This window comes from Micromonospora sp. NPDC006431 (assembly GCF_042870725.1).
Lineage (GTDB): Bacteria > Actinomycetota > Actinomycetes > Mycobacteriales > Micromonosporaceae > Micromonospora.
Genome location: NZ_JBIAHQ010000007.1, coordinates 173,014 through 288,356, shown reverse-complemented (window position 1 = coordinate 288,356; position 115,343 = coordinate 173,014). Strand labels below are relative to the sequence as shown.

The 115,343-nt window shown below is 71.6% G+C and carries 88 protein-coding genes and 1 pseudogene (2 of these 89 only partly in view); 46 read left to right on the top strand and 43 right to left on the bottom strand.

What is annotated here, in order from left to right; translation table 11 throughout:
* Positions 1 to 952: the 3' portion of an IS607 family element RNA-guided endonuclease TnpB gene (tnpB, locus tag ACFYM6_RS15860; RefSeq protein WP_387276039.1), read on the top strand. It extends 44 nt beyond the left edge of the window; only the last 952 of its 996 coding nucleotides appear in the window; the start codon falls outside the window, past its left edge; it ends in the stop codon at positions 950 to 952.
* Positions 953 to 1,021: 69 nt separating this feature from the next.
* Here the strand turns inward: tnpB and ACFYM6_RS15855 are convergent, their stop codons facing one another.
* The 5 genes from ACFYM6_RS15855 to ACFYM6_RS15835 all read right to left on the bottom strand — a co-directional run bounded on the left by ACFYM6_RS15855 (position 1,022) and on the right by ACFYM6_RS15835 (position 7,445).
* Positions 1,022 to 2,644, bottom strand: coding sequence for a hypothetical protein (locus ACFYM6_RS15855; RefSeq protein WP_387276037.1), 1,623 nt, complete (start codon positions 2,642 to 2,644; stop codon positions 1,022 to 1,024).
* A 233-nt stretch (positions 2,645 to 2,877) separates the two neighbouring features.
* On the bottom strand, positions 2,878 to 4,221 hold the full coding sequence (locus ACFYM6_RS15850) for a glycoside hydrolase family 18 protein (protein WP_387275986.1): 1,344 nt from the start codon (positions 4,219 to 4,221) through the stop codon (positions 2,878 to 2,880).
* Positions 4,222 to 4,399: 178 nt separating this feature from the next.
* The gene (locus ACFYM6_RS15845) at positions 4,400 to 5,191 is read right to left on the bottom strand and encodes a DeoR/GlpR family DNA-binding transcription regulator (protein ID WP_387275984.1); all 792 of its coding nucleotides are present in this window, start codon (positions 5,189 to 5,191) and stop codon (positions 4,400 to 4,402) included.
* 24 nt (positions 5,192 to 5,215) lie between these two features.
* Positions 5,216 to 6,220, bottom strand: a complete 1,005-nt coding sequence (pdxA, locus tag ACFYM6_RS15840) for a 4-hydroxythreonine-4-phosphate dehydrogenase PdxA (RefSeq protein ID WP_387275982.1) — start codon at positions 6,218 to 6,220, stop codon at positions 5,216 to 5,218.
* A 10-nt stretch (positions 6,221 to 6,230) separates the two neighbouring features.
* Positions 6,231 to 7,445, bottom strand: a complete 1,215-nt coding sequence (locus tag ACFYM6_RS15835) for a four-carbon acid sugar kinase family protein (protein WP_387275980.1) — start codon at positions 7,443 to 7,445, stop codon at positions 6,231 to 6,233.
* Between the two features lie 227 nt (positions 7,446 to 7,672).
* On the opposite strand from ACFYM6_RS15835, the gene ACFYM6_RS15830 reads away from it, so the two are divergent.
* The 11 genes from ACFYM6_RS15830 to ACFYM6_RS15780 all read left to right on the top strand — a co-directional run bounded on the left by ACFYM6_RS15830 (position 7,673) and on the right by ACFYM6_RS15780 (position 19,996).
* Positions 7,673 to 9,295, top strand: coding sequence for an ABC transporter substrate-binding protein (locus tag ACFYM6_RS15830; protein WP_387275978.1), 1,623 nt, complete (start codon positions 7,673 to 7,675; stop codon positions 9,293 to 9,295).
* 8 nt (positions 9,296 to 9,303) lie between these two features.
* Entirely contained in the window at positions 9,304 to 10,236 is a 933-nt protein-coding gene (locus ACFYM6_RS15825; RefSeq protein WP_387275977.1) for an ABC transporter permease, read from the top strand.
* Positions 10,233 to 11,135, top strand: a complete 903-nt coding sequence (locus ACFYM6_RS15820; RefSeq protein WP_387275975.1) for an ABC transporter permease — start codon at positions 10,233 to 10,235, stop codon at positions 11,133 to 11,135. The genes ACFYM6_RS15825 and ACFYM6_RS15820 overlap by 4 nt, the downstream gene beginning before the upstream one ends.
* The gene (locus ACFYM6_RS15815) at positions 11,135 to 11,983 is read left to right on the top strand and encodes an ABC transporter ATP-binding protein (protein WP_387275973.1); all 849 of its coding nucleotides are present in this window, start codon (positions 11,135 to 11,137) and stop codon (positions 11,981 to 11,983) included. Before ACFYM6_RS15820 ends, ACFYM6_RS15815 begins: the two co-directional genes overlap by 1 nt.
* The gene (locus tag ACFYM6_RS15810) at positions 11,980 to 12,828 is read left to right on the top strand and encodes an ATP-binding cassette domain-containing protein (protein ID WP_387275971.1); all 849 of its coding nucleotides are present in this window, start codon (positions 11,980 to 11,982) and stop codon (positions 12,826 to 12,828) included. The genes ACFYM6_RS15815 and ACFYM6_RS15810 overlap by 4 nt, the downstream gene beginning before the upstream one ends.
* Positions 12,825 to 13,802, top strand: a complete 978-nt coding sequence (locus ACFYM6_RS15805) for an aldo/keto reductase (RefSeq protein WP_387275970.1) — start codon at positions 12,825 to 12,827, stop codon at positions 13,800 to 13,802. Before ACFYM6_RS15810 ends, ACFYM6_RS15805 begins: the two co-directional genes overlap by 4 nt.
* 20 nt (positions 13,803 to 13,822) lie before the next feature.
* Positions 13,823 to 14,620: an HpcH/HpaI aldolase/citrate lyase family protein gene (locus tag ACFYM6_RS15800; protein ID WP_387275968.1), complete on the top strand. Its 798-nt coding sequence runs from the start codon at positions 13,823 to 13,825 to the stop codon at positions 14,618 to 14,620.
* Complete coding sequence (locus ACFYM6_RS15795; protein WP_387275966.1) at positions 14,617 to 15,825, top strand: exo-alpha-sialidase; 1,209 nt, start codon at positions 14,617 to 14,619, stop codon at positions 15,823 to 15,825. Before ACFYM6_RS15800 ends, ACFYM6_RS15795 begins: the two co-directional genes overlap by 4 nt.
* Before the next feature lie 322 nt (positions 15,826 to 16,147).
* A complete protein-coding gene (locus ACFYM6_RS15790) occupies positions 16,148 to 18,292 on the top strand; it encodes an FUSC family protein (protein ID WP_387275964.1) in 2,145 nt (714 codons plus the stop codon).
* 109 nt (positions 18,293 to 18,401) lie between these two features.
* Entirely contained in the window at positions 18,402 to 18,563 is a 162-nt protein-coding gene (locus ACFYM6_RS15785) for a hypothetical protein (protein ID WP_387275961.1), read from the top strand.
* A gap of 137 nt (positions 18,564 to 18,700) precedes the next feature.
* Positions 18,701 to 19,996, top strand: a complete 1,296-nt coding sequence (locus ACFYM6_RS15780) for an MFS transporter (RefSeq protein WP_387275959.1) — start codon at positions 18,701 to 18,703, stop codon at positions 19,994 to 19,996.
* Positions 19,997 to 20,039: 43 nt separating this feature from the next.
* On the opposite strand, the gene ACFYM6_RS15775 is transcribed toward ACFYM6_RS15780, so the two are convergent.
* From ACFYM6_RS15775 to ACFYM6_RS15765, 3 genes are all read right to left on the bottom strand, one after another.
* On the bottom strand, positions 20,040 to 20,903 hold the full coding sequence (locus tag ACFYM6_RS15775) for a YybH family protein (protein ID WP_387275957.1): 864 nt from the start codon (positions 20,901 to 20,903) through the stop codon (positions 20,040 to 20,042).
* A gap of 76 nt (positions 20,904 to 20,979) precedes the next feature.
* A complete protein-coding gene (locus ACFYM6_RS15770; protein WP_387275955.1) occupies positions 20,980 to 21,996 on the bottom strand; it encodes a sigma-70 family RNA polymerase sigma factor in 1,017 nt (338 codons plus the stop codon).
* Positions 21,997 to 22,076: 80 nt separating this feature from the next.
* Positions 22,077 to 23,366 (bottom strand): D-alanyl-D-alanine carboxypeptidase family protein, encoded by a 1,290-nt coding sequence (locus ACFYM6_RS15765; RefSeq protein ID WP_387275954.1) that lies wholly within the window; start codon positions 23,364 to 23,366, stop codon positions 22,077 to 22,079.
* Positions 23,367 to 23,605: 239 nt separating this feature from the next.
* Here ACFYM6_RS15765 and ACFYM6_RS15760 point away from each other — a divergent pair, with 239 nt between their 5' ends.
* From ACFYM6_RS15760 to ACFYM6_RS15745, 4 genes are all read left to right on the top strand, one after another.
* Complete coding sequence (locus ACFYM6_RS15760) at positions 23,606 to 24,508, top strand: phytanoyl-CoA dioxygenase family protein (RefSeq protein WP_387275952.1); 903 nt, start codon at positions 23,606 to 23,608, stop codon at positions 24,506 to 24,508.
* Positions 24,509 to 24,654: 146 nt separating this feature from the next.
* Complete coding sequence (locus tag ACFYM6_RS15755) at positions 24,655 to 25,401, top strand: response regulator transcription factor (protein ID WP_387275950.1); 747 nt, start codon at positions 24,655 to 24,657, stop codon at positions 25,399 to 25,401.
* Entirely contained in the window at positions 25,398 to 27,134 is a 1,737-nt protein-coding gene (locus ACFYM6_RS15750; protein ID WP_387275948.1) for an ATP-binding protein, read from the top strand. The genes ACFYM6_RS15755 and ACFYM6_RS15750 overlap by 4 nt, the downstream gene beginning before the upstream one ends.
* Positions 27,135 to 27,258: 124 nt before the next feature.
* The gene (locus ACFYM6_RS15745) at positions 27,259 to 28,161 is read left to right on the top strand and encodes an NAD-dependent epimerase/dehydratase family protein (RefSeq protein WP_387275946.1); all 903 of its coding nucleotides are present in this window, start codon (positions 27,259 to 27,261) and stop codon (positions 28,159 to 28,161) included.
* Positions 28,162 to 28,258: 97 nt separating this feature from the next.
* Here the strand turns inward: ACFYM6_RS15745 and ACFYM6_RS15740 are convergent, their stop codons facing one another.
* Together ACFYM6_RS15740 and ACFYM6_RS15735 are read right to left on the bottom strand one after the other, a co-directional pair.
* On the bottom strand, positions 28,259 to 30,304 hold the full coding sequence (locus tag ACFYM6_RS15740) for a S8 family serine peptidase (RefSeq protein WP_387275944.1): 2,046 nt from the start codon (positions 30,302 to 30,304) through the stop codon (positions 28,259 to 28,261).
* A gap of 254 nt (positions 30,305 to 30,558) precedes the next feature.
* A complete protein-coding gene (locus tag ACFYM6_RS15735; protein ID WP_387275942.1) occupies positions 30,559 to 31,434 on the bottom strand; it encodes an oxidoreductase in 876 nt (291 codons plus the stop codon).
* 522 nt (positions 31,435 to 31,956) lie between these two features.
* Between ACFYM6_RS15735 and ACFYM6_RS15730 the strand changes: the two genes are divergently transcribed.
* The gene (locus ACFYM6_RS15730) at positions 31,957 to 32,511 is read left to right on the top strand and encodes a hypothetical protein (protein WP_387275940.1); all 555 of its coding nucleotides are present in this window, start codon (positions 31,957 to 31,959) and stop codon (positions 32,509 to 32,511) included.
* A gap of 24 nt (positions 32,512 to 32,535) precedes the next feature.
* Here the strand turns inward: ACFYM6_RS15730 and ACFYM6_RS15725 are convergent, their stop codons facing one another.
* The 3 genes from ACFYM6_RS15725 to ACFYM6_RS15715 form a co-directional block, all read right to left on the bottom strand.
* Positions 32,536 to 33,609 (bottom strand): winged helix DNA-binding domain-containing protein, encoded by a 1,074-nt coding sequence (locus ACFYM6_RS15725; protein ID WP_387275938.1) that lies wholly within the window; start codon positions 33,607 to 33,609, stop codon positions 32,536 to 32,538.
* A 133-nt stretch (positions 33,610 to 33,742) separates the two neighbouring features.
* Entirely contained in the window at positions 33,743 to 34,051 is a 309-nt protein-coding gene (locus ACFYM6_RS15720; RefSeq protein WP_387275936.1) for a hypothetical protein, read from the bottom strand.
* Positions 34,052 to 34,230: 179 nt separating this feature from the next.
* On the bottom strand, positions 34,231 to 34,833 hold the full coding sequence (locus ACFYM6_RS15715; RefSeq protein WP_387275934.1) for a dihydrofolate reductase family protein: 603 nt from the start codon (positions 34,831 to 34,833) through the stop codon (positions 34,231 to 34,233).
* Between the two features lie 352 nt (positions 34,834 to 35,185).
* Here ACFYM6_RS15715 and ACFYM6_RS15710 point away from each other — a divergent pair, with 352 nt between their 5' ends.
* The 6 genes from ACFYM6_RS15710 to ACFYM6_RS15685 all read left to right on the top strand — a co-directional run bounded on the left by ACFYM6_RS15710 (position 35,186) and on the right by ACFYM6_RS15685 (position 39,092).
* Positions 35,186 to 35,971 (top strand): protein phosphatase 2C domain-containing protein, encoded by a 786-nt coding sequence (locus ACFYM6_RS15710; RefSeq protein ID WP_387275932.1) that lies wholly within the window; start codon positions 35,186 to 35,188, stop codon positions 35,969 to 35,971.
* Between the two features lie 142 nt (positions 35,972 to 36,113).
* Positions 36,114 to 36,488: an MmcQ/YjbR family DNA-binding protein gene (locus tag ACFYM6_RS15705; protein WP_387275930.1), complete on the top strand. Its 375-nt coding sequence runs from the start codon at positions 36,114 to 36,116 to the stop codon at positions 36,486 to 36,488.
* Positions 36,489 to 36,643: 155 nt separating this feature from the next.
* Positions 36,644 to 37,105, top strand: a complete 462-nt coding sequence (locus tag ACFYM6_RS15700) for an SRPBCC family protein (protein ID WP_387275928.1) — start codon at positions 36,644 to 36,646, stop codon at positions 37,103 to 37,105.
* A complete protein-coding gene (locus ACFYM6_RS15695; RefSeq protein WP_387275926.1) occupies positions 37,102 to 37,452 on the top strand; it encodes an ArsR/SmtB family transcription factor in 351 nt (116 codons plus the stop codon). The genes ACFYM6_RS15700 and ACFYM6_RS15695 overlap by 4 nt, the downstream gene beginning before the upstream one ends.
* Positions 37,453 to 37,484: 32 nt before the next feature.
* On the top strand, positions 37,485 to 37,928 hold the full coding sequence (locus tag ACFYM6_RS15690) for an SRPBCC domain-containing protein (protein WP_387275924.1): 444 nt from the start codon (positions 37,485 to 37,487) through the stop codon (positions 37,926 to 37,928).
* A gap of 213 nt (positions 37,929 to 38,141) precedes the next feature.
* Positions 38,142 to 39,092: a methyltransferase gene (locus ACFYM6_RS15685; protein WP_387275922.1), complete on the top strand. Its 951-nt coding sequence runs from the start codon at positions 38,142 to 38,144 to the stop codon at positions 39,090 to 39,092.
* On the opposite strand, the gene ACFYM6_RS15680 is transcribed toward ACFYM6_RS15685, so the two are convergent.
* Positions 39,067 to 39,507, bottom strand: coding sequence for a hypothetical protein (locus ACFYM6_RS15680; protein ID WP_387275920.1), 441 nt, complete (start codon positions 39,505 to 39,507; stop codon positions 39,067 to 39,069). The genes ACFYM6_RS15685 and ACFYM6_RS15680 overlap by 26 nt on opposite strands.
* A gap of 43 nt (positions 39,508 to 39,550) precedes the next feature.
* Between ACFYM6_RS15680 and ACFYM6_RS15675 the strand changes: the two genes are divergently transcribed.
* Positions 39,551 to 39,904 carry an integrase gene (locus ACFYM6_RS15675; RefSeq protein WP_387275918.1) on the top strand — a complete coding sequence of 118 codons (354 nt, stop codon included), beginning with the start codon at positions 39,551 to 39,553 and terminating at the stop codon, positions 39,902 to 39,904.
* Positions 39,905 to 39,962: 58 nt separating this feature from the next.
* Here ACFYM6_RS15675 and ACFYM6_RS15670 read toward each other — a convergent pair whose 3' ends face one another.
* Both ACFYM6_RS15670 and ACFYM6_RS15665 read right to left on the bottom strand, forming a co-directional pair.
* Positions 39,963 to 40,505: a LysR substrate-binding domain-containing protein gene (locus ACFYM6_RS15670; RefSeq protein WP_387275916.1), complete on the bottom strand. Its 543-nt coding sequence runs from the start codon at positions 40,503 to 40,505 to the stop codon at positions 39,963 to 39,965.
* Positions 40,506 to 40,819: 314 nt separating this feature from the next.
* Positions 40,820 to 40,921: pseudogene (locus ACFYM6_RS15665) on the bottom strand (LysR family transcriptional regulator); the annotation flags it as partial.
* A gap of 122 nt (positions 40,922 to 41,043) precedes the next feature.
* Here ACFYM6_RS15665 and ACFYM6_RS15660 point away from each other — a divergent pair.
* From ACFYM6_RS15660 to ACFYM6_RS15650, 3 genes are all read left to right on the top strand, one after another.
* Entirely contained in the window at positions 41,044 to 44,376 is a 3,333-nt protein-coding gene (locus ACFYM6_RS15660; protein WP_387275914.1) for a S8 family serine peptidase, read from the top strand.
* A 241-nt stretch (positions 44,377 to 44,617) separates the two neighbouring features.
* Complete coding sequence (locus ACFYM6_RS15655; protein WP_387275912.1) at positions 44,618 to 45,199, top strand: LemA family protein; 582 nt, start codon at positions 44,618 to 44,620, stop codon at positions 45,197 to 45,199.
* A gap of 3 nt (positions 45,200 to 45,202) precedes the next feature.
* Positions 45,203 to 47,065, top strand: coding sequence for a DUF2207 family protein (locus tag ACFYM6_RS15650; protein WP_387275910.1), 1,863 nt, complete (start codon positions 45,203 to 45,205; stop codon positions 47,063 to 47,065).
* Between the two features lie 138 nt (positions 47,066 to 47,203).
* On the opposite strand, the gene ACFYM6_RS15645 is transcribed toward ACFYM6_RS15650, so the two are convergent.
* The 3 genes from ACFYM6_RS15645 to ACFYM6_RS15635 form a co-directional block, all read right to left on the bottom strand.
* Complete coding sequence (locus ACFYM6_RS15645) at positions 47,204 to 48,634, bottom strand: PQQ-dependent sugar dehydrogenase (RefSeq protein ID WP_387275908.1); 1,431 nt, start codon at positions 48,632 to 48,634, stop codon at positions 47,204 to 47,206.
* Positions 48,635 to 49,192: 558 nt separating this feature from the next.
* On the bottom strand, positions 49,193 to 49,771 hold the full coding sequence (locus ACFYM6_RS15640) for a sugar phosphate isomerase/epimerase family protein (protein ID WP_387276035.1): 579 nt from the start codon (positions 49,769 to 49,771) through the stop codon (positions 49,193 to 49,195).
* Positions 49,725 to 50,201 (bottom strand): hypothetical protein, encoded by a 477-nt coding sequence (locus ACFYM6_RS15635; protein ID WP_387275906.1) that lies wholly within the window; start codon positions 50,199 to 50,201, stop codon positions 49,725 to 49,727. Before ACFYM6_RS15635 ends, ACFYM6_RS15640 begins: the two co-directional genes overlap by 47 nt.
* Positions 50,202 to 50,486: 285 nt before the next feature.
* Here ACFYM6_RS15635 and ACFYM6_RS15630 point away from each other — a divergent pair, with 285 nt between their 5' ends.
* Positions 50,487 to 51,755 carry an ROK family protein gene (locus ACFYM6_RS15630; protein ID WP_387275904.1) on the top strand — a complete coding sequence of 423 codons (1,269 nt, stop codon included), beginning with the start codon at positions 50,487 to 50,489 and terminating at the stop codon, positions 51,753 to 51,755.
* A 142-nt stretch (positions 51,756 to 51,897) separates the two neighbouring features.
* Here ACFYM6_RS15630 and ACFYM6_RS15625 read toward each other — a convergent pair whose 3' ends face one another.
* From ACFYM6_RS15625 to ACFYM6_RS15595, 7 genes are all read right to left on the bottom strand, one after another.
* A complete protein-coding gene (locus ACFYM6_RS15625) occupies positions 51,898 to 52,293 on the bottom strand; it encodes a YkvA family protein (RefSeq protein WP_387275902.1) in 396 nt (131 codons plus the stop codon).
* On the bottom strand, positions 52,286 to 52,855 hold the full coding sequence (locus ACFYM6_RS15620; protein ID WP_387275901.1) for a Chromate resistance protein ChrB: 570 nt from the start codon (positions 52,853 to 52,855) through the stop codon (positions 52,286 to 52,288). The genes ACFYM6_RS15625 and ACFYM6_RS15620 overlap by 8 nt, the downstream gene beginning before the upstream one ends.
* Before the next feature lie 52 nt (positions 52,856 to 52,907).
* Entirely contained in the window at positions 52,908 to 53,240 is a 333-nt protein-coding gene (locus ACFYM6_RS15615) for a DUF3703 domain-containing protein (protein ID WP_387275899.1), read from the bottom strand.
* Between the two features lie 8 nt (positions 53,241 to 53,248).
* A complete protein-coding gene (locus ACFYM6_RS15610) occupies positions 53,249 to 53,983 on the bottom strand; it encodes a cation transporter (protein ID WP_387275897.1) in 735 nt (244 codons plus the stop codon).
* The gene (locus tag ACFYM6_RS15605) at positions 53,983 to 54,312 is read right to left on the bottom strand and encodes an ArsR/SmtB family transcription factor (protein ID WP_387275895.1); all 330 of its coding nucleotides are present in this window, start codon (positions 54,310 to 54,312) and stop codon (positions 53,983 to 53,985) included. Before ACFYM6_RS15605 ends, ACFYM6_RS15610 begins: the two co-directional genes overlap by 1 nt.
* Before the next feature lie 81 nt (positions 54,313 to 54,393).
* Positions 54,394 to 54,603, bottom strand: coding sequence for a hypothetical protein (locus tag ACFYM6_RS15600; protein ID WP_387275893.1), 210 nt, complete (start codon positions 54,601 to 54,603; stop codon positions 54,394 to 54,396).
* Positions 54,604 to 54,875: 272 nt separating this feature from the next.
* A complete protein-coding gene (locus ACFYM6_RS15595) occupies positions 54,876 to 56,147 on the bottom strand; it encodes an FAD-dependent oxidoreductase (RefSeq protein WP_387275891.1) in 1,272 nt (423 codons plus the stop codon).
* A gap of 65 nt (positions 56,148 to 56,212) precedes the next feature.
* On the opposite strand from ACFYM6_RS15595, the gene ACFYM6_RS15590 reads away from it, so the two are divergent.
* A complete protein-coding gene (locus ACFYM6_RS15590) occupies positions 56,213 to 56,827 on the top strand; it encodes a TetR/AcrR family transcriptional regulator (protein WP_387275889.1) in 615 nt (204 codons plus the stop codon).
* Between the two features lie 38 nt (positions 56,828 to 56,865).
* On the top strand, positions 56,866 to 57,516 hold the full coding sequence (locus ACFYM6_RS15585) for a CatB-related O-acetyltransferase (protein WP_387275887.1): 651 nt from the start codon (positions 56,866 to 56,868) through the stop codon (positions 57,514 to 57,516).
* Between the two features lie 105 nt (positions 57,517 to 57,621).
* Here the strand turns inward: ACFYM6_RS15585 and ACFYM6_RS15580 are convergent, their stop codons facing one another.
* The gene (locus ACFYM6_RS15580; protein ID WP_387275885.1) at positions 57,622 to 59,772 is read right to left on the bottom strand and encodes a sialate O-acetylesterase; all 2,151 of its coding nucleotides are present in this window, start codon (positions 59,770 to 59,772) and stop codon (positions 57,622 to 57,624) included.
* Positions 59,773 to 60,125: 353 nt separating this feature from the next.
* Here ACFYM6_RS15580 and ACFYM6_RS15575 point away from each other — a divergent pair, with 353 nt between their 5' ends.
* Positions 60,126 to 61,502: an FAD-dependent oxidoreductase gene (locus ACFYM6_RS15575; protein ID WP_387275884.1), complete on the top strand. Its 1,377-nt coding sequence runs from the start codon at positions 60,126 to 60,128 to the stop codon at positions 61,500 to 61,502.
* Between the two features lie 10 nt (positions 61,503 to 61,512).
* On the opposite strand, the gene ACFYM6_RS15570 is transcribed toward ACFYM6_RS15575, so the two are convergent.
* The 7 genes from ACFYM6_RS15570 to ACFYM6_RS15540 all read right to left on the bottom strand — a co-directional run bounded on the left by ACFYM6_RS15570 (position 61,513) and on the right by ACFYM6_RS15540 (position 85,586).
* The gene (locus ACFYM6_RS15570) at positions 61,513 to 62,688 is read right to left on the bottom strand and encodes a trans-sulfuration enzyme family protein (RefSeq protein WP_387275882.1); all 1,176 of its coding nucleotides are present in this window, start codon (positions 62,686 to 62,688) and stop codon (positions 61,513 to 61,515) included.
* Positions 62,689 to 62,762: 74 nt separating this feature from the next.
* Positions 62,763 to 68,060: an amino acid adenylation domain-containing protein gene (locus ACFYM6_RS15565; RefSeq protein WP_387275881.1), complete on the bottom strand. Its 5,298-nt coding sequence runs from the start codon at positions 68,058 to 68,060 to the stop codon at positions 62,763 to 62,765.
* Positions 68,057 to 69,073, bottom strand: coding sequence for a TauD/TfdA family dioxygenase (locus ACFYM6_RS15560; RefSeq protein WP_387275879.1), 1,017 nt, complete (start codon positions 69,071 to 69,073; stop codon positions 68,057 to 68,059). The genes ACFYM6_RS15565 and ACFYM6_RS15560 overlap by 4 nt, the downstream gene beginning before the upstream one ends.
* 116 nt (positions 69,074 to 69,189) lie before the next feature.
* The gene (locus ACFYM6_RS15555) at positions 69,190 to 70,257 is read right to left on the bottom strand and encodes a TauD/TfdA family dioxygenase (protein ID WP_387275877.1); all 1,068 of its coding nucleotides are present in this window, start codon (positions 70,255 to 70,257) and stop codon (positions 69,190 to 69,192) included.
* On the bottom strand, positions 70,250 to 73,459 hold the full coding sequence (locus ACFYM6_RS15550; protein WP_387275875.1) for an amino acid adenylation domain-containing protein: 3,210 nt from the start codon (positions 73,457 to 73,459) through the stop codon (positions 70,250 to 70,252). The genes ACFYM6_RS15555 and ACFYM6_RS15550 overlap by 8 nt, the downstream gene beginning before the upstream one ends.
* Entirely contained in the window at positions 73,456 to 85,437 is an 11,982-nt protein-coding gene (locus ACFYM6_RS15545) for an amino acid adenylation domain-containing protein (RefSeq protein WP_387275873.1), read from the bottom strand. The genes ACFYM6_RS15550 and ACFYM6_RS15545 overlap by 4 nt, the downstream gene beginning before the upstream one ends.
* Positions 85,434 to 85,586 carry a hypothetical protein gene (locus ACFYM6_RS15540; protein WP_387275872.1) on the bottom strand — a complete coding sequence of 51 codons (153 nt, stop codon included), beginning with the start codon at positions 85,584 to 85,586 and terminating at the stop codon, positions 85,434 to 85,436. The genes ACFYM6_RS15545 and ACFYM6_RS15540 overlap by 4 nt, the downstream gene beginning before the upstream one ends.
* Before the next feature lie 271 nt (positions 85,587 to 85,857).
* Between ACFYM6_RS15540 and ACFYM6_RS15535 the strand changes: the two genes are divergently transcribed.
* Together ACFYM6_RS15535 and ACFYM6_RS15530 are read left to right on the top strand one after the other, a co-directional pair.
* Entirely contained in the window at positions 85,858 to 87,516 is a 1,659-nt protein-coding gene (locus ACFYM6_RS15535; protein WP_387275870.1) for an FAD-dependent oxidoreductase, read from the top strand.
* Positions 87,513 to 88,937 carry an ATP-binding protein gene (locus tag ACFYM6_RS15530; protein WP_387275868.1) on the top strand — a complete coding sequence of 475 codons (1,425 nt, stop codon included), beginning with the start codon at positions 87,513 to 87,515 and terminating at the stop codon, positions 88,935 to 88,937. Before ACFYM6_RS15535 ends, ACFYM6_RS15530 begins: the two co-directional genes overlap by 4 nt.
* A gap of 37 nt (positions 88,938 to 88,974) precedes the next feature.
* On the opposite strand, the gene ACFYM6_RS15525 is transcribed toward ACFYM6_RS15530, so the two are convergent.
* From ACFYM6_RS15525 to ACFYM6_RS15495, 7 genes are all read right to left on the bottom strand, one after another.
* On the bottom strand, positions 88,975 to 89,808 hold the full coding sequence (locus ACFYM6_RS15525; RefSeq protein ID WP_387275866.1) for a DeoR/GlpR family DNA-binding transcription regulator: 834 nt from the start codon (positions 89,806 to 89,808) through the stop codon (positions 88,975 to 88,977).
* Positions 89,805 to 90,713 carry a carbohydrate ABC transporter permease gene (locus ACFYM6_RS15520; protein WP_387275864.1) on the bottom strand — a complete coding sequence of 303 codons (909 nt, stop codon included), beginning with the start codon at positions 90,711 to 90,713 and terminating at the stop codon, positions 89,805 to 89,807. Before ACFYM6_RS15520 ends, ACFYM6_RS15525 begins: the two co-directional genes overlap by 4 nt.
* Positions 90,714 to 90,715: 2 nt before the next feature.
* Positions 90,716 to 91,642 (bottom strand): carbohydrate ABC transporter permease, encoded by a 927-nt coding sequence (locus ACFYM6_RS15515; protein WP_387275862.1) that lies wholly within the window; start codon positions 91,640 to 91,642, stop codon positions 90,716 to 90,718.
* A gap of 34 nt (positions 91,643 to 91,676) precedes the next feature.
* The gene (locus ACFYM6_RS15510; RefSeq protein WP_387275860.1) at positions 91,677 to 92,909 is read right to left on the bottom strand and encodes an extracellular solute-binding protein; all 1,233 of its coding nucleotides are present in this window, start codon (positions 92,907 to 92,909) and stop codon (positions 91,677 to 91,679) included.
* Between the two features lie 149 nt (positions 92,910 to 93,058).
* On the bottom strand, positions 93,059 to 93,949 hold the full coding sequence (locus tag ACFYM6_RS15505) for a ketose-bisphosphate aldolase (protein ID WP_387275859.1): 891 nt from the start codon (positions 93,947 to 93,949) through the stop codon (positions 93,059 to 93,061).
* Positions 93,949 to 94,863 carry a 1-phosphofructokinase family hexose kinase gene (locus ACFYM6_RS15500; protein WP_387275857.1) on the bottom strand — a complete coding sequence of 305 codons (915 nt, stop codon included), beginning with the start codon at positions 94,861 to 94,863 and terminating at the stop codon, positions 93,949 to 93,951. Before ACFYM6_RS15500 ends, ACFYM6_RS15505 begins: the two co-directional genes overlap by 1 nt.
* On the bottom strand, positions 94,860 to 95,771 hold the full coding sequence (locus ACFYM6_RS15495; protein WP_387275856.1) for an SIS domain-containing protein: 912 nt from the start codon (positions 95,769 to 95,771) through the stop codon (positions 94,860 to 94,862). Before ACFYM6_RS15495 ends, ACFYM6_RS15500 begins: the two co-directional genes overlap by 4 nt.
* Before the next feature lie 238 nt (positions 95,772 to 96,009).
* Here ACFYM6_RS15495 and ACFYM6_RS15490 point away from each other — a divergent pair, with 238 nt between their 5' ends.
* A complete protein-coding gene (locus ACFYM6_RS15490; RefSeq protein ID WP_387275855.1) occupies positions 96,010 to 97,461 on the top strand; it encodes a Gfo/Idh/MocA family oxidoreductase in 1,452 nt (483 codons plus the stop codon).
* Positions 97,462 to 97,526: 65 nt separating this feature from the next.
* Here the strand turns inward: ACFYM6_RS15490 and ACFYM6_RS15485 are convergent, their stop codons facing one another.
* Both ACFYM6_RS15485 and ACFYM6_RS15480 read right to left on the bottom strand, forming a co-directional pair.
* Complete coding sequence (locus ACFYM6_RS15485) at positions 97,527 to 99,515, bottom strand: NPCBM/NEW2 domain-containing protein (RefSeq protein ID WP_387275853.1); 1,989 nt, start codon at positions 99,513 to 99,515, stop codon at positions 97,527 to 97,529.
* Between the two features lie 380 nt (positions 99,516 to 99,895).
* Positions 99,896 to 100,423, bottom strand: a complete 528-nt coding sequence (locus ACFYM6_RS15480) for a CGNR zinc finger domain-containing protein (protein ID WP_387275852.1) — start codon at positions 100,421 to 100,423, stop codon at positions 99,896 to 99,898.
* A 25-nt stretch (positions 100,424 to 100,448) separates the two neighbouring features.
* Between ACFYM6_RS15480 and ACFYM6_RS15475 the strand changes: the two genes are divergently transcribed.
* The 12 genes from ACFYM6_RS15475 to ACFYM6_RS15420 form a co-directional block, all read left to right on the top strand.
* Entirely contained in the window at positions 100,449 to 100,619 is a 171-nt protein-coding gene (locus ACFYM6_RS15475; RefSeq protein WP_357436047.1) for a hypothetical protein, read from the top strand.
* Positions 100,620 to 101,005: 386 nt separating this feature from the next.
* Positions 101,006 to 103,132, top strand: coding sequence for a Xaa-Pro dipeptidyl-peptidase (locus ACFYM6_RS15470; RefSeq protein ID WP_387275850.1), 2,127 nt, complete (start codon positions 101,006 to 101,008; stop codon positions 103,130 to 103,132).
* Between the two features lie 160 nt (positions 103,133 to 103,292).
* Positions 103,293 to 105,890: a M64 family metallopeptidase gene (locus ACFYM6_RS15465; protein ID WP_387275848.1), complete on the top strand. Its 2,598-nt coding sequence runs from the start codon at positions 103,293 to 103,295 to the stop codon at positions 105,888 to 105,890.
* A gap of 395 nt (positions 105,891 to 106,285) precedes the next feature.
* Entirely contained in the window at positions 106,286 to 107,644 is a 1,359-nt protein-coding gene (locus ACFYM6_RS15460; protein WP_387275846.1) for an alpha/beta fold hydrolase, read from the top strand.
* A complete protein-coding gene (locus ACFYM6_RS15455; protein ID WP_387275844.1) occupies positions 107,637 to 108,962 on the top strand; it encodes an aminopeptidase P family protein in 1,326 nt (441 codons plus the stop codon). Before ACFYM6_RS15460 ends, ACFYM6_RS15455 begins: the two co-directional genes overlap by 8 nt.
* 47 nt (positions 108,963 to 109,009) lie before the next feature.
* Positions 109,010 to 109,915: a dihydrodipicolinate synthase family protein gene (locus ACFYM6_RS15450; protein WP_387275842.1), complete on the top strand. Its 906-nt coding sequence runs from the start codon at positions 109,010 to 109,012 to the stop codon at positions 109,913 to 109,915.
* Positions 109,912 to 110,913 carry a proline racemase family protein gene (locus ACFYM6_RS15445; protein WP_387275840.1) on the top strand — a complete coding sequence of 334 codons (1,002 nt, stop codon included), beginning with the start codon at positions 109,912 to 109,914 and terminating at the stop codon, positions 110,911 to 110,913. The genes ACFYM6_RS15450 and ACFYM6_RS15445 overlap by 4 nt, the downstream gene beginning before the upstream one ends.
* Positions 110,910 to 111,593, top strand: coding sequence for a GntR family transcriptional regulator (locus tag ACFYM6_RS15440; protein WP_387275838.1), 684 nt, complete (start codon positions 110,910 to 110,912; stop codon positions 111,591 to 111,593). Before ACFYM6_RS15445 ends, ACFYM6_RS15440 begins: the two co-directional genes overlap by 4 nt.
* A complete protein-coding gene (locus ACFYM6_RS15435; protein WP_387275836.1) occupies positions 111,590 to 112,750 on the top strand; it encodes an NAD(P)/FAD-dependent oxidoreductase in 1,161 nt (386 codons plus the stop codon). The genes ACFYM6_RS15440 and ACFYM6_RS15435 overlap by 4 nt, the downstream gene beginning before the upstream one ends.
* Entirely contained in the window at positions 112,747 to 113,052 is a 306-nt protein-coding gene (locus ACFYM6_RS15430) for a (2Fe-2S)-binding protein (RefSeq protein WP_387275834.1), read from the top strand. The genes ACFYM6_RS15435 and ACFYM6_RS15430 overlap by 4 nt, the downstream gene beginning before the upstream one ends.
* Complete coding sequence (locus ACFYM6_RS15425; protein WP_387275832.1) at positions 113,036 to 114,529, top strand: NAD(P)/FAD-dependent oxidoreductase; 1,494 nt, start codon at positions 113,036 to 113,038, stop codon at positions 114,527 to 114,529. The genes ACFYM6_RS15430 and ACFYM6_RS15425 overlap by 17 nt, the downstream gene beginning before the upstream one ends.
* Positions 114,522 to 115,343 carry the 5' portion of an aldehyde dehydrogenase (NADP(+)) gene (locus tag ACFYM6_RS15420; protein WP_387275830.1) on the top strand. The gene runs 708 nt beyond the window's last position, so only the first 822 of its 1,530 coding nucleotides appear in the window; its start codon is at positions 114,522 to 114,524; its stop codon lies beyond the right edge, outside the window. Before ACFYM6_RS15425 ends, ACFYM6_RS15420 begins: the two co-directional genes overlap by 8 nt.

Sequence of the window (115,343 nt, the reverse complement as noted above, 5' to 3'; positions counted from 1 at the left end):
CGGAACGATCCGCACCCACGAATCCACCCGCAAGCTGCAACGCCGCATCGCGAACGGTACCGCCCGCGTCCTGTCGGCCACCGTCAGCTTCGAGCGGGGCCGGTGGTTCTGCTCGTTCCAGGTCGAGGTCAGCAAGAAAGCGCGCACCGCCGCCCGGCCCGGCGTGGTCGTAGGCGTGGATCTCGGCGTCAAGTGCCTCGCCGTGATGGCTGACTCCGCGGGTGAGGTCCAGTTCGTGCCGAACCCGGCGCACTACGACGGCGCGCTCAAGCACCTCAAGCGGCTGGCTCGCCGGGTCTCCCGCCGTCAGGGTCCGGACCGGCGCACCGGGGGCAAGCCGTCCAGGCGGTGGGCGATCGCCAACGCCGAACGTAACCGCGTGCACCACCGGGTGGCGAATCTGCGGCAGGACGGCCTGCATAAACTCACCACCGCCATCACCGCGGAGTACGCCACCGTCGTGGTCGAAGACCTCAACGTGGCCGGCATGCTCCGTAACCGCCGCCTGGCCCGCAAGATCGCCGACGCCGGGTTCGCTGAGATCCGCCGCCAGATCACCTACAAGACCGGCTGGGCCGGCGGCGAAACCGTCGTCGCCAACCGCTGGTACCCGTCGTCCAAAACCTGCTCGAACTGCCGCGTGGTGAAAGCCAAACTGCCGCTGCACGTCCGAGTCTTCACCTGCGACGCCTGCAGTCTGGTCATCGACCGGGACGAGAACGCAGCCCGCAACCTCGCCGCCCTCGCGACGGCCGTAACAACTGGTACCGGAGTGGCCGGAGCCCAGGACGCGCAAGCGTCGAACCCGCGTGGAGCCGACCGCAAGACCCGCGCCACCACCCGCAGCCGCAAGGCCACGGGTGAGCGGGCAGGTGGCGCAACCCTGCCGCACCAGCGGCAGGAGGAAACGCGAGACCGTCAACAGGACACCGAAGCACTCACACTTCGGTGACACCGTCACGGACCTTCCGAGTGGAAACACCCGGAATGCTGGTATTCGACTAGAAGATTAGCAACGGCATCAGGTGCGGCAGAATCGGGTCGGTGTGAACGGCCGGCCGGGTGGCGCGGTGGGCCGCCAGACCGGATTCAGCTGGATCGCCAGGGCGGGGGCATGCCAGGCGTCCCCCAGCTGCTGGAGTGGGCCGAACTCCTGGCGGGGGTGGTTGACGTTCGCGCCGGCGAGGAAGCTGATCAGCACGTCGTCGGTGCCCTTCCGGCCGATGATTCCGGCGTGGAAGGTCGGCACCTCGACCACCGGGATCTGGAGCTTCTGGCCGGGTGGGGCCTCGGCGGCGCTCACCGTCGGCAGGAAGGCGACGACGCGTACGCCCGGGATCGGGCACAGGATCTGGTAGCGGTAGAAGGTCGCTCCGTCCAGCAGTGAGCGGACGAACGGCTCGTCGGGTGTGCTGCCGGCCCGGTTGCCGATGGTCGTCACCTTGAACATCACCCGCAGCAGCCATCCCGCGGCCAGCCCCCAGCCGGTGTTGGCCTCCGGCGGGGGATAGTAGGTCCGCCCGGCGCGGACCAGCGGGCTGAACATCGCCAGCGCCCGCACCGGAGAGTCGGGCCGGTCCCGCAGGTAGGTGCGGGCCACCATCGCCCCCTCGCTCCGCGCGATCAGGGCGATCGGCCGTCCGGTGCGCTGGTGGAGCGTCTCGATCTGCGCGGCGAGCAGCTGCGAGCTGGACTCCAGCGACCGGTGGGTGGCGTCCGACCGGTACGGCCGCGGGCGGCCAGCTGAGTCCAGGCCGAGGTATGAGAACGGCTCCACGTTCGGATCCGCCGCGGGCCGGCCGTCGTACGCCGAGTCGTGCCCGTCGAGCAGGATCACCGCGTAGGGCACCTGCGGCGGCAGCGGCTGGTTGAGAATCGGCGCCGTGACGGTGTTGGCCTGGTTGCGGGGCTGGGAGAGCACCTGCGTCGTCAGCGGGACGGCCAGCGCCAGCACCATGACGATCGGTGCGACCGGCATCCGCGCCCAACGTATCCGCTTCTGCAGGACGGCTGCGTGCACCGTTTGCCGCCAGAGCAGACCGTTGAGTGCGCCGGCGGCGATGGTGACAATGGGCGTCCACACCTCCGGTGTGCGCCACACCAGCCCCCCGAGCACGGTGATCACGACGAAGTCGAGTAGCGACCAGCCGACCAGTTCGATCGACGGTAATCCGCGCCACCACCCTGGGCCCACCGACATGCGCTGTAGGAAGGGGGCGAGCAGCAGCATCGGAATGAGGGCGGCGAACAGGAACCAGGACAGCGAGACCACCGACGCTGCGATCGCGTAGGCGGCGTACGGCAGGACGAGGACCGCTCCGAACGCCGCTACCCCGACGTTGCGCAGCACAAGCGCCCGGTACGGCGGTCGCGGCGCATGCGCCGGCCAGGCCAGGCTGACGATCGTCGCGGACAGCACTCCACGCAGGGCGATCAGCCCCAGCAGGCCGGAGCCGAACATGAGCCACGAGTTGTGGTAGACCAGCAGCCAACGCATGTCGTGGTAGGAGTCGTACGGCCAGACCGCCGTGCTCTGCGGCGCCAGTCCCTCGGCCGGGATGAACCCGAGCAGCACCAGCACGAAGACCTCGGCCAGCGGGACCGCCGCGGCGATCCCGAGCAGCGCCAACAGCCGCCGGTGCATTGGTGGCACGGGTCCTCCTCCGGTACGTGCGGCTCTGCGCCGACTCTCCCGTGTTTGCCGGTTGCATAGGGCTGAACGATCAGATCGGTCGTCCGTCGCCCCGGCCCACCCTCGGCCGGCCGTTGCGGGTGTTTCCGAACGCCGCCGGCCCGTCGCCGGCCGAGAAATTCGGTCGGTGACGGGCCGGTGGGGATCGCTGGGTGCCGCGGGAGCGTCCCGGGGGCGAGGTGCGGCTACGGGGTCGCCAGTCCGAGGCTGATTGCCCTGGTCAACGTGGCGTTGTCGTCGTCGCCGTCCAGCGACCAGACCATTGCTCCGGCCAGGCCGGCCCGGCGGATGTATCGCGTCTTCTGCAGCACGACTGCCGGGTCGTCGTACGTCCAGAACGTCGTGCCGTCGAACAACCAGGCGTGCCCGGCGCGAACGTCGCGGTGGATGGTGAAGCCCTCGCCGGCCAGGGCCTTGAGCCGCCGGTAGTCCTCGTAGCCGGCCTCGAAGGTGGCCGGCGCGGGCCCGGCCGCGGGCTGGAACAGGCCGTTCCCGCCGCCGGTGACGCCGGTCCAGCCCCGGCCGTAGTACGGGATGCCGAGGACCAGTTTGTCACGTGGTGCACCGCGAGCGACCCAGCCGTCGATCGCCACCTCGGCGGAGAAGTCGGGGCTGTCCGGTGCTCCCGCCGGCACGCGCAGCGCCGACTGCTGGTTGGTCACCGCGTCCCAGGCGCCGTGGAAGTCGTATCCCTGCACGCTGGCGAAGTCCAGGTACTGGAAGATCTTGCGGCCCTCGTATCCGGCGTCCATGGCTGCCGGGTTGGCCGGCAGGAAGGCGGTCAGCTCGTAGTGCTTGCGGGTCTGCCGGCCGTACGCGTCCAGTTGCCGGCGGAACTCGCCGAGCAGCTTGGTGAAGTTCTGCCGGTCCTCCGGGCGGACCACGTTGCCCGGCTCACCCGGCCAGTTCGGCCACTCCCAGTCCAGGTCGATGCCGTCGAAGACGCCGGCGGCCGCGGCCGGGCCGCCACTGCCGCCGTCCAGGACCGGGAGGTTCCCCTTGAGGTAGAGGTCGATGCAGGAGGCGACGAACGCCCGGCGGGAGGCGTCGGTGCGGGCGGCGTTCGAGAAGTACGTCGACCAGCTCCAGCCACCGAGCGAGATCATCACCTTCAGGTCGCGGTGCTTGGCCTTCAGCTTGGCCAGCTGGCCGAGGTTGCCGTTGAGCGGTTCGCCCCAGGCGTCGGCGACGCCGTCGACGCTCTCCTCCGCCGGCACGGGGCGCTGGTAGTCGGCCCAGGCGTCACCCTCGCCCGGCCCACCGTCCACGTAGCAGCGCCCATCCTCGCTCACGTTGCCGAAGGCGTAGTTGACGTGGGTGAGGCGGCTCGCCGCCCCGGAGGTGTCCAGCTTCTTGACCGGGAAGGCCCGGCCGTAGATCCCCCACTGGGTGAAGTAGCCGACGTGGAGGTGGCCGGCCCGACGGTTCGGGTTGTCCGGCGCGCTCGCGGCGGTCGCCGGGGTGGCGGTGACCAGCACGGTCGCCAGGGCGACGAGGGCGGTGAGGTGGCGGTGACGGAACGATCGCATGGGCACTCCCACGAGGGATGAGGCCGAATTAGTTAAGAGACCTTTCTGATTGACGAAGCTAAGCCGGCCACGGTCGACGGTCAAGAGCCGACATGCGGGCAGCTGGCCGAGGCCGCAGCATCCTGCTCGGACCGAATTCCGTTCGGACCCGCGGGGAGCCCGACCCAGCTTCGCTGCCTCAGGCGGCGCCGGTCGGGGCCGGCTCGACGATGACCACCTGGATGCCCTTGTCGCGGAACTTGGCCACCTCGCCGTCGGGCGCGGAGTCGTCTGTCACGAGGGTCCATCGGGGTGGCATGACCGCCCACGCGTGGAAGGGCGCCTGGCCCAGCTTGGCCCCGTGCACCAGGACGTAGACATGATCGGCGCGGCTCATCATGAGCTCCTTCAGCCGCGTCTGTTCGAGGTCCTTCTCGTTGATGCCCCGGTCGGCGCGTACGCCGTCGGCGCCCATGAAGGCGCGGTCGAACGACATCCGCTCCAGCGCCGACTCGGTGACCGGTCCGACGAAGCTCTGGCTCAGCGTCCGCAGCCGGCCCCCGAGGAGGACGACCTCGAGGTGCTCCGCCTCGGCCAGGACCTCCAGGGCGGTCAGGCCGATGGTGGAGACGGACAGGTTGGTGAACCCGGTGAGGATCTGGGCCAGGGCGGCCGTCGTCGACCCGGCGTCGAGCAGGACGCTCTCGCCGGGGACGATCTGCTCGGCCGCCCAGGCCGCGATCGCCCGTTTGGCGGCGTACGCCTCGCCGAGGCGCTGACGTAGCGAGGCCTCCGGGTGCGGCTCCAGGCTGAGGGCGCCGCCGTAGGTGCGGGCGAGTTTGCCCTGGGTGGTGAGCAGCGCGAGATCGCGCCGGATCGTGGAGGGGGTCACGCCCAGCTTGGCGGAGAGTTCCTCCACACTGGCCAGTCCGTTGGAAGCGGCCATCTGCACGATCTGGTCGCGTCGTTGCGACGATCTCTGCCTGCTCATGTCATGCGCACCTTATCCGAGGAGTCAACCGGCGACCGGCTGCGGCGCCATCTCGACGGCGAGCCGCAACGCCTCGATCATGGATCGGTGGTCGGCGATCCCCTTGCCGGCGATGTCGAACGCGGTGCCGTGGTCGACCGAGGTGCGGATGACGGGCAGGCCGACGGTGATGTTCACGCCCGCCTCCAGGCCCAGCACCTTCACCGGGCCGTGGCCCTGGTCGTGGTACATCGCCACCACCAGGTCGTGATCACCGCGTCCGGCGAGGAAGAAGAGCGTGTCCGCGGGCAGCGGGCCCTGCACGTCGATCCCGTCGGTCCGGCAGGCCTGGACGGCGGGGACGATCTTCGACTCCTCCTCGCCCCGGCCGAACAGGCCGTTCTCGCCGGCGTGCGGGTTGATGCCGCAGACCCCGATGCGGGGTGCGGGCACACCCGCGTCCACCATGGCCTGGTGACCACGCCGGATGGTCCGCTCCACCAGCCCCGGCTCGATGCGCTCCACGGCGTCGATGAGGCCGATGTGGGTGGTCACGTGGATGACCTTGACCTTCGGCGTCGACAGCATCATCGACACCTCGGCGGTCCCGGTGAGCTGGGCGAGCAGTTCGGTGTGGCCGGGGAAGACGTGCCCGCCCGCGTGCAGCGCCTCCTTGTTCAGCGGGGCCGTGCAGATGGCCTGCACCTCGCCCGCCATCGCCAGCTCGCTGGCCACCCGCACGTAGTGGTACGCGGCGTCGCCGGCCACCGGCGACATCCGGCCGAACGGCAGGTCGGCCGGCAGCAGTCCCAGGTCGATGACGTTGATCCGGCCGGGGGTGAACTCGGCGTCGGTCGCGCCGGTCACGGGGACGATCTCCGGATCGAGCCCGACGATGCCGGCGGCCTGCCGTAGGCGGGCCGCGTCGCCGATGACGACGCACCGGGCTGTCGCCGAGACCTGGGGGTCGAGCAGCGCCCGCACGATGATCTCGGGGCCGATTCCGGCGCCGTCGCCCATGGTGACGGCGATGTAGGGACTGCTGGCCATCTCGGCTCCTTCAGGTCACGTGCTCGGACAGCACGATGCGGACGAGGTCGGTGAGGGAGGTGGGGCCGCCGAAGCTGCCCGGGCGGGTCACCACGACGCGCCCCGTGTCGGTACGCGAGAGCACGGCGCCTTCCCGCTCGGCAACGGGTCGCAGGCGCGCGACGCCGAGCCGGTCGAGGACCGCGCGGGCGGTCTCGCCGCCGGTGAGCACGAGGGCGCGTCCGTCCATGGTCGACGGCGCCACGGCGTCGGCGAGGGCGGTCGCCAGCCGCGTCGCGAGGTGGGGACGGATCCCGGCGCGGCCGTCGATGGTGACCGCCGCGCAGCGGGCGCCGTCCAGGCGGGCGGCCACCTGGTGGGCCGCGGCGGCCGGGTCGGCCAGCAGGGCCTCGGGGTCGAGGCGCAGCACGACGTCGGCCCGAGGGGCGAGCGTGGCGAGCTGAGTTCGAATGGTGGGGGCGGCGGTCCCGGCGACGACCAGCACCGCGCCGGCGGCCGGCAGAGCGTCGGTGGGGTCAGCGGCGTGGTCGGGGTCCGGTGCCATGCCGCGGGCTGCCGCGGCGGCGAGCCCGGCGGAGCCGACCAGCAACGGCCGTTCGGTGGCCAGGCGCGCCGCGGCGCAGACGGTGTCGAGGTCGGCGTCGGTCGCGGCGTCGCAGACCGGTACGAGCCCGGCCGCGATCGCCGCCGCCAGGGAGCGGGCCAGGTCCTGGGGGCCGCCGCGTACGACGGTGAGGGGCACCGTGTGGGTCGGCAGGGGCGCGAGCGCCGCGGCGAGGTCGCGCGGGGCGGGTCGTTCTTCGGCGTGCCAGAGGCCGGTTTCGTGCAGCGGGACGCCGCGGACGTGCAGTACGCCGTCGACCACGATCCGCCCGGCGGCGGGAAGTGCGGTGGCGACGACCGGGGTGGCACCGAGGGCGGCGTGCAGGGCCGCCACCTCGGCGGCGAGGTTGCCGCGGAGTAGAGAGTCCACCTTCTTCAGGACGGTTCCGCCCGGCTGCCCGGTGAGCAGTGACTTAATCCGGTCGGCTGCGTCGGCCGGGTGCAGGGCCCGGGTGGCGGTGTCGACCGCCACGACGCGCGGCGGGGTGGCGGTGTCCGCTGGCCCGCGTGGTGGAGGTTCGTGGCCGAGGAGCACCGAGATGCGCGTTGTGCGCAACAGGAAGGTGGCGGCGGCCTCGGCGGCTCCACTCAGGTCATCGGCCACGACGGTCAGCTCCGGCATCCCCTCACCTCCCCTTGAATGCGCCTGCGAACTGCTCTTTCGATCCAGAGTCGCGGCATCCCGCGCGAGGGCTCGGCCGGGGGACCGGCCTCCGGCTCGGATGCGTTCAGCGACGCGAAAGACGCTAGCGCCATTGCGCAGAACGCGCAACTGTGCCATCGTGGCTCCACCACCAGTGGCGTCCGTCACAACGGACATATGTTGCCAACCACCACAAGGAGGAATTCATGTCCGACAAGGTCGGGATGAGCGGCGCCACCGGCGCCGGCCCCGGTCGGGGGATCTCCCGCCGGGCGCTCCTGCAGTTCGCCGGCCTCGTGGGCGCGGGTACCGTCGTCGGCTCGGCGCTGAGCGCCTGCGCGGGGCCGCAGGGTGCCGGCGGCGCCACCGGGTCCGGGGGCGGCGGCAAGCTCAGCATCGTGCTCAACCGCAACCTGGTGAGCCTCGACAACAAGCTCAACCAGTACGACGCCGCGGTCACCGTCCAGCGCGCCGTCCGGCAGGCCCTGACCCGGATCGGTCAGAACCTCAAGCCCGAGCTGGTGCTGGCCGAGTCGTTCGAGCTCACCGCACCCACCACGTGGACCGTGAAGCTCCGCAACGACATCCACTACTCGGACAAGTCGCCGGTCACCGTCGAGGATGTCGAGACGGCGCTCAAGTACTACTTCCAGGTGAAGGCGAGCTTCGTCGCCGCCCAGTTCCCCGAGCAGCCCGTGTTTACGAAGATCGATGACCGCACCTTCACGCTCACCACCAGCAAGCCGCTGGTGACGCTCGACTCCCTGATGTCGAACATCCTCATCACGCCGGCCAAGGCCAACAAGCCGGAGGAACTGCGCGAGGGCATCGGCACGGGCCCCTTCAAGGTCGCCTCCGCCGACTCCGGCACCGGCACCTACCGCCTCGTCCGCAACGAGAACTACTGGGGCGAGAAGGCCCTCCTCGACGAGGTGAACATCTCCTACCAGGAGGAGGAGGGCGGGCGGGTCATCGCGATCACGTCCGGTCAGGCCGACGTCATCGACACCATCACCCCCGAGTCGGCGGCGGCGCTGAAGAAGAACAACGACATCGAGCTCATCCAGGAGCCGGGCACCCGCCTGATCCACCTCTTCTACAACTTCCGCAAGCCGGCCGGTCACCCGCTGACCAACCCCAAGGTCCGGGAGGCGCTCAGCCACGCCGTCGACCACGACGCGCTGATCTCCAGCCTGATGAACGGGGTGGTCAGCTCCGCCGAAGGCGTGGTGCCCAAGACCCTCGCCGGTTTCGTCCGCACCGGCCAGTACGCCTTCGACCCGGCAAAGGCCAAGCAGATGCTGGCCGCCGAGGGTGTGTCGAAGCTCGACCTCACCTTCATCTGGGAGGAGTCCGAGTTCGCCGGCGCCGCCCGGGTGATGGAGGCGCTGGTCAGCATGCTCGGCGACGTCGGTGTGACGGTGAAGCTGAAGGAGATTCCCAAGGGTGGTGAGATCAACGCCTGGCGCCGCGGCGAGGCCGGCGAATGGGACGTCCTCGGCAACGGCTACGGCAACCAGACCGGCCTGGCCATCACCAACCTGCAGGGCCAGTACGGCGGCACCGCCGAGAAGGAGAAGACCCGGGACAGCTACCACGGCTTCGTCTTCCCGGAGATCAGCGGACTGATCGACCAGGCCGGCTCGGAACCCGACGCCGCCAAGCGGGACGCGCTGCTCAAGCAGGCCCAGGAGAAGATCTGGGCGCTCTGGCCGGCCATGTGGGCCTGGACCCCGGACAACGTCCTGGCCAAGCGCAGGCGGGTCACCAGCCTCGAGCTTTCCCCCGCCAACTCCTACGACCTGTCCAAGGTCCGGGTGTCAGGCTGAGCAGCGCCATGCCCCGCTACCTCCTCAAGCGCCTCCTCCAGACGGTGCTCACCGCGTGGTTCACCGTCACCGTCGTCTTCGTCCTGCTGCGCATGGCGCCCGGCGACCCGGCGGTGAACTACGCGCCACCCAACCCGTCCAGCGAGCAACTGGCGGCGGTACGGCACGAGTTCGGGCTCGACCAGCCCGTCCTCGGGCAGTACCTGACCTACCTGCAGCACCTGCTGCGCGGGGACATCGGCGAGTCGTTCCAGTTCCGCCAGTCCGCGCTGCAGGTGGTGCTGGACCGCCTGCCGTACACCATCACGCTCGCCGTCGCGGCCATCGCCGTGACCGCCCTGCTGGCCATCCCGCTCGGGGTGTGGATGGCCCGCCGGGGCAACACCGCCGGGGAACTCGGCGCCAACATCGCGACCATCGCCGGGCAGTCGATGCCGGACTTCTGGATCGGCTTCGTGCTGCTGATCGTCTTCGCGGTGAACCTGCAGTGGTTCCCGCCGTCCGGGTTCACCTCGATGAGCTCGATCGTGCTGCCCTGCCTGACCATCGTCATCCTGCAGGTGGCCCTCATCTCGCGGCTCGTCCGGCGCGAGATGGTGACCAACCTCAACGCCCCGTACGTCACCATCGCCCGGTCCCGCGGCGTCTCCGAGCGTCGCCTGACCTGGCGGTACGCCTTCGCCAACTCGTCCATCCCGGTGGTCACGGCGCTGGGCACCCGCTTCGCCGCCATGCTCAACGGCGTGGTGATCGTCGAGGTCGTCTTCAAGTGGCCCGGGGTCGGCGAGCTGGTGGTGGACGCCCTGGAACGGCGGGACTTCCCGCTGATCCAGGCGACGGTGCTGGTGACGGTGGTGCTCGCCCTGCTGGTCCAACTCCTGGTGGACATGCTCTACCCCCTCATGGATCCCCGCGTCCGGCTTCAGGAGGCCCGCCGATGAGCGATCTGGCCGTCTCTCCCACCCGTACCGCCGTCCCGCCCAAGGTGCTGCGCCGGTCGGCGGCGGCGCGCAAGGCCCGCTACAGCACGATCAAGATGTGGGCCGGCGCGCTGTGCACGGGGGTCGTCGTGGTCCCGGTGGCCCTCGCCCGCGTCCTGCCGCTGCCCGACCCGGTGCACGGCGTGCTCCGGGAGACCTCGCTGCCGCCGCTGAGCCCCGGGCACCTGCTCGGCACCGACCCCAACGGCCGCGACCTGCTCTCGCGCATCCTGCACGGCGGGCAGACCTCGCTGCTCATCGGGCTGCTGGCGATCCTGCTGTCCGGGCTGATCGGCATCGTGGCCGGCGCCGCCGCCGGCTACTTCGGCGGGTGGGTGGACACCGTCATCTCGCGCCTGCTCGAGGCGCAGATGTCCCTGCCGCTGCTGCTGATGCTGCTGCTCGTCGTGGCGCTGTTCGGCCCGTCGATCCTCGTCATCACCCTGGTGATCGCCGTCGCCCAGTGGCCCGAACCGGCCCGGCTGACCCGGGCGCTCGTGCTGGTCGAACGGGAGAAACCGTACGTGGCCGCCGCCCGGGTCCTCGGGCTCGGCCGGCTGCGCATCATCGCCCGGCACATCATCCCGAACATCCTGTCCCAGACCCTGGTCGTGGTGCTCCTGCTGCTCGCCCAGGCGGTGCTGCTGGAGAGCGCGCTCAGCTTCCTCGGCGCCGGCGTGCAGCGTCCCTACCCGACCTGGGGCGGCATCATCTCCGACGGCCGCGAACTCTTCGTCACCGGCGCGTGGTGGCTGGTCACCATCCCCGGCGTCGCGATCGCCCTGCTCGTGCTCGGCGTCAATCTGCTCGGGGACGGACTGCGCGACCGGGTGCGGCGCGCGAAGGCGGTGACCTCCTGATGGCCGTGCTCACTGTGCGGGACCTGACCGTCGACCTGATGACGGGGCTCGGCGCGCTGCGGGCGGTCGACGGGGTCAGCTTCAGCATCGATCCCGGCGAGACGGTGACGATCATCGGCGAGTCCGGCTCCGGCAAGTCGACCACGGCGATGGCCCTGCTCCGGCTGCTGCCGGACGACCTCGCCGTCGTCGGCGGCCACGCGGAGATCGCCGGGCGGGACGTGATCGGCAGCCGGCGGCATGTCGCCGCCCTGCGCGGCCGGACGGTGGCGCTGATCCCGCAGGACCCGATGACAGCGCTCAGCCCGATCGCCACCATCGGCCGGCAGATGACCGAGGCGATCCGGCTGTCGCACCGCGGCGTCTCGAAGGCGCAGGCCCGCGAGCGGGTCCTCGACCTGCTGCGGGCGGTCCACCTCAGCCAGCCGGAGCGGCGGCTGAAGTCCTACCCGCACCAGCTCTCCGGCGGGATGCTCCAGCGGGTCCTGATCGCCATGGCGCTGTCGGCCGAGGCCGACCTCATCGTCGCCGACGAGCCCACCTCGGCGCTGGACGTGACGGTGCAGGCCGGCATCCTGGACCTGCTGCTGGAGATCCAGGAACGCACCGGCGCCGCGATGCTGCTCATCACCCACGACCTCGGCGTCGCCCGGCTGATGAGCGACCGGGTGCACGTGATGCAGTCCGGCCGGTTCGTGGAGAGCGGCGCCGTGGAGGACGTGATCGACCGGCCCCAGCACCCGTACACCAGGAAGCTGCTGGCGGCGCTGCCGAAGCTCGGGTCGTGGGACGACCCGGGAACGCCGGCCGTGCCGCGGCCGCAGGTGACGAAGGAAGGCGTGTCATGAACCAGCCCCTGCTCGACGTTCGTGGGCTCGTGGTGGAGTACGGCCACGGCCCGGGGCTGCAGCGCGCGGTCGACGACGTCTCCTTCCGGATCCCCCGCGGCGGCTCGCTGGCCGTGGTGGGCGAGTCCGGCTCGGGCAAGTCGACCATCGCCCGTGCCCTGGTCCGGCTGGTCAAGCCGGCCGCCGGGTCGATCACCTTCGACGGCGTCGACCTGGCCGGCCTCACCGAGCGGCAGCTGCGACCGCTGCGGCACCGTATCCAGATGGTCTTCCAGGACCCGTACGGTTCGCTCGACCCGCACCTGGACGCTCAGCAGATCGTGGCGGAGCCGATCGCCGTACGCGGCGAACGGTCGCGCAGCGTCCGGGAGCGGCGGGCGGCCGAGCTGCTCGACCGGGTCGGCCTGCCCCGCTCGGCACTGCACCGCCGGCCGCACGAGTTCTCCGGCGGCCAACGCCAGCGCATCGGCATCGCCCGGGCGCTGGCGTCCGAGCCCGACCTGCTGGTCTGCGACGAGGCGACCAGCGCCCTCGACGTCTCCGTGCAGGCGCAGGTCCTCGACATTCTCGGCACGCTGCGGCGGGAGCAGGGCCTGACGTTCCTGTTCATCTCGCACAACCTGGGAGTGGTGCGGGCGGTGAGCGACGAGGTGCTGGTGCTGCGCACCGGCCGGGTCGTCGAACAGGGCCCGACGGAGGAGGTCCTACAGCGGCCCCGGGACGAGTACACCCGGCGGCTGCGCCGCAGCGTCCTGGAGCCGGCGCTGATCACCGGCCGCAAACCCCGCGAGATGGTCCGGCAGGTCGCGGCGGCCCGGGCGGCGGAGAGCGCGGTGGCGTCATGAGGCACACCCCGCTGACCGGGCTGCGCCGCCCGCTGCCCGAACTCGTGCTGGGCACCATGACCTTCGGCGACACCGCCGACCTGGACACCGCCCGGGCCATGGTCGACGTGGCCCTGGACCACGGCCTGACCTCCTTCGACACCGCCAACGGCTACGCCGGCGGCCGCAGCGAGCAGATGCTCGGCGAGATCCTGCGGGGCCGCTGGGACCAGGTCACCGTGGCCACCAAGGCCGGCATCTACCCGGGGGACGCCGACGGCCACCCGCTGCTGTCCCGCAAGGGCGTCCGGGCCTCCCTCGAGGCCAGCCTGCGCCGGCTCGGCACCGACCGGGTCGACCTGTTCTACCTGCACCAGCCGGACCGGTCGGTGCCGCTGGAGGAGACCGCCGAGGCGCTCGCCGACCTGGTCCGCGACGGACTGGCCGGGGCGATCGGGGTGTCGAACTACGCGGCGTGGCAGATCAGCGACGTCGCGGCGGCGTGCGCGGCCGCCGGCGCGCCGCGGCCCGTCGTGGCGCAGCAGCTGTACAACCTGGTGGCCCGACGCATCGAGGACGAGTACGTCGAGTACGCGCGGACCCACGAACTGGCCACGGTCGTCTACAACCCGCTCGGCGGTGGCCTGCTGACCGGCCGGCACTCGTTCGACACGGCGCCGATCGAGGGCCGGTTCGGCAGCTCCGCGCTGTCGGGCATGTACCGCGACCGGTACTGGAACCGGCCGATCTTCGAGGCGGTGGAGGGGCTGTCGCGCATCGCCGACGGCGCCGGGATACCGCTGCCCGAGCTGTCGCTGCGCTGGCTGCTGTCCCGGGAGGTGGTGACGTCGGTCCTGCTCGGCGGGTCCAAGCCGCAGCAGCTGCGCGACAACATCCAGGCCGCGGCCCGCGGGCCGCTGCCGCGCGACGTGCTCGACGCCTGCGACGAGGTCGGCCGCGTCCTCGCCGGCCCGATGCCCGCCTACAACCGCTGACCCACCCAGGAAGGACCATCGTGACCACCGAGCAACCGCCAGCCGCCCGGCCCACCGCCCGCGCCTTCACCGACCGGCTCCGCCGCCGCGAGCGCGCGCTGGGCTACTGGGTGATCATGGACTCGCCGGTGTCCACCGAGCGTATCGCCCGGCTGGGCTACGACTACGTCTGCATCGACGCCCAGCACGGACTGGTCGAGTACGGCGGGATCCTGCGCGCCCTGACCGCGATCGACGCCGGTGGCGGCTCGGTGGGGATGGTGCGGGTCGGGGCGAACGACCCGTTCCACATCGGCCAGGCCCTCGACGCCGGCGCCGCCGGGGTGATCGTGCCGCTGGTCAGCTCGGCGGACGACGCGGCGCGCGCGGTGGCCGCGGCGACGTACCCGCCGCGCGGCGTCCGGTCGTACGGGCCGATGCGCTCCGCGCTGCGGGTGGGCCCGGTGCCGGCGGAGGCCGACGCGTCGGTCGCCTGTCTGGCCATGATCGAGACCCCGGAGGGGTTGGACAACGTCGAGAAGATCTGCGCCGTGCCGGGTCTCACCGGCGTCTACGTCGGCCCCTCGGACCTGTGCCTGGCGGTCGGCGGGGCGTACCCGGGCGACCCGGCGGTGGCGGAGGTGTTCGAGGCAGCGCTGCGGAGGATCAGCCGGGCCGCTGCCGAGGTGGGCGTGGCGGCGGGGATCCACACCCCGGCCGGTGCGGACGCCGCCCGCCGACTGGCCGAAGGCTTCACGTTCGCGACGGTCTCCTCGGACCTCGTACACCTGGAACGTGCGGCGGCCGACCACCTGAAGGCCGCCGGCGGTGCGGGATGAGCAGCCCCGCGGCACCGGCCATCGACGGGCTGGTGCGGGCCCGACCGGACGGCTTCGGCGAGGCGTACCTGCCCACCCGGACGGTGCAGTCCCACGCGGCCAACCTGGCGGTGCTGCCCGACGGCGACCTGGGCTGTGTGTGGTTCGGCGGTACGCAGGAGGGAGTGGCCGACATCAGTGTCTGGTTCGCCCGCCTGCCGGCCGGCACCGACCGGTGGCGCGATCCGGTGCGACTCAGCGACGACGCCACCCGCTCCGAGCAGAATCCGGTGCTGTTCGCCGCGCCCACCGGCGAGCTGTGGCTGCTGCACACCGCGCAGCACGCCGGGGACCAGGACACCGCGGTTGTCCGGGCTCGCGTGTCCGTCGACTCGGGCCGCACCTGGGGGCCGGTGCGGGACCTGCTGTCGTCCCCGCACGGCGGCGTCTTCGTGCGGCAGCCCCCGGTCGTCCTGCCGTCGGGGCGGTGGCTGCTGCCGACGTTCGCCTGCCCGAGGGTGGCCGGTCGGGCGTGGAGCGGGGAACACGACACGAGCAGCGTCTGGTTCTCCGACGACGGCGGTGGCAGCTGGCAGGAGGTGCCGGTGCCGGCATCGACCGGGCGGGTCCACATGAACATCGTGCCGCGGCCCGGCGGGGGCCTGACCGCCTACTTCCGCAGCCGCTGGGCCGACCACGTGTACCGCAGCGGCTCGCCGGACGGGATCACCTGGCAGCCGCCGCACCCCGTCGGGTTGCCGAACAACAACTCCTCGATCCAGGCGGTCGCGTTGCCCGGCGGCCTGACCGCCCTGGCGTTCAACGACAGCAGCCGCCGCGACGCGGTGGCCCGGCGGGTCTCGCTGTACGACGAGATCGACGGAGCGGGCATCGTCGAGGATGCCGTCCCGCAGGTGCGGGCGGTCGAGGACGGTGACGGTGACCGGACCGCCTTCTGGGGCGCACCCCGGGCACCGCTGGTCCTCGCCGTCTCCGCCGACGACGGCTCGACCTGGCCGCGGCGCTGGCTGCTGGCCGACGGTGACGGGTACGCCCTGTCGAACAACTCCCGCGACGGGATCAACCGGGAGCTGAGCTACCCGTCGCTGGTGGTGGACAGCGCGGGGGACCTGCACGTCGCGTTCACCCACCACCGGCGGGCGATCCGTTACCTGCGCGTCCCCGCCCGGATGTCGCGGACTGAAGCGGTCGGGGAACGCGACTAGGCGGAAGTCGACGCCTGGCCAGCTCCCGGCCGGGCCGGCCGGTTTCGTGCCTGTTTCACAGCCGGTGCCGGCATCGGCGGAACCCGTCGAGTCAGTTCGGGTACGTATCTTTGCCGCAGCGCGGGGGTGTAGTGGGTTCGCTGCTGGCTACTGATGCTTCATGGGGGAGCCCGACGGGGTGAACGGCGCCGACGGTAGGCCGGACAGCCGGAGTTCCGGTGGCGGAGCCGGCGGCCCGGCGGCACCCGGCGGGCCGCGGAGGCGTCTCCGCCGGGCGGTGACGTCGCTGGCTGATCCCGAGCGGAGCGCGCCGAGAGCCGGGGTGCGCGCCGCGATCGTGCTGCCGGGTCTGTTCGCGGTCGGACAGTACGTGGTGGGCAACCAGTCGTTCGCCACGTTCACCATCTTCGGCGGTTTCGCTCTGCTGATCATGAGTGACTTCGGTGGCACCCGCCGGGAACGGACCCGCTCCTACCTGCTCGCCACGGCGGCGGGAGCGGTCCTGGTGGCGCTCGGGACGGTGGTGTCCCGCTGGGCGGTCGCCATCCCGGCCGTGATGTTCCTGCTGGCATTCGTCACCACCTTCCTCGCCGCGGTGGCGGGCGGCCACGTCAGCACGGCCCGGCTGGGCCTGCTGCTTTCCTTCGTCCTGGCCGTCACGCTGCCCCCCGCTGAGGGGCAGCTTCCGATGCGGGTGGCCGGATGGCTGTTCGCCGGCCTCGCCGCGACCCTCGCCGGCCTGCTGCTGCCCCGCGCCGGGCCGGTGGCGCTGACCCGTGCCGCCGGCGCGGCCTGCCGGGCGGCAGCCGACCTGATCGATGCGATGGCGCGCACTCCGGACGATCCGGGTCTCAGCCGGCTCCGGCAGGCGGCGGCGGAGGCGGTCGACACGGCTCGCCGCCGGTACGCCGGCACGGCGAGCCGGTCGATCGGCTCGCGGCATCGACTGCGCGGGTACGCCGAACTCATCGGCGATCTGCAGTTGATCGTGGGTGTCGCCGGTCATCCGCTGTACCGACCCGAACACCTCGCCCGGCGGGGCACCGGAACCGAGGGTGAGTTGGTGGCGGCGATGTCGGGCGTCCTGCGCGCCAGCGCCGCCACGCTGGCGGGCCGGGCGGGCGGGCCGGACGTCCGCGCGGTCGACGAGCGGCGGTGGGCGCACCGGCGCGCACTGGAGCGGTGGGTGCGGCGGTCGCTGGGCCCGTCGGCAGCCGGTGAGCAGGTCCTCGACGCGTTGAACGTCGACCACACGCTGCGGGTGCTGGCGTACCTGGCGACAGCGGTGGCGGCCAACGCAACGGCGGCGGCGGGCCGGGACACCGGTGCCCAGAGCAGTGGACGAGGCCGGGAGGTCCTGGGCGACCAGCAGGTCCGCCATCGCCGGCTGCGGTGGCTGGCGTCCTCCGCGGCGCCGGGCTCGATCGCGCTGCGGGACAGCCTCCGGGCCGCGGTAGGCCTGGCGGTGTCGGTGTGGCTCGCCGTCCGGCTGGGCCTGCCACACGCGTTCTGGGTGGTGCTGGGCACGTTGCAGGTGCTGCGGACCAACGCTCTGGGAACCGCCCGCTCGGTGCTACGTGCCATCGCCGGCAACGTGGTGGGCGTCGCCGCAGGTTCGGCCGTGGTCATCGCGACCGCCGGGCACCCGGCGTGGCTGTGGGCGGTGCTGCCGGCCGCGGTGTTCCTGTCCGCGTACACCTCCGGTTCCCAGCGGTTCCTGCTCAGCCAGGCCGCGTTCACGGTCGACCTGATGATCATTTTCAACCTGCTCGCTCCGGTGGGATGGCGCTTGGGCCTGATCCGGCTGGAGGACGTCGGCGTCGGGGTCGCCGTCAGCGTCGCGCTCAGCCTGCTGCTGTGGCCGCACGGGACGCGCCGGCAGTTCATCCGGAGTGTCGCCGCGTACCAACGGGCCGCGATCGGGCGGCTCCGGCACGCCTTCGACCGGGTGCTGGCCGTCGGCGCCGAACGGCTGCCCGCTCCGGCCCCGCCGGCGGGCGCCCGGACCCGGGCCGAGCTGGCGCTCGGCGCCTACCTGGCCGAGCGGTCGGCCGGACCGCTCGACTCCTCGACGGCTGTGGTCCTGCTGTCCGGGGCCAACTACCTGGCCATGGCGGCCAACCTGCTGGAGAACGCGGTCACCGAGTTCGGCTACCGGGCCGACGAGTGCCGGGACGCGGTCGAGCCCGTCCGAACGGCGCAGCAGGCACTGCTGAGCGGGCTGGGGCGGCTGGCCGACCGGTTGGCCGACACGGGGGCCGGATCATCCTGGCCGGCCCTGCCGGATCTGGACGGGCCGGTGCGTACCTGCCTGCAACGGTGGCGTGACGACGAGGCGGCGGCCGGATCCGCGATGGCGCTGGTGGTCGCGACCGAATGGATCCGCAGCATCCACCAGGTCGGCGACGACCTGACCGAGCCCGCCGACCGTGCGGTCGCGGTGGCCCGCCGGCCCTGGTGGCGCTGACCGGGCCGCACGGGATGCCGCCGTAGCGACAAGGTGGTCGCCGCCACCCCGGACGGGCTGCCGGTGCTCGACCCGGCCCTGGGCCGCCGCTCCCGCCGCGCTGGTCGCGGTGCCGGCCGACATCTCCGCGCTGCGCCGGGACGACCCCGCTGCGGCCAGCGCCTGGCAGCACGCCGTCGGCTGTGTGCTGCAGGAGGCGCTTGCGGCCGGCTGGCAGGCCGGCTGGGATCCCCGCGGCGCCTACCGGCTCACCCCGCCGCCCACCCACTGACCGCGCGACCGGGACGAAGATCACGTCGGTTGCGGGACGCGGCACCACGCCCCGAAGTGGTTGAGTGGGCCGGTGCCGAGTCCGTCATCTGTGACACCAAACCTGCCGTCCGGGCGGCTGTCCAGGATGAGAGCCTGATGTTCGCTCCGCTGCGGTTCGCCGCGTTCCGTTACCTGGCGACCGGCCGCCTGGTGAACATGCTGGGCAACGGGGTCGCTCCCATCGCGCTGGCCTTCGCCGTGCTCGATCTGACCGGCTCGGTGCGCGACCTGGGCCTGGTGGTTGGCGCACGGTCGCTGTTGAACGTGCTGTTCGTGCTCTTCGGCGGGGTGGTGGCCGACCGGATTCCGCGCCGGGTGGTGCTGGTCGGCTCCAATCTGCTCGGCGCGTCGACCCAGGCGGCGGTGGCCGCTCTGGTGCTCACCGGTACGGCGACGATCCCGCTGTTGCTGGCGCTCAGCGCGGCCAACGGCGTCGTGAGCGCGCTGGCCCAGCCGGCCTCGGCCGCCGCGACGCCGCAGACCGTGCCGCCGGACATGATCCAGCCGGCCAACGCGATCATCCGGCTCGGCATGAACGCGGGAATGATCGGGGGCGCCGCGCTCGGTGGGCTCCTGGTGGCCGCCGTCGGCCCCGGCTGGGGCCTCGCCATCGACGCGCTCACCTTCGCCATCGCGGCCGTCGCCTTCACCGGAGTCCGGGTCGCCGCCCCACGGGCACGAACCAGTGGCACGAGCATCGTCGCCGACCTCCGTGAGGGGTGGACCGAGTTCACCGCGCGGACCTGGGTCTGGGTGGTGGTGCTCGGCTTCATGATCCTCAATGCGGCCCTCGCCGGCGGCGTGAACGTGCTGGGCCCGGCCGTCGCCGATGCGACGATCGGCCGCAGCGCCTGGGGGGTGGTGCTGGCCGCGGAGACCGCCGGAATGGTCGTCGGCGGGCTGGTCGCCCTGCGGATCCGGGTACGCCGGCTGCTGCTGCTCGGGGTGGCCTGCATGTTCGCCGAGTCGTTCCTGCTGTTGGCGCTGGCCCTGGCGCCGACCGTCGCCGTGCTGCTGGCCGCCGGCGTGGCCGTCGGCATCGCCGTGGAACAGTTCGCGGTCGCCTGGGACACGTCGATCGCGCAGCACATCCCCGCCGAACGGCTGGCCCGCGTCTACTCGTACGACATGTTGGGTTCCTTCATCGCCATCCCACTCGGCCAGGTGGCGGTCGGACCGGTCGCCGCGGTGATCGGCCCCCGCGACACGCTGCTGATCCTCGCGGCGTTGGTGGTGCTCGCCGTACTCGGCATGTTGGCCAGCCGGGACGTCCGTCGGCTGCCGGCGGCGGCCCCCGCCCGGGCCGCCGACGCAGCGTCGGCCGAGCACGTGCCCCTCGGGCCGGGGGACGGCCCTGTCACGGCACCTGCCGGACCGGCCGTCCCCACCTGATCCACATCCGCCGGGGAGCAACGATCGGCGCGGGGAACGAAGACTACGGATGCAGGTCGGTCCGCGCCTGGCCGGTGGACGGATCGTAGGGGTACGACAGGTGCTGGTGGATCATCAGCCAGGCACCGTCTCGCCGTTCGAAGATCCGGGTTCCGCGCGACCAGCTGTCGGCGGTCTGGCCGTCGGCCGGCGTCACCCGGACCTGGTTGAGACCCCAGGCGACCGCCAGATCGCCGTTGACCAGGATCTTCAGGTCGGGCACCTGCCAGGTGACGCTGCCGTCGCCGGCGGCGTCGAGGCCGGCCTTGCAGACCTCGCGTACCGCCTGCACGCCGACGTGCTGCAGGGGATGGTCGTGTTCGTAGGAGATGACGTCGTCGGCGATGCCGGCCATCAGGCCGTCGAGGTCCTTCGCGGCGGTGCGGTCGAACCACCGCTGGTGCAGCCGGCGCAGGTCCTGCTCCGCGGCGGCGTCGTCGCGCCGGTCGGGGTGGACGTCAGCGGGGGCCGGGTCGGTGAGTGGGAAGGAGTGGTGCTCGTGGGCGACGACCCACCGGCCGTCCTGCTTGCGGAGCCCGAGCGTCAGCCGCAGCCGGTTGTCGGGATCGTGGGCGAACTCGTCCGCGGTGCCGCAGCGCAGCAGCGCGTACGCGAAGGCAACCTCGTCGCCGGCGGTGATGTTCAGCGACTCGATCTCGAACGAGGCGCCCTGGGCCTGCCACTGGAAGAACGGCGGCCAGGTTTCCCGGTAGGCGTCCAGGCCGCGGACGCCCTGCTGCGGTGGCGGCACGTCGAACATCAGGATGTCCTTGGCGTGGTCGGCAAGGACGGCGCTGAGGTCACCGCGGTGGACCGCGTCGGCCCAGCGCTCGATCAGGGTGCGGATCTGTTCCTCGTCGGTAGACATGCTCCGTGGGGCCCTCTCGGTTGGTGTGTCCGTCAGGACTACAACCCGGGCCGGCCCGGAAACTCATCGCGCGCCGTCAGACTTTCTCCGCCAGCTGTGCCGGCAGGCCGAAGGTGGGGAAGTGGGCGTCCAGGAACGAGACCACCTCGGCCACCCGGCCACCACGCAGCGTGAGCAGGTCCAGGCCAGCCGGGACGTACGCGAGACGCTCGTCGTCCCATCGGTAGGTGCCGAACGCGAGCTGCCCGTTGGCCCGCACCGGCCGGAAGCGCCAGCGATGCTGGAGCACCGCCTCGACCAGGAATTCGCGGATGGCGTCCCGGCCCTCGTACCAGATGCTCAGCGGTGGCATCGAGTACCGTGCGTCCTCGGTCAGCATCGCCACGATGGCGTCGACGTCGCCGGCCTCCCACGCGGTCAGGTACCGCTTGACCACCTCCCGCTGCGTCGCGTCGCCCAGCGCGTCCAGGCTCTGTCGCTGACTGGTCTGCGGTAGCACGTCGGCGAGCACCTTCCGGGCTCGCTGCAGGGCGCTGTTGACCCCGGCGACCGTGGTGTCCAACAGCTCGGCCGCCTCGGCGGCGGAGTAACCGAGCACCTCGCGGAGCAGCAGGACGGCTCGCTGCCGAGGCGACAGGTGCTGCAGGGCGGCCACGAACGCCAGCTCGACGCTCTCCCGCGCGAGCACGCGGTCCTCCGGGCTCAGCCGTGCGGTCCAACCCATCAGCTGATCCGGGTACGGTTCCAGCCACGCACGCTCCGCCAGCGGCGCACCTTCGGAGCTCAGATCCGCGGGCAGCTCCCGCCGCCCCCTGCGCTCGACGAGCGTCAACGACCGGTTCGTCGCGATCTTGTACAGCCATGGCCGGATCGACCCGTGGTGCTCGAACCCCTGCAGGCTGCGCCAAGCCCGGTCCAGCGCGTCCTGGACGGCATCCTCCGCGTCATGAACCGACCCGAGCATCCGGTAACAGTGCGCCCGCAACTCGTCGCGCAACGGCCCGACGAGCCGGCCGAAGGCATCCCCGTCACCGGCACGCGCCGCGGTGAGCAACTCCGTCACCGACGGCGCTCCGCCCTGCTCGGTCCGCACGTGCCAGCTCCGTCCTGATCCGTCACCGGCACCCACGCTAGTGTGTCCGCCCACGGGTGCGCCCGGTGCCGGGCGCGGGCTCAGCGGTGCTGTCGGATCCGCTCCCAGGTGCTCGGCGGCTCCAGCCCGGCTCCGGTGCGCAGCGGGGTGGCGACCGGGGTGCCCGCGCCGGCGACCGCGGTGACCCGGCCGTGTTCGGTCCCGGCCGGCAGCCGTGCCGGCACAGCCGGGACGTCGACGTCCAGCCGTACCCGCATGCCGGGCCAGCCCATCACGGTCAGCTCCTGCGCGGCGGTGAGCGCACTGCCGCCGCCGAGCGCGCCACGGACGGTGGCGACCTGATCGCCGGCCCGGACGACGGGGTGCACCCCGATCGCCGTGGCGGCGGTGCGGACCAGCGGTCGGGTTGCCCGGAACACCCGGTCCAGTTGCTCGGGGGTGTGGGCGCCGGGCTGCCCGAGAACGGCGCCCACGACGGTGAAGTTCCGGCCGCCCACCTTGACGACGGCGGCGAAGACCAGGCAGCCGCCGGCCTGGTCGGTGGAGCCGGTCTTGATCCCCACGACGCCGTCCTTGCCGACCAGGGAGTTGTAGTTGCGTACGGTGCCGGCGACCGGCAGGGTGGCCGTCTTCTGCGCCACGATCTCCGCGAACGCCGGCAGTTCCATCGCCTTGCGGGCCAGGATCACCTGGTCGACGGCGGTGCTGACGGTGCCCGGGTCGTAGCCGGACGGGTCGGTGTAGTGGGTGCCGGTCATGCCGAGCGCCGCGGCGGTGTCGTTCATCTTGCCGACGAATGCCGGGATGCTGCCGGCGTCCCAGGCGGCGAGGATCCGCGCCATGTTGTTCGCCGAGGGGAGCAGCAGCGCCTGCAGCGCCTGGCGTTCGGTGAAGACCGCGCCCGCGACGACCGACACGAGGGACTCGCCACGCGCCTGCTCCTTCGGGTACGCGGCGGCCTGCTGCGCGGTGACGGTGAGCTTCGGGCCCTGCTCGCCCCGGTCGAGGGGGTGTTCGGTCAGGATGACGTAGGCCGTCATCACCTTGGTCACGCTCGCGATCGGCACCGGCTTGCGCCCGCCCGACGTGCCGAGCGAGCCGACCCCCTCGACCGAGAGGGCGGCCTGCCCGGTCTTCGGCCACGGCACCTTAGGTGCCTCGCCGGGGATGATGGTCGACGCGGGCAGGGTCCGGGTGATCGTCGGGGCGGGCAGTGGGCGGCGCAGCGGCGAGACCGCGACCAGCGCGGTGGCGGCGAGGAGCAGGGTCAGCAGGCCGCTGATCAGCAACCGGTGACCGCGTCGGCGACCCTGGTTCGCCGGTTGGGGCGGGACCGCTTTGATCACCTGGGTCGTCGCGGAGTCGAGCATCTGGTTATGTCCCCCCGGGTGGCAGGCCGGCGTGTTCCACGGCGCGCTGATGTCGGTGTCACTGCTGTCGGCGCACGATCAAGTCCGGTCGGGCGGCCGCTGCAGACGGATCGTTCCTCGGTGCGGACCCGTGCGGCAAGGGGTGCATCCGTTACCCATGCGAATCGCACAGCTTCTTCACACCCGGCCGGTTAGCTCCTGATCACCACGACAGGAATCACGCCGATGGAGATCGCCGGATGTATGACTACGACGGCCGGACAGGGTACGAGCCGATCAGCGACGTCGACCGCAAGGAGTTCCACGAGCAGGGCTTTCTGCTGCTGCGTGGCGTGCTGACCGAGGAACACCGGGCGGCACTTGAGCAAGCGGTGGACCGGATCCACGGGCGGGCGACCGCCACCGGCAACACCGGCGCGGACGGTTCCCTGCACCTGCTGGGTTTCCTCGAGCGCGACCACCTCTTCGGTGACCTGCTCACTCATCCCGTGACGTTTCCCTACGTGTGGGGGTTGCTCGGCTGGAACATCTATACGCATCACCACCATCTGGACGTGACGCCACCGGCGCGGGAGCCGGAGCGCCCGTACTGGGGGTGGCACCAGGACGGTTATCGGCAGAATTCCGACCCGGAGACGCTGGATCCGGCGGTGCCCCGGCCGATGTTCTCGCTCAAGGTGGCCTACGTGCTGTCCGACCTCACCGAGACGGGCCGCGGCGCCACGAAGATCATCCCCGGCAGCCAGGTGCGGAACAGCCTGCCTCGACCCGACGACGTGTCGGCGCACCATCCGGATCCCGCGGGCACGGTGGAGATCACCGCCGAGCCGGGCGACGCGTTCGTCTTCGACCGCCGGCTCTGGCACTCCCGATCGACGAACCGCTCTGCGATCACCCGCAAGATGCTCTTCGTCGGCTACACGTACCGCTGGATCCGTCCGCTCGACGACCTGCACGTCGACCGGGAGGGGCCGTGGTGGGCGGCCCGTACGCCGGTGCAACGCCAGTTGCTGGGCGACGGGAAGCACACGGCCAACTACTGGGGCATCAACTGGGACGGACACGTGGACGACGACATCCCCCTGCGCCAGGAACTCAAGCATCGCGGGCTGCTCGACCGGAGGATCCCCTGGCTCCGCTGAAGCCGCCGGCGTGGCTACGCTCTGCGACGAGGACCGCGCGTCGGACCTCACGAACCACCCGGGGCATCGTCACCGTCAGTGACGACGAGGTGGCCGGCTCGCCGTGACGTGCCGGCCACCCCCGGGCCCGATCAGGATGGAGCGACATGGGCGGACGAATTCTGGTCGCCGAGGACGATCCCAAGCAGGCCAACCTGATTCGGCTCTACCTCGAGCGCGAGGGGCACACCGTGCTGGTGGTCGGCGACGGGCGCAGCGCGCTCGACCAGGCCCGGAGCCGCCGCCCGGACCTGGTGGTCCTCGACGTGATGATGCCGGTCGTCGACGGACTCGACGTGTGCCGGATCCTGCGCGCCGAATCGGACGTGGCCATCCTGTTGCTGACCGCCCGTACCACGGAGGACGACGTCCTGCTCGGCCTCGACATCGGCGCCGACGACTACATCACCAAGCCGTACAGCCCGCGCGAGCTCACCGCCCGGGTGCGGGCCCTGCTCCGGCGGGCCGGTGTCGTCACCGCGGGAACCCAGGCGGTGCTGCAGGTGGGCGACCTGGAGGTCGACCCGGGCCGATTCGAGGTACGGGTGGCGGGCCGGCCGGTCACGCTGACCGCCAAGGAGTTCGGCATTCTCGAGGTGCTCGCCGGAGAGCCGGGACGAGCGTTCACCCGGACCCAGATCATCGATCGAGCGTTCGGCTTCGACCATTTCGTGCTGGAGCGTACGGTCGACGCGCACGTGATGAACCTTCGCCGCAAGATCGAGACCGATCCCGCGGCACCACGCTACGTGCAGACCGTCTTCGGCCGCGGCTACCGGCTCGCCGCTCCCCGGCCGAGATCGGCCGACCTCAGCGGCTCGTCGGCTCGCCAGTCGGCGGATCGCCGGCCGTGAGTTTCCGGCTGCGACTACTGCTGCTGGTCGTCCTCGTCGCGGTGACCGCGACCGTGGCGACCGCCTGGCTGACCCTGCGCCAGGCGTCCCAGCAGGTTGTCGACTCCGCGGCGGCCGACCAGACGCAGGTCGACCTGGTCACCGGACAACTGACCCGGTACGGCCAGGAACACGGGACATGGACCGGGGTGGTCGACCTGGTACGGGATCTGCGATCCAGGACCGGCCAGCGGATCCACGTGGTGACCGAGTCCGGTGTGGTGCTGGTCGACACCGACACCGAGGAAGGCCGCCCGGCCCGCCCGCTCGGCAGCAGCAGCGCCATCGTCGATCCCCGGCCGACCTTGCCGCTGACCGCCGCCGGCCCCGATGCCATGAAAACCACCGCCAGTGCGATCGCCGAATACCGCCACACCGCCCGGTACGCGGCCTGCCTGACGGCCGGCGGAGTCCCGCTGGAACGCTCGTCCGGCTACCTCGGTCTGCCGCAGTTCGCGCCCGTGTCGCCGGGGCAACCGGACCTCAGAGAGATCATGGCGAACTGCGACAGCGTCGCCGCCGCCGCTGACGACGCCGAGGCGAGCAGGCAGGTGGAGGTCTGCCGCCCGGCCTCCGCGGCCAGGACCGAGAGAACCCCCGTGCCCGCCGAGGCACAGCGCCCGCCCTCCGATGCAGCGACCAGCGAAGACCAGCTGCGCTGCCTCGCCGGCGCGTTCACCGACGGGATCCGTGACGTGACGCCCGTGCCCGTCCGGATCTATTTCGGTGCCCGTGGGGAGGCAGCGCGCCCGGTGGCGACCGGTCCGCTGCTCGCCGCCGCGGCCGGCGTGGCGCTCGTGGTCATCCTGGGCACCGCCGTGTTGAGCCATCGGGTGCTGCGTCCGATCCGGACCCTGACCACCGTGGCCCAGCACCTCGGCCGGGGAGACCTGAACAGCCGGGTCCCGGTGCAGGGCAACGACGAACTGGCCAACCTCGGCCGCTCGTTCAACCGGATGGCCGACTCACTGCAACGCGGTGAGGAACGACAACGGCGGCTCGTCGCCGACGTGGCTCACGAACTACGCACCCCGCTGGCCAACCTGCGCGGCTACCTCGAAGCGCTCGCCGACGGGGTGATCGCCCCCGACCCGGAACTCTTCGCCTCCCTGCACGAGGAGGCCGTGCTCCAGCAACGGATCGTCGACGATCTGCAGGACCTGGCGCTCGCCGAGGCGGGGAGACTCACCTACCACCGGGTGACGGTCGACGTCGCCGAACTCCTGGAGACCTGCCGGACCACGCACCGGGCACGAGCCGAGGCCGCCGGGGTGACCCTGAGCGTCCACGTCGCACCGGCCACCCAGCCGGCCGCCTCGGACGCGCCGGCCGGGCCGCCGGTGGTGAACGCCGACCCGGACCGGCTGCGGCAGGTCCTCGGCAACCTGATCACGAACGCGGTGCGGGCGACCGCGTCCGGCGGCAGCATCTCCCTGCACGCCAGCCGGACCGACACGGTCGCCGTGATCCGGGTCGTCGACACAGGCACCGGCATCGAACCCTCGGCGCTGCCGCACATCTTCGACCGGTTCTGGCGGGCCGACCTGGCCCGCGGGCGGCACACCGGTGGCGGCGGGCTCGGACTCGCGATCGCCCGGCAGATCGTCACCGACCACGCCGGCACCATCACGGTCGCCAGCCAGGTCGACGTCGGCACCACCTTCACCATCACCCTGCCCACCATCGCCCGATGACGTCGGCGCGGGTGCCGGCCTCCAGGCAGTCGCCGAGGCACACCGTCGCGCCATCCGCCACCGCCGCACCGCTCGCGCCGCACCCTCGTGCGCGGCACGGCCTACCGCAGGAAAGGATGTGACCATGACCGATCCCGTTCTCGAAGCCGCACTCCCCGGGCGCGTTGTCGTCACCGGGGCCAGCGGCAAACTCGGTCGCGCCGTGGTCGCGCACCTGCGCGCCGTGGGCGTCGACGTGCTGGCCGTGGACCGCGCCGCCGGGCGCGACCCCCGCGAGGTCGTCGGCGAGTTCCTGCTCGTCGACCTCACCGACTACGGGCAGGTGGTGGAGGCTTTCACCGGCGGCGCCGACGAGCACGCCGGCAGGGTCGACGCCGTCGTGCACCTGGCGGCGGTGCCGGCCCCCGGGCTGCTGCCCAACGCGGCCACCTTCGCGAACAACTCCGCCGCGACGTACAACGTCTTCGCCGCGGCCAGGGCGGCAGGGATCAAGCGGGTGGTGTGGGCGTCGAGCGAGACCGTGCTCGGGCTGCCGTTCGACACCCCGCCGCCGTACGCGCCGCTCGACGAGGAGTATCCGCCGCGCCCGGAGTCGACCTACTCGCTGAACAAGGCGCTCGAGGAGGAGATGGCGCGGCACTTCTGCCGGTGGGACCCCGAGTTGGTCATGGTGGGCCTGCGGTTCTCCAACGTAATGGACGTCGAGGACTACGCGCAGTTCCCGTCCTTCGACGCCGACCCCCGTCTGCGCCGGTGGAACCTGTGGGGCTACATCGACGCCCGTGACGGTGCCCAGGCGGTCGAGCGGGCCCTCGCCCACGACCAGCCCGGCGCCGACGTCTTCATCATCGCCAACGCCGACACGGTCATGAGCAGATCCAGTGCCAGCCTGATGGCCGAGGTCTACCCGGGTGTGGAGGTCCGCAAGGACCTCGGCGAGCATGAGACCCTGCTCGGCATCGACAAGGCACGGCGGGTGCTGGGCTACGAGCCTCAGCACTCATGGCGCAACCACGTGGACCGCTGACCGCCGTACCCCCGTCGCCGGGCGGTGGCCGGGCAACCCGTCCAAGCAGTGGCGGTCCGGGGCCGGAGCCGCGGACCGCCACCGCCTACGGCGAGTGCTAGTTGAACTGGAAGTTCGCCGAGTGGGTGGTGCCGTCGATCAGCGTGACCTCAAGGCGTCCACACGTCTTCGCCAGCGACTTGTCGGTCTTCCAGACGTACTGGTACTGCTTGGTGACCGGGTCGTAGGTCAGCGTGCTCGCGCCCGCCGTGACGGTCTGCTGGACCACCTCCTGCGCGGCCGAGATGTTGCACGTCGTGGCGTGCAGCTCGGGGAAGCCCGACGCGAGAACGGCGAGACCCTGATCGCCACCGAGACCGAACTTGACCGGGACGGCGCTGCCGGCCTTCACGACGTTGACCTTGTCGGCGTTGACCGGCGAACCGAAGGGCTGCCAGTCGTAGACGACCTGGTAGGTGACGCTGACCGGGGCGGCCTTGTTGCCGGCCCGGTCCCGACCGCCGGAGCAGGTCGCGGTGAAGTACCCGACGCTCGGTCCGCCGGTGATGGACAGGGCGGCGGGCGCAGCGACCCCGCTGTCGCTGTCGGTGGTCGAGCAGGCCGGAGTGACCGTGGTGCCGAGAGTGATCTGCTCACCCTGGCTGACCCCGGTGACCGTGACGGTGGGCGGCGTGACGTCCTCGTCCTCGGTGACCGCCTTGTAGGCGTTGACCAGGCCGTACCCGAAGAAGCCGTTGACCTTCGGGTTGTTCGGGTCGACCTTGCAGCGGCCCTGCGTGTAGTCGGTGCCGGAGTTGGGGCAGGCGAGCGGAATGGCCTGCTTGCGCAGCAACTCGGCGATGTAGTCGGGAGTGGCACCGGGGTGCTTGGAGACCAACAGCGCAGCGACGCCGGCCACGTGCGGCGAGGCCATCGAGGTGCCGGACAGCGTGCGGTAGCTGGCCACCCCGGTCGAGGGTGAGGTGGAGTAGATGCTCGACCCGGGCGCGGCCACGTCCACGACCCCGAGCCCGAAGCTGGAGAACGACGAGCGCGCCGGCTGCGTGGTCAGGCCGGGGTACCAGGGCCCGACCGCGTTCGCCGGGGCGGTGGGCTGGGTGGTCGACGACACCGACACCACGTTGGGCAGCTCCGCCGGCAGGTCGAGGCAGCTCGGGTCGAGGGTGCGGCGGATCGGGGTGGTGTCGTCCGGGCTGGTGGTGTCGACCGTCTTGTTGGCGAGGTCCTGGTTCTCGTTGCCTGCCGCGGCGACGTTGAGGATGCCGCGGTCGGTGGTGTAGTTCACGGCACGGCGGACCGCCTCGACGACCGGAGCCTGGTCGGCCTGGCTCTCACACCAATACAGCCACGGGTCGATGTAGTAGCTGTTGTTCGTGACCTGGATGTCGTGCTCGGCCGCCCAGATGAAGCCGCAGATCGCGTACTCCGGGTAGATGAAGCCGGAGGAGTTGACGACCTTGATGGCGGCCAGCTTCACGCCGGGCGCGACGCCGACGATACCGACGTTGTTCTTCGCCGAGGCGATCGTTCCGGCCACGTGCGTTCCGTGGTAGTCGGCGGTGAGGCTGGTGGGCCGCCACGCGCCGGGGGTGGTGTCCGGGGCGCCGGTGCCGACGCAGTTCACCGACTTCGACTGATCCACCACCGGGGCGAGGTCCTGGTGGTTGGCGTCGATCCCGTCGTCGAGAACGCCGACGGTGACGGTCGAGCTGCCGAGGTTGACCTCGTGGGCCGCACGTGCACCGATAAGGACCATGTCGCTCTGCCGGGTCGCGTTCTCCAGGGCGTCCGGCACGTAGGCGTCGACGTCCTCCGTGTCCTCCGCCATGGCGGGCAGGGCGGCGGTCCGGGTGGCGCCCGCGGAGAGGACGGCGCCGCCGTGCGCGACCGCCTTCACCTTCTGGGCGAACGCAGGATCGGTGGAGCGGGCGATGACCACGCCGATCTGCGCGTACGAGACCATCACCTGGCCGCCGGCCTCGGTGACCGCTGCGGCGGCATCCGTCGTCTGCGCCTTGCCGACGGCGTTGACGACATAGCTGAGGTTGGGACCTTCGGCTGCCGCCGCGCTCGGCGCGAGGACCGCACCGAGCGCCGCAAGGACGCTGGTCGCTGTGCTGACGATGAGGGCATGTCTGCCCAACCTGGAATTCATTCCGGGCCTTCCGAAAAGAGGGTGAGGGGGTCACCCGATCTTGGGTTGAGTGATGATATGGCGAACAATTCTCAGCACACACTCGGCTGGATGGTGGTCGTGGCCAGGTGAAACGCCTATGGCCTTCGGTTAATCGGCCAGCCTGCCGGTCTGATATACCGGTATCTGGTCCTGCTGGTTTCATCCGCTTCGCACACTGCTCGACCAGTTCGGCGACCTCGGCGAGATCGACCGGCGTGGCGCTATTCGAGGCTGGCCAGTTCGTCCGCGGACAGGCGAAGCGCCCCGGCGGCCACGTTCTCGACCAGGTGATCCGGGTTGCCCGTTCCCGGGATGGCCAACACGTGCGGCCCGCGACTCAGCGTCCAGGCGATCCGGACCTGGGCGGGCGTGGCGCCGTGTGCACGTGCGATGGCGAGGACCGAGCCGTTGTCGGCGACACCGCCGGCCTCCCGTCCGTCCCCGGCGACCGCGTAGAACGGCACGAACGCGATGCCCTGCTCGCCACACGCGCGGAGGGTCTCGTCGCTGGTGCGATTGTCGATGCCGTACGCGTTCTGCACACACACGACGGGGGCGATCGCCTGGGCCTGAGCGAGATGCTGCGGGCGAACATTGGAGATGCCCAGGTGCCGGATCAGGCCGGCGTCGCGCAGCTCGGCAAGCGCACCGAAATGCTCGGCGATCGAGTCGAGGCCGTGCTGGCGCAGGTTCACCACGTCCAGGTGGTCGCGGCCGAGCTGGCGCAGGTTCTCCTCGACCTGCCCACGTAGCTGATCCGGCCGGGCCAGGGGCAGCCAATCGCCCGACGGATCCCGGCCGGGGCCGACCTTCGTGGTGATGACCAGATCGTCGGGGTACGGCGCCAGCGCCCGGTTGATCAGCTCATTGGCCGAGCGCAGCGAGGAGAAGTAGAACGCCGCGGTGTCGATGTGGTTCACCCCTAACTCGGCCGCCCGGCGCAGCACACCGATGACCCGGTCGCGGTCGCTTGGCGTGCCGAGGTTGAAGGCAGCGCTGCCCGTCAGTCGCATCGCGCCGAAGCCGATCCGGTTGACGGTCAAGTCGCCGAGCGTCCACGTACCGGCCGCAGCCGCGGTGATCTCTCCAGTAGGCATCGGACGACCATAGCCATGGCCCCTGACCTGCGCATTCGGTCGTGTGCCCGATGGTGTCGCGCCAAGATCCCTGTTACCTTTCTTATCGTCAGGGAGCACTGCGGCGTGTCCCGGCGGCCCGGACAGCTACTGGCAGGCCCGACTGGTTCGCGGCTTGGCGGCCGCCTGCAAGGTCGGCCACCGCAGGGGCGGTGATCGACTCCGTGTGCGGTATGTCGGGGTGTCGCGGGTGCCGGATACCGCCTCGTGCGGTACCCGGAGTGGATCTGCGCGGGTTGCCGGCCCAGATGCGCGGCCGCCAGGCCAGGGCTGGAGATGTGCAGCGCCGCCGACGGTGGGCCACCTACCGGCAGGTAGGCCGATGCCGGCGCCCGACAGTCCCAGAAATCAAATAGAGTGTGGCTAATGGAACAAACCGTCGCGGGTGCGGCCAGGCGTGCGCCCGAACGCGGCCGCCACCGGTCTCAGAGTTCAGCCCCGTCCGGCCGGCACCGCAGGCGTTTGCCCACCTACTTTTGGCTGGTGTTGATCGGCGTCCTCAGCGGCGGCCTGCTGTTCGCCTTCCTGCCCGGCTCGTCCGGCACCGACCCGAGCCAGCAGGCCATCGTCCCGGGCCCGGCGATCGGCCTGCCACAGGAGACCTTCCCGATCGAATTGACCGAACAGCGACCGACTCCGACGGCAGCGCCTCGAACGGACGAACCCGAGGCGTCGGCATCACCGTCTCCGACGCCCACACCGACCCTCTCCCCGACACCTACCCCCACTCCCACCGCATCGTCGCCGCCCAGCCGGTCGCCGACGCCTGGAGCGACCGCCCGGCCGGAGCTGCTCGGCCCTGGCAACGACGGCGAACTGGCGATCATGGTGCAACGCTATTGCGACCGGCACGTCTCAGGGTCCGGCTCAGCCAGTGCCCGGTCAGACGGCCGGTGGGAATGCCGCCGGTTTCTGGCGTCACCCCGGATCGTCAACATGGACACCGCCTGCCGCGACCGGTACGGCGCGGACGCGTACGCGCAGAACTCGACCAGCGACGCGTACGACTGGTACTGCTACCGCATCCAGTCCGGGTGACCCCAGCACTGCCCAGTTCGATGATCACTCGATGAAGTCGACCTTGGTCAGGTGGACCTGCCGGTGCGCCGCCAACCGGTCGGCCTGCTCCGCTATCGCCGCCCGGGTGCGGGTCGGCACGCTCGACCACAGTTGCACCTGCACGGTCAGTTTCTTCCCGGACTGGCGCGGGCGCCAGGTGCCAGCGACCTCGCCGTCCGCAACCACCGCACCGGGCCGGCCGAGCACCGGCCAGAGGGCCTTGGCCTGGGCCGGGGCTTCGACCAGCAGCGGACGGTCCTTTGCCTGCAGGAACAGGTCGAACGGCCCGAGCAGCCGGACGAGCCGCGGACGCGGCGCATCGAACCGGTCGGCGTCGCTGGAGAGCACCCACCGGGTCTCGCCGGCGACGGACACCTCGACGCTGTCGGACGGCCAGTGGGCCTTGACGTCCTTGACCGGTGCGTCAAGGTAGTCGGCGACGTGCTTCGGGGTGGCCGGGCCGAGCAGCCGCAGGTAGGCGCGGATCAGGTCAAACCTCGGTGGAACGTGATGCGCCGGCCGGTGGCCGGGGATGGGTTGCAGCACCGGCGGGGAGGTGCCGGCCTGCAGTTCCAGGCCGGCGCGCAGCGCCGCGAGCCGGAACGGCATCTCGTAGAGGTGCGTGGCGTTGCACGGTCGGCAGAACCGCAGGTAGGGGGAGTCCATCTGGCCGGCCACCACGGCGGAAACCTCGCCCTTGACCAGCGGCGTGGTCACCACTGACCGCATGATGGCCGCGATGGCGTCCAGCGCGGCGAGGTTGCCGATGCCGGCCGCCTTCAACGGCTTGGCCGCGTCGTAGATGCGCTTGCCGGCGTCCGCATCGGAGAACGGTTCGACGGCGGCGGCGACCTGCGGCACGTCCTCGCGACGGTACAGGTGTGGGGCGCCGCGCACAGTCCAGAGCGTGGCCAGGTCGCGCTCGCGGAGCGCCGAGCCGTCAAGGCCGCGGTTGCGCAGGGCCCACAATCCGCCGTCCGGCCCGGTGTCTTGCACACCGATGTCGAGCACGGCGGTGTCGGCCAACGCGCCGGCTGGGCGGTCCAACTGCTGGGCGCGCACCCGAAACCCAAGCACTTGGAGGCGATCAATCGAAGCCACCACAGGCGCCAGCCTACGACCCGCCACCGACATGGTGGGCGGAATGACGGGCGGGCGAGACCACGGCCAGCCGGATCAGGGACGGTGGTGACCGCCCAGCGGCCTGCGCTCAGAGGGCGAATCCTTGGACGGGGTGCCGGGAGCCGTCGGGGAGGAGGATGTGTGCGGAGTTGGCGGCCCAGCCGATGGCGGCCGTCCACGCCCGTCGTGCCGTTCCGTGACCGCGAAGGTTGACCTGGGAGCCGGTGCCGAACACGACCGATCTCTGGAATGGGCGCTGGTCTACTTGCTCTCGCTGTCGTACCTCGACCTGCCAGCCGGTGCAGTCGGCGTCGCTGTCATCGATGATCAGGTGACGCATGCCGTCGGCGTCGCTGGCGAAGTGGTATGTCGGCAGTGGGTGTGCGGGCCAGTCCACCCGGCGAGTCTGGCGTATCTGCTGTGGTGGTCAGCCGCGGGGTCCGTTGTCGCATGCGACCACTGCCGCGCGAGCTGCCGGCCGCTGGCCGGTGCGATCCGCCGACACGAATGATGTGAATGCCGGTGCCCCAGGTCGCCGTCACACCCGGAGCACCGGCACTGATCGCAGCCGGAGGGTCAGCCTGCCTGGCGCACGCGGTAGGCAAGATGGGTGACACCGTAGCCCTCGACGACACTCGTAGGCCCGTCCAACTGGACCGGGGTGATCTTCAGGCCGGCGAAGAAGGGGATGCCCTCGCCGAGCAGGACCGGGACGAGGTCGACATGGACCTCGTCGAGCAGGCCGGCCTCGAGGACCTGCGCCGCGATGGTGCCGCCGTTCACTCCGACCTCCTTGCTGCCGGCGATGGCCTTGGCCCTGTCGATCGCGCTTTCGATGCCGTCGATGACGAACACGAACGAGTCGTTCTCGCGCTCCCACCCGTCGGGCATGGTGTGCGTGACGACGACCACGGGTACGTCCATCGGGTGCCGGCCGCCCCAGCCTCGGGTCATGTCGAACAGCCGTCGGCCGACCACCAGCGCTCCCGTCCTTTCGGTCAGGTCGCGCAGGTGCTTGGCGCTCGCCGCCGAGGTGCGCATCGACAAGCCGGGCATGGCCGTCGGCGTCTCGACGTCGCCGTTGTTGTACCACTGGAAGAGGTACTCGAACCCACCGTGCGACGCGTCGGCGATGTAGCCGTCCAACGACATGGTCGCCCCGGTCGTAACCTTCGTCATCGATCCGCTCCTTGGTCTCCGCCAGCCTGCCCGTAACCGGGCCTGTCCTTCACCCAGGGGTCGATCCTGGCGGCGCCAGTTCGACATCCCCCAAGAAAATTTCGCGCCGTACGGCTTGAAGAGGAGATCCGCCCAGCGTGGGCTCAGGTGCCGAACCGACGCCACGCGTCGTCGACCAGGGCGTTGACACTGACGCCGGCGGTGACGAGGCCAATGGTGGGTGAGCGGGCGTGCCGCCCATCCGGGTCAGCGACGCACGCTGCGGCAGAGGTGTGCGCCCCAAGGGCATCGGCGGTTGTTAAAGTCGACGCCTCGATCGGCGGGAGGGCTGCGGCACGGCATGCGGGTGACGATGACGAGCGCCGCGGCAGGGACCGGCCAGGCAAACGAGGACTTCGTCGGCGCCGTACCGACGGCAGTGGTGCTGATCGACGGAGCCGGCGGCTTCTCCGGCAGCGAATCGATCTGCCGGCACGGCGTGGCCTGGTACGCCAGCCGCCTGGGCGGCAGACTCCTCAGCCTCTTGTCACTCGTGCCGGACCGCAGCCTCTCGGCGCTGCTCGCCGAGGCCATCGAGCAGGTGACGGATGATCACCGGCACACCTGCGACGTGGCCGATCCCATCAGTCCGTCGGCGACCGTAGCCATCCTGCGCCGGTCCGAGGGCCTCATCGAGCACCTGGTGCTCGGTGACTCGGTCCTCGTGCTCGACCGAGCAGACGGTGCGCCGCTCGTCGTCTCCGATCCCAGGGAGGTGGTCATCAGCCGGTCGTACCAGTCCGCGCTCGCGGCCGTCGCCGACGGTAGCGAGGAGTACCACAGGCTCCTCCGAGACCTGCGCGCCAACCGGAACCGGCCGGGCGGCTTCTGGGTGGCCAAGGACGACCCGCGGGCGGCGGGCGAGGCGATCACCGGAAGTTGTCCGACCTCCGAGCTGGCCGGTGCCGTCCTGCTCAGCAATGGGGCCAGCCGCGTCGTGGACCGGTTCCGGCTCACCGACTGGCCAGGGGTCATGGTCGTCCTGGCATCGAGCGGACCCGCCGAAATCATCCATCGCGTCCGCCAGGCGGAGGCGCGCCACGCGGTGGTGGCGGACGACGCGACGATCGCACACTGCACCGACCTCGCCGAGGCCTGACCGTCGCCAGGCCCGCCCGGCCTGGTAGGACCACAGTGGCAGGTGCCGCTGTCGCCACCAGCGGGCCGTCTCGCAGGCGAGGCGGAGCTGCGGGGTGGTTAAGCTGTACGGATGTGGAGGGCGGTCTGCTGGAGCGACCTCGATGGCTGACGCCGACGATGTCCGTCAGCTGGCGCTGGTGCTGCCGCACGTGGTCGAGATCGACAGTGAAGGCTTCGATTTCCGGGTCGCCGGCAAGGGATTCGTCTGGTCCTACCCGGAGCGCAGACCTGGTACGTCGCGCCTCATCCGGACCGACATCGCGGTGCTGTACGTCGGCGACGAGGCGGAGAAGCAGGCGTTACTCCTCGGCGAGCCCGGGGTTTTCTTCACCACGCCCGCATATGACGGGATGCCCCTGGTCATGTTGCGGCTGACGCAGGTGAGCGTCGATCGCCTGAAGGAACTCGTCACCGACGCGTGGCGCATGCGTGCCCCGGACTCGCTCGTCGGTGACCTCGACGGCACCGGCTCGTGAGCCCGGATCTGAGCAGAGCCGATCAGTAGGTCGACGCAGCGCTCCCCGGTTGCCACCGGCGGAGCCTTCACCTCCCGTCAAAGGCGCAACCGATGGTTGCGCAAGGGCGACCTGTCGGCTAGCCTGATGTGCAACCAAACGTTGCGGGAGGGGTCATGGAGTTCGGAACCATCGAGCGGGAGATCTACGTCGAGGCGACGCCCGAGATCGTCTTCGAGGTGGTGAGCAGTCCCGACCACCTCAAGGAGTGGTGGCCGGACGATGCCCGGTACGAGCCGACGCCCGGGTCGACGGGCGAGATCGTCTTCGGCGACCCCGACGCCGGCGGGGCAGTGGTGCCGTTCACCGTCGTCGACGCGCGACCGCCGCGGACGTTCTCGTTCCGCTGGACGCACCCGGCCGACCAGGTCGCGGCAGAGGGCAACTCGCTGCTGGTCACCTTCGAGCTGACCCCGTCAGGCGGCGGGACGCTGCTCAAGATGACCGAGACCGGCTTCCGCGAGATGGGCTGGGAGATCGCCGTCCTCGAGCAGCAGTACCAGGAGCACGTCACCGGCTGGGACTTCTATCTGCCGCGGCTGGCGCCGTACGTCGCGACGCTGCGGGTGCGGCCATGAGCGCCGCGGTGGCGGAGAAGGTCGACGACGACCTCTGGTCCGCGATCGGGGACCCGACCCGGCGCCGGATGCTCGACCTGCTGCTCATCGAGGGCGACGGCACCGCGACCACGCTGAGCCAGCAGCTGCCGGTCACCCGTCAGGCGGTGGCCAAGCACCTCGGCATCCTCGACCGGGTCGGCCTGGTCCGGGCGACGCCGGCGGGCCGGGAGAAGCGGTACCGGGTGGACGACGTCCAACTCGCCCGCGCGGTGGCCCAACTCGCATCCGTCGGCTCGGCGTGGGACGCCCGGCTGCAGCGGATCAAGCGGATCGCCGAGGCGATCCAGCGCACCCGACAGGACTGACAACGAGACTGACGAGATCAAGGAGAGCCGAGATGGTGGACATTCTGCACCGGGTCGGGGTCAAGACCCCGACGCCGGAAAAGGTGTACGACGCGCTGACGACCGTCGAGGGCCTCGCCGGCTGGTGGACCGACGACACGAAGGGCAGCGGCGACCTCGGCGGTGTCCTCGAGTTCCGGTTCCCCGTCGGTGGCTTCGACATGGAGGTCGTCGAGCTACGGCCGTCCGAGCGGGTGGCCTGGCGGGTGGTCGACGGCCCCGAGGAGTGGATCGGGACCACGATCAACTGGGACCTCCGCCAGGACGGCGACTACACGATCGTGCTGTTCAAGCACCAGGGCTGGCAGGAGCCGGTGGAGTTCATGCACCACTGCAGCACCAAGTGGGGCTCGTTCCTGATGAGCCTGAAGTCGCTGGTGGAGACCGGCGAGGGTGCACCGGCGCCGCGGGACGTACAGGTCAGCGACTGGCACTGAGCCGGCAGGCGGCCAGCCCTGTGGAGCGAGCGGCGAGGTCCCGCCGGCGCCGGCGGTTCAAGAGTGACCCAGCCCGGGCGCCGGAGATAGCGTCCGGGGGCGATGTTGTCCGACCGAGCGAGCCAGGCAACCGACGAGCAAGGAGGCGCCATGGCGGAGGAGGCGACCGGGTGGGGCGGGGGACTGTGGGCGGCTGCCGACTTGGTCACCCCGATGGCCATCCGGGTGGCGGCGACCTTGCGGTTGGCCGACCACATCGCCGCTGGCACGCGGACGACCGATGCGCTGGCCGCAGCGGTGGACGTTGACCGGGACGCGCTGGGGCGACTGTTGCGCCATCTGGTGACCGCCGGTGTGCTGTCTCATGCGGGGACCGGCACCTACCGCCTGACGGCACTGGGTGAGCACCTCCGTGACGATGATCCAGAAGGAATGCGACCCTGGCTCGACCTGGAGGGCGCCGTCGGGCGCGCCGATCTGTGCTTTGTCCAGCTCTTGCACACCGTGCGTACCGGCGAGCCCGCGTTTCCGCGTCAGTTCGGCCGCTCGTTCTGGGACGACCTGTCAGCCGACCCCCGGCTGGGAGCATCGTTTGACGCGCTGATGGGAGCCCGGCTGGTGGCGGACGCGCCCGCGGTAGCTGCTGCCTACCCGTGGAGCGCACTTGGTCACGTCGTCGACGTGGGTGGCGGCAACGCCAGCTTGCTGATCGCCATCCTTCGCGCCCATCCCGACCTGCGCGGGACGGTGATCGACCTGGCCGGCCCGGTGGCTCGCGCCGCACAAGCCATCGCCTCAGCCGGCCTGGACCCCCGGGCCGGCACTCAGGTCGGCAGCTTCTTCGATGCCCTCCCCGCCGGTGCGGGCGGCTACCTGCTCTCGGGTGTCCTGCACGACTGGGATGACGAGGACGCCGCCCGCATCCTGCAACGGTGCGCCGACGCAGCCCCCGAGACAGGAAAGGTATTCGTCGTCGACCACATCGGCGATGCCCAGGGCGACACCTCGGACACCGAGGGAGACCTGCGCATGCTCTGCTACGTCCGCGGCCGGGAACGCACCCTCGACCAGTTGGGTGAGCTGGCCAGGTCAGCCGGCCTCCAGGTCAGCTCGGTCCGGCCGGCCGGTTCACGCTCGATCATCGAGTTGCACCGGTCTCACTGAGCCATCCGCTTGCCGGCGGGGTATCGAGCGTGACGAGGTGGCCTTCGCCGATCGCGTGCGTCAAATTGTTGGCGCCGGGGACCAGCCGGTCAATCCGCGCCGCCAGCCGGAGGTGAGCGCCGGCGTTGCCAGCGCGGTCGATGGTGACCAGCGATCCGTCCGCAAAGGCGAACAGCACACCGCCGGAAACCAGGGCCGCGGCGCGGACGGCGCCGTGCGGTAGGGGCCGTATCGCGGTGACAACACCTTGGCTCAGGTCGATGACCGCAATGCCCGCGTCCTCGACGAGCCACAGCGTATCGCCGTGGAGGATCGCCGCTTGTGGGCGGAGATCACGCTCGTGTTGCCGCAGCACCTGCACACCGTTCACCGGATGAAAGGTCATGACCATGCGCCGACCACTGAGGAAGATCACCCGGCCATCGCTACTGACCCCGTAGCCGCCGCCGGCATCAGTAATGACCACCGGCGCCGGCAGTGACCACTCCGCCAGAACGGCCCCGGGCGCCGGCAAGACGAGCCAGGCACTCCAGGCGGATCTGCTGTCGGTCGCCTGGCCGGCACCGTGGGGCGCCTGCGCGACCGACGGCGCCTATCCGACATCGGCCGACGTCCGAGCCGTCGTCAGCTACGCCCTGGAGCACGGGTGGCAGCCCGAGCGGCGGGGCGGCACGTTCGTGCTGTCCGAGCACGAGCATGCGGCCACGTTCGCCTTGCCCGATTTCCTGCTGACCGACGGGTTGCGCACGCCGGAGTGCGCGGATCCCACGCTTCGAGTTGTCCGCGCCCACGAGCGTCGTCATCGAGGATGATTTCGTACATCGGCCACTGTCGGCGCCCCTCAGCCGCCTTGTCCGGCTGCCGATCGGGCTACGCTCGCGGCCGTGCCCGGACGGCAGGCTCGCCCGGCGTCGGGGTGCGGCGATCGAGCCAGTCGCGGTAAACCGGGGATCTCCGCGCTTCCGCCCAGTACGCCTCGGTGAGCGCGTCCCTTAGCGGGTGCGCGTGCGGTGCGAGCGGCCCGTGGGAGGGCCAGATGAGTCGTTGGCGTGCCCACATCGGATCGCCGGCCAGCGGTCGGATCAGGACGCCTGGGCGGGCCGGGGTCAACGCGTGGGTGAGCGCTACCCCGTGGCCCTGGCCGATGAGCGGGAAGATGACGGCGGCGTTCATCCGCTGCACCCGACGCGGGGTGAAGCCGGCACGCCGGCAGGCGGCCCGGAACAGACTGCGCATCCGCACGTCCTTGCCCTCGCCGGCGAGCCATTGCTCGGTGGCGAGGTCGGCGAGCGCCACCTCTGGCTGCCCGGCCAACGGGTGTCCCGCGGAGAGCAGGACGAAGATGGGCTCCACCGCGAGTACGGCGTCGTCGAGCTCGGGCGGCAACGCGAGCTCGTATCCGGGATAGTCCAAGCCAGCCCGAATTCCAGGCGCCCGCCGGTCAGCAGGTCGAGGAGTTCCTCCTCGGTGTCGGCCACGTGCAGGGAGGTGTCGGCACGGGGGAACAGCGCCCGGGCGGCGGTCATCAGCAGCGCAGTGAGCGGACCGGGTATCGAGCCGAGTCGCAGCGCGTCGAGGTCGGTGTCGCCGGGCCCGCGCTGGCGTACGTCGCGAAGCAGGTCGTCGTAGAGGGTCAGGACACCGGTGGAGTGGTTCAGGACGATGCTGCCGAGCGTCGTGGGCCGGGTGCCGCGGCGACCGCGGTCGAACAGCGGGCCGCCCAGGGCGCGTTCGATCCGTTGGAGCTGCGCGGTGAGCGCCGGTTGGGTGTACCCGAGAGCGGCGGCGGCCCGGCTGATGCTGCCGGCCTCGGCGATCGCCGTCACCATGCGCAGATGACGGATCTCCAGGTCCATAACCCGATGCTATGACCGGCTGGGATTTCCCGGTAGTTCATGCCGGTCGGGACAGTAACCCGGGCCTGATCAGCAGTGTTCGGCAGGAGGCGCAGGTGCGGGAGAGACGGTTCTACAAGCTGGCAACATTGATGTCGGCGGTGCTGGCCGCGGGTGCCGTCTCGGCGCTGCCGGCGGCCGCCGCGCCGGTGCCATCCGGCACGTCCGGCGGGTCCGACTGGACGGTGGGCGTTTCCGCCCGTCCCGATGATGGGCACTGGGTCACGCTGGTGACCGGCGACCGTGTGTACCTGGCCGACAAGCGGGTCGCGATGACTCCGGGTGCCGGGCGGGAGCACATCGGCTTCAGTCAGTTCACTGAGGACGGCCACCAGTACGTTGTGCCGAATGATGCCCTGCGGCTGGTCTCCGCCGGGCAGGTGGACCGCCGGCTGTTCGACATCACCGGCCTGGTCGCGGCGGGCTACGACGACGGGCAGGTGAGCGAGGTGCCGACCATCGTCGCGTACACCGCCGGGGCCGCCGGCCGGGCGCGGCTGCGCGCGGACGGCGCATCCCGGGTGACTCGGACGCTGCCCAGCGTTCGCGGCTCGGCGGTACGGGTGAACAAGCAGCGGGCCGCGACCTTCTGGGCCGACGTCACCGGCGAGGGCTCGGGGATAGGCAAGCTCTGGCTGGACGCCAAGCGCACGGTCAGCCTCGATCAGAGCGTGCCGCAGATCGGCGCGCCGCAGGCATGGTCGGCGGGGTACGACGGAACCGGGGTCACCGTCGCGGTCCTGGACACCGGGGTCGACGACACCCACCCGGACCTGGTCGGCCGGATCGCGGAGAAGCAGAATTTCACCACTGCCGCCGACGCCGGCGACCCGGTCGGACACGGTACCCACGTGGCGGCCACCATCGCGAGCACCGGGGCGGGCTCCAACGGCAAGTTTCGTGGTGTCGCGCCCGGCGCCTCGCTGCTGATCGGCAAGGTCTGCGAGACCAGGAACTGCGCCGAGTCGGCGATTCTCGCCGGCATGGAGTGGGCGGCGCCACGCGCGAAGGTCATCAACATGAGTCTCGGCGGGCCGGACGAGGGCGACGACCCGTTGAAGGCGGCGGTGAACACGCTGACCGCCCAGACCGGGGCCTTGTTCGTCGTCGCGGCCGGCAACGACGGCCGTGACGGAGGGGTCTCCTCGCCGGCCACCGCCGACGCGGCGCTCGCCGTCGGTGCGGTGGACAAGCAGGAGAATCTGGCGTCCTTCTCCAACCGGGGACCGCGCTCCGACGGTGCCATCAAGCCGGAGATCACTGCGCCCGGCGTCGGCATCGTCGCGGCGCTGTCCAAGGACAGCGACTATCCGGAGTACGCCCCCGGGTACACCCAGCTGAACGGCACTTCGATGGCCACCCCACACGTGGCCGGGGCCGCCGCGTTGCTGGCCGAGCAGCACCCGGGTTGGACCGCCGGCGCGCTGAAGGCGCAGCTGATCGCGTCGGCCAAGCCGAACCCCGCGCTGAACGCGTTCCAGCAGGGCGCCGGCCGGGTGGATGTGGGCCGCGCCATCAAGCAGGCGGTGCTGCCCAGCCCGACCAGTCTTGCACTGGGCACCCAGGCGTACCCAGCTGACGACGACGTCCCGGTGGAGCGGACCGTGAGCTACCGCAATGACGGCCCGGCCGCGGTGACCCTGAACCTGGTCGCACCGGCGACCGGGCCGGACAGCTCGGCGGCGCCGGCCGGCATGTTCACGGTGCGCCCGAGCCAGCTGACCATCCCGGCCGGCGGCACCGCCGAGGCCACGCTGACCGCCAACACCCGGGTGAAGAGCGCGACCGGCCTGTTCAGCGGCGCTGTGGTGGCCAGTTCCCCGGACGGTACGGTGTCCGCCCGGGTGCCGGTGGCCATCACCAAGGAACACGAGTCGCGCAAGCTCACCGTCAAGCTCATCGACCGCAACGGCGCGCCGGCCAGCGACTACTCGCTCAGCGTCGTGGGCGTCGACTTCGCCGTCTACAAGGTGCCTTACCACGCCTCTGGCACCGTCACGACCTCGGTTCGGGTCGGCCGGTACGTCGTACAGGCGACGATCCTCACGGACGAGCCCGACGGTGCCAGCTCGACGCTGCTGACCCAGCCGGTGTACACGGTCACCTCCGGCGGCGACGCCGAAATGGTGCTGGACGCCCGCAAGGGCACCTCGGCCTCGGTCACCGTGCCGCATGAGGGGGCCGCCAGCCGCAGCGCCCACCTCGGCTTCTTCCGGACGCTGCCGTCCGGGTACGTGGTGGACAACCGGGTCAGCGGGACCAGCTTCGCCAAGCTCTACGCGGCGAACCTGGGCGGCCCGGTCCCGGCGGACGCGGGCACGCTCACCGGCGAGGTGCGTACGGTCTGGGCGCAACCGAACGCCGACGGTAGCTTCACCAACTCGCCCTACGAGTACGACCTCGTCTGGTTCCGGCGCGGCGACCTGTTCACCAACTTCCGACACACCGTTCGGCAGGGTGAGCTGGCCACCGTGGTCAACCGGTTCCACTCGGTCGGCCCGGTCGACCGGACCGGGTACATGCACAACTGGGGCTTCCCGGCGGACGGCGGCAGCGCGATCTCCGCGCCCATCCCGTTCACCATCCCCGGCGAGCGCACCACCTACTACTCGGCCGACGGCGTGATGTGGCGGAACAGATGGGAACCGCAGGGGCCGTACGGGGCGCAGTTCTGGACGGGTGACCTGACGTACGAGCCGGGCCGGCGGTACGTGGTGGACTGGCAGAAGGGGCCGTCCGCGCCCATCTTCAACGGGGACCGGGTGTTCTTCACCCGGCAGGGCAACTACATGGCCCTCAACGTGCCGGTGTTCGGGGACCAGGCCGGGCACACCGGGTACTCGTGGCTGGACACCGGCCGGATGGCGCTCTATAAGGATGACCAGCTGCTCGCCAACATGCCCACGTACTTCTACGACGCGAGCGGCTCGGTTCCCGCGGCGGAAAGCACCTACCGGCTGGAGTACGCGGTGACCCGCGGCGCGAACGGTTCGATGGACAACAGCACGTCGATCAGCGGCAAGTGGACGTTCCGCTCCGCCGAGACGTCCGGCGAACAGCCGACCGCCCTGCCGCTCGCTTCGGTCGCGTTCCGGCCGGAGCTGGACGTCGACAACAGCGCGCGCGGCGGACGCGTGTTCCCGGTCCCGCTCAGCATCGAACGCCAGCCGGGCGCGGCCGCCTCCGACCTGAAGACGGTCAACGTCGAGGTATCGTACGACGAGGGCGCGACCTGGCAGCGGGTGTCTCTGCAGAAGACCGGCAAGGACGGCTTCCTGGCTCTGCTTCACCAGCCGGAGCAGGGGTACGTGTCGCTGCGCGCCAGCGCGGCGTACGCGGACGGTGCCACCGTCGACTACACCGTCATCAAGGCGTACCGGTTGCGGTAGCCGTGGCTGCGCTCAGCGCCTGATGGCCAGCCGGGCCGCCGCCATCTCCGCGGCGGCCCGGCGTGTTCCTCCTGCGGTACTTGCTGTCCAGGGGCCTGCGACCGGCGACGGCGGCGGCCTCGTCAGCGCCGAGATCCGCCCGGTCCGCGACGGCGACCACACCGAACGTTCGATGCCGCGGTTGCGCGAGGATGACAGACTCCCGGCGATGCCCCATGGACCTTCGTGGAAGGGAGCCCTCGTGGCGGAGACGGGCGGACTCATCGCGATCATGGGCGGGCTGGTGTGCCTGCTGGTCGTCGGCGTACTCGCGTGGCTGATCATGACCTACAACCGCCTCGTGCGACTGCGCAATCAGGTCGCCGCTTCGTGGGCGCAGATCGATGTGCAGCTCAATCGGCGTTCGGACCTGATCCCGAACCTGGTGGAGACCGTCAAGGGCTATGCCGCGCACGAGAGCGCCACGCTCGCGGCGGTGACCGCGGCGCGTACCGGGGTGGTCGCGGCGGCGGGTGCCGAACCGGCCGCGCGGGCCCAGGCGGAGAACGCGCTCACCCAGAGCCTCGGCCGGCTCTTCGCCGTCGCGGAGGCGTACCCGGACCTCAAAGCCAGCCAGAACTTCGCGGCCCTGCAGGCCGAGCTCGCCACGACCGAGAACAAGATCGCGTACGCGCGGCAGTTCTACAACTCGGCCGTCCAGACGCACAACAACGCCGGGCAGACCTTCCCGACCATGCTGATCGCCGGCCTCGCCGGGTTCCGGGCGCGGGAGTTCTTCGAGACGGCCGAGGGTGAGCGCGGCCCGGTGCAGGTGCGGTTCTAAGCCATGAGCCCCGCCGTCCTCGAGCTGGGTGCCGTCGGTGCGTCCCTCGCGCTCTTCTTCGGCGCGTACGCGTTGATGCTGTCGATCACCAGGCCGCGTGGCATCCACGCCGCGCCGCCCTCGCCGGATCTGCCCGAGGAACCGCCCGCCGTGGCGAGCCTGCTCGGCACCGGCTGGCAGGTCACCGAGGATGCCGCCGAGGCGACGCTGCTGGATCTGGGCGCCCGCGGCTACCTCGAATTCCGCCAGCCCGACAACGACCCGCACCACACGACGGTCCACCTGACGGGCACCGTCCCGACCGGGCTGATCGCTTACGAGAAGCGGGTCTACGAGCGGGTCGTGAAGCTGGCCGTGGACGGCGTGGTGCCCCTGACCGCGATGACGTTCCGCGACGAGAAGGCGGCGAAGTCCTGGTGGAAGGCGCTGCACAGGGAGGTCGTCGCCGACAGTCGGGTGCGCGGCCTGTCGCGCCGCCGATTCGGTCCGGCGATCGTCGTCCTCCTGGTGATCGTGGCCGCTGTCGCCGCAGCCGGGATCACCTACGGCTTCGGTCATTTCGCCATGCGTACGCCGGACAAGCGCGGCAACGACATCGGGGCGACCATCGGGGCGTACGTGATCAGCTTCGCGTTGCTGGCGACGTTCGCCGGACGCTACAACGGGGAGCGGGACACCGCCGCGGGACGGCAGGCCGCGAGCCGATGGATGGGCGTGCGTGACTGGCTGCGCGGGCACGAGGCGTTCGCCGATCTGCCCCCGGCCGCCGTTGGCCTCTGGGATCGCTACCTCGCCTATGGCGCCGCGCTCGGGGCGACCCGCACGGCGAGCACCGTCATCGACATGGGCATGGGCGACCGCACCCGGGTCTGGTCCACCTTCGGCGGCTCGTGGCACCGGGTACGGGTGCGGTATCCGCGCAGTGGACGATACGGGGAGACCGCACCGAGGCTGCTGTTCCGCGGCGTCCTGCTGGCCGTCATCGGCTACGCCATCGCCCGCTATGGTCACGTCGTCGTGGACATCGCGATGCAGATCGACGCGGTGTCGGCCAGCGCCTTCGCCTCGTTCGCCGGCCTCACCTCGGCCCTGATCACCGTCACCGGTGCGCTGCTGGTGGTCAACGGCTGCTATACCGTCGTGCGTACGATCATCGACCTCGCCACGCCGAAGACGATCACCGGTCAGGTCCTCTGGACCGACCTGTGGCGGACGCAGAACTCCAGCAGCGACAACAGCAGCCCACAGCCGATTCTGTACTACCTCGCGGTCGATGACGGCACCAGCGACCGCACCGTGGCGTGGGGGTTGCCGCTGGCGCTGGCGAACAGTTGCGCGACCGGCGACACGATCCAGCTGACCGTCCGGCCCTGGTCCCGGCGCGTCACGGCGATAGGCGTCGTTGAGCGGGGGAGTGGACACGGTCCTCAGCCGGAGGTACCGACCGACAACCTGGTGCTCGCCGCGCTCGACCGGCCCGGCCAGGGCGGCGGCGCGGTCCCGGCCTTGACCCGCAACGGCTCGCTGCTGCAAGCCGAGGAGGTCGCCGGCGCCCTGCAGTGGCCGTCGCCGGTCACCGCCAGGGCGATGATGGGGCCGGGCGGGATCATCGAGTTCTCCGCTCCGGAGGGCCCGATCCTCATGCTGGTCACGGCGCACGGTGTGCTCGGCTCGATGGCGTGGCGGACGGCGAGCCAGGGAACGCCACTGCCCGGCGTCGGCGACGCCGCGTTCACCCGCGGGCCAGCGGCGGCCGCCCGCGTCGACGGCAGCACCGTGCAGGTGGCCCTGCTCCCGGCCGCCAGGGGCCGCGATGCCGCACTGCCGGTCCTGCTCAAGCTAGCGGTGGGGCGGTTGCGGGCATGAGCGAACCGCGCCGAATGGCTTCCGCGCCTCGACTTCCTTGATCGCGTTCTTGGCCAGCTCGAAGGCCTCGGCAACGAGCGGATGACCCGCCCGTCCGGCACGGCGGACAGGCGGGTCACCCCTCGGGTTTGCTGATCGTCAGCGCCGGTAGATCGTGTAGACCGCGCCGTTGGTCAGCGAAAGGACGGCCAGATTGCCGTCCGGGCTGGTCTCGATGTCCGTGACGACGCCGAAGTCCCGGCCGATCAGGAGGCTTTCGCTTTCCGTGATCTCGTGCTTGGCGAGGTTGTCCGCCACCCGGTCTGCCAGCCGAGGGTCGTCGACGGCGATCTTCTGACGGTTGCCGGTCAGGTTGAAGTGGAAGAGGTAGCCCCCGTTGAGGGCGGCCGTCGCGGCACCCATGAACAGATCACCCTGGAACTCTGGCCCGAGCGCACGGCTGTTGAGGAAGCCCATTCCGCCAGGGGCGACCTCCCACCTCCAGCTGAACTCGGGATCGCTGTAGTGCGCCCCGGGAAGCATGAACAGCCTGCCGAGCGCCTCCTGCGGGCTGTCCGCGATGTTGCTGGGCGGCCAGCGTAGTTGCTGGAGGTTCCGCCCGCCGAACGTCGTCTCGATCTCCTTGAACTGGGCGACCCGCTGCACCGGCCCGGCGATTTGGACCCAGCCGCCGTTCATGCCCGGCTCGAGCCGGTTGATCTCGCTGAAGCTGTCGTCGCCGTTCTCCTGGATCCACACATCGCCGGTGGCGGGGTCGACGGCCATGCCGAATCCGTTGCGGTGGCCGTACGAGAAGATCTTCTGCACGGTGGCGCCGACCTCGCCGCCCATGGCCGCGCCGGGCCCGAAGAAGGGGTTGTCGGTCGGCGTCGTGCCGTCGTCGTTGAGGCGCAGGACGACGCCGCTGAGGTGGGCGTCGTCTGGTGCCGGTCCGCCGAACTGGTCGTCGGGCACGGTCGGCCCCGGGCAGGCGGCGGTCGGGCCGCAGGTGAGGTTTTGCAGCTGGCCACGCCGACCAAGGTCGCCCGTGAAGGTGTACAGCTTTCCGTCACGGCCGAAGCTGATCACCCCGCCGTTGTGGTTGGCGCGTGCGGGCTGGCCGGCGTCCTCTTGACGGGCGCGGATCCGGATCAGGTTGCGGTCGAAGGTGAGTGTGCTGCCGTTCCACACGAACCGGTCGACCCGGTTGCCGAGCAGGGGGGTTTCGCTGAGGACGGTGGTGTCGCTGCCGGTCGTGCTCTCCGTCCAGTACAGGTAGACCCCAGGATTCGTCGGGAAGTCCGGGTGCAGGGCGATCCCGAGCAGGCCTCGCTCGGAGCCGGCATTGACGGCGAGGTCCAGCGGTGTGCTGGCGATGGCTCCGTTGACGACGCGCTGGACCCGTCCGGTCGTCTTCTCGAGCACGAACATGTCGTCGTCGCCGATGAAAGCCAGGCCGGTGGGGCTGACCAACCCGGTGGCGGCCGTGTGCACCGCCAGCTTCCGGTCGAGCATCGTCGGTCCGCCCGGCTCGGCGTTCGCTGGGGCACCCGCGGTCATGGACAGTCCGGATGCCGCCAGGGTCAGCATGGCGATGATCGTTCGCGGTTGGCGGCGGGCGCGCGTCGGTGCCACGCTCCCGCCAGGTGATCCATTCGGTGCTTCCATGGTCTGGCGGCGTGGGACGACGGTGCGGCGAGGTCGTGCGTGCATGCCAGGTTCCCTTCCTGCCCGAGTGGTGAAGAGTGTTCCGCGGACGACGTCGACCGGTCGCGAAGCCCGACTGCCGCCGCATGGTGTCGTTCGGTGCAGTGACCCCCTTTGTCCAACGGCGGCGCAGGCGGGCCGTTACGTCCGGACGAACCCGCTGGTGACGGCCGGGCTTCGCGACCACTGGACGCCCGGCCGGGCCCGAGGTCGGCACTCACCGACAGGTCGCCGGAGAAAGGCCAGGACCTCGGGTCCCACCGGAAGGCACGCGCCCCGGCCGCGCTCGGTTCACTCTCGATCGAAAATTTTCGACGGAGGCGACCACGTCACGGCCACCGGTTGCTCCGGCCGGCGTGGAGACATCCGGTTGAGGGTGATCGATGCCGAGCGTGTCGTCGATGCCGTCAAGGTGGCCGGGTGCCTCGACTGCCTGAAACGTCAGCGGCGCCCTGGCCGGGTTGTCAGCTGGGACAGATGCTTGGCGCCACGCCACACGGTGTTGGGGGCGCCAGCCGGATTGAGGCTGAGATTGCCCGCGTCGTCGTGCTCGATGAAGTACCGGTGCGCGCGGAGGTCCTTGAGCGCCGACAGGGTCCGGACCCAGTCGACGTCACCCTTGCCGAGGTCCGCGAAACCGAACCGCCTGCCCGCGTTGGCCGTTCCGGCGGCCGCGACGCGGGGACCGTTGGGGTCCCACCTGATGTCCTTGATGTGGAACATCGGGAACCTGCTCTGGTGCCTGCGCAGGTACTCATAGGGGTCTTCCCCGGCAACAGAGACCCACCCGAGGTCGACCTCGAACTTGACGTAGCGGGGATCGGTTTCCTCGAGGAGGATGTCGAACAGGGGCCGCCCGTTGACGATCGCGAATTCCCGGTCGTGGTTGTGGAAGAAGAACCCGTCAAAGCCGTTCCTTACGGCGTCCTCTCCCCACTCGTTGAACAGGTCCGCCATGGCCCGGAACGAGTCCTCAGTGAACTCGTTGACGATCCCGATCGTGCTTCCGGTCCCCACGATGGGCAGACCGAGCGAGTGCGCTTCCTGGAACAGTTGGGCGCCGGCCCTGCGCCGTCGCCCATGGGTTCGGCGCGTCGAGGCTTCGCGGGCCGAAGTGGTTGCTCGCGACGCGGATGCCCAGCGACTCCGCGATCGAGCGGATCTCCACGGTCGTCTTGTCGTAGTACGTGCCGGCGAGCTCGATCTCCTTCACACCCGCCTCCGCCACGACCTTCAACGTGCCTCCGATCTCGAGGCTGGTCGGTACGAGCGTCCGAACGGTGAAGACCTGCAGCCCGATTCGGTCCTTGGGGATGACATGCGGTCCGCCGTTACCGATGCTCGCCGTAGCGTCATCGCCGGCGGCCGACGCCGGACCTGCGACCGCCGCCAGCGCCGCCGTCGCCGCCGCACCCGCCCCAGCTCCGAACAGCGCCCGGCGACTCCACATCGATGACTCTCCCATCACACATCACTCCTTCCGCGCGGCTCAGGCCTCCTCGACCGAGCGCGATCGCTCAGGGCCGTGGTCGATGAGCATCGACCCGGCGACTCATGGGTTCGGGCAGCGCCAGACGCGCGCCGCCTCGGACGATAAGGCGACGGGAAAACTTTTAACAAGAGGTAGGCAGAAGTCTGGCGAGGCCAATACAAAAGTCGGTGGCCGACCAAGCCAAAGCCTGGCGTCCGGGACGCACAAGTCGCGCCTCGGCCCGTCGTGTGCTTCACTTCGACCGTGCCCCCGCCCGCAGCCGCGCCACCTGCGTCCGTCCACCGTGGCGCGGTCGCCGCCGGCGCGTACACCGGACCTGGCTCGGGCGTCCCCGGCGCCGGCGAACTGCTCCAACTCCTTCGTGACGGGCAGCCCCGGACCCGCGCTGAGCTGGCCAAACTCGCCGGGCTGACCCGGTCCACAGTGAGCGCCCGCATCGACGCCCTGCTCGCGAGCGGTCTGCTCGCACCCTCCGGCGAGGCGGCCTCGACAGGCGGTCGCCCGCCGGCCCGGTTCGCCTTCAACCCGCAGGCTCGCGTCGCCGTCGGCGCCGACCTCGGGGCGACGCACGGCAACATCGCGCTCACCGATCTCACCGGTCAACCGCTGTCCGAGGTCGCCGAGCGCGTCGACATCTCGGCAGGGCCGGTCACGGTCCTCGACTGGGTCGTCGAGACGACCCGACGGCTCCTCGACGAGGCGGGTCGGCAGCTCGACGACCTCGTCGGCATCGGGATCGGCCTGCCGGGCCCGGTCGAGCACTCGAGCGGCCGGCCGATGCGCCCACCGATCATGCCGGGCTGGGACGGCTACGACGTGCCCGGACACGTGCGGCGCCACTGGGACGTGCCAGTCCTCGTCGACAACGACGTCAACATCATGGCCCTCGGCGAGCACGCGATGGCCCACCCGGAGGTCGAGCACCTCCTGTTCGTCAAGGTCGCCACCGGGATCGGCGCCGGAATCATCAGTGGTCGGCGCCTGCACCGCGGCGCGGTCGGGGCGGCCGGCGACCTCGGTCACGTGGCGACCCCGCACGCCGTCGACGTCCTCTGCACATGCGGCAACACCGGGTGTCTGGAGGCCGTCGCGAGTGGCCGCGCGATCATCAGGGAGCTTGCCGCAGCCGGGGTCCCGGCGATGACGAACAGCGACGTCGTCGGCCTGGTCAGCGGCGGCAACATTGCTGCCGCACAGGCGGTCCGTCAGGCCGGACGCACGATCGGCGAGGTCCTCGCGACGTGCGTGAGTCTGCTCAACCCCGATCTGGTCGTCATCGGAGGTTCACTCGTCCAGGCCGGCGAGAGCCTCATCGCCGGGGTGCGCGAGGTCGTCTACGGCCGCTCGCTCCCGCTCGCCACCGGCCACCTGCAGATCGTGCCGGCGACGACCGGCATCCAGGCCGGCGTCATCGGCGCGGCGACGATGGTGATCCGGCACGCCCTCGCCGCCGATCGTGTCGACGAGGCACTCGCCAGCGCGTCGTCGGCTCCGCTGGCAGTCGGCGGCTGAGGGCTGACGGCCCCGAATCCGAGGCTTCAGCGCGTTGCACACCGTCCACGATGCTGTCGCGCGTGGGTGTGCCGGGTAGCTCACTCGACCGGTGCGGCCGGCGTAACAGCACGTCGTTGGTCGGCTTCCCCGGTGTTCGGGGTCAGGCTGACGGCTGGCCGAGAAGTCGTTCGATGAGTCGTGGTTCACCGGGCCAGGCGGCCAGGAGCACGTCACGGGGGACTTGCCGGCCGGCGTAGCGCAGGGCCAGGGCGACCACGACGATGTCGTCGAGGGGGCCGATGACGGGCAGGAACTCGGGAATGAGGTCGATGGGGCTGGCCACCCAGAGCCCGGCGATCAGCACGGCGATCTTCGCCCGGCGGGGGACCCGCGGGTCCTTGCGGAGTCGTCGGACGGTGGTGACGCAGTCGGGGATGAAGGCCGCGAGGTCGCGCAGGGTGCCCGGTGGGAGCCGGCGGGCCAGCAGGATCAGCAGCGCCCACGAGGCGAGCAGCAGCGCGATCGCGGTGGCCAGGGCGAGTAGCCAGTCATGCATGGGGGGATTCCTGTCCGAGCGGGGCGTGCACGGCTTGGTAGACGGCGGTGGCGTAGCTGTCGAGCGCCTCGGCGCAGCGCTTTAGGCCGTCTTCGGCTTGGACGCCGGCGGCGACGCCGAAGATGTCGCGGGCCTTGAGTTCGCGGAACCAGCGGCGTAGCCGGTCCAGGCTTTGCTCTTCCTCGTCGAGTTCGGCGACGGTGAGCTTGCCGATGCGTCGCTCCTTGGCGATCTCGGCTTCGTACTTGTCGCACTCGGAGGTGAACTCGGTCCACTCGTCGGCCCGCGCGGTGTTGAACTCGTCGAGCAGGCTGCTCCGGCTGTTGTCGTCGTGCGGGGTGGCGTCGAGCATGAGCATCCGGCCGTCCGCCCGGCGGACCAACTCGGCGACGCGGTCCAGGCCGGTCGCGAACACGGGAGCCGCCGGTGCTGCCCAGACGCCGCCGCTGACCGGGACGGCGCCGACCCGGCGCAGCTCTCGCCAGACCGCTACCCGGTGTCGGGACGGGCCGGCCGGCAGCCGGATCACGGCGACCAGCCAGCCAAGAGAATCGCTCGCCACGTAGGCGAGTGTAACAGCCGCTACATCAACCGAGTCCCCCTGGATCGCGTGCTCACCTGGCGAGCAGCGCGGCCAGGTCGTCGGGCACCGGCATGGGCTGGGTCAGCGGTACCCGGGCGCGGCCCGTGTTGCCCTCCGGGTAACGGCCGGTGGCGGACCCGGGGCCGGCGACGGCGAGCCGGACGACCTGACCGACCGCCTCGACCACGTCGCGCTCGCGCAGCGCGCGGCGCAGCATGGCGGCGTGCACGACCGTGTGCGGCCAGGGCCAGGGCTGGGAGAGGATGTGCGCCCGTTCCGCCGCCCGCCACGCGACCGCCCGGTCGGTGGCGGTGCGGGCCGTGGCCAGTTCGGCGTCGAAGGCGGCCCGGACGGCCGCCGGCATTGTCCGCCTCACCGGTCGCCGCCGGAGCAGCAGGAGTAGCCGGGCCGGCAGCCGCAGGCATCGCCATCCTCGGAAGGCACGGCAGCGGCGGACGCGGCGGCCCCCGGGACGGCGCAGCAGGTGTCCCCGCGCCAGGCTTCGCGGCCTTCCTTGACGGCGACGGCGGCGATGACGAGTGCGGCGATCGGGTCGGCCCAGGACCAGCCGAGCAGGCTGTTGAGGGCGAGTCCGACGAGCAGGACCGCGGACAGGTAGGTGCACAGCAGCGTCTGTTTGGAGTCGGCGACCGCGGTGCGGGAGCCGAGTTCCCGGCCGGCGCGGCGCTGGGCGTACGACAGGCCGGGCATGACGGCCAGGGACAGCGCGGCCAGCACGAGGCCGACGGGGGAGTGGTCGGCGTCGGCGCCGCCGAGCAGGGCGCGGACCGACTCGACGGTGACGTACGCGGCGAGGGCGAAGAACGACACCGCGATGATGCGCAGGGCGGTCTTCTCCCGGGCCTCGGGGTCGCGGCCGGCGAACTGCCAGGCCACTGCCGCGGCGGAGGAGACCTCGATGACCGAGTCGAGGCCGAAGCCGATCAGCGCGGTCGAGGAGGCGATCGTGCCGGCGCTGATCGCCACGACCGCCTCGACCACGTTGTAGGTGATGGTGGCGGCGACGAGCAGTCGCACGCGGCGGGCCAGGACCATCCGCCGGGCCGGCGAGGGGCCGGCCGGGGTCTGGATCAGCGGCAGGGTCATCAGCAGCAGCTCTTCGCGTCGGCGTCGGGGCAGGCGGCCGGATCGACGGCGAGCACCAGACCGAGGAGGTCGCCGAGGGCGTGCGCGAGCCGGGCGTCGGCAAGGTCGTAGCGGGTGCGCCGGCCCTCGGGAGCGGCCACGACCAGGCCGCAGCCGCGCAGGCAGGCCAGGTGGTTGGACAGATTCTGCCGGGTCGTGCCGAGCAGGTCGGCGAGCTGGGCCGGGTAGCCGGGGCCGTCGCGCAGGGCCAGCAGCAGCCGTGCCCGGGTCGGATCGGACAGGGCGTGGCCGAACCGCGCCAGCACCTGCCCGTGGGTCAGCGTCTCCACGCCACCGATAGTACATCAAACGCTGTATCAAACGGCTGGGTCACCGGCCGCAGCATCACGGGGCCGTACCCCGGTTGCGGCTCACCCGGACGATCTGTGCGGGGCGCCATGCACCGCTGTGGTGGACGCGGTATGCGCAGGCTTGCCGCCGACCGTGACGACCAGCACGGCGAGGCAGCCGGTGAGCAGGGTGAACCCGCCGACCAGCAGGTAGGCCCACCGCCGATCGGCGCGGCGCGGCTCGACGGATGGGCGGCGGGGGAGGCTCCCTTCCCGCGCTCGTCTGGGCACCGAGGGAGAGTTCAGCACCGGCCATTTCGGTGGTGGATTCTGCGATCGGGACGCCATGCTGCCTCCGCGTAAGTCGCCGCCGAGACCGGACGACTCGTCGGGGAAGGATCGACGAGCCGTCCGGGCGGAAAGACGCGTCCGCCGCGGCCCTCCACTCCTACCAGGCGATGCATCACCGGGCCGCATACATGGAGCGGTGCGGCCGTCGGCTGCCCACGCTACGACGCGTGCGGCGACCACGGGTATTCGCCGCTGGTGGGAACGCGACGAGGTCAGCGGCCCAGGCTGGCGACCATGCGGCGGCGCATGGGTGGGATCGCCGCGGTCAGACGCAGGACCGTGCGGAAGGTTGCCCGGCCGAGCAGGGTCGAGTTCGCGGCGTTCTGGGCGTTGCGCAGGGACTGCTTCACGGCAGCGAAGCCGTAGCGCAGCATCTCGCGCTCGTACCCGGAGATCGCGGCCGGGAGTGGGACCTCGCCGGCGTGGGCGGCGATCAGCGTGCGTCGGAGCAGGTCGGCGTCGCGCAGCGCGGTGTTCGCGCCGACGCCGGCCATCGGGGTCATGTTGTGGATGGCGTCGCCGAGCAGCGTGACGCGGCCGGTCGGCCAGGGTGTGACCGGGGCGGCGCTCTTCACCCGGATCGCGTGGAGGGTGGCCGGATCGCTTCCGGCGATGAGCCGGTGGAACGCGGGCGACCAGCCACGGATGCGCTCCGTGACGACCTGCTGCAGCGATGCGCCGTCCTGATGTTCCAAGTCCGGCGGGAACCCGTCGGTAGCGTCGGCGAAACCCCAGAACGCGTAGTCGGTGTCGTCGTACGGCGGCGTACCGGAGCGCCCGGCGGCCGGCCGGTCGACGCGATCGTGCTGCCAGACCGCGGTGAAGAGTGAGCCACGGCCACGGGGGACGACGATGTTGGCCCGGGTCCGCAGGGCGGGCGGCAGGTCGGACGCCCGTTCGGGGGCCAACGGATACTTGCCGGCCACCGCGAGCACGCCGGTGTCAAGGCGCTGCGCATGCGGGAGGAGCTGGCCGCGTACGCGGGAATTGGCGCCGTCCGCGCCGATCAGGAGGTCGGCGGTCGCGGTGGTGCCGTCGGCGAAGTGGGCGGTGACCCGCTCGCCGTCGAGCTCATAGCGGTGGAAGTTCCTGCCCAGGTGTACGACGTCGTCGAGCTCGTCGAGCAGGATCTCGCGGAGCCGGATCCGGCTGACGCCGTAGTGGCGGCTGGTGGGGTCGGTGGACGGGTTGATCTCGGCCTCGGTCAACCCGAGTAGCTCCGTGCACTGGTCGGTGAGAAAGCCGAAGCCGCTGTCACCGGTCGAGACGGTGGCCAGGAACGACAGCCACGCGTCCGGGGGAAGGCAGTTGTGCAGGGCGTGCGCGCCGGCCGGGTTGATGTGGATCCGGTAGCCCTGCAGCCAGTCCGTGCGTTCGAGGGTGCGCTCGTAGACGTTGACCTCGATGCCGGCTCGGCGCAGCCCGTGGGCCAGGGCCAGTCCGCCGATCCCGCCGCCGATGATCATCACAGAAAAGCTCGTCATGTCTCCCAGAATCACCCTTGCATCTGACTCTGTCAACCATCTGTTTGATTGATAGGATCAGGAGCATGCCTGAGGAGTCGAGACCTCGTCGTTCCCCGTCCGGTCTGGAGCGGAAACGGGATGCTGAGCGCACCCGGGAGCGGATTCTCGATGCCGCGCTGGTGGAGTTCGGTGAGCACGGTTACGCCGGCGCTCGGGTCAGCGCCATCGCCCGCCGGGCCGGCGTCAACCAGCAGTTGATCTCGTACTACTTCGACGGCAAGGAAGGGCTGTATCGCGCCCTCATCGAACGCTGGCGTGCGTTGAGCGGTGAGCTGAACCGCCCGGACGCTCCGCTGGACGAGGTGGTCGCCGCGTTCCTTCAGGCCGGAACGGCGCAGCGGCACTGGGTCCGGCTGCTGATCTGGCAGGCCCTGGAAGGCGACCGCGAAGAGGGCGCGGAGCAGTATCGCCGGTCCATGGTCGACGACCTGCGCCGACGTCAGGCCGCCGGTGAGATCGCCGAGGACCTCGATCCGGCCTACCTGCAACTGGCCCTCTTCGGCGCGGCGCTCGCGCCGACCCTGCTGGCCCACTTCGCCGAGGACTTCACCGGACTGCCCGTCGACTCTCCCGAGTTTCTCGCCGGGTACGGCGAAGAACTCAAACGCCTCGTCGCGCGGCTGGCCAAGCCCCTGTGACCGATCCGCAAAGGCCGTAGCCGATGAGGAAGCGAACCGTGGCTGACAGCATCTTTCCCGATCCGAGCGTTGTCCATCCGATCCCCGAGCAGCCGCGTGTGGTGCTGCTGAAGCCGTTGGTGACGTCTCCGCTGATCGAGGTCGGAGAGTTCTCCTACTACGACGACCCGGAAGACCCGACCGCCTTCGAGACCCGTAACGTGCTGTATCACTACGGGCCGGAGAAGCTGGTCATCGGGAAGTTCTGTGCGCTGGGCACGGGCGTGCGGTTCATCATGAACGGCGCCAACCACCGGATGGACGGTCCGTCGACCTTTCCTTTCCCCATCATGGCTGGTTCCTGGGCCGAGCACTTCGACCTGATCACCGGCCTGCCCGGACGGGGCGACACCGTGGTGGGCAACGACGTGTGGTTCGGCTACCGCGCCACGGTGATGCCCGGCGTCCGTATCGGCAACGGAGCGATCATCGCCTCCGGTTCGGTGGTGGTGGAGGACGTGCCCGACTACGGCATCGTCGGCGGCAACCCGGCCAGGCTCATCCGTCGCCGCTATGCCGAGGAGGACGTCGCCCGCCTGCTGGCGCTGGCCTGGTGGGACTGGCCGATCGAGCACATCACCGAGCACCTCCGCACGATCATGGCCGGCAGCCTCGACGATCTGGAAGCCGCGAACCCCGGACAGCGGTAGCGGCACGCATCGAGGAGGTCAGCTCGGCCGGCGCCCATGGTTCCATCGTGGTAGGCAGGCAGGACGCGGTCGCCGGCGACCACGTCCCGCCTGCCTGGGGGCCGGTCAGGTGATCGGCAGGTTGTGGAAGGTCAGCAGACCGCTGCCGGTCGCGTTGACGATCCAGGGTCCGGCCCGCAGATGGCTGAGGTAGCTCACTCCCGTCGCGCCGTCGGCGGGCGCGGAGAGGGTCAGCTTCAGCTGGCCGCCGGCGACGTACTCGACATCGGTCACGGTGACCGCGGTCCCGTTGACCCGGAAGTCCGCCGCCGAACCCGGCTCGACCGTCAGCGGGTCGTCGCGGCGCAACTGGATGGTGATCTCCGTGCGCTCGGGGTTCGAGAACGCCGCGGTGCTCGGGTTCGGCGGGGCGACCCCCTCAGCAGGTCCGTGGTAGAGGTCGCGCGCCACCACCGCGAACGTGTGGTCGCCCATCTCCCGGTAGCCCTGCTCCCAGGCGTAGTGGCAGCCGTCGTGGCCCGAGAGGCCGTTGGTCGACAGCAAGGTCACGCCGAGCGTGTCGCCCATCTGCCGCTGCGCCTCCCGCAGTGCGCCGGTGGTGCTGTTGCTGCATGGCGAGGTGCGCACCTGATAGACGAAGTACCGGGTCCCCTCGGCGACGTCGGCTCCCAGCTCAGCTCGCCAGTCGTCGAGCAGCGCGGTGAAACCGGTGACGTGTACGGCCGCTTGGTCGTTGTCGGATTCGCCCTGATACCAGAGCAGCCCGCGGACGTCGCCCAGCACCCCGGCGCCTACCAGGCGTTGCCGCAGCCGGCCGTAGTTGGTGCGGATGTCGTCCGGGTCCGCGTCATTGCGCTGGAAGAACGAGATCGGCTGGCCGCCGTGGGCGCCGTTGAGGATGGCCACCGGGACCTGATAGGTGTCCACGATGCGCCGGGCCATGCGGATGCCCCACTGCCCGATCGAGCCGGGCTGGTTGGTGACCTCGCTGCCGGCGTAGTTCCAGCGGCGGTCCGCCGCCGACAGGACCGGATCGGCCGTGGGAGACCCGTAGCTGCGAATGAACGGCGACTCCTCGCCGGCGGAGGAGCCCTGGTAGGTCGCCGCCACGGCGTTGGACTGACCCTGGATGACGTAGACGTCGCCGGCCAGGATGCCTTCCCATCCGGCCACCCGGCGGGTCACCTGGGCGCCCAGCGCGCGTAGCGCGAACCGGTAGTCGCGCAAGGTGGCGTCGATGCGGGGGCGGAACGAGAAGTCGCGCCGGTCGGTGACCGGGGCCGTGTAGGTCCACTCGTCGTCGCCGCTGGTGACCGTGAGCTGAACTGCCTTGACCCGCGGGTCGGTGACTGCTCCGGCCACCGGCACGGTGGCGCCGTTCGCGGCGTCCCGGGGATACAACTGGCGGTCCTGCGGGTGCTGGTTCAAGGTCAGCACGGAGGACCGGGCGTAGACGGTCAGCCGCCGTTGGGTGAACGTGCCGGCGTTGCCGGCGAACGTCCAGTCCGGGTGACCGATTGGCGCAGAGCCGATGCCGAGCGAGAGCGCCGCGCCGGTGGACGTGAAGGTGTTGACCGCCAGTACCGTGCGCGGCGCGTCCGGCGAGGGGCGGCTGGCGCCGACCTGGTGCACCTGGAACGACCCGTACCCGCCGGAGGCGTTGACGGTGTCGTCGGCATCGTAGCTGGTGGACGAGGCACCGGAGATCTGCCGGGACGAGCCCGTGCTGTAGGTGTTGGGCCACATCTCCAGATAGCCGGCCAGGCCGGTGCCCGTGGTGACGCCGGGAACGTTGGAGGCCACGTCCAGGTCGTTCACCCGCTGACGGGTGATCTCCCCGGTGCGGGTCGGCAGGCCGAGGCGGTGCGCGTCCGCGGTGAAGGGCTCCATGGCCGTCCAGACCCACTGCGGGCCCGTCACGCCGTCCAGCTCGAGGCAGTAGCCGACCCGGTCGAAGCCGGCCGCCACCGCGTCGGTGCGGTCGAAGGTGTACGGCGGGGTCTGGTTGAGCCAACTCGCCCGGGTCGGCAGGTCGATCGAGAGGACAGGGGTGAAATCGGCCGTGCCGTCGACGTTCGCGGAGCAGGCCGTGTCGTCGACCGCCCGGTCGACAGCGAGCGTCGGACTGGCGGCGGCCGCCGGTCCGGACACCACCGCGATCGAGGACAGCAGCAGTAGGCCGGCCGCAACGAGGGCGACGCCGCGCAGTCGTGGCGCCGCATCGCGGAGCCCGGGGGAGAAGTGTGGACGGGGCATGACTCGTACCTCCAGCAAGGTCGTAGTTCGCGCCGCCGGAACGACGTGCCCCATGACTAGCAGCGGACATTTATGCGTCGCAATGTCATTGCGGTGAATGGTTGGATCCTCGCGACGGAGGCGCCCTCTGGGGCGACCAGCGGGCGACCGGCTACGTCCACAGGGGCCTGCCTTGCCCGGATGGCTCCCGGGTGCCTGCGGTCTGCTGCCGCAATGGACGCGATGGCCGCTGCCTCGGCGCTTGTGCAACGATCGTCGGGCGTCATGCCGACCTGCCGTCCGGCCGGTTGGCCCACGTACGGCCTTGCGCTGGCACGGGAAGGTGCCACACCTCGTATCCCTTGGAGAGCTTGATGTTCCGCTCCCCGGCTCGGGTGTTCGCCGCGCTGAACGCGGTGCGACCACCCGATCAGGCGGTCCCGATCATGGGCAAGGCGCTCGTGCTCGGTGGCAGCGTCGCCGGGTTGCTGGCCGCCCGGGTGTTGTCCGACCACGCGGAGAGCGTCGTCATCATCGACCGGGACGACCTGCAGGCGTCCGGCGAGCGGCCCGGTGTGCCGCAGGGGACCCAACTGCACGCGCTGCTGCCCGGCGGCTTCCTCCAGCTCGAGCGGCTGTTCCCGGGATTCCGCGAACAGGCACTGGCCCAAGGCGCGATCGAGGCTCCACCGGCGGCCAGGCGCAACTACCTCGACGGCCGCCGGAAGGTTGTCGTACCCGATGACGCCGACAGCTTGGCGGGGAGCCGGCCGCTGCTGGAAGGGCTGATCCGTCAGCAGGTGCTGCGGCTGCCCAACGTCAAGGCAGTCAACGCCCGCGCCACGGGTCTCGTCTGCGACGGCGCCGTGACCACCGGGGTCCGCTGTGACGTCGGCGGAATGCCGGGCGTCGAGTCCGGTGATCTCGTGGTGGACGCGATGGGGCGGTCGAGCAGGCTGTCCGAGTGGCTGGAGCAGGCCGGCTGGGAACGGCCCGTCGCGCGGCGGATGCCCGTGCACCTGAACTACGCCACCGCCCTGTTCCGACGCCGTGAGGCGAACCCGGAACTCGCGGTCGTCCTGGCCCTGCACAGTCCGGGGATGTCGTCGGACGTGGCCGGCGCGGCGTTCTTCGCGGTCGAGGATGGCCGGTGGATGGCCATGATGGCCGGTTACGGCGAGAATCGCCCGGGGCGGACCGCGGACGACTTCGTACGCCGGCTGCGGGAGCAGTTCCCACCGGAGTTCGGCGAGGTCGCCGGGGGCGAACTGCTCGGCGACGTCCAGACCTACCGTCATGCGGACAGCCGGCGACGGGATTTTCATGCGCTGAAGCGGTTTCCGGCCGGGGTCGTCAGCGTCGGTGATGCGGTCGCGTCGTTCAACCCCGTGTACGGGCAGGGGATGACCGCGGCCGCCCTGCACGCTGCCTGCCTGTCGGCGTACCTGCGGTCGAGCCCGGATCTGGGCGCGCCCGCGCGCCGGTTCTTCGCCCTGCAGAAGGTGGTGGTCGACGCCGCCTGGTCGACGTCGACCTCCGCCGACCTGGCGCTGCCGCACGTCAACGGGCCCTACCCGCGTGGGTACCGGTTCTCCAGCTGGGTGAGCCGGCAGATCGTCACGGCGACCGTCACGGACGTGACGACCGCGCGGCGGTTCAACGAGGTCGTTTCCATGCGGGCACACCCACGGTCGCTGGCCACACCCGGCGTGATACTCGGTGCCCTGCGCGCGAGCCGGCGGGCACGTTGATCCGGTCCGGCTAAAGCTCGGCCGCCTTGTCCAACGCCGCCAGGAAGTCGTCCACCAGGTCGGCGGTGTCCTCGATGCCGGTGGAGACGCGGACCAGCCCGTCCCCGATACCGCTGGCGGCCAGCTGCTCGGCGTCCACGATTCCCGCCCACATCGACCTCGGGTGCACCACCAGGGTGCTGACGCTGCCCAGGCTGGCCGCGCGCTTGGCCAGCCCCAGCCCGGCCAGCAGCGCGGCGGCGCCCGCCCGGCCAGCCTTCAGGTCGATGCTGAGCACCCCGCCGAAGCCGGTCATCTGCCGGCGGGCCAGCGCGTGCTGGGGATGCGACGGCAGTCCCGGGTAGCGGACCCGCGCCACCGCCGGGTGACCCTCCAAGACCCGGGCCAGGGTGGCGGCGTTGCTGTTGTGCCGCTCGACCCGCAGCGGCAGCGTACGGATGCCGCGTAGCAGGAGCCAGGCGTCGACCGGGCCGAGGGTGCTGCCCGTGACGATCGCGGTCTGCCACACCCGCTCGATCAGTTCGGCGGCGCCGACGACCACTCCCGCCGAAACGTCGGAGTGGCCGCCGAGGAACTTGGTGCCGCTGTGCCAGACCAGGTCCGCTCCGGCGCTCATCGGACGCTGGTTCACCGGGGTGGCGAAGGTGTTGTCGACCACCACGAGCGCGCCCGCCGCATGGGCCAACTCCACGACGGCCCTCAGGTCGGTCAGCTCCAGCAGCGGATTGCTGGGCGTCTCGACCAGCACCAGCCGGGTCTGCGGGCGCATGGCTCGTTCGAACGCCCCGAGGTCGGTCTGGTCGACCTGGGTGCAGGAGACCCCGAAGCGGGGCAGCAGTCCGGTGGTGAGTGAGGTGGTGCCGCCGTATGTGCTGCGCTGCACCACCACGTGGTCGCCGGCGGAGAGCAGGGCCAGCGCGACGGTGCTGATCGCGCCCATTCCCGAGGCGGTGACCAGACCCGTCTCCGCGCCTTCCAGTTCGGCGACCACGGCGGCCACCTGCGCGTGGTTGGGGTTGCCGTACCGGGTGTAGAAGGTGCTGCCCCGGGTCTCGGTGGCGATCGCGGTGAACCGCTCGTCGGACTCGGCACTGAAGGTCGCGCTCTGCACAATCGGCGGCGCCACCGCCCCACCGGGGTTCAGGCCGTCGTCGCCGTGCACGGCAGTGGTGCTGAGGCCGGTCAACGGTGCTCCTCTCGATAGCCGGGAACGGCCGACCGGGCCGGCCCGGGCCGGCCCGGTCGGCCGCTGATCAGGGGTCAGGCGGAACGGGCCACCCGGTCCACCAGCGCACCGTAGCTGCCCAGCGTCACGAACTCGGGCAGGGTGAGGTCGCTGCCGTGGCGCTGTCGCAGCACGGTGACCAGCCGCAGGGCGCGCAGCGAGTCCCCGCCGGCGGCCAGGAAGTCGGTCCCCGGGTCGCTCGGCGCGATGCCGAGCACCTCCTGCCAGGCCGCCGCCACCCGGGCCGCCCACCTGGTCCGCGCGTCGTCGTCGAGCGCTGGTGCGACGGCGGGTAGCGGTGCGGCCGGGTCGGCGGCCAGCAGGCGGCGGAAGCCGTCGGCGAAGGTGTCGACGCGGTCTGCCGGGACGTGCCGGTGGTCGTACTGGACGGTGAGGGCGAGGCGGCCGGTGTCGGCGTCCAGTGCGGCGTCGACGGCGAGGCTGAACGCCACGTCCACCGTGCTGCCCCGACTGTCCACGATGCGACTGCCGCCATCGGCCGGCCCGTTCGGGAAGTGGGTCCAGTTGAAGAAGTGGTCGAAGCGGGGGCCGGCCCCGCCGGCGCGGACTATCTCGGCGAGCGGGAAGCGGTGGTGCGCCATCAGCTCCCGCTCGGCCCGCCACACCTCGGCGGCCAGGTCGGCCAGGGACCGGGCGCCCAGCTGCACGCTCACCGGCAGGGTGTTGAGGAACAGGCCGAGGGTGGCATCGCTGCCGTCCCCCTCCGGCCGGCCGCCGACCACCAGGCCGCTGACCACGTCGTTGCGGCCGGCCAGCTCGCCGATCAGGCGCAGGTGGATGGCGAGCAGCCAGGACTTCACCGGCACGCCGGCCGCCTGCGAGGCCTCGGTGACCACGTCGGTCGTGCCGACCCTGAGCGGCACGCGCCGGGTGGTGGTGGTCCGCGGGCCCGGGCCGCCGAGCAGCAGCGGCGGCACCGCGCCGGGGCCGTCCAGCCAGAACCGGCGGGTGACCGGGTCCGCCAGGGCATCCCGCTCGGCCGCCACGTACTCCCGGAACGGCAGGCCGGGGCGGGCCGGGCGGGCGCTGCCGGCCCGCTCCCGGTCGTACGCGGCGAGCAGGTCGGTAAGGAACAGGTGCAGGCTCCAGCCGTCGAGGATGGCGTGGTACTCGGCGACGATCAGGGTGAACCCGTCGGCGTCCTCGCGGACGGCGTGCAGCCGCAGCAGCGGCGGGCGGGCCCAGTCGAAGGGGCGTACCCGCTCTTCCGCCACCAGCTCGTCAACCCGCTCGCGGCGGGCCTGCGGGTCGGCGTCGGCCAGGTCCGTCACCGGCACCTCGACCGGCACGTCCGCGTGCACGAGCTGCAACGGCTCCGAGTACGCGCCCAGCGCGAACCCGGTCCGCAGCACCGGGTGGGCGGCCACCAGGCCGGCCAGCGCGCGGCGCAGTGCCGCCGCGTCCAGCGGCGCCGCGATCCGGTGCGCGGTGACGTTGTGGTACATCGCCGGGTCGCCGGTCAGCTCGCAGTGGTAGACCATGCCCTGCTGCAGGGCGGTCATCGGGTACGCGTCGGTGAGCCCGGCGGGCAGCAGCTCCCGGTCGGCGGCGGCGACCAGTGCGAAGCGCTCCGCTTCCTCGGCCGCGCCGGAAGCCGTGGGCTCGGCGGAGGCCCCGTCGAGGGTGATCTGCCCGTGCGTGACGAGCTCCCTGATCGACTGGTAGGTGAAGATGTCGCCGAGCCGGAAGGAGAGCCCCCGCTTGTTCGCCGCGACCTGCATCTGGATGCTGCGGATGGAGTCGCCGCCGAGAGCGAAGAAACTGTCGGTCACGCCGAAGTTCGCCACCCCGAGGACCTCGCGCCACGCCTCGACCAGGATCTCCTCGGCCCGGTTGGCGGGCGTCACCGCCGCGCTGTCGCGAGGCCGGTCGAGGCGGGGTGCGGGCAGCGCCGCCCGGTCGAGCTTGCCGTTGCGGGTCAGCGGCAGCTCGTCGAGGAACACCACGGCGGCCGGGAGTAGGTGGGCCGGCAGCCGGTCGGCCAGCCAGCCGGCCAGGCGCTCCGCCAGCGGGCCGGCCGCCGGCCCGGCCGGGACGACCACCGGCGGGCGCGGATCGGCGGCGTACTCCGGGCGCACGGCGTGCAGGGTGTGCCGGTCGGTGCCGACGAGCAGGTCGTCCTGCCGGGTGAGCACGTCGAAGCCGTGGCCCTCGAAGAACGCGACCAGCTCGGCCAGCCGGCCTTCGGTGTCGGTGCCGGCCGCGTCGTGGACCTCCATGGCGACCTGCGCGATCCGCGGCCAGTGCCGGTCCGCCAGCCCGGCGAGCACGTCCGCCTCGGCGCGCTGCACGTCGATCTTCAGCAGGTCGATCCGCTGCGGGCCGATCTCGTCGAGCACGGCCGACAGCGGCCGGACCGGCACCGTGAGCTCCTGGCCGGCGAAGCGTTCCGCCAGCAGTTCGTCGACCCGGCCGAGGAGGACGTCGCGCTCGTCGGCGCCGGCGTCCCGCTCGTTGGCGAGGTACCGCTTGATCACCGACACCTCGGCGGCCGGGTTGGCGTACGCGGCGTGGCCGGACATCATCGAGTAGCCGGGGTAGTAGGTGAAGGACACCTCCCCGGCCGTCCGGGACAGCCCGAACCCGTGCACCGTGGCCGGTATGCCGAACTCGGCGACGTTGCGCCGTAGCACGTCGGCGACCGACGGCACCGGTTCGAACGCGTGGATCGCCGCGTCCGGGCAGACGGTGTGGACGAACAGCGAGAACATGCCGATGTTCGCGCCCACGTCAAGCACGGTCGCCCCGGGCCGCAGCACGATACCGTCGCGCAGGTAGACCTGCTGGACGAAGATCTCGTCGTACAGGTAGCGGGTCTCGTGCAGGTTGATCCCGGCGATCCGCTCGACGTCGACGGCTGCGGTCCCGGTTGGGCGGCCCGGCCGGACGTAGGCGACGAGCCGGTCGCCGTGCCCGTCGTCGTCGCGGGCCACCACGGCGGCGTCGGCGACCTCCGGGTGCTCGCGCAGGACGGTGGCGACCTCGCCCGGCTCCACCCGGAAACCGTGGATCTTCACCTGGTCGTCCAGGCGGCCCAGGTAGCGCAGCCGCCGGTCGGCGTCGAAGCGGACCCGGTCGCCGGTGCGGTACACCCGTTCGGTCCGGCCGGACGGCAGCGCCACCGGCACGAACCGCCGTGCGGTGGCGTCCGGGTCGCCGAGGTACCCGTCGGCGAGCTGCGGCCCGCTGACGCAGAGTTCCCCGGCCGCGCCCGGCGGCACCGGCCGCAGCTGCCCGTCGAGCACCCAGACCGCGACGCCGGGCAGCGGCCGGCCGATGGTCGGGGCGTCCCCGGCGCGTATCTGAGCCGCGCTGGTGTCCACCGTGCACTCAGTCGGGCCGTAGAGGTTGACCGCGCGGACGTCGGGCAGCGCCGCCACCGTCTCCCACAGGTCCGGCGCGATGGCCTCGCCACCGAGCAGCAGCAGGCCGGGCAGTCGGGTGTCGCCCGCCCCGGCGAGCAGGATGCGCAGCTGGGCGGGGGTCAGGTCGAGCACGTCGACGTCGTGGTCGGCGAGCGCGGCGGCCAGCGCGGCCCCGTCCCGCCGGACGTCCTCGGGGACCAGGTAGAGGCTGCGGCCGTGGCCGAGCTGCACGAGCTGCTTGATCGAGGCGTCGAAGGTGAGCGGAGCGTTCACCGCCACCCGCAGCCCGGGCCGGCTGCCCGCGTACACCGTCCGCTCCAGGGCATCGGCCAGGTGCGCGGCGGCGCCGTGCGAGACCTGCACCGGGCGGGGCGTGCCGGTGGAGCCGGAGGTGAAGATCACGTACGCCGGGTCGGCCGGGGCCAGCACGGCGGCGGGCGGCTGGCCGCCGGCCGCGGCGAGCTCGTCGACCGGCACGGTCGCCGGGCCGCCGACGCCGACGACGACCTGTGCGCCGACCGCGCGGACCTGGGCGGCGAGGCGCTGCGCCGGGGCGTCCGGGTCCAGCGGGACGAACACCGCCCCGGCCCGCAGCACGCCGAGGAACGCCACGACGGTGTCCCGCGACCGGGCGGCCAGCACCCCGACCGGGGTGCCGGACAGTCCCCGCGCGGCCAGCGCGCCGGCCACCCGCGTGGCCCGTTCGTGCAGCTCACCGACGGTGTACGCGCCGTCCGTGGCGACCACCGCCGCGGCGTCGGGGTCCATGCCAGCCAGGCCCGCGTCGAGCAGGTCGACGAGGGTTCGCCCCGGCGTCTCGGTGGTGCTCCCGGCCGCGTCGGCCAGCCAGCGGGCCGCCCCGTCGCCGAGTACAGCCAGTGGGGCGGCGGCGGTGAGCGCGGCGGGCAGGGTCCGCAGGATCGCCAGCAGTGCGTCGAGCAGCCACTGCCCGCCGACCACCCGCAGGGTGACCTGGTCGCCGGCGGTCAGGGCGGTGAGCTGCGGGCCGTCGGCCGGCGGCGGGTCGGCCACCGCCACGGCGGCGCCGTCGAGGCCGGCCACGGTGGCCGGGTCCACGGTGGGCAGCACCGCGAACCCGGCGACCGCCTCGGACTGCTCGTCCACCGGTTCGACCAGGTGGAACGTGTCGTCGGCGGCGGTCTCGGCGGCGTGGACGCAGGCCAGCAGGTCGGCGGGGGCGGCGGGCAGCGGCAGGGCCAGCCGGAGCGGGCCGTAGCCACCCAGTGGTCCGACCACCTCGGCGGTGCCGGCGGCCTGGCGGCCGTCGCTCCACCGGGCCAGCACCAGGTCCGCCTCATCGGCCCCGTCCGGCGCCTCGGCACGGCGGGAGACCGCGAGGGCCCAGGCGGCGAGGAGCACGGTGGCCGGCTCGACATTCGCGGACCGGGCGGCATCGGCCAGGGCAGCGGCGGGCACCGTCGCGGTGACCACCGCCGTCGGGTCGTCGCCGTGCGGGGTGACCAGCCGCGCGGCCGGGGTGGTGGGCGCGGCGGCCGGGTTCTGCTCCCGTTCCTCGAGTTGCCACTCGGCGACGTCGAGGAACTGCAGGGCCTCCGGGGCGTCCGGCAGCGCCTCGCCGGCGTAGGCCCGGGCCAGGTCGGCGAGGACCAGCCGAAGGCTGGCCGGGTCGGCGATCAGCGGGGTAGCGGTCAACTCCAGGACGTCGTCGGTGAGGGTGACGGACAGGTCGCCCTGGGCGCCGATCACCACGGCGCGGTTGTCGTCCACGTCCTGCAACGGCACCCGCAGGCCGGGGTGGTGCACCAGGGTCAGCCGTAGCGCCTCGTGCCGGGCCACCACCGTGTCGACGGCGGCCTGCAACCGCGCCCGGTCCAGCGGCCGGTGCAGCCGGACCCGGGCCCGGATCAGGTCCTGCTTCCCGGACCAGGCCAGGCGCTGGATCGGCGACAGACGGTATCCGTTCACAATTCGCTCCGGTTGACATAGAGGTCGGACATGGCGACGAGGATCTCCCGGTCGCCGCTGAAGGGTTCCCGGCCGTGGGTGGCCAGGAAGTTGTCCACGACCAGCACGTCGCCGCGCTGCCAGGGCACCGAGACGGCGTGCTGCCGGTACAGCTCGCGGATGCCGGTGACCACCTCGTCGGGGATCGGCTCGCCGTCGCCGTAGTACGCGTTGCGGGGCAGCCCGTCCGGGCCGTACTCGCGCAGCAGCGCGCCCGACACCTCCGCCGGCATGTTGGACACGTGGAACAGGTGGGCGTGGTTGAACCAGACCATCTCTCCGGTACGCGGGTGTGTGGCGACCGCCTGCCGCCGGGCCCGGGTGCGCAGCCCGTCCCCACCCAGCCAGGTGAACTCCGTCGCCGAGGCGGTGCAGTACGCCTCCACCTCCGCCCGGTCGGTGGTCTGGAACGCCTCCTGCCAGGGCAGGTCCAGGTGCGGGCCGTAGTTGCGCACGTAGCAGACGCCGGAGCGCAGGAACCGCTCCCGCACGTCGGCGGGGATCAACGGGGTGATGACCCGCTCGCTGGCCAGCGGGGTGGCCCCGCCGTCGCCGGTGGCCGGCTGCGCGCACCAGAAGTAGAGGTAGGTGGGCCAGTTGTGCGAGTACGACATCTCGTGGTGTAGCGGGATCCACTGCTCGGCGTTGAACTCGGTGGAGGTGAACACCCGGTCGGCGACCTCGTGGCGGGGGGCGGCCCGCTCCAAATAGCCGAGCAGGTCCGGGCTGACCGCCCGGGCGGCCTGGCTGAAGTCGTCGGCGGTGCCCACCTCGAAGCCGCGGAAGAACACGGCCCCGTAGCGGTCCAGGTCCGGCAGCAGCTCCTCGCGCCGGCCGGCGAGCCAGCCGGCCAGGTCGAGGTCGGGCACGGTGGCCTCGACGAGCAGCACGAACTCCTCGTCCACGAGCACCCGCCGGGACACCGGCGAGGCGACCGTGCTGATACCGCGACGACGCGGCCCCGGCCCGCTCACGGCAGCACCTTTCGTTCGCGGCTGCGGGGCTCGCAGACCCGGCTCACTCCTCGCGCTCACGGCGCCACCTTTCGTTCGCGGCTGCGGGGCTCGCAGGCCCGGCTCACTCCTCGCGCTCACGGCCGGTCTCCCGTCGTGGCCGTGCCGGAGCGGAGCGCCTCGGTCAGCTCGGGCGCGGCGACCGGGTCGGACATCGCGGTGAGGATCCGTCGGGGCGGGGTGAACGGCTCCCGGGCGTGCGCGGCGAGCATGTTCTCCACCAGCAGCACGTCGCCGCGCCGCCACTCGAAGGAGCGGGTCTCGGCGGCGTACGCCGCCCGCAGCTCGGCCAGCACCTCGTCGGGGATGGGCGTGCCGTCCCCGTACGCGGTCTGGTAGGGCAGGTCCTCCTCGTCGAGGGCGGCCCGCAGGCCGGCGCCGACGTCCTCGGGCAGGGAGGTGACGTGGAAGAACAGCGCGTGGTTGAACCAGGTCCGCTCTCCGGTGACCGGGTGGCGGCGTACCGCCGGGCGGACCTGCCGGGTCCGCAGCTGCTGGTCGCTGACCCATTCCACGTCGATCAGCGCCCGGGCGCAGTACGCCTCGACGTCCTCGCGCCGCTCGGTCTGGAACGCGGTCTGCCAGGAGAGGCTGATGCCGGGCAGGTAGTTGCGCCGGTAGAGCACCCCGCGCCGTTCGAACTCGGCGACCGTCTCTGGGCGGAGCCGGGCGAGCACCCGGCGGCTGTCGGCCAGCGGAGTGCGCCCGCCGGCGGCCGGCGCCACCTCGCAGTGGAACACGATGCGCAGCGGCCAGTTCACCGTGTACGACTGCTCGTTGTGCAGCACGATCGGCTGGTCGGCGGGGTGCTCGGTGGAGGTGTACACCCCCTCGGTGACCTTGCTGCGCGGCGAGGAGCGTTCGCCGTAGGAGAGCACGTCGCCGGAGACGGCGGCCATCACGGTGCGGAAGTCGTCCGGGCCGGCCACGGCGAAGCCGCGGAACAGCACGGCTCCGGCCCGGCGGGCCAGTTCGTCGACGTCGTCGCGGTGGCCGGCTAGCCAGCCGGCCAGGTCGATGTCGGGCACGTTGGCCTGCACCAGTGCCGGCAGCGGGCCACCGGGCCAGTCGGGCCGCACGTCCACCAGGTTCCGGTCGCGGCCGCGACGGGGGATGGTCCGCGCGACCCGGGTCTGCTCACTCATCTTTCGCTCCAAAGGTGTCGGCGCAGTCGGCCAGACTGCGCCGGGGGTCGGCGGCGGCGGTACGCAGCAGCGCGGTGAACCGCCGGTGCCACGCGACCACTCCGTCGTGGTCGAACAGGTCGGTGCGGTAGGTCCAGAGCGCCTCCAGCCCGTCCCGCCGCTCGTCGAGCCAGAGGGTCAGGTCGAGCCGGGCGGTGTCCGGGGTCAGTTCCACGCCGGTGAACTCCCCGGCCGCGCCGTGATGCCGGGCCGGCGGGGCGTTCTGCACGCCGAAGGCCACCTGGACGAGGGGGTTGCGGTGCGGCCGGCGGGTGGGCCGCAGCCGCTCCACCAGCAGGTCGAAGGGGACGTCCTGGTGGGCCGCGGCGAACAGGGTGACCCGGCGGGCCTCGTCGAGCAGGTCGGCGAAGTGGCGGTCGGGGGCGGGCCGCAGCCGCAGCGGCAGGGTGTTGACGTAGCAGCCGACGCTCTGCTCGGCGGCGACGCTGGTCCGGCCGGCGAACGCGACGCCGACCAGCAGGTCGTGTCGGCCGGTGGCGGTGCCGAGCAGGGCGGCGAAGGCGGCCAGCCCGACCATGTGCAGACTGACCCGCTCGGCCCGGGCCAGGTTTCGCACCGCTTGGGCGGTGGCGGTGTCCACGGTGGTCCGCAGCGCGGCACCCGACGGCGGGCCGTCGCCGGGTCGCGCGGCGGGCGGCGGCAGATCCGGCCGGGCCGGGACGGCGGATCGGTCGAGCCGGCCCAGGCGGGGCGGGGCCGAGGGAAGGTCGAGCAGGTCCGGTGCATCGCGTACTTCATCCAGCACGTCGGCCACCGCCTGCCGCCCGGCCGGTCCGGCCAGCCAGTCCCGCTCGATCAGGGCGAGCGCCGCTGGGTCGACTGCCATGGGTTCGGTCGCCGCCGTGGCCGGGTCCGCCTCGGCGTCGTACGCGCGGGCCAGGTCCCGCACGATCACCCCGAAGGACCAGTCGTCGCAGACGATGTGGTGGACGACCAGCAGCAGCGCCACCGCGTGGCCGGTGTCGTCCGGCACCAGCTGGGCGCGCAGCAGTGGACCGGCGGCCAGGTCCATCGGTGACCGGGTGGCTGCGGCGGCGAGCCGGGTGAGGCGGTCGTCGAGCGGCGCGCCCGCGTCGGGCGGCGCGACGACCGGTGCCACCTCCGGGGTGGGGTGGAGGTGCTGCACCGGCCCGTCGGGTCCGGAGGGGAACGTCGTGCGCAGGGCCGGATGCCGGTCGACCACTCGACGCAGCGCCCGGGCCAGCCGGTCCGGGTCCAGCGGCGTGGCGAACCGGATCGCGAAGGCGAGCAGGTAGGAGGTGTCGTCCGGGTTGAGTTGGTGCAGGAACCAGAGCCGGGTCTGCGCGGCGGACAGCGGGGCGGGGCCGGTCGGCGCCGGGGCGGCCGGCGCGCTGGCCGGCGGCGGGTCGGTGGTCAGCCCGTCGAGGTGGTCGGCCAGCGCGGCGAGGGTCGGGTGGGTGAAGAGGTCGGCGGGTCGGACCGGCCGGCCGGTCGCGGCGGCGAGCCGGGTGGCGCAGCGGACCGCGAGCAGGGAGTCGCCGCCGAGGGCGAGGAAGTCGCTGTCGGCGCCGGTGACGGGTACGCCGAGCACCTCGCGCCAGACGGCGGCCACCGCGCCGGCCGTCCCGGGCAGCGGTCCGGTGTCGGGTGCGGTGTCGTCGCCGAGGGTGGGGGCGGGCAGGGCGGCGCGGTCCACCTTGCCGTTGGGCAGGGTGGGCAGCCGGTCCAGCCAGACCAGGGTCGCGGGGACCAGGGGCGCGGGCAGCACCTCGGCCAGCCGGGCGCGTACGTCGTCGCGTCGCTCGCCGACCAGGTAGCCGACGAGCAGCGGATCACCGCTCGGTCCTTCCCGTACGGCGGCGGTCGCTTCGCGGACCCCGGGCAGGGCGGCGAGGCGGGCGGAGACCTCGCCCAGCTCGATCCGGTAGCCCCGCAGCTTCACCTGGTCGTCGAGCCGACCCAGGTACGCCAGCTGCCCGTCCGGTCGCAGCCGGACCCGGTCGCCGGTGCGGTACATCCGCTCGCCGGGCCGGAACGGGTCGGGCAGGAACCGGGCCCGGGTCTCCTCCGGCCGGTCGAGGTAGCCGCGGGCCAGGCCCGCCCCGGCCAGGTAGAGCTCGCCCGGATCGCCCGGCTGGACCGGCTGCCCGTCCGGGTCGAGGACGTAGGCGCGGGTCTGCGGCAGCGGGCGGCCGATCGGCGGGTCTCCGCTGTCCGGTGGCACCTCCGCCCAGGTGGAGTAGGTGGTGTCCTCGGACGGGCCGTAGAGGTTGCACAGCCGGCGTACGTGCGGGCGGGACCACACCCGGGCGGCCAGCGCGGCGGTGAGCGGCTCGCCGGCCAGGCAGACGGTGCGCACGCTCCGCGGTAGGGCGCCGGCGGTGAGCAGTTCGCCCATCGCGGAGGGGACGGTGTTGACCAGGGTGACGGGCAGCCGGTCCGCCCCGGGGGCGGCGAGGGCCAGCACGTTGTCGACGAGCACCACCCGGCCGCCCCAGCAGAGCGGGGCGAAGATCTCGAAGATGGACAGGTCGAAGCAGACCGAGGTGGCGGCGAGCAGGCCGCCCAGTTCGGCGTCGTCGAAGGTCTGTCGGGCCCAGTGCATGAGCAGCGAGGCTGACCGGTGTTCGATGGCCACGCCCTTGGGTCGCCCGGTGGAGCCGGAGGTGTAGATGACGTACGCCAGGTCCGCCGGCGTGGCCGGTGCCGCCGGGTCGGTGCTGTCCTCGGTCGGGTCGAGCCGGTCGACCGGGATCGCGGTGTCGGGGAACCGGTCGGCGAGGTCGGAGTGGGTCAGCACCAGCCGCACGCCGGAGTCGGCGGTCATGAACGCCACCCGGGCCGGCGGGTAGGCCGGGTCCAGGGGCACGTAGCAGGCGCCGGCCTTGAGCACGGCGAGCAGGGCGACCACCAGCTCGGGCGTGCGCGGCAGGCAGACGCCGACGCGTTCCTCCTGGGTCACCCCGCGCTGCAGCAGCACCCGGGCCAGCCGGTTGGCGGCGTCGTCGAGCTCACGGTAGGACAGGGTGCGGTCGGTGTGCCGTACCGCCTCCGCGTCGGGGGTGCGGGCGGCCTGCGCCGCCACCATCCGGTGCAGGCAGTCCGCGGCAGGCGCGGCGCCGCTCGGGCGCCGGCCCGCGGCCCGGCGGGTGGGGCCGGCGGGTCGGGTGGGTGCGCTCACCGGCGTGGACCTCCGCTCTTGTGCAGCGCGAGCTGGCGGTCGGCGGCCTCCTGCAGGCGGTCCTTGTCGGCGAGGATGACGGCGCCGGGGTCGTTGTCGGGCAGTTCGTCCTCGACGTTGCGGATCGGTCGGTAGGCGATGCCGGCGGCGGCGAGGGCGAGGGAACAGAGTCCCGCCACGATCGCCGCGACGGCCATGCCGCGGCCCGGTCCGCTGCCGACCACGGCGGCCAGCGCACCGTCGGGCGACACCATCGGGGCGAAGACGTGTTCCGCGAGCGGGCCGGCGGTGAGGAAACCGGCCGGCACCATCAGCCAGGACAGCATCTGGCCCATGGACAGGACCCGTCCCTGCAGCTCCAGCCCCACCTTGGCCTGCACGATGGCCAGCCAGTGCGTGTTGACCAGCGCGGTGGCCAGGCCCATGCCGAACAGGCCGAGGGTCGGGAACAGCGGGCTCGGGTGCAGGCCGACGGTGAGCAGTGACGCGCCGAGGAGCACGACGCTGGCCAGGATGCCGGTGGTACGCCGAGCCGTGCCGCCCCAGACGCCCATGAGGACCGAGCCGACGAGCATGCCGACCCCGCTCGCGGCGAGCACCCGGCCCAGTACGGCCGGGTCGCCGAACGACAGGGTCAGCGGGGTGACCAGGACCTCGACCATCGAGAAGAAGTAGTTCAGCGACGCGGTCAGCACGACCAGTGCCACCAGGCCATGCCGGCGGATGATGAACCGCCAGCCGCCGAGGATCTCCCGCAGGAACGGCTCCTCGCGCCTGACGAAGAGGGTGTCCGGGAAGCGGACCGACAGGGTGACGGTGACCGCGACGGCGAAGGTGAGCAGGTCGATGACGACGATCCCGCGCAGCCCGACGGCGATCACCAGCGCGCCGCCGACCAGCGGCGCCAGCACGGTGCTCGTCGCCGTGCCGAGGGAGACGATGCCGTTGGCGCGCCCGTAGTACCGCTTCGGTACGAGTTGGGTGACGGCCGCCAGGTAGGCGGGTTGCTGGAAGGCGGTCGCCACCGCGGTGACGGTGATGGCGGTGAACACGTGCCACAGCTGGAGTTGCCCCAACCACAGCAGGAAGGCGAGGCTCACGGTGCCGGTGGCGGCCAGAGTGTCCGCGAGGACCATGATCCGCCGTCGGTCCCACCGGTCCGCCAGCGCGCCGGCGATGGGGGAGAGGACCACGGCGGGCAGCAGCGCCAGGACGGTGGCCGTGGCGAACAGCGACACCGACCGGGTCTGCTGGTAGACCCACAGGCTCATGCCGAAGCCCGTCAGTCCACTGCCGATGAGCGAGACGAGTTGACCGATCGCGATCAGGTAGAACACCGTCAGGCTGGGCATCGCCCGGCGCGCGGCGGGCCGGTGGGCGGCCGGTGCGGCCGGGACGGCAGCGACGTGCTCCGGCTGCTCGGGTAGCGGCGTGGGCGCGGGGTCGGTCTCCGGGGCGTCGGCCCGCGGCGGGGATGCCGTGGTCGACGCGCCGCAGTTCGCCAGGATGATGCTCGCCAGCTCGCGCGGCTGGTGCTTGGCGAAGTAGTGGCCGGCGCCGTCGATGACCTCCAGCGACACCCGGTCGGAGAAGAACTCCCACTCCAGGTACCGCTCCTGGTACAGCTCGGTGGCGCGGTCGCCGCTGCCGACGACGCAGACGATCGGGGCCGACAGTTTCCGGGGCAGGCCGTTGGCGTAGACGTCGGTGTAGTAGTCCTCGCCGGCCGCCGAGTCGGCCAGGACCACGCGCATGACGAAGTCCTTCTCGTTCTCGTCGAAGACCTCGGTGAAGAAGCCCATCGCGCGCAGCGCTTCCAGGGTCCGCCGCTTCGACGTCCAGCGTTCCAACGGGAACCACCGGCGCAGCCAGGTGAACAGCCGCCCGGGCAGTCTCGGGGCGGGGAAGTGGGCGCCGATGACCACCCCGGTCAGGTCGACGCCGGCTGCTTCGAGCCGGCGGGCCAGCTCCACCGCTTCGGCGCCGCCCACGCAGTGTCCGTACACCGCCACCGGGCCCTTGATGCCGTCGAGGACCTCGGCCACGCAGCGGTCCACCAGCTCGTCCAGGCCCAGCAGGGGTTCGTCCGGGCGGTTCAGGTCGTGACCGGGCCGTTCCAGCGCGTACAGGGACACCCCCGGTGGGAGGGCGTCGGCGAGGGGCTGGAAGGTGATCGCACTGCCGCCGCCGAACGGTACGCACAGCAGCGTCAGCTGGGTCGGCGTCGCCGGTCGGGACGGGGTCAGCTCGTGCAGCAGCCGCCCGACGGAGCCGCCGGTCGCGTCCAGGTGCTCGGTCAGCGACCGGATCGTCGGGTAGCGGAACAGATCGAGGACGCTGATCGCCGGGTCGTTCCCCGCCAGCGCCTTGATGGCCTTGAAGGAGTCGCCGCCGAGGTCGAAGAAGTCGTCGTCGATGCCGACGCTGTCGTAGCCGAGCACCGCCGCCCACCGTTCGGCCAGGGCCTTCCGCAGCGGGGTGTCCGGTGGGGTGGCGCCGACGGTGGCGCTGCCGCGTCGGGGCGCGGGCAGTGCCGCGCGGTCGACCTTGCGGTTGGCGTTGAGCGGCATGCGGTCGAGCACCACGAAGGCGGACGGCACCATGTAGTCCGGCAGGTAGGTGCGGGCGAAGGCGCGCCACGGCGCCGGGTCGGCGTCGAAGTCGGCGGTGACCTGCGGCGTCGTCTCCGGGGCCGGGTCGGGTTCCGCTGCGGTGGTCAGGGTCAGGTAGGCCGTGATCGTCTTCTCACCCTCGTCCTCGCGGACCACGACGGCGGTGTCGCGTACCGACGGGTGGCGGCGCAGCACCGCCTCGATCTCGCCGAGTTCGATACGGAATCCGCGCACCTTCACCTGCGAGTCGCTGCGGCCGACGAACTCGATGCGGCCGTCGGCCAGGTAGCGGCCGAGGTCGCCGGTGCGGTACAGCCGCCCGCCGCCGTCCGGGTCCGGCACGAACCGCTGCGCGGTCAGCGCCGGGTCGCCGTGGTAGTCGCGGGCCAGTCCCGCCCCGCCGAGGTACAGCTCACCGAGGACGCCCACGGGGGCGGGGGACAGCTGCGGGTCGAGCACGTAGATCCGCATGTTGCCGATCGGGCGGCCGATGGTGAGATGCGTGCAGCCGGGCTCGATGCGTTCCATGGTGGACCAGACGGCGGCCTCGGTCGGACCGTAGAGGTTCCACAGCGCGCCGACCCGTTCGGCCAGTTGCCGGGCCAGCGGCGCGGACACCGCCTCGCCACCGCACACGGCCGTCAGGCCGGGCAGTCCGGTCCAGCCGGACTCGATCAGCAGCCGCCAGGTGGCCGGGGTGCCCTGAGCCAGGGTGACCCCTTCCGTGGCGAGCAGTTCGGCCAGTCGGCTCGCGTCGTAGGCGACATCGCGGCCCACCATCAGCATCCGGGCGCCGACCACGAGGGGCAGGAACAGCTCCGGTACGGACATGTCGAAGGCGAAGCTGGCCATCGCGAGCATGGTGCCGTCGGCGGTCAGACCCGGCCGTTCGCGCATGGCGGCCAGCGTGTTGACGACGGCGCCGTGCGTCACCCGTACGCCCTTGGGGCGTCCCGTCGACCCGGACGTGTAGATCACGTACGCGAGGTCGTCCGGACCGGCGAGGGGCTCGGGGTCGGTGTCCGGCTCGGTGGCCAGGGACGCCGGGCCGCTGTGCAGCACCTCGCCGGCGTACCCGGCGAACCGGTCGGCGAGGTCCGCCTCGGTGACCAGGACCGGGGCGGCGCTGTGCGTCAGCACGTACCGCTGCCGCTCGATCGGGTAGTCGGGGTCTACCGGGACGTACGCGCCGCCGGCCTTGAGCACGCCGACCAGGGTGACCGGCAGTTCGGGCGTGCGATTGAGGCAGACGGCGACGGTGATGTCCGGGCCGACGCCGGCGCGGCGGAGCCGGTGGGCGAGCCGGTTGGCCCGGGCGTTGAGCTCGGCGTAGGTGAGCGTGGTCGCCCCGAACGTCACGGCGGGCCGGTCGGGGTTCGCCGCGGCCTGGTGTTCGATCAGCTCGACGAGGGTCGGTGTCTTCCCGTCGCGCCCCGGCGTGCCCCAGCCGAGCGGGGTGGCGGTGTCGTTCCATTCGGCGACGCGGGCCAGCTCGGCGGGGGTGAGGACGGCCATTTCCGCGAGCCGGACGCCGGGGTCGGCGACGGCGGCGGCGAGCAGCGTCGCCAGGTGCCCCATCATCCGCTCGGCGGTCGCCGCGTCGAACAGGTCGGTGTTGTACTCCAGCCGGAACCGCAGCCCCTCGGCCACCTCGTACGCGTACAGGGCGAGGTCCTGCTGGGCGATGCCCGGCTCGACGGCGAACTGGACCATCCGCAGCCCGGTGGTCCGCAGGTCCTGCTCGGGCACGTTCAGCATGTTGAACATCACCTGGAACAGGGGATTCCGGCTGAGGTCGCGGGGCGCGTCGACGAGGTCGACGAGGCGCTCGAACGGCACCTCCTGGTGGTCGTACGCGCCCAGCGCCGTGCGCCGCACCCGCGTGAGCAGCTCGTCGAAGGTCCAGTCGCCGTCGATGACGGTGCGCAACGGCAGCATGTTGACGAAGAAGCCGACCATCGGTTCGAGCTCGGCGCGGACCCGTCCGGCGACCGGGGTGCCGACACAGATGTCGGCCTGACCGGTGTAGCGCCAGAGCAGGGCCTTCAGCGCGGCCAGCACGGTCATCGCCAGCGTGGCGCCTCGGGCCTGACTGAAGCGGCGCAGTTCGTCGGCCGTCTGCGAAGGCAGGACGAGGGTGCTGACCGCGCCGTCGAACGTCTGCACGGGCGGCCGCGGCCGGTCGGCGGGCACCTCCAGGACGCTGGCCACGCCGTCGAGTTGCCGGCGCCAGTACCGCATGTCGTCGCTGTCGGCGTCCGCCATCCGGTTGCGCTGCCAGCGCGCGTAGTCGCCGTACTGGATGGCCAGTTCGGGCAGCGGCGAGGGGCGGCCGTCGAGGACGACGTCGTAGAGCGTGGCCAGTTCGCCGGCGATGATGCCGAGGGACCACCCGTCGGAGACGTTGTGGTGCATGGTCAGCGACAGCACGTGCCGGTCGTCGGCGATGCGGAGCAGCACGGCCCGGAACAGCGGCCCGCGGGCCAGGTCGAACGGGCGTCGGACGTCGGCGGCGAGGGCCTGGTGCACCCACGGCGGCACCGCGTCGGCGACCGCGGACTCCACGATGCTGCGGGTACCCCCGAGCGGGTCCGTCTCCGCACCGGCCGGCGCGGACCTGATCGCCAGCTCGACCGGGCCGGGCGGCAGCACCTCCTGAACCGGGTCGCCGTCGGGGCCGAGCGGGAAGACGGTACGCAGCGACTCGTGCCGCCGGACCAGCTCCGCGAGGGCGCCGCGCAGCGCGTCGACGTCGAGGGTGCCGTCCAGCAGCAGCGTGGTGCTGACGGTGTAGGCGTTCTGGTGGTACGCCTGGTCGAGGAACCACAGCCGGTGCTGCCCGGAGGACAGCGGCGCCGGACCGGTGCCGGGATCGGTGCGGGGGATGGCCGGCGGGGCCGGCGCGGCGGCGGGCTGCTCGGCGGGAACGTCCACGGGACGGGCGGGTGCGGTGCCGGTCGCCGGCAGCGCCGCCGCGAGCTGCGCGACGGTCGGCTGCGCGAAGACCGTCTCGAGCGGCAGCGCCACGCCGAGCCGGGCCCGCAACCGTACGACGAGTTGGGTGGCGAGCAGCGAATGCCCGCCCAGCTCGAAGAAGTTGTCGAGCGCCCCGACCGGCCGGATGCCGAGCAGCTCGCTCCAGATCTCCGCCACGCGCTCCTGCATGGGCGTGTTCGGGGCGACGTAGGCCGTGCTGAGCGCCGGCCGGTTGCCGGCATCGACGGGCTCGGGCGCGTCCGGCGTGGCCGGGGCGGTGGCCACCAGGGCAGGTGCGGGGTCCGCCGCGATCGTGCGCGGCACGGCGTCCACCCAGTGCCGGTGCCGTTCGAACGGGTAGCCGGGCAGGGCCAGCCGCCGGCGCGGGCCGTGGAACCGGCTCCAGTCGACCGGTACGCCGGACAGCCACATCCGGCCGACCGCGTCGAGCATGGTGATGAGGTCGTCGGCGTCGCTGCGCGGATGCCGCATCGCCGCCACCACCTGACCGGGCTTCAGGCCCGCCAACCGGGCCAGGCCGCCCAGGGCGTGCCCGGGGCCCAGCTCGGCGAGGACCACGTCCTGCTCGGCGAGCAGCGCGGCCGACTCGGCGAACCGCACCGGCTCCCGCAGGTGCCGCACCCAGTAGCCGGGATCGGTGACCTGGCCGGGAGTGACCGGGCTGCCGGTCAGGTTGGCCAGGTAGGGGCGTTCGGGTTCGGCGTAGGTGACCCAGCGGGCGTGGTCGGCGAACTCGTCGAGCACCGGGTCGAGCAGGGCGGAGTGGTAGCCGCGGGTGACCCGCAGCGGCCGGCAGTCGATGCCGTCAGCCGTCAGCCGCAGGCGAAGCTGCCCGATCGCCTCCGGGTCGCCGGAGAGCACGCACAGCGCGGGGGCGTTGACGGCGGCGAGCGACACCCGGTCGTCGAGCAGGCCGGCCACCGCCGTCTCGGGCAGGCTCACCGCGAGCATCGCCCCGGCCGGGGTCCGCTCGACCAGCTCACCGCGGGCGGCCACCAGGCGCAACGCGTCGGCCAGGGAGAAGACGCCGGCGAGGCACGCGGCGACGTACTCGCCGAGGCTGTGCCCCACCATCAGGTCCGGGGTCACGCCCCGGGCGAGCAGCGTCCGGGCGAGGGCGTACTCGGTGACGAACAGCGCGGGCTGGATGAGCCGGGGCTGTGCGAGCAGCCGCTCGGCCTGCTCGGGTGCGTCGGGCGCCGGGCAGAGCAGGGTACGCAGGTCCACCCGCAGGTCATCGCGGAGCAGCTCCGCGCACTCGTCCACCACGGCCCGGTAGGTCGGTTCCGCGCGGTACAGGCCGGCGCCCATCGCCACGTGCTGGGCGCCGTGGCCGGGAAAGGCGAACACCAGCGGTCGCCGCCCGCCCGCGTGGGCGCCGGTGAACTGCCGTTGCGGCGAGTCGAGCGCGGCCAGCGCGTCGGCGCGGTCCGCCGCGACGAGGAAACGACGTTGACTCATCGACTGCCGCCGGCCCAGGTTGGCCGCCACGTCGGCGAGGTTCACCGCCGGGTGCGCGTCCAGCCAGTCGCGGACCTGCCCCGTCTGCCGGTCCAGCGACTCCGTCGTACGGGCCGACACGACCAGCAGCTGCGGCCCCGTGGCCGGCGTCTCCGGCGGCCCGTCGGGCGACGTGGCGGGCGGCTCCTCCAGCACGACGTGGGCGTTCGTGCCGCCCATGCCGAACGAGCTGACCCCCGCCCGGCGAGGGCCGTCGCCGGGCCACGGGCGGGCGGTGTCGTTGAGATAGAACGGGCTGCCCTCGAAGTCGATCGCCGGGTTGGGTCGGCTGACGTTGATCGTCGGGGGGAGCGTCCGGCGGTACAGCGCCATGACCGTCTTGATCAGGCCGGCGACACCGGCGGCGGCGTCGGTGTGCCCGATGTTGGCCTTGACGGAGCCGAGGGCGCAGAAGCCGCGGTCGTCGGTGCCGACCCGGAACGCCTCGGTCAGCGCGGTCACCTCGATGGGGTCGCCGAGGCTGGTGCCCGTTCCGTGGGCCTCCACGTAGCTCAGCGAACGGGGGTCCACCCCGGCCGTCGCGAGGGCGCTGCTGATCACCTCGACCTGGCCGTCGACGCCCGGCGCCGTGTACCCGGTGCGGCGCGCCCCGTCGTTGTTGATGGCGGAACCGCGGATCACCGCGTACACGGTGTCGTTGTCCGCGACGGCGTCCTCGAGTCGCTTGAGCACGACGATCCCGACACCGCTGGATTCGATGCTGCCGCGCGCGTCCGCACTGAACGGGCGGCAGTGCCCGTCGGGGGAGTAGATCCCACCGTCGTGGTAGAGGTAGCCGCGTCGCTGCGCGGGGAAGATGCTCACGCCGCCGGCCAGGACCAGGTCGGATTCGCCGGTCAGCAGGCTCTGCCGGCCGAGGTGCACGGCCACCAGCGAGGTCGAGCAGGCGGTGGCGACGGTGACGGCGGGACCGGTGAGGTCGAGCTTGTAGGCGACCCGGCTGAGCAGGAAGTCCTTGTCGTTGCCGAGGGACAGCTGGTGCTCGCCGAGGGCGCTCATCAGCTCGGGGTGGCTGCTCAGATGGTCGAGCAGGTAGCTGCTGCGACCCGACCCGGCGAACAGGCCGATCCGGCCGGGGTGGCCGGACGGGTCGTAGCCGGCGTGCTCCAGCGCGTGCCAGGCGCATTCCAGCAGGAGCCGGTGTTGCGGGTCGAGGGTCTGCGCCTCGCGGGGCGTGATGCCGAAGAAGGCCGCGTCGAACTGGTCGATGCCGGGCAGGTAGGTACCGGCCCGGACGTACGCCGGGTCGTCGAGCCGGGTCGGGTCCGCGCCGTCGGCCAGCATCTCCTCGACGGTGAACTCCTGGACCGACTCCACGCCGGTCCGGATGTTGTGCCAGTACTCGTCGAGGCTCCGGGCGCCGGGGAAGCGGCAGGCCATGCCGACGACGGCGATCAGGCCGCTGGGCTGCCCGGTGTCGTCGCTCGCGCCGGCGTGTGCGACGCGGGCCGGCGCGGGGCGTGGGGCGGCCGGGGCGCTCGCCGTCCCGGTGGTGGCGTTGGTGAGGAACACCGCCAGCGACTCGACGGTGGGGTTCCGGAACAGGTCGGTGACCGTGACGACGTCGCCGAGCTGTGCGCGCAGCCGCTCGAGGACGGCCAGCAGGCGCATCGAGTGGCCGCCGAGGTCGAAGAAGTTGTCCCGCACCCCGACCCGGTCGACACCGAGCACGTCGCGCCACACGTCCACGACCAGCCGTTCGAGGTGAATCCGGGTGGCGTCCCACTGGACCGGCCCGGGGCCGGCGGGCCCAGATCGTTCGGCCGTGCCCGGCTGGTCCTGCTGGGGCGCGAGGCGCTGCCGCGGCAGGTCCGGTGCGCGACCGGGGGCGGGCAGTGCGGCCGTGTCCACCTTGCCGTTGCCGGTCAGCGGCAGCGCGTCGAGGAAGACGAACGCGGCGGGAACCATGTATGACGGCAGGTCGGCGGCGAGGGCCGTCCGGAGGATCCCGGTGTCGTGGCCGGCGTTCGCGACGCCCGCCACGTACGCGACGAGCTGCGGGTCGTCGGGGTCGTCCCGGCGCAGCTGCACCGTCACGTCGCGGTCCGGCAGGTGCCGCCGGACGGCCGCCTCGATCTCGCCGCACTCGATGCGGTAGCCACGCAGCTTGACCTGGTTGTCGGTGCGGCCCAGGTATTCGAGGTTCCCGTCCGGGCACATGCGCACCAGATCGCCGGTACGGTACAGCCGCGCGCCGGGGACGGCCGAGAACGGGTCCGGGACGAACCGCTCGGCGGTCAACCTCGGCTGGTGCAGGTAGCCGCGCGCCACGCCGGCTCCGCCGACGTACAGCTCGCCGACCACGCCCGCCGGGACCGGGTTCCCCCACGTGTCGAGCACGTACAGCTCGGTGTTGGCGATCGGCCGGCCGATGGCGATCGAGCCGTCGCCCGGGGTGGCCGGCTCGACTTCGTACGCGGCGCAGCCGACCACGGTCTCCGTCGGCCCGTACTCGTTGACCAGCGCGGTGGCGGGGGCGTGGGCCCGCCAGGGCGCCACCTGGTCGGCGCGCAGGTTCTCCCCGCCGATGACGAAGCACCGGGTGCGGCCGGCCAGCTCGGCGGGGCGGAGCTGGTGGTTGACCAGGTCGAGCTGCGCCGGGGTGATCTTGACCAGCCCGAACGGCGTCCGCTGCCGGCGCAGCGCCTCACCCAGCGCCTCCGGGCCGAGGTGTTCGCCGATCATCAGGACGGTGGCGCCGCTGGTCAGCGGGACCAGCAGGCTCGTGACGGTCAGGTCGAACCCGATCGACGAGTGCAGCGGCACCGTGTCTCCGGGCTGCAGCCGGTAGGCCTGGGCCGCCCAGCGTACGTAGTTGCACACGCCGCGGTGGGTGACCATGACGCCCTTGGGGCGGCCGGTGGACCCGGAGGTGTAGATGACGTACGCGAGGTCCTCCGTCGACGGCGTCGGCCGTCGCCGCGGCCGCCGCTTCGGCCCACCGCCCGAACTGCCGTTGCCACGATCGGGGTCGGGTTGCGTGACCGGGGTGTCCAGAGCCGGCATCAGCAGCGCCGTGTCGTCGGGCACCAGGTGCGCCAGCTCGGCGCAGGTGAGGACGACCGGGGCGGCCGTGTCGGCGAGCAGATAGCGCAGTCGGGCGGGCGGGTTGGCCGGATCCATGGGCACGTAGGCCGCGCCGGTCTTCAGCACGGCGAGGACCGCCACGGCGAACGGGACCGCGCGGGGCAGCAGCACGCCCACCAGGCCGCCGATGCCGACGCCCCGCTGGCGCAACGTCTCCGCCAGCGCCTCGGCCCGCGTGTGCAGCTCGTGATAGGTCAGCGCGGCGTCGCCGTCGGTCACCGCCACGCCGTCGGGGGTCCGGCGCGCCTGCTGCTCGATCAGCACGTGGACCAGGTCGTCCGGCTCGGCGGGGGTGGCGGTGCGGTTCCATTCCGCGATGAGCTGCCGGTACTCGCCCGGGGTGAGCATCGCGGCCGCGCCGACCGGTGCGCCCGGGTCGGCCACCAGCGACCGCAGCAGCGTCTGAAAGTGTCCGGCGAGGCGGACCATCGCGCCGTCGTCGAACAGGTCGGTGCGGTACTCCAGCACGGTCCGCACGCCGTCGGTGTTCTCCCGTACCGAGACGGTGAGGTCGAACTTGGCCGTGGTGCCGGGCGCCTCGAGCGGGGTGACCTCAAGGCCGTCGAGGCGCGGCGGTGCGGCCTCGCGGCCGTACACGAACATCACCTGGAACAGCGGGGTGAAGCCGGGCCGGCGGGCCGGGCGCAGCGACTCGAGCAGCGCCTCGAAGGGAAGCTCCTCGTTGCTCAGGCCCTCGAGGACCGCGGTACGCACCCGGTCGAGCAGCGTCTCGAACGACGGGTTGTCGTCCAGCCGGGCGCGGATGGCGACGGTGTTCAGCAGGAGCCCGACGAGTTTCTGCGCCTCGGGCCGCTGCCGGTTGGCGGTGGGCGTGCCCACCACGATGTCGCGCTGTCCCGTCCAGCGGGCCAGCAGCACCTGCACCACGGCGAGCATGACCATGTACGGGGAGACGCCCAGCCGGTGGCACAGCGCCATCAGCGCCTCGGTGGGCACGTCCAGCGGGACCGACAGGGTGGACCCCGCGCTGGACGGCACGGCGGGCCGTGGCCCGCGGGTGGGCAGTTCGAGGACGGCGGGCGCGTCCGCGAGCTGCGCGCGCCAGTATGCGCGTTGGGCGGCCGCCTCCGCACCGCTGAGCCAGTCGTGCTGCCACGCCGCGTGGTCGCGGTAGTCGACGTCGACCGGGTCGAGGTCCGCCGGCTGCCCCGTGCGGTGTGCGGTGTAGAGCTGTTCCCACTCGTCGTGGAGGATGCTCAGCGACCACTCGTCGACGGCGACGTGGTGCAGCGTCAGCAGGAGCACGTGCTCCTCCGGCGCGCAGCGCAGCAGGCTGGCCCGCAGTACCGGTCCGTGTTCCAGGTCGAGCGGGGTGCGCGCCTCGGCGTCGAGCCGGGCCTGCAGCTCCTGGTCGCGTTGCCAGGTGGGCAGCCCGCTCAGGTCGTGCACCCGCAACAGCCCCGGGCGCGGGTCGTGGACCACCTGGCGCACGCGCTGCACCGCACCGTCCGGACCCGGCGACCCGGCCGCGGCGTCCGCCGCCGGTGCGAGGGTGGTGCGCAGCGCGGCGTGTCGGGCCACCAACCCGTCGAGCGCCGCCGACAGAGCCGCCAAGTCCAGCGGTCCGTGCAGCCGGTACGCCAGCGGCACCAGGTAGGTGGCCGCCTCCGGGTCGAGCCGGCTCAGATACCACATCTGGCGTTGCGCGTACGAGGCCGCGACGGGGCCAACGGGGCGCTCGGAGTCGACCCGGGGCCGCGCGACGGGCGTCGCTTGCCGGGACCTCAGGACGTCGGTCATCGAGTGTGCCTTCTCTGCGTCAGCACCGGCCGGAGGAGCGCCGCCAACGCGCCGGCCCGTTCCACCAGTTGCTCGTAGTCGGGTAGGGCGAACCTGTCCATGCCGGCCGGTTGACGTGGCGTGCCAGCCCTCGTGATCAGCTTGTTCATGTGACAGATGTAGATCCTTAATAGGAGAAGCCCGTCGACATCATGGCACTGATGATCTTGGTTGGGGGATCCCCGGATTGTGTCGGCTGTCGATGCTTTCGGTGCCGAGGCTGTTGCACGTTCGTCTATTTTTTCGCCGGCGGCAAAATCTCTGACCCGGAAGCTGTCGCGCGGACGATTGACCGAGTCGGGCGGCGGTCGCGCGCGCGGGCAGATCGCCGCCGGGCTTCCCGCGCGGGCCTACCTCGCGAGAAGTGCTTTAGTTGACGCCATGCCCAACCCCGCGATCCTCACCGTCGACGACGACCCGGCCGTCTCCCGGGCGGTCGCCCGCGACATCCGCCGCCGCTACGGCGACCGCTACCGGGTGGTACGAGCCGACTCCGCGGAGACGGCGCTGGAGGCGCTGCGCGAGCTGAAACTGCGCGGTGAGCAGGTCGCCGTGCTGATCGCCGACTACCGGATGCCCCAGCTGACCGGCATCGAGTTCCTCGAGGCCGCCATGGATCTCTTCCCGGCGGCGCGTCGGGTGCTGCTGACCGCGTACGCCGACACCGACGCGGCGATCAACGCGATCAACGTGGTCGACCTCGACCATTACCTGCTCAAGCCCTGGCATCCGCCGGAGGAGAAGCTCTATCCGGTGCTGGACTCGCTGATCGAGGCGTGGCAGGCCACCGCGGCGGCGCCGACCGCCGACCTGCGGGTGGTCGGGCACCGCTGGTCGGCCCCCTCGTTCAAGGCGCGCGATTTCCTGGCCCGCAACCTGGTGCCGTTCCGCTGGGTGCTCGCCGACGAACCCGAGGGCGCCGAGTTGCTGGCGGCGGCGGGGGTGACCGCGAACGACGTACCCCTGATCGTCACGACCGATGGCAAGTCGCTGGTGCAGCCAGGCGAGGCCGACCTGGCCGCGCACGTGGGGCTGACCACGGCGCCGGCCGCGGACTTCTACGACCTGGTGGTCGTCGGGGCCGGCCCGGCCGGGCTCGGCGCCGCCGTCTACGGCGCCTCGGAGGGGCTGCGGACCGTGCTGGTCGAGCGGCGGGCCACCGGCGGGCAGGCCGGGCAGAGCAGCCGGATCGAGAACTACCTCGGTTTCCCGGATGGCGTCTCCGGTGCCCAGCTGACCGACCGGGCCCGCCGGCAGGCGCTGCGGTTCGGCGCCGAACTGCTCAGCGCCCGCGAGGTGGTGGCCCTGGAGGACGCCGGGGCGGCGCGCGTGCTGCGGTTCGCCGACGGCAGCAGCATCGCCACCCACACCGTCGTGCTCGCCACCGGTGTCTCGTACCGGATGCTCCCCGCGCCCGGGCTGGCGGAGCTGACCGGCCGCGGCTGCTTCTACGGCTCCGTGGCGAGCGAGGCGCCGAGCTGCTCCGGGCAGGACGTCTACATCGTGGGCGGAGCGAACTCCGCCGGCCAGGCCGCCGTGCACTTCTCCCGGTACGCCCGACGGGTGCACCTGCTGATCCGTGGCGCCGACCTGACCCGGTCGATGTCCAGCTACCTGATCGAGCAGATCGCACAGATCGACAACATCGAAGTCCACCCGCACACGGAGGTGGTCGGCGGGGCCGGCCGGGAACACCTCGAGGAGGTGACCCTGCGCGACATCCGCAGCGGCGACGTCCGCCGCGTCGACACCTCGTGGCTGTTCGTGTTCATCGGAGCGGAGCCCCGCACCGACTGGCTCGACGGCGCGGTCGCCCGTGACCCGCGCGGGTTCGTCCTCACCGGCCCCGACCTGACCAGGGGTGGCCGCCGGCCGTCAGGCTGGAGCCTGCCGCGCGACCCGTACCACCTGGAGTCCAGCATGCCCGGGGTCTTCGCCGCCGGCGACGTACGGGCCGAATCGGTGAAGCGGGTCGCCTCGGCCGTCGGCGAGGGTGCGATGGCCGTGTCGCTCGTGCACCGCTACCTGGAGGCACAGTGACCAGCGAACCCGGGCGGCTCACCCCCGACGAGCTTCGTGGCCTCTTCCTCTTCGAGGCGCTCACCCCACAGCAGCTGACGCACCTGGCCGAACACGGCCGGATCGAACAGCGCCCCGCCGGCGAGGCCGTGTACGTCGAGGGCGAGCCGGCGAGCTGCTTCTACGTGCTGCTCGACGGCACGGTGGCGATGCGCCGCCGGGTGCAGGGCGACGACGTCGAGGTCAGCCGGACCAGCCAGCGCGGCGTGTACGGCGGGGCGATGCAGGCGTACGTCGGTGACCTGGCCGAGCAGCGGTACGCCAACAGCCTCTTCGCGGTGACCGACTGCGAGGTGTTCGCCCTGCCCGCCGAGATCATCGCCGAGGCGATGCGTACCTGGTTCCCGATGGCCACCCATCTCCTGGAGGGGCTGTTCATCGGGATGCGCAACACGCAGACCATCGTCGGCGAACGGGAGCGGCTGCTGGCGCTGGGTGCCCTCTCGGCGGGGCTGACCCACGAGCTCAACAATCCGGCGGCGGCCGCGGTCCGGGCCACCTCCGCGCTGCGCGGCCGGGTCGCGAAGATGCGTCACAAGCTCGCGCTGATCGCCGACGGTCGGCTCGACGGCCGGCGCCTGCACGACCTCGTCGCCCTGCAGGAGGAGGCGGTGAAGCGGGCCGCCACCGCGCCGCCGCTGACCCCCCTCGCGGCCAGCGACGCCGAGGACGAGCTCGCCGACTGGCTCGACGACCACGGCGTCCGGGGAGCCTGGGAGGTCGCCCCGACGCTGGTCGCCGGCGGCATCGACGCGGGGTGGCTGAGCCAGGTCGACGCCGCTGTCGGCGCCGACGACCTGGAGTCGGCGATCCACTGGATCACGTACACCATCGACACCGAGCTGCTGATGGGCGAGATCGACGACGCCGTCGGCCGGATCTCCGGGCTCGTCGGAGCCGCGAAGCAGTACTCCCAGCTGGACCGCGCGCCCTACCAGACCGTCGACGTCCACGACCTGCTCGACGCCACCCTGGTCATGCTCCAGGCCAAGATCCCGTCCGGGGTGCAGGTGGTGAAGGAGTACGACGAGAACCTGCCGGCCATCCCGGCGTACGCCGCCGAGCTGAACCAGGTCTGGACCAACCTGGTCGACAACGCGCTCGGCGCGATGGGCGAAACCGGCACGCTGACGGTCAGGACCGGCCGCAAGGAAGACCGGCTGATCGTCGAGATCCGCGACACCGGCAGCGGTGTCCCGCCGGAGATCCGGCCGCGCATCTTCGAACCGTTCTACACGACGAAGCCGGTCGGCGAAGGCACCGGCCTCGGCTTGGACATCTCCTACCGGATCATCGTCAACAAACACCACGGGGACATCCGGGTGCAGTCGCAGCCCGGCGACACCCGGTTCGTCGTGCTGCTACCGATGACGCCCGGATAGCCGGGCGTGGCGCGCGGCCATGATCGGTGGAAAGGGCCTAGGTCAGGAGCACCGTTACGCCGGCGGCCCGCAGATCGGCGACAACCTTCTCGTCGGCGGCGTCGTCGGTGACCAGGGTGTGCACGGCCGATGCGGCACAGATCTTGGCGAAGGAGTGGCGGCCGAGCTTCTCCGAGCCGGCCACCACGATTACCTGGCGGGCCCGGCTGACCATCAACGCGTCGATGCCCGCCTCGCTCTCGTCGTGGCACGAGGTCCCCTCGATGGAGAATCCATCGACGCCGAGGATGAGGGTGTCCAGCCACAGGGACTGCATAACCATGCTGGTCAGCGGCCCGGTCAGCTCGTACGACTGGGGCAGGGCGACCCCGCCGAGGATGACCGTGCGCAGGGACGGTCGCAGCACCATCTCGGTGGCGATGTTCAGCGCGTTCGTCACCACCGTCAGGGCCGGCCGGTGGGTGGCCTGCGCCAGGTCGGGTCGCGCCGCGATGTGCCGGGCGGTGGCCGAGGTGGTGGTGCCTCCGTTCAACCCCACCACGCTGCCCGGTTCGATGAGCCCGGCGGCGGTGGCGGCGATGCGTTCCTTGGTGCTGTGGTCGCCGCGGTGGCGGTAGCGGACCGGCAGATCGTAGGCGACCGAGCTGGCCACGATGCCACCGTGGGTGCGGGTCACCAGGTGCTGTTCGGCCAGGGCGGTGAAATCACGGCGGACGGTCGCTTCGGAAACCTGCAAGGCGGTGGCGGCCTCGAGGACGGAGAGCCGCCCGCCCCGCTCGGCCAGGATCTCCAGCAGGGCCTGTAGCCGGCGAGCGCGATCGGCCAGCCCGCCGCCCGCGGCGGCCCCCGTCGCGGTCTCGGTCGAGGTCATTTCACGGCTCCCGCCGTCAGACCCGCAACCAGGCGCTTCTCTACCAGCGCGAAGAGGATGACCACGGGCACGATGCTAACTATCGAGACGGCGAACACGTAATGCCACGCGGAGTCGTACTGGCCGACGAACTTCGTGATCGCCACCGACAGCGGCTGGTTTTCCGCGGTGGTGAGGATGACCAGGCTCGCCGCGAACTCGTTCCAGCAGGCGATGAAGGTGAAGATGATGGCGGTGACGATGCCGGGCCAGACCAGCGGCAGGGTCACGTGGCGTAGCGTCTGGAGCTTGCTGGCGCCGTCCACCAGTGCCGCCTCGTCGATCTCCTTGGGCAGGCCGGCGAAGAAGCTGTGCATGATCCACACGGCGAAGCTGAGGTTGAAGGCGGCGTTGACGAGAATCATCGCCAGCCAGGTGTCGTCGATGCCGAGCGCCAGGAACTGCCGGAACAGTCCGGGTGCCAGCACGGTCGGCTGGAGCATCTGGGTGGCCAGCACGAGCAGCAGGAACACCCCGCGGCCGGGAAACGGGTGCTTGGCCGTGTAGTAGGCGGCGGGCAGGGCGACCGCGAGCACCAGCATGGTCCCGCAGAGCGAGATGATCAGGGTGGAGGCCAGGTTGTACGGCAGGGGCGCCTCGGGCGTGGACCACATGGTGAGGTAGTTGGACGGGATCCACTCCGTCGGCAGGTACGTGGGCGGTATGCCCAGGATCTCCGCGTGCTTCTTGAAGGACCCGATGAGCATCACCAGGTACGGCGCCAGGAACACCAGCGCCACCACCACGCCGGCGGCCGTCTTCGTCCAGCGCCGGCCCTGGCGGCGGCGCGGTCGGGAGCCTCGGTGCGCGTCCGCCGCGCTCGCGCCCGCACGTCGGCCGGTCGTCTCCGGGGTCGTGGTAACCACTGCTACTCGTCTCTCATCGGTCGGAGAGCCGCCAGGTAGATGCCGATCACCGCGAGGACGATCAGGAAGTTCACCACGCTGAGCGCGCTGGCGAGATCGACCTGCCGGTCCTGCTGTACGTACTTGAAGATCAACGTGGTCGTGGTGTCGGCGTCGTACCCGGGGATGCTGCCGGTCATCGTGCGCAGGATGGGCAGGGAGTTGAAGACGTTGATGATGTTGATCAGGACCGCGACGGCGATGGCGGGCCGCAGGATGGGCAGCACGATTCTGCGATAGATGCGCCCGGGCCCGGCGCCGTCCATCCGGGCCGCCTCGACGATGTCGTCCGGCACCGTCTGCAGGCCCGCGAGGATGGTGTAGGTGGTGAACGGAAGGGACACGAACACCGCCACCACCATGGACACCACGAACGCGGGCACCGGTCGGCGGGTGAAGCCGAACCCGGCGTCGAGGATGCCGAGGTCGACCAGGAACTGGTTGAACACGCCGTAGAAGGGGTCGAGCGCGTAGTAGAAGACGGTCGAGGTCATCACGACGCTGGCTGCCCATGGCACGATCACCGCCAGCCGGACCAGGCGCCGGCCGGGGAAGGCCTGGTTCAGCAACTGCGCCAGAGCCAGGGAGATCAGCAGCGTCACGAGGACCACGCCGACGACCCAGATGATCGTGTTGGTGAACACCCTGCCCAGCGCGGGGAAGTTCAGCAGTGCCACGAAGTTGTCGAGTCCTGCCGGGCCGCGGTCGACGCCGGCCTGCGAGACGTCCCGGGAGGACGTCCACACCATGTAGGCGGCGGGGAACAGGACGATTGTGAGGATCAAGGCCAGCGCGGGCATCAGCCAGGGCAGGGCCCGCACCAACTCCCGGCGCGCCGGTGGTGCGGGCCTGCCGGGCGGCAGCTGCACCTGGGTGTTCTGCTCGCTCATCGTGTCCTCAATGGGATGAGTGCGACGGCCGCTGCTAAGCGTCGGCCTTGGCCTGGATGCCGGCGAGCACGGCCTGAGGTTGCTTGCCCTGCCCGATCTGGCCGATCTGGCCCTGCAGTGCGCCCTGAGTGGCCGCCCAGCGGGGGTTGGTGCTCGGGTAGAACTTGGCGCCCGGCAGGACCTCCAGGAAGCTGGCGATCTCCTTCTTGTCCTTCAGCGCCTGCGCCCCGGACTTCGTGGTGGGCAGGAAGCCCTCCGTGTCGACGAACTTCCGGTAGACCTCGGCGCTGAAGAAGTAGTCCAGGAAGGCCTTGATCGCCTCCTGCTTGCTGCCGTCGTTCTTGAACGCCATGAGGTGGTCGGCCACCCCGAGGGTCATCGGCTGCCCGTCCTTGGTGGGAATCGGGGCGGTCCCGTACTTGAGCTGCGGGTTCTTCTGCGCGATCTGACCCACCGTCGGAGGCAGGCCGACAGCCATGGCGATCTTGCCCTGGATGAACACGTCCAGCATGGGCGTGCGGTCGCTCGCTCCGGGGTCGGGCTGGGTGAGCCCGGCGTCGATCATCCGCTTCATGAACTGCACCGCTTCGACGTTGCGCGGGTTGTCGACGGTGATCTTGTCGCCCTCGTTCCAGGAGCCGCCGTTGCCGAAGATCCAGAGCGAGGTCTCCGCCTGGGCCTCCTCGCTGCCCAGCGGCATGCCGTAGCCGTAGACACCCGCGTTGAGGTTCTTGATTTTCTGTGCGGCGTCGTACAGCTCCTGCCAGGTTGCCGGGGGCTTGGTCACGCCCGCCTTGTCGAGCAACTCCTGGTTGTAGAAGAGGGTGCGGGCCGAGGCGATCATCGGCAGGCCGTACATGGTGCCGTCGATCGAGGCGTTCTTGGCGAAGGAATCCTGGAAGTCGGCCAGGATGTCGGGGGAGACCACGTCGGCGGCGGGGTAGAGCAGGTCGTCGGAGGCGAAGCCGGAGAAGGCGTCGATGTTGAGGATGTCCGGCGTCGCCTTCGCCTGCACCTTGGTGCGGATGACGTCGTTGATGTTGTCCCAGGACTGGATCTCGAGGTTGACGGTGATGTCCGAGTGCTTCGCCTGGAAGTCGGCGATGATGCCCTCCCAGAGGGCCTTGGTGCCGTTGCTGTAGCTGGGGACCAGCAGCGACAGCTTCCTGCTGTCGCCGCTCGCGTCGTCCTTGCCGCCGAAACCGCAGGCGGTCATGGTCAGGGCGGCGAGCGCGACTGCCGCCGACAGGCGCAGGAACCGTTTCATCTCTGCCTCCATGATGGATGGACCATGAACAGCTGTGATCAGATCCGGGTGTCGCTGATTGTTCTTGACCGACTAACGCGCTAATCATTCATGATCGCGCTGCTCTTGCGATTCTGTGACGCCGGTCGATCGACGTCAAGACCAACCGCTCACGATTCGGTCACGGTCGGCGCTCGTCCGGCCATCGATGCCTGCGGGTTGGCCCCGCCGGACACGAGTCGGCAGAAATGGGTCACCCTCTCGGCCATCGCCTCCCGGGCCGGCGCCAGATACCGGCGCGGGTCGACCAGCTCGGGGTGCGCGGCCAGGGCGCCGCGCACGGCGCCGGTGAAGGCCACGTTCAGCGCCGTACCGATGTTCACCTTGACGATGCCACCGCGCACGGCCCGGCCCAGTTCCTCATCGGGCACGCCGGACGAGCCGTGCAGCACCAGCGGCACCGCTATCTCGGCCCGCAGCCGCCCGATCAGGGTGTGGTCCAGCACGGCGCTGCGGGTGGTCATGGCGTGCGTGGACCCGACCGCGACAGCGAGGGCGTCCACACCGGTCCGCGCCACGTACGACGCCGCCTCGGCCGGATCGGTGCGGGCACCGGGGGCGTGCGGGTCCACCGGCGGCTCGCCGTCCTTACCACCGATCGTGCCCAACTCGGCCTCGACCCACAGTCCCCGGGCGTGGGCGAATTCGGCGACCGCCCGGGTCGTCGCGACGTTCTCCCGGTACGGCAACCTCGATGCGTCGACCATGATCGAGCCGAAGCCGTGCTCCGCGGCCTGGCGCCACAGGTCGGGGGAGACGACATGGTCGAGGTGCAGCGCCACGTCGACCGTGGCCGACGCCGCGACGGCCCGGGTCGCGGCGGCGATCGGGGCGAGCCGAGAGTCGTGGAACCGTACGGCGTTCTCGCTGATCTGCAGGATCACCGGTCGCGCCGCGGCCTCCGCGCCGGCGACGATCGCCTCGGCGTGCTCCAGGCTGATCACGTTGAACGCGCAGACCGGCCCGGCGGCGACGATCTGTCCGGTCGGCACCAGCGCCATCACAGCTCCTTGAGGGTCACAGCCCGGCGCAGCCGCCGGTAGTCGGACAGGTCCACGCTTCCCGCCACCGGCGCCCGCACCGCCGCCGCGGACAGCGCCACCGCATCGGTGAGCCGTTCCGGCCAGGGCCGACGGTGGATCATGCCGTGAGCCAGGGCGGCGACGCAGGCGTCCCCCGCCCCGGTCGGGTTGCCGGCGACCGGATGCGGCAGGAACCCGTGCCAGCTGCCCTGTCCGGTCCGGGCGAGCAGTCCCGCCGGGCCGAACGAGGCCACGACGGAACGCGCTTCGAGCGCGCGTACCGCGGTGACGGCCGCAGCCGGCCGGGGGAGTGCCTGCCCGACGAGGCCGGCCAGCTCCTCGGCATTTGGCTTGACCAGATCGGGGCGCGCGCTCAGGCCGTGCCGCAACGGCTCACCGCTGCTGTCCAGCACCGTCAGGGCGTTGGCGTCGCGGGCCGCCCCGATCAACGCGCGGTACGCATCAGCTGGTACACCTGGCGGCAGGGAGCCGGAGAGCACGACCACCGCCGCGCCGCGTACCAGGTCGGCGAACCGGCTGAGGAAGGCGCCCCACTCGTCCGGGCTGACCATCGGCCCGGGTTCCCACAGCCCGGTCGCCGCGTCCGGTTCGGCCACGACCACCGTGCGCCGGGACTCGGCCGCGATCGGCACGAACGCCTCCCTAACCCCTTCGTCGGCGAGCAGGGACCGGATCCGCGCGCCGCAGGCGCCGCCCGCCAGCCCGGTCGCGACGACCGGGTCGCCGAGGGCACGCAGGACGCGGGCCACGTTGACGCCCTTGCCGCCCGCCCGCTCGGCCACCTCCGCGACCCGGTGGGTGCTGCCCGGCACGAGGGCGGGGATGCGGTACGTCACGTCGAGCGCGGCGTTCAGCGTGACGGTGAGGATCATCCGTCGAGCCCCGCACCGGCGGTCTGGCCTCCGGTCAGGATCACCGAGCGGGTCAGGTGGCGTGGCGCGTCCGGGTCGAGGCCCCGGCGGCGGGCCAGGGCGACGGCCAGCCGCTGCGCGAGGATCAGCTCGGCCATCGGATCGCGTACGGAGTGGACGAAAGCGGCGCCGGTGCCGGCCACCTCCTCCGGCAGCCCCGCCGGCACGGCCCCGAACGCCCACACCGCCCGGCCGGGGCCGGCAATGGCGATCGGGCCGTGCCGGTAGTCCATGGCCGGGTACGCCTCCGCCCAGAAGCGGGCGGCTTCACGGCACTTGAGCCCTGCCTCGTGGGCGAGGCCGACCGTCCAGTCCCGACCGACGAACGTGACCTGTTCCAGCGTGGTGGGGTCCAGCGGGAGCGGTGCCGTCAGGGCTTCCGCCGCGTCGTGGACCGCCTGGTCGAGGCTCTCACCGAAAGGCGCGCGGAGCACCGCCAGCGCGGTCGTGGCGAACCGGGTCTGCACCACGGACTTCTCGTCGGCGAACGGCAGGCAGACCGGGTCGTCCACCAGGGCCACGGCCGGGGACCTCGGGTCGCCGATGATGCCTGTGCTGCGGGTGTCGGCTGCGATGGCGCGCAGGACGTCGAGCACCTCGCTCGTCGTGCCGGACCGGCTGATCACCACCACCCGGTCGTAGCGGCGCTGCCGCGGGAACTCCGACGCCGCGAACGCGTCCGTCTCGCCGAGGCCGGCCCGTTCGCGCAGTCCCGCGTACGCCATCGCCATGAACCAGGACGTGCCGCAGCCGACGACGGCGACCCGCTCGCCGCGCCGGGGCAGCTGTTCGGTGCTTGAGCCCGCGAGCGCGATGGCCCGTTGCCAGCACTCGGGCTGGCTGGCGATTTCCTCATCGACGTGTGTCATGACACTCCGACCTGCTGCTCGCAACGAACTCCTCGGAGCGCGCGAAACCGCGCGGTTCGGCAGCGATCCGAGCGTAAATCGACGACAGCCACTTGGGCAATCCGTCACGCGGCATTCCACGGTGGCCGAGGCTCTTGCGGCGCAGGCCCTTGTCATCGATGAGCTTTTGAACGACACTGCTCGATATCAAGAGCAACTTGGCAGGTTCGATCAGTCTCCGTCACAGAGGAGTGATCACGTGGCCCCATCCGCTCACTTCAATCCGTCCCGTCGTGACCTGCTCCGGTCCGGTGTCGTGCTGGGTGCCGCCGCCGGCCTGAGCGGCGCGGTGGGCGCCCCCGCAGCCGCCGACGGCGCCACCGGCACCGAACCGCGCCGCGGCAGCGACGAGAAGAGCATGACCAACGTCCCGTTCGAAGGGTTCGATCGAGTCCGCATCGGGCTCATCGGCCTCGGCAACCGCGGCGGCGACCAGGACCGGCGGTTCGGCGCGGTCGGCACGGTCACCGCGGTCTGCGACATCCGGCCCGAGCGGGTAAGCCGCACCATCGGCCGGATCATGCAGCAAGGCTTCCAGGACGCACCGCCGGCCGGCTACTCGGCGGGGGAGGAGGACTACCTCAACCTGGTCCGCCGCGACGACATCGACCTCATCTACATCGCCACCCCCTGGGAGTGGCACTACCCCATGGCCAAGGCCGCCATGGAGCACGGCAAGCACGTCGCCGTGGAGTTGCCGATCGCGCCGTACCTCGATCAGATCTGGGATCTGGTGCGCACCTCGGAGCGGACCAGGAAGCACTGCCTGCTGCTGGAGAACGTCAACTACTTCCGCCCCGAGATGGCGATGTTCAACATGGCCCGGCAGGGGATCTTCGGCGACCTGCAGCACGCCTCCGGCGGATACGTCCACGACCTGCGCTGGCCGTACACGTTCGGCGGCGCCTACTACCCCGAGCATTGGCGGCGCCGCTGGCAGACCAGGATGAACGCCTCGCACTACCCCACCCACGGCCTGGGGCCGGTGTCGGCCACCCTGGGCATCAACCGCGGCGACCGGTTCGAGGAACTGATCTCCGTGGCGTCCCTGCCTAAGGCGCTGGCGCTCTTCCGCGCCGAGGACCCCCGGGTCGGCCCCGACCACCCGTCCTGGGATGACGAGCCCTACATCTCCGGCGACCGGCACACCTGCTTCGTCACCACGACCAGCGGACGGTTCATCCGGGTGGAGCACGACGTGAACTCCCCGCACCCGTACAGCAGGGAGACCACGCTCACCGGCACCCGAGGGACGATCGAGCTCGACAACGCCCGGGTCTACCTCGAGTCGCTCGGGCACAGCAACCACAGCTGGCGGACCGGCAACGAGTACAACACGATCCTGCGGCAGCACGACCACTGGTTGTGGCCGACGCTGGAGAGCCTGGCCGGCCAGTACGGCGGCCACGGCGGCGGGGACTTCATCGCCATCTGGCGTCTCGTCCAGACGATGCGCCTCGGGATGACCCCCGACATCGACGTCTACGACTCGGCGGCGTGGTGCTCGGTGATCCCGCTCAGCCACGAGTCGTTGAAGACCGGCCGGATGCATCCGGTCAAGGTGCCCGACTTCACCCGCGGCCACTGGCAGGCGGCGCGACCCACGTTCGACCGGCCGAAGCCCGAGGACCCGGTGCTGGACAAGAACTGACGCAGGCCGAGCAAGCACGTGCCGACGGCAGGCTCCCCGGGGTGCGGAGCCTGCCGTCGGACCGATCAAGGGGTGCAGGTGATCATCGGGGCCGCCCAGTCGGCGTGATCGTAGTTGGCGCCGTCGAGCGTGTCCGTCCGAAGTTCGATGACGTCCACCCCGCTGACCGCGAGGTCCAGCGGTACGCCGGCGCCCGCTCCGGTGGCCTCGGCACCGGTGAGCTTGACACCGTCTCCCCACACCTCGAAGCCGACCCGGCCCCGGTCACCGACCTCGTCGTCGATCCCGACGGTGACGGTGAACCGGCTGCAGCGCGCGCCGAGGAAGTAGCCGATCCTGCCCGGCGCGTGGGTGCCGAGGCCCTTCGGGTAGACGGTGCCCGCGATCGTCAACGGCTTACCGTCCCCGGGGGCCGTCTCGCCGTTGCTCCGGTCCTTCTCGACCGGGCCCCAGCCGTTCTCGGCGTACAGCCAGGTCAGGTCGGACAGCTGCGACGAGCCGGCCGGGGGTGCGGTCGCCACGGTGAACCGTCCGGCTGCCGTGCCGCCGTACACCTGGTTGCGCCAGGTCCAACTGGCGCTTGCGGTCAGGTCCACCGGACCGAGGTCGGGTCGGTCCGCGGTGAGCGACCAGGTGGCCGTACCGGTCGTGCCGGGACCGATCGAGCCGACCTGGGTCGGCCCGGTCGCCGTCGCGGCCCACCCCTCCGGCGCGGTCAGCAGCAGCCGGGCCCTCGTGACGGCGGTCGTGCCGTCGTTGTGGACCTTCACCGTGACGGTGTTCGCCTCGGCGCCGTCGACGTACGGCTTCCCCGGCGTGGCCTCGACCACGACCATCGGCGGCAGGCCCTTCCCGCCGGGGCTGACCCGCAGCATCACCGCATCGTGCCCCGGGACCTGGGCGCGGATCGTGCCAGCGGAGACGGGCGTGGTGTTGGTCCACAGGTTCCGCACCGCGTACCCGGTGTCGGCCGGCGGCAGCCCGAGCTCGGCCGCGGTGGTGCCGAGCACGGCCGGCGTGGAGGCCCGGTTGAGCAGGACGACGGCGACCGAGCCGTCCGACATCTTCTTGGTCCACACCTCGGTGTCGCCGGAGTCCCGCAGCTTCGCGCCCTGGCGCCCGCTCCAGTCCTGGTTGACCGCGAGCAGGTCCGGATCGGTCAGCTGGTTGCGTGCCCACGCCGGCATCGAGCGGATGTCGTTGCCCGCGATCAGCGGCGCGTTCAGCACCGCCCAGAGGCTCATGTGGGCGCGGCTCTCGCCCTGCGTCAGGCCAGGATTGCCCACCTCGAGCATGTCCGGGTCGTTCCAGGCGCCCGGACCGGAGTACGCCTCCAGCCCGACCTGTTGGTCGAGGATCGACATCACGCTCGGCCAGGAGTCGGTGATGTCGCCGGTGGTCCGCCACAGGTCGCCACCGACGGAGTCACCCCACAGCCACGGCTGGTTGGCGCCCCACTCGCAGATGCTGTACACGATCGGCCGGCCGGTCTTCTTCAGCGCGTCACCCATCGCCTGGTACCGCTGTTGCGCGGGGACGCCCTGGTTGTTGCAGTTGTCGTACTTGAGGTAGTCGACGCCCCAGTCGGCGAACGTCTGGGCGTCCAGTTCCTCGTGGCCGAGGCTGCCCGGCATCGTGCGAGCGCAGGTCTCGGTGCCGGCGCTGGTGTAGATGCCGAGCTTGAGCCCCTTGGCATGGACATAGTCCGCCAGCGCCTTGATGCCGCTGGGGAACCGTTCGTGGTGGGGAACGTACTTCCCGGACGCCGGGTCGCGCTCCTGCTCGGCCCAGCAGTCGTCGATGTTGACGTACTGGTAGCCGGCCGCGGCCATCCCGGACGAGACCATCGCGTCGGCGGTGTCGCGGATCAGCTTCTCGTTGATGTCGCAGGCGAAGGTGTTCCAGCTGTTCCAACCGAGCGGTGGCGTCGCCGCCAGGATCGGTTCGGCCGCCGGCGCTGCGGTCACGTCGTGGACCGACGTTGCGGCGGACGCCGGGACGGTGACGGTCATGGCGAGGACGAGAGCGAGGGCGGTGGTGGCAACTGTTCGCATGGCGGCTCCTGAGGGGCGGCTGGTGCGATGCAGATCTATGTAAGAACGTAAATGTATCTGTGCGGTTACGTCAACACGTGTGCGAAAATGTTTGACGCTTCGACGCGGCCCGACGCCCAGGCGTACCCGGTGGAACCAAGGCCGGATCGGCGCGATCAGATCCCGCCGGTCCCGGAGGCGTTTCCGCATGTTCATGTGCGGCGAGGAGAACGACACGCTGTCGCACCTGCCGAAACTGGCCGCGGGCGGGTGGAGCTCGCGGAGATCCCGCACAGCGGGCACTGGCCGATGTGCGCCAACCCGGTCGCGATGTGGGAACGGATCGCCGCGTTCCTGCCGCAGGGCCACCCTATTGAGGTCGAGTGAGCGGGACGGCCGGCTCAACGCGCCGGACCGCTCCGGGCCCGGTGGCGGCGTACCGCGTCACGGTTGGCGCACCGTGGTGAGCAGTAGCGCTGCTTGCCGGTCCGGGACAGGTCGGCGTAGATCGTGCGGCATCCGTCCCGGGCGCATCGGCCCAGCCGGTCCATGCCGCGACCGGTCAGGTGCAGGGCGGTGCCGACACTGATCAGGGCGCGGAGCACGGCCGACAACGGCACGCCGTCGTCCCGGTAGTGCAGGTGCCAGGGGCCGTCCGCGTGATTGGTGAGCCGGGGGTACGTCGACGCACTGGCCAGCATGCGGTTGAGCAGCTCCGCCCGCTCGTCCGCCGAGGCGGCGTCGACGATCTCGGACCACTCCTCGACCAACCGGAGGGTGACCGAGAGGTCGACGTCCCGCACCGGCATGTCCATCACCACCCCGGCCGTCCGGCATCGGCGGGCCAGTTCCGGCACCGATCGGGGCGGGTCGTTGGCCAGTTCGACGGCCAGCCGTACCGGGTCGGTGCCGTAAGGGTTGAGATGCATAATGCCATTACAGCAGGCTGTGACCATGAGCGACAGCGACGGGCATGTCTGGCGGACCCGGTCCCGGCACCGGACGAGCGACGGGATCATCTACTACCAGTCCTGCCACTGCGGGCGGTGGCGGATCCGTGCCGGTCGACAGGCCGGAATCCCGGTCGAGACCCGGCCCCTCTCGACGTACCGGCCGCATCGCTGAGCCAGATCCGGCAACCGGGATGCCCCACCCCGTTGCGACGTTGGATGGCTGGAACCCCACAGAAGTTTCGTCAGCTGTCTGGTGATCCCACTCCGAGCTGGCAGCTACGGTCTTGTGGCCGGCAGAGAGATCGGTGAATGAAGGCGGCGGAGGCGGTCGCCTGCCGGCAGGCGACCGACGGGTTCCGGCGATGCCTGGGGAGCGGTATGCCCCGGCAAGGGGGGACGGCGTTGGTCGGACGGCTGGCAACCTCAGCCATGGCACGAAACCGGATCAGACCGAGCACGTCTCACTGCTCACGTCGACACGAGCCGGGTCGAACTACCGACTGTGGCGGGCGGCCCGGGCCCTTCGGGATCGCCGGCTGACGATAGAAGGGACTCTTGATGGCGCGACGAAAGCTGCGCCCGCGGGCGGCCGGCCTCACCGCCGTGTCCGCCGCGGTGACGCTGGCTCTTTCGCTAGGGGTTGCGGGACCGGCCGCGGCCAGCCCGGACGAGGTCGGGCCGGTCTTTGTCGACGGGCAGGCTCAGATCGTCCCGGAGTTTGCGAACTCCAGCAGCTGGATCCGGCAGCGGTTGTGGGTGGAGACCGAGTTCGACTCCGACGGCGACGGCAAGCTCGACCGCATGCACGTGGACGTCACCAGGCCGGCGCAGACCGAGCAAGGGTTGAAGGTCCCGGTTGTCTACGAGAGCAGCCCTTACTACGCCGGTACGGCGTCCAGCCAGTCGCAGTACTTCTGGAACGTCCGACACGAGCTCGGTGAGCAACCGCCGGCCCGGCTCTCACCGCCACTGATCGCGCACCAGCCGGGTCGGACCTCGGTGTCCACCAGCGAGGTCAGCACCTGGGTGCCGCGCGGGTTCGCCGTGGTCCACTCCGATTCTCCGGGTACCGGGCTGTCGCAGGGCTGCCCGACGGTCGGCGGACCCAACGAGTCGCTGGCGCCGAAGGCGGTGATCGACTGGTTGAACGGCCGCGCGAAGGGCTACACCAGCGTCACCGGGGATCAGGAGGTCTCGGCGACCAGTTGGGCGACCGGCAAGGTCGGCATGACCGGTACGTCGTACAACGGCACTCTGCCGCTCGCCGCCGCGACCACCGGAGTCGACGGTCTCGAGGCGATCATCCCGATCGCGCCGAACACGTCGTACTACCACTACTACCGCTCCAACGGGCTGGTCCGGAATCCCGGCGGTTGGGTCGGCGAGGACATCGACTACCTGTTCGACTACATCAACAGCGGCTATCCGGAGCGCCGGGCGTACTGCATCGACACGATCCGGGTCGGCGAGATGAACCGCAACCAGGACCGGGCGAACGGCGACTACAACGACTTCTGGGCCGGCCGGGACTATCTCCACGCGGTCGGGACCGTCAAGGCCGCCACTCTGATGGCGCACGGGTTCAACGACTGGAACGTGGTGCCTGAGCACAGCGTGCGGATCCTCGAGGCGCTGAAGGCGCAGGGCACGCCGGTGCAGGCGTACTACCACCAGGGCGGGCACGGCGGTGCCCCGCCGCTGGACATGCGCAACCGGTGGTTCACCCGCTACCTGTACGGCGTCCAGAACGGGGTCGAGAACGACGCCCGGGCCTGGGTGGTGCGCAACGAGACCGGTGCCAGCCAGCTCACCCCGTACGCGGACTACCCCAACCCGGCCGCGGCGCCGGTCACCATGGTGCTGAAGCCCGGCGGTGACGCCACCGGCGAGCTGACCTCGTTGGCTCGGCCCGGCAAGGGTGTGGAGTCGCTGGTCGATGCCGGCAACACCGCGTGCAATGCCGGCGCGCTGGCCACCACGGTGTCCGACCATCGGCTGCTCTACGTGACGCCGGAACTCACCGCGCCGGTGCACATCTCCGGTACGGCGCAGGTGACGCTCCGGATGAGCGCGAGCAAGCCGGCGGCCAACCTGTCGGTGGCGCTGGTGCGGCTGCCGTGGACCGGCGGATCGGGTTGCGAGTCGAGTACCCGGGGCACTACGACGAGCATCATCACCCGGGGCTGGGCGGACCCGCAGAACCGCCACTCGCTCACCCGGAGCGAGCCGCTCGTGCCCGGCGAGTTCGTCGACGTGACCGTACCGCTGCAGCCGGATGACCAGGTCATCCCGGCCGGCTACCGGATCGGCCTGATGGTCTTCTCCACCGACCACGAGTTCACGCTGCACCCGGCCCCGGGCACCGTGCTCAACGTCGACCTGGCCGCAACGGCCCTGCGGCTGCCCGTGGTCGGCGGCCCGTTGGCGATGCCGGTCTGCGCGAGCACCGACGCCCGGACGACGGTGGTGGTCGGCGGCGTCGACAGCGGTGTGCCCAACCACCCGCTGGCCGGCAACTGCACGATCAACGACCACCTCCTCGACGGGGAGCAGTGGTCGAACCACGGCCAGTTCGTGACCCACGTCAACCAGGTCGCGGACCAGCTGGTCGCGGCCGGGGTGGTCACCTCGGGGCAGCGCGGGTCCATCGTGTCGGCGGCCGCCCGGTCGCGCATCGGCAAGTGACGAAGTAGCACGGAGCCTTCCGTGGGCGCCGCACGTAGACGTTGGACGGGCGGCGCCCACGGAAGTTCTGTCAGGTGTCCGGTGATTCTCGCTCGGTGCCCGGAGGCAGCTTCCGGTGGCCGGAGGGAACGCCGGCGGATGAAGGTGAGGTGGAGAGCGAGTGAGACTGAAGGTCGCGACCCTCGCGGCGCTAGCCCTGGTGGCCGGCTTGCTGACCGGCGCCGGCCCGGCGAGCGGCGCTCCGGCGGACGGCCCGCCGATGCCGTTGCCCAACCCGAAGGTCCATCCGATTCAAGTCACCGGCCCGGCGGCCGAGCGGTTGAATCTGATCATCCTCGGTGACGGCTACCAGTGGGACCAGCAGGGGATTTTCCTGAAGGACGTGGACCGCAACCTGGCCATCATGTGGGCCACGGAGCCGTTCCGGACCTACCGCGACTACATCAATGTGTACGCGGTGGAGATCGCCTCGATCGACTACGGCGTCCGGTGCGACCCGGATGGCCGGGTACGCAACCCGGACGGCACGATCCGGGACACCGGCCAGCGTGAGGGTCCGATCGACGCCAAGAACACCGCGCTGCGAATGATCTACCAGAACGGCTGTAATGACCCGCTGTCGCGCGGCACCGTCTACGGCGGCGCGCCGGTGAACTGTCAGAACTTCGCCGCCTACTACCCACCGGGTGTGAACCCGTGTGAGACCGGGAACCAGGCGCACAACCGGATCATCGACAACTATGTCGCGCCGGTCCTGGGTATCCCGCGCACGGCGCAGAACCTGCAGACCCTGGCGATCTTCAATACGTTCACCTACGGCGGGATCGGCGGCACCCAGGCGACGACCTCCGGCGGCTCCCCGCAGGGCCCGCTGATCTCGTTGCACGAGATCGGTCACTCGCTCGGCACGCTGGTCGACGAGTACCCGTACTCGTCCCGTGACGTGGTGCGACCCTGCTACACCGGCGGTGAGCCCAGCAGCTTCCACCACACCGTCTACAGCGACCCGCAGAAGATGGTCGAGGACCAGCAGAAGTGGTGGCGCTGGGTCGGTGAGGAGAGCCTGTCCGGCGGCACGATCGGGGTGCACGAGGGCGGCGGCATGTACCCGTGCGGTCAGCGCCGGCCGAGCGAGCATTCGATGATGCGCTGGATCGGGTTCGACTTCGACCAGATCGGCCTCGAGCACATGGTCGCCCGGGTGACCGGTATGCGTAACTCCGGGCAGATGAACGTCCGGCACACCCCGCTGGGCACGGTGCCGTCCGACAGCGTGCTGTGGGTCGAGCCCGGGCAGCCGCGCTACCACGAGCTGAAGGTGACCTGGCGAGTCGGTGGTCCGAACGGCACCGTGCTCGACACGCACAACAGCAGCAGCCTCGACCTCGGCGAGTTGGACCTGCCCGCCGGGACCGTGGTGCACGTCGAGGTGCGGGACCCGGTGGGGCCGGACGGCATCGACTGGGTCCGCAACCCGTCGACCGCCAACACGGCCACGAACTCGGGCTACAACGGAGCGCGGTTCGTGCAGACCCGGCAGTGGACGGTGGGTGACACCAAGGTGACCCCGTCGTCGCCGGCCGCGACCATCACCGGCTCCACGCCGAACACCCAGCCGGTCGCCGGCGACGAGGTGGTCTACGTGCGGACGAACCACCCGGCCGACCGGATCCTCGACGTGGCCTGGTCGCTCGACGGCAAGACGCTGCCGAACCCGCACAACAGCCGCAACCTCGACCTCGGCGCACTGAAACTGGCGCCGGGCACCCACCAGCTGGCCGCCACGGTGACCGACCCGGCCGATCCGGGTGGCGTCTCCGACCGGATCGACTGGACCGTCGACAACGCGATGCCGTCCGCGCCGCGTACCCTGTCGGAGCCGCTGACCCGGCTCGCGGACAGCATGGAGCACCCGGTGTACTTCAACGGGTGGGACATGTGGCTGGACCCGCAGGACGACCACACCGGCTATGCCGAGGACCGCTACGTCGTTGGCCAGCTCCGGCTGAACAAGGACGGCTGGTTCAACTACTTCGGGTTCCCCGAGCAGCCGATGCCCGAGTCGCCGTTCCAATTCCGTCACTCGGGCACGAACATCAAGGCCCTGACGTACGGCAACCTCGGTACCGGCGGCCTGTCGAAGGCGGCGTTCGAGCAGACCCTGCCCGACGACCACCCGGGCGGCGGGTTCGTGCCGGGGTTCGGCACGCACCTGGTCGAGCACCGGGCCATCGATGCGGCCGGCAACGTCGGCGAGCCGAGCGCCTACCGGGCCACGGTGCTGCCGGGCTCGTCGCCCGACTGCACGAGGACCCTGACCGGCCAGCAGCCGCGGGTCGTGGTCAGCGAGGGGGTGACCTGTCTCAAGGGTGCCCAGGTGAACGGTGGGGTGTCGGTGCGTCCGGGCGCTTCGCTGGTGGTCAGTGACAGCTCGATCGACGGCGGGTTGACGGCGACCGGCGCTCAGGCGGTGCAGCTGTTCGGCAGCACGGTGAACGGCCTCGCCCGGATCACCGGAGCCACCCGGGACGTGACCATCGCGGGCAGCACCTTCAACGGCTCGCTCACCCTGTCGGACAACGTCCAGGTGACGGCCAACGACCGGTTCAGCCGGCTGGCCGGCGCCTACGGGCCGATCCTGGTCGGTAGCCGGGTCAACGGACCGCTGAGCTGCACCGGCAACAGCGCGGCGGTGAAGGACTTCGGCGCGCCGAACACGGTGACCGGTGCCAAGGGCGGTGACTGCGCGGCTCTGTAGCGCGCCGTTGCTGCAACAGGAACATCTGGTGGGCCGGCAGTCGCCGGCCCACCAGTCTCTTACCGTTGTTGCCCTGCGCTGGATCGACCAGCCGAGTGCAATGTTACTGGGGAGGCTCTTCTGTGCCTCTTATGGCTATCTATCCGCTTTCCGAGCCGAGGCGCTCCGGCGAGCGGGGCCAGCCTGGGCCTCATGTCACCTCGCCCCGGGCGATTGCCGGTCGGTTCGCGGCCGTCCGCCTTCAATTGGCGGGCCGCGATCGGTTCCCCGTTGCCCCCTCTATGCAGTGTTCACGGCTGCGTCTAGGATCAGTGCAATGGCACACCTTACTGGGGGGCGTTGATGGCATCTGGGCGGCGCAGTCCCGAGCGCGTCCGGCAGGAGAAGTGGGCCCGATGACCGTTACCGCGAGTTACACGATCCCCGGCATGCGGGTCCGCGATCACGTGACCGACGTGCCGCTGGACTGGTCCGACCCGGCACGCGGCACCATCCAGCTCTTCGCCCGTGAGATCGTCGATCCGGTACGGGCCGGTGAGGATCTGCCGTGCCTGGTCTACCTCCAGGGCGGACCGGGCGGGAAGGGCCCGCGCCCGCTCGACCGGTCCGGCTGGCTCGGCCACGCACTGCGCGACTACCGCGTCGTCCTGGCGGATCAGCGCGGCACCGGCCGCAGCACCCGCGTCGACGGTCGCCGGATGAGCGGGTTCGCGTCGGCCGAGGAGGCCGCCGGCTTTCTCGCGTGCTTCCGGGCCGACTCGATCGTCGCCGACCACGAGCACCTGCGGAAGACCGTCTTCGGCGGCCGGCGCTGGTCCACCCTCGGGCAGTCCTACGGCGGCTTCCTCACGCTGACCTACCTCTCGCAGGCCCCGGAAGGCCTGAGTGCCTGCTACGTCACCGGCGGACTGCCCGGTCTCGACCCGTCGGCGGCCGAGGTCTACCGGCGCACCTATCCCCGGGTCGAGGCGAAGAACCGGGCGTTCTACCGGCGCTACCCGCACCAGGCGGCACAGGTGAGCCGGATCGCCGACCGGCTGGCCGAGGGCGATGTGCTGCTGCCCGACGGCGACGTGCTCACGGTCCGGCGGTTGCAGTCGCTCGGCATCGACTTCGGTATGAAGCCCGGATACGAGCGCATGCACTGGCTGCTCGACGAGGCGTTCTCCGGGAGCGAGCTGTCGACGACCTTTCTGCACCAGGTGCTGGCCAGGACCTCGTACAGCGACAACCCCCTGTTCGCGGCCCTGCAGGAGAGCATCTACGGCCACGGCGCCGCCGCCACCGCCTGGGCGGCGCAGGCCGAACGGGTGCGGCACCCGCAGTTCGCCGAGGAAGCCAGACCGCTGCTGTTCACCGGCGAGATGATCTATCCCTGGATGTTCGAGGAGATCGCCGAACTGCGCCCCTTCCGCGGCGCCGTCGAGCTGCTGGCCGCCAGAGCGGAGTGGCCGCAGCTCTACGACCTCGACCGGCTGGCCGGCAACGAGATCCCGGTGGCCGCCGCCGTCTACTACGACGACATGTACGTGGACGCGGGCCTGCAACTGGATACCGCGTCCCGGGTCGGCAACGTCCAGACCTGGGTCACCAACGAGTACGAGCACGACGGCATCGGCGACGACCGGGTCTTCACCCGGCTGACCGAGTTGGTCCGGGAACTGGGCGGAGGAGTCACCGGTGAACCCGTGACCCGAGCCGACGGAGGACCGGGCCGGCCGGTCGGCCAGACGGGAGGAGTCGCAGTTGCGTGAAGGTAAGCCGCCGAAGCTGTCCGAGATCGCGGCGTTCGCGGAATACATGAACACCGGATGGGGCGTGCCGGACCGCACCCCGTCGGTCGTCCCCGGCGCCGCCGATGCAGCCGCCGCCCACCGGGCCCGGCTGGCCGAGGCGCTCCCCGGCCGGACCATCGTGCTGGCGGCCGGGGAGGCGCCCGTGCGCAGCAACGACACCACGTACGACTTCCGCCCGGACAGCGACTTCGTCTGGGTGACCGGCTGCGGGATCGAGCACGCCGTGGTGGTGCTGCGCGACGGCGACGCCACGCTCTACCTGCCACCGCCCGCTGTTCCCGGCGACTCCGGGTTCTGGACCGACGCCCGTTACGGCGAGCTGTGGGTCGGGGCCGCTCCTGGCCAGGCCGACTGGGCGCGAGCGCTGGGCGTCGAGGTCCGGCCGCTGGCGGAGCTCACCGAGGACGTGACCCGGGACGAGGAGGTGGGCCGGACCCTCGCCGAACTGCGCATGTACAAGGACGAGTGGGAGATCGGGCAGCTTCGCGAGGCCGTGGACCGCACGGTCGAGGGCTTCGCCGCGGTCGTCCGCGAGATCCCCACCGCGATCGCCGGGCCCGGGGAGCGGTGGCTGCAGGGCACCTTCGACCGGTACGCCAGGGCGTACGGCAACGCCCCCGGCTATGCCACGATCGTCGGCAGTGGCCGCCACGCACCCACGTTGCACTGGGTGCGCTGCGACGGCCCGGTGCTTCCCGACGAGGCGCTCCTGCTCGACATGGGCGTCGAGGCCAGGAGCTTCTACACCGCCGACGTCACCCGCACGTTCCCCGCCTCCGGCCAGTTCTCTCCGGCGCAACGCCAGGTGCACGACCTGGTGGAACAGGCCCACCGGGCCGGGCTGGCGGCGGTCGGCCCCGGCCGCCGGTTCACCGATTTCCACCATGCGGCGATGGAGGTGATCGCGCGGGGGCTGGCGGACTGGGGGCTGCTGTCGGTCTCCGTGGACGAGGCGCTCTCCGACACCGGCCAGCACCACCGGCGCTACCTGGTGTGCGGCATCGGCCATCACCTGGGGCTGGACGTGCACGACTGCGGCCGGGCCACGGCGGAGGCCTATCAGGGTGCCGTCATGGCCCCCGGCATGGTGCTCACCGTCGAGCCCGGGCTGTACTTCCATGCGCACGACCTGACCGTGCCTCCGGAGCTGCGCGGGATCGGCGTGCGCATCGAGGACGACCTCCTCGTCACGCCGGACGGCATGGAGGTGCTGTCCCGCGCGTTGCCGCTGGAGGCCGACGGTCTGGAGAAGTGGATGGCGGCTCAGATCATGTGAGATAGCGCGCTGTCAGACTTCTCGATCCGATCATCAAGGAGACCCCAATGACCACCCCTGCCAAGCCGTGGCGCGGCGTCAACGTCGCGACGGCACTGCCCTTCCATGACGACCTCTCCGTCGACTACGACTCGTTCGCCGAGCACGTGCGGTTCCTCGCCGCCGGCGGCTGCGACGGGGTGACGCCCAACGGCTCGCTCGGCGAATACCAGACGCTGACCCCGGATGAACGGGCCCGCGTCGTCGAGGTGGCCGTCCAGGCCGCCCCCGCCGGGTTCGGTGTGATGCCCGGCGTCGCCGCCTACGGCGCGCTCGAGGCCCGCCGCTGGACCGAGCAGGCCGCCGCGGCCGGGGCCACCTCCGCCCTGCTGCTGCCGCCGAACGCCTACCGCGCCGACCGGGCGGCCGTCGTCGAGCACTACCGCGAGGTCGCCCGGGTCGGGCTGCCGGTCGTCGCCTACAACAACCCCATCGACACCAAGGTCGACCTCACTCCCTCGCTGCTCGCCGAACTGTTCCACGAGGGCCTGATCGTCGGCGTGAAGGAGTTCACCGGCGACGTCCGCAGGGCGTACGAGATCGCCGAGCTGGCACCTGGCCTGGACCTCCTGGTCGGTGCCGACGACGTGCTGCTCGAGTTGGGCCTCGCCGGAGCCGTCGGCTGGATCGCCGGCTATCCGAACGCGATCCCGGAGAGCACCGTGGAGCTCTACCGGCTGGCCACCTCGGGCGACCCCGCCGACATCGCCAAGGCGGTGCCGATCTACCGCGACCTGCATCCGCTGCTGCGCTGGGACTCCAAGACCGAGTTCGTCCAGTCGATCAAGCTGTCGATGGACATCGCCGGCCGCAAGGGCGGGGTCTGCCGTCCGCCGCGACTGCCGCTTCCCTCCGAGCTGACCGCCCGGATCACCGCCGACACCGAAGCCGTCCTGAGCAAGGGCTACCGATGAGGTCCCGCCGCACGTTCCATGCCGTCGACTCGCACACGGAGGGCATGCCCACCCGAGTCGTCGTCGGCGGCATGGGCACGATCCCCGGGGCGACCATGGCCGAGCGCAGGCTGTGGTTCATGGAGCACAGCGACGACATCCGCACCCTGCTGATGTACGAGCCGCGCGGCCACAGCGCGATGAGCGGGGCGATCCTGCAGCCGCCGACCCGTCCCGACGCCGACTACGGCGTGCTCTTCATCGAGGTCTCCGGGCTGCTGCCGATGTGCGGCCACGGCACCATCGGGGTGGCGACGGTGCTCGTCGAGACCGGGATGGTGCCCGTGGTCGAACCGGTGACCACGATCCGGCTCGACACCCCCGCCGGGCTGGTCGTCGCGTCCGTGGCGGTGCGCAACGGCGCGGCCGAGTCGGTCACCATCCAGAACGTCCCGTCGTTTTCGTACGCGCTGGACCGGAAGGTGCAGGTGCCGGGCTTCGGGAACGTCGGGTACGACATGGCCTTCGGCGGGAACTTCTACGCGATTGTCGAGCTGGCGGAGCTGGGGCTGCCCTTCGACCGGTCCCGCGCCGGTGACCTGCTGGCCGCTGGCTTGGCGATTATGGAGGCGGTGAACGAGCAGGACCCGCCGATCCACCCCGAACGCGACGACATCAGCGGCTGTCACCACGTCTATCTGAAGGCCCCCGGCTCCACCGCCTCGTTGTCCCGGCACGCCATGGCCATCCATCCCGGCTGGTTCGACCGTTCCCCCTGCGGCACGGGCACGAGCGCCCGGATGGCCCAGCTGCACGCGCGCGGCGAACTGGGCCTCGGTGAGGACTTCGTCAACGAGTCGTTCATCGGCACCCGCTTCACCGGCCGGCTGCTCGGCGAGACCACGGTCGGGTCGCTGCCCGCCGTGCTGCCCTCGATCACCGGGCGGGCGTGGATCACCGCGACCTCGCAGTTCCACCTCGACCCCACCGACCCGTTCCCGGCGGGGTTCCTGCTGTGAGCCCCGCGCCCGTACCGGATCTGCCCGGCGTCGGCCGCAGGGAGAATCTCCGCGACCGGATCAGGGAGGCCCTGCGCGCCGCGATCATCTCCGGCAAGCTCGAGCCCGGCGTGGTCTACTCGGCGCCCGCGCTGGGCGCGCAGCTCGGCGTCTCGCCCACACCGGTACGGGAGGCCATGCTCGACCTGGTGAAGGGCGGCCTGGTCGTCCCCCACCCGAACAAGGGCTTCCGGATCACCGAGGTGTCCGAGGAGGACCTCGACAACCTGGCCGCCGTGCGGCTGCTCATCGAGCCGCCGACCGTGCGGGACGTGGTGGCGGTGATCCCGAAGGAGGACATCCCCGAACTCCGGACGCTCGCGCAGGCCATCGTCGACGCGGCGGAGCGGGGCGACCTGGTCGGCTACATCGAGGCCGACCACGTCTTCCACCTGACCCTGCTCGGTTACAGCCGCAACCGGTTCCTGGTGGACGTCGTCGCCGACCTGCGCTCGCAGACCCGGCTGCTCGGCCTGACCCCGCTGCTGGAGAGCGGCAGCCTGGGCCGCTCAGCCGCCGAGCACCACGAGATCCTGGACTTCATCGAAGCCCGCGACCCGTCCGGGGCCGAGTTGCTGATGCACCGGCACATCGGGCACGTGCGAGGTCTGTGGGCAGGTGGCGCCAAGGACGCCACATGACCAGCGCGGATCTTGTGGTGGTCGGGGCGGGGGTCGTCGGCGCTGCCAGCGCCTACTTCGCGTCGCTGGCCGGGGTGCGGGTGGTCGTCGTCGATCGCGGCGCGATCGCCGGGGGCACCTCCAGCGCCGGCGAGGGCAACGTGCTGGTGTCCGACAAGGAGGCCGGCCCCGAACTCGACCTGGCGTTGTACTCGCAGCGGGTCTGGCGCGAGGAGCTCGCGGAACACGCCGACCTGTGGGAGTTCGAGGCCAAGGGCGGCCTGATCGTCGCGGCGTCGGAGCAGAGCGTCGCATCGCTGCGCGACCTCGCCGTCCGGCAGCGCCGGTGCGGTGTCGAGGTCCGCGACGTCGCGCGGACCGAGTTGCGCGATTACGAGCGGCACCTTTCCCCGGAGCTCGCCGGCGGCGCCTTCTATCCGCAGGACGCCCAGGTTCAGCCCATGCTGGTCGCGGCGCAGCTGCTGCGGCTGGCCCGCGAGCGAGGGGCACAGGTGCGTACCCGCACCGAGGTGACGGGCTTCCTGCGCGACGGCACCCGGGTGACGGGCGTGCGGACCACCGGGGGCGACATCTCCGCCGGGGCGGTGCTCAACGCCGCCGGCACGTGGGCCGGCGGGGTCGCCGGCCTCGCCGGGGTGCGGGTCCCGGTGCTGCCCCGCCGCGGCTTCGTCCTGGTCACCCAGCCGATGCCGCCCCGCACGATCCGCCACAAGGTCTACGCCGCCGAGTACGTCGGCGACGTGGCCAGCTCCGACGCGGCCCTGCAGACCTCGCCCGTCGTCGAGGGGACCGCCAGCGGCACCATCCTCGTCGGCGCGTCGCGCGAGCGCGTCGGGTTCGACCGCACCATGTCCACCACCGCGATCAGCACGCTCGCGGCCAAGGCGATCGCGCTGTTTCCGATGCTTCGCGAGGTCCGCGCGATGCGCACCTACCTCGGCTTCCGCCCCTACTGCCCCGATCACCTGCCCGTCATCGGCCCCGACCCCCGCGCGCCCGGCCTCTGGCACGCCTGCGGCCACGAGGGCGCCGGGATCGGCCTGTCCGCCGGCACCGGCAGGCTGATCGCGCAGGCGCTCGTGGGGGAGCGGCCGGACCTGGACCTCACGCCGTTCGCCCCGGACCGATTCGCGGACGCTGAGGAGGAACCCCGATGACTCACCAGATGACCTTCCGCGGCGTCACCGTTGCGGCGGAGCCCGGCCAGAGCGTCGCCGCCGCGCTGGTCGCCGCCGGAATCCACGACTGGCGCACCACCCGTAAGGGCGGCCGGCCCCGGGGACTGTTCTGCGGCATCGGCGTCTGCTTCGACTGCCTGATCACCGTCGACGGCGTCCCCGACCAGCGCGCCTGCCTGGTCGCCGCCGCCGAGGGCATGATCCTCGGCGACGACGCCGAGGCCGGCGCGGACCGCGAGGACGCCGGAGACCGGAGGAACGCCGATGCCGCAGGTGCCTGACGTCGCCGTGGTCGGCGCGGGTCCGGCAGGCCTCGCCGCCGCCGTCGAGGCCGCCGAGGCCGGGCTCGGCGTCGCCCTGATCGACACCGCCGGGCAGCCCGGCGGGCAGTACTGGCGGCACTACGACGAGAAGCATGCCCGCCCCGACGATTCCGCCGGCCATCACGGCTGGCCGGTCTTCACCCGGCTGCGGGACCGCATGTACGCCCTCCGAACCGCCGGCCGGATCCGTTACCTCCCCGGCCACCAGGTCTGGCTCGTCACCCGCGACGACAGCGGCGCGTTCACCCTCCGGATGACGGCCACCACCGCCACGGCCGGCGGGACGGACCGCACACTCGTCACGCGGGCACTGATCCTGTGCCCCGGGGGATACGACCGGCAGTTGCCACTCCCCGGCTGGGACCTGCCCGGCGTGATGACCGCGGGCGGGGTACAGGCCCTGCTCAAGGGGCACCGCACCAGTGCGGGACGGCGAGCCGTCGTCGCCGGCACCGGCCCGTTCCTGCTTCCCGTGGCCACCGGCCTCGCGCGGGCCGGGGTGACCGTCGCGGCCGTCGTCGAGGCCAACGCCACGCTCCGTTGGCTGCGCGACCCGGTCGGCGCGATCTCCGCGCCGGGCAAGGGCATCGAGGCACTGCAGTACGCGGCGCTCATGGCCCGACACCGCATCCCGTACAAGACCAGAACGGTGATCCGGGAGATCCTCGGAAGCGACCGGGTCGAGGCGGTCCGGCTCGCCAGGGTGGACCGCGACGGCCGCCCGACCCGACCGGACGAAGAGATGCCCGCCGACGTCGTGGCTCTCGGCTGGGGCTTCACCCCGTCGCTCGAGCTGCCGCTCATGCTCGGCGCGCAGACGGCGAAGGACGTCGACGGATCTCTCGTCGTGGCCGTTGACGACCGCCAGCGCAGCAGCGTCGATGGGCTGTACGTCGCCGGCGAGGCGACCGGCGTGGGCGGAGCGGCCCTGGCTGTCCAGGAAGGACGGTTGAGCGCGTTGGCCCTCGCCGACGCACTGGGCCGTCCGGCCGATCCGGCCGCGATGAGGCGACTCGGCCGCGCCGTCCGGCGCGGGCGCCGCTTCGCCGTTGCCATGCACCGGACCTATCCGGTGCCGCCCGCGTGGCCGCAGTGGCTGTCGGAGACGACCCCGGTCTGCCGCTGCGAGGAGGTCTCGTACGGTGACCTGCGGCGGGCGCACGACGACCTCGGCGCGGAGGATGCGCGCACCTTGAAAATGCTCGCCCGGCCGGGGATGGGCTGGTGCCAGGGGCGGGTGTGCGGCTTCGCCACGGCCGGGATCGCGGCCTGCCTGAGCAGGCGCGAGACCACGTCCGAGGACCTGCGCAGCCTGGCCAAACGCAGCCTCGCCGTACCGGTGCCCCTGGGCGAGCTCGCCGCCCTTACCGAAGACACGACGCCCGTCGAGGCGGCCGGAGAACCGACGGAACAGAGAGGACGAGACGGTGAGTGACGTGCTGAGCATCGACCCGCGTACCGGAGCCCCGCGGGGACGCGTGGCGACCGAGTCGACGGCGGAGGACGTGGACGAGGCGGTGCGGGCCGCCGCCGCGGCCGCCCCGGCACTCAGGGACCGCGCCGCGCGGGCCGACCTGCTACGCACGGCGGCCGCGCTCCTGGAGAAGAACGGTGAGGAGATCATCGCGGCCGCCGATGCGGAGTCGGCGCTCGGCCGGGTACGGCTCACCGGCGAGCTCGCCCGCACCTGCTACCAGCTCCGCGCGTTCGGGGACGTGGTCGAGGCGGGCACCTACCTGGACGTGATCATCGACCACGCCGACCGGCAGGCCGCGCCCGCGCCCCGTCCCGACCTGCGGCGCTACAAGGTGCCGCTGGGCGTGGTCGCGGTCTTCGCGGCGAGCAACTTCCCGCTGGCCTTCAGCGTGCCGGGCGGCGACACCGCGAGTGCGTTGGCTGCGGGATGCCCGGTCGTGGTCAAGGCGCACCCGGACCATCCGGCCACCTCCGTCCTGTGTGCCCGGATCCTCCGCTCCGCGGCGGCCGAGGTCGGGCTGCCCGAGGACGTTGTCCGCCTGGTCCACGGTTTCGACGCGGGCCCGGAACTCGTCCGCCACCCACTGACCGCGGCCGTCGGGTTCACCGGCTCGGTGCGCGGCGGCCGCGCGTTGTTCGACATCGCGTCCTCCCGGCCGCGGCCGATCCCGTTCCACGGCGAGTTGGGCAGCCTCAACCCGGTCGTGGTGACCACGCGGGCGGCCGAGACCAGAGCGGACGAGATCGGAGCGGGGCTTGCCGCCTCGTACACC

Coding starts and splice junctions, on each gene's coding strand:
- ACFYM6_RS15855 (WP_387276037.1), bottom strand. CDS start 2,644: ATGCACCGGCGGCTGTTGGCGCTGCTCGGGATCGCCGCGGCGGTCCCG.
- ACFYM6_RS15850 (WP_387275986.1), bottom strand. CDS start 4,221: ATGCGATCGTTCCGTCACCGCCACCTCACCGCCCTCGTCGCCCTGGCG.
- ACFYM6_RS15845 (WP_387275984.1), bottom strand. CDS start 5,191: ATGAGCAGGCAGAGATCGTCGCAACGACGCGACCAGATCGTGCAGATG.
- pdxA (WP_387275982.1), bottom strand. CDS start 6,220: ATGGCCAGCAGTCCCTACATCGCCGTCACCATGGGCGACGGCGCCGGA.
- ACFYM6_RS15835 (WP_387275980.1), bottom strand. CDS start 7,445: ATGCCGGAGCTGACCGTCGTGGCCGATGACCTGAGTGGAGCCGCCGAG.
- ACFYM6_RS15830 (WP_387275978.1), top strand. CDS start 7,673: ATGTCCGACAAGGTCGGGATGAGCGGCGCCACCGGCGCCGGCCCCGGT.
- ACFYM6_RS15825 (WP_387275977.1), top strand. CDS start 9,304: ATGCCCCGCTACCTCCTCAAGCGCCTCCTCCAGACGGTGCTCACCGCG.
- ACFYM6_RS15820 (WP_387275975.1), top strand. CDS start 10,233: ATGAGCGATCTGGCCGTCTCTCCCACCCGTACCGCCGTCCCGCCCAAG.
- ACFYM6_RS15815 (WP_387275973.1), top strand. CDS start 11,135: ATGGCCGTGCTCACTGTGCGGGACCTGACCGTCGACCTGATGACGGGG.
- ACFYM6_RS15810 (WP_387275971.1), top strand. CDS start 11,980: ATGAACCAGCCCCTGCTCGACGTTCGTGGGCTCGTGGTGGAGTACGGC.
- ACFYM6_RS15805 (WP_387275970.1), top strand. CDS start 12,825: ATGAGGCACACCCCGCTGACCGGGCTGCGCCGCCCGCTGCCCGAACTC.
- ACFYM6_RS15795 (WP_387275966.1), top strand. CDS start 14,617: ATGAGCAGCCCCGCGGCACCGGCCATCGACGGGCTGGTGCGGGCCCGA.
- ACFYM6_RS15780 (WP_387275959.1), top strand. CDS start 18,701: ATGTTCGCTCCGCTGCGGTTCGCCGCGTTCCGTTACCTGGCGACCGGC.
- ACFYM6_RS15775 (WP_387275957.1), bottom strand. CDS start 20,903: ATGTCTACCGACGAGGAACAGATCCGCACCCTGATCGAGCGCTGGGCC.
- ACFYM6_RS15765 (WP_387275954.1), bottom strand. CDS start 23,366: ATGCTCGACTCCGCGACGACCCAGGTGATCAAAGCGGTCCCGCCCCAA.
- ACFYM6_RS15760 (WP_387275952.1), top strand. CDS start 23,606: ATGTATGACTACGACGGCCGGACAGGGTACGAGCCGATCAGCGACGTC.
- ACFYM6_RS15755 (WP_387275950.1), top strand. CDS start 24,655: ATGGGCGGACGAATTCTGGTCGCCGAGGACGATCCCAAGCAGGCCAAC.
- ACFYM6_RS15745 (WP_387275946.1), top strand. CDS start 27,259: ATGACCGATCCCGTTCTCGAAGCCGCACTCCCCGGGCGCGTTGTCGTC.
- ACFYM6_RS15735 (WP_387275942.1), bottom strand. CDS start 31,434: ATGCCTACTGGAGAGATCACCGCGGCTGCGGCCGGTACGTGGACGCTC.
- ACFYM6_RS15715 (WP_387275934.1), bottom strand. CDS start 34,833: ATGACGAAGGTTACGACCGGGGCGACCATGTCGTTGGACGGCTACATC.
- ACFYM6_RS15710 (WP_387275932.1), top strand. CDS start 35,186: ATGACGAGCGCCGCGGCAGGGACCGGCCAGGCAAACGAGGACTTCGTC.
- ACFYM6_RS15705 (WP_387275930.1), top strand. CDS start 36,114: ATGGCTGACGCCGACGATGTCCGTCAGCTGGCGCTGGTGCTGCCGCAC.
- ACFYM6_RS15700 (WP_387275928.1), top strand. CDS start 36,644: ATGGAGTTCGGAACCATCGAGCGGGAGATCTACGTCGAGGCGACGCCC.
- ACFYM6_RS15695 (WP_387275926.1), top strand. CDS start 37,102: ATGAGCGCCGCGGTGGCGGAGAAGGTCGACGACGACCTCTGGTCCGCG.
- ACFYM6_RS15690 (WP_387275924.1), top strand. CDS start 37,485: ATGGTGGACATTCTGCACCGGGTCGGGGTCAAGACCCCGACGCCGGAA.
- ACFYM6_RS15685 (WP_387275922.1), top strand. CDS start 38,142: ATGGCCATCCGGGTGGCGGCGACCTTGCGGTTGGCCGACCACATCGCC.
- ACFYM6_RS15675 (WP_387275918.1), top strand. CDS start 39,551: ATGACCACCGGCGCCGGCAGTGACCACTCCGCCAGAACGGCCCCGGGC.
- ACFYM6_RS15650 (WP_387275910.1), top strand. CDS start 45,203: ATGAGCCCCGCCGTCCTCGAGCTGGGTGCCGTCGGTGCGTCCCTCGCG.
- ACFYM6_RS15645 (WP_387275908.1), bottom strand. CDS start 48,634: ATGCTGACCCTGGCGGCATCCGGACTGTCCATGACCGCGGGTGCCCCA.
- ACFYM6_RS15635 (WP_387275906.1), bottom strand. CDS start 50,201: ATGTGGAGTCGCCGGGCGCTGTTCGGAGCTGGGGCGGGTGCGGCGGCG.
- ACFYM6_RS15625 (WP_387275902.1), bottom strand. CDS start 52,293: ATGCATGACTGGCTACTCGCCCTGGCCACCGCGATCGCGCTGCTGCTC.
- ACFYM6_RS15615 (WP_387275899.1), bottom strand. CDS start 53,240: ATGCCGGCGGCCGTCCGGGCCGCCTTCGACGCCGAACTGGCCACGGCC.
- ACFYM6_RS15610 (WP_387275897.1), bottom strand. CDS start 53,983: ATGACCCTGCCGCTGATCCAGACCCCGGCCGGCCCCTCGCCGGCCCGG.
- ACFYM6_RS15595 (WP_387275891.1), bottom strand. CDS start 56,147: ATGACGAGCTTTTCTGTGATGATCATCGGCGGCGGGATCGGCGGACTG.
- ACFYM6_RS15590 (WP_387275889.1), top strand. CDS start 56,213: ATGCCTGAGGAGTCGAGACCTCGTCGTTCCCCGTCCGGTCTGGAGCGG.
- ACFYM6_RS15580 (WP_387275885.1), bottom strand. CDS start 59,772: ATGCCCCGTCCACACTTCTCCCCCGGGCTCCGCGATGCGGCGCCACGA.
- ACFYM6_RS15575 (WP_387275884.1), top strand. CDS start 60,126: ATGTTCCGCTCCCCGGCTCGGGTGTTCGCCGCGCTGAACGCGGTGCGA.
- ACFYM6_RS15555 (WP_387275877.1), bottom strand. CDS start 70,257: ATGAGTGAGCAGACCCGGGTCGCGCGGACCATCCCCCGTCGCGGCCGC.
- ACFYM6_RS15545 (WP_387275873.1), bottom strand. CDS start 85,437: ATGACCGACGTCCTGAGGTCCCGGCAAGCGACGCCCGTCGCGCGGCCC.
- ACFYM6_RS15540 (WP_387275872.1), bottom strand. CDS start 85,586: ATGAACAAGCTGATCACGAGGGCTGGCACGCCACGTCAACCGGCCGGC.
- ACFYM6_RS15535 (WP_387275870.1), top strand. CDS start 85,858: ATGCCCAACCCCGCGATCCTCACCGTCGACGACGACCCGGCCGTCTCC.
- ACFYM6_RS15525 (WP_387275866.1), bottom strand. CDS start 89,808: ATGACCTCGACCGAGACCGCGACGGGGGCCGCCGCGGGCGGCGGGCTG.
- ACFYM6_RS15515 (WP_387275862.1), bottom strand. CDS start 91,642: ATGAGCGAGCAGAACACCCAGGTGCAGCTGCCGCCCGGCAGGCCCGCA.
- ACFYM6_RS15510 (WP_387275860.1), bottom strand. CDS start 92,909: ATGAAACGGTTCCTGCGCCTGTCGGCGGCAGTCGCGCTCGCCGCCCTG.
- ACFYM6_RS15505 (WP_387275859.1), bottom strand. CDS start 93,949: ATGGCGCTGGTGCCGACCGGACAGATCGTCGCCGCCGGGCCGGTCTGC.
- ACFYM6_RS15500 (WP_387275857.1), bottom strand. CDS start 94,863: ATGATCCTCACCGTCACGCTGAACGCCGCGCTCGACGTGACGTACCGC.
- ACFYM6_RS15495 (WP_387275856.1), bottom strand. CDS start 95,771: ATGACACACGTCGATGAGGAAATCGCCAGCCAGCCCGAGTGCTGGCAA.
- ACFYM6_RS15485 (WP_387275853.1), bottom strand. CDS start 99,515: ATGCGAACAGTTGCCACCACCGCCCTCGCTCTCGTCCTCGCCATGACC.
- ACFYM6_RS15480 (WP_387275852.1), bottom strand. CDS start 100,423: ATGCATCTCAACCCTTACGGCACCGACCCGGTACGGCTGGCCGTCGAA.
- ACFYM6_RS15475 (WP_357436047.1), top strand. CDS start 100,449: ATGAGCGACAGCGACGGGCATGTCTGGCGGACCCGGTCCCGGCACCGG.
- ACFYM6_RS15470 (WP_387275850.1), top strand. CDS start 101,006: ATGGCGCGACGAAAGCTGCGCCCGCGGGCGGCCGGCCTCACCGCCGTG.
- ACFYM6_RS15460 (WP_387275846.1), top strand. CDS start 106,286: ATGACCGTTACCGCGAGTTACACGATCCCCGGCATGCGGGTCCGCGAT.
- ACFYM6_RS15450 (WP_387275842.1), top strand. CDS start 109,010: ATGACCACCCCTGCCAAGCCGTGGCGCGGCGTCAACGTCGCGACGGCA.
- ACFYM6_RS15445 (WP_387275840.1), top strand. CDS start 109,912: ATGAGGTCCCGCCGCACGTTCCATGCCGTCGACTCGCACACGGAGGGC.
- ACFYM6_RS15435 (WP_387275836.1), top strand. CDS start 111,590: ATGACCAGCGCGGATCTTGTGGTGGTCGGGGCGGGGGTCGTCGGCGCT.
- ACFYM6_RS15430 (WP_387275834.1), top strand. CDS start 112,747: ATGACTCACCAGATGACCTTCCGCGGCGTCACCGTTGCGGCGGAGCCC.
- ACFYM6_RS15425 (WP_387275832.1), top strand. CDS start 113,036: ATGCCGCAGGTGCCTGACGTCGCCGTGGTCGGCGCGGGTCCGGCAGGC.